At 53.1% G+C, this 115343-nt stretch carries 95 protein-coding genes and 1 tRNA gene (1 of these 96 running past the window's edge); 67 read left to right on the plus strand and 29 right to left on the minus strand.

Annotation, left to right across the window (positions count from 1 at the left end; all coding sequences use genetic code 11):
• Positions 1–259 precede the first annotated feature (259 nt).
• A complete protein-coding gene (gene rdgC / locus P0Y67_RS03425; RefSeq protein WP_342390851.1) occupies positions 260–1171 on the minus strand; it encodes a recombination-associated protein RdgC in 912 nt (303 codons plus the stop codon).
• A 253-nt stretch (positions 1172–1424) separates the two neighbouring features.
• Between rdgC and P0Y67_RS03430 the strand changes: the two genes are divergently transcribed.
• The 5 genes from P0Y67_RS03430 (at position 1425) to P0Y67_RS03450 (ending at position 9699) form a co-directional block, all read left to right on the plus strand.
• Positions 1425–2663: an exonuclease SbcCD subunit D C-terminal domain-containing protein gene (locus P0Y67_RS03430; RefSeq protein WP_342390752.1), complete on the plus strand. Its 1239-nt coding sequence runs from the start codon at positions 1425–1427 to the stop codon at positions 2661–2663.
• A 15-nt stretch (positions 2664–2678) separates the two neighbouring features.
• A complete protein-coding gene (locus P0Y67_RS03435; protein ID WP_342390753.1) occupies positions 2679–6443 on the plus strand; it encodes an AAA family ATPase in 3765 nt (1254 codons plus the stop codon).
• Positions 6444–6576: 133 nt separating this feature from the next.
• Entirely contained in the window at positions 6577–7266 is a 690-nt protein-coding gene (phoB, locus tag P0Y67_RS03440) for a phosphate regulon transcriptional regulator PhoB (protein ID WP_027252987.1), read from the plus strand.
• Between the two features lie 77 nt (positions 7267–7343).
• On the plus strand, positions 7344–8648 hold the full coding sequence (gene phoR, locus P0Y67_RS03445; protein ID WP_027252986.1) for a phosphate regulon sensor histidine kinase PhoR: 1305 nt from the start codon (positions 7344–7346) through the stop codon (positions 8646–8648).
• Between the two features lie 115 nt (positions 8649–8763).
• A complete protein-coding gene (locus tag P0Y67_RS03450; RefSeq protein WP_342390852.1) occupies positions 8764–9699 on the plus strand; it encodes a PstS family phosphate ABC transporter substrate-binding protein in 936 nt (311 codons plus the stop codon).
• 162 nt (positions 9700–9861) lie between these two features.
• On the opposite strand, the gene ppx is transcribed toward P0Y67_RS03450, so the two are convergent.
• From ppx to P0Y67_RS03465, 3 genes are all read right to left on the minus strand, one after another.
• On the minus strand, positions 9862–11376 hold the full coding sequence (gene ppx, locus P0Y67_RS03455; RefSeq protein WP_342390754.1) for an exopolyphosphatase: 1515 nt from the start codon (positions 11374–11376) through the stop codon (positions 9862–9864).
• Positions 11373–13496, minus strand: coding sequence for a polyphosphate kinase 1 (ppk1, locus tag P0Y67_RS03460; RefSeq protein ID WP_342390755.1), 2124 nt, complete (start codon positions 13494–13496; stop codon positions 11373–11375). Before ppk1 ends, ppx begins: the two co-directional genes overlap by 4 nt.
• 71 nt (positions 13497–13567) lie before the next feature.
• Positions 13568–14089, minus strand: a complete 522-nt coding sequence (locus P0Y67_RS03465) for a glycine cleavage system protein R (RefSeq protein ID WP_161456777.1) — start codon at positions 14087–14089, stop codon at positions 13568–13570.
• 260 nt (positions 14090–14349) lie between these two features.
• Between P0Y67_RS03465 and P0Y67_RS03470 the strand changes: the two genes are divergently transcribed.
• The 4 genes from P0Y67_RS03470 to phoU are packed head-to-tail and all read left to right on the plus strand — an operon-like array spanning position 14350 to position 19761.
• Complete coding sequence (locus tag P0Y67_RS03470; RefSeq protein WP_342390756.1) at positions 14350–16566, plus strand: ABC transporter permease subunit; 2217 nt, start codon at positions 14350–14352, stop codon at positions 16564–16566.
• Positions 16567–16597: 31 nt separating this feature from the next.
• Entirely contained in the window at positions 16598–18196 is a 1599-nt protein-coding gene (gene pstA, locus P0Y67_RS03475; protein ID WP_342390757.1) for a phosphate ABC transporter permease PstA, read from the plus strand.
• 14 nt (positions 18197–18210) lie between these two features.
• Positions 18211–19029 carry a phosphate ABC transporter ATP-binding protein PstB gene (gene pstB / locus P0Y67_RS03480; protein WP_192016966.1) on the plus strand — a complete coding sequence of 273 codons (819 nt, stop codon included), beginning with the start codon at positions 18211–18213 and terminating at the stop codon, positions 19027–19029.
• A gap of 12 nt (positions 19030–19041) precedes the next feature.
• Positions 19042–19761 carry a phosphate signaling complex protein PhoU gene (gene phoU / locus P0Y67_RS03485; RefSeq protein WP_027252979.1) on the plus strand — a complete coding sequence of 240 codons (720 nt, stop codon included), beginning with the start codon at positions 19042–19044 and terminating at the stop codon, positions 19759–19761.
• A 36-nt stretch (positions 19762–19797) separates the two neighbouring features.
• On the opposite strand, the gene ppk2 is transcribed toward phoU, so the two are convergent.
• The 3 genes from ppk2 to P0Y67_RS03500 form a co-directional block, all read right to left on the minus strand.
• Positions 19798–20607, minus strand: coding sequence for a polyphosphate kinase 2 (ppk2, locus tag P0Y67_RS03490; protein WP_342390758.1), 810 nt, complete (start codon positions 20605–20607; stop codon positions 19798–19800).
• A 128-nt stretch (positions 20608–20735) separates the two neighbouring features.
• Positions 20736–21488 carry a copper homeostasis protein CutC gene (locus P0Y67_RS03495; protein ID WP_342390759.1) on the minus strand — a complete coding sequence of 251 codons (753 nt, stop codon included), beginning with the start codon at positions 21486–21488 and terminating at the stop codon, positions 20736–20738.
• A 164-nt stretch (positions 21489–21652) separates the two neighbouring features.
• Positions 21653–22255, minus strand: a complete 603-nt coding sequence (locus P0Y67_RS03500; protein ID WP_027252976.1) for a peroxiredoxin C — start codon at positions 22253–22255, stop codon at positions 21653–21655.
• Between the two features lie 130 nt (positions 22256–22385).
• Between P0Y67_RS03500 and P0Y67_RS03505 the strand changes: the two genes are divergently transcribed.
• The 3 genes from P0Y67_RS03505 (at position 22386) to aceA (ending at position 26983) form a co-directional block, all read left to right on the plus strand.
• On the plus strand, positions 22386–23282 hold the full coding sequence (locus tag P0Y67_RS03505) for a hydrogen peroxide-inducible genes activator (RefSeq protein WP_337114158.1): 897 nt from the start codon (positions 22386–22388) through the stop codon (positions 23280–23282).
• Between the two features lie 621 nt (positions 23283–23903).
• Positions 23904–25505 (plus strand): malate synthase A, encoded by a 1602-nt coding sequence (aceB, locus tag P0Y67_RS03510; RefSeq protein WP_446728793.1) that lies wholly within the window; start codon positions 23904–23906, stop codon positions 25503–25505.
• Positions 25506–25675: 170 nt separating this feature from the next.
• The gene (gene aceA / locus P0Y67_RS03515) at positions 25676–26983 is read left to right on the plus strand and encodes an isocitrate lyase (RefSeq protein ID WP_337114156.1); all 1308 of its coding nucleotides are present in this window, start codon (positions 25676–25678) and stop codon (positions 26981–26983) included.
• A 217-nt stretch (positions 26984–27200) separates the two neighbouring features.
• On the opposite strand, the gene P0Y67_RS03520 is transcribed toward aceA, so the two are convergent.
• Complete coding sequence (locus P0Y67_RS03520; RefSeq protein ID WP_342390761.1) at positions 27201–27818, minus strand: acyl carrier protein phosphodiesterase; 618 nt, start codon at positions 27816–27818, stop codon at positions 27201–27203.
• Positions 27819–28144: 326 nt separating this feature from the next.
• Between P0Y67_RS03520 and P0Y67_RS03525 the strand changes: the two genes are divergently transcribed.
• The 7 genes from P0Y67_RS03525 to secF all read left to right on the plus strand — a co-directional run bounded on the left by P0Y67_RS03525 (position 28145) and on the right by secF (position 36297).
• The gene (locus P0Y67_RS03525) at positions 28145–29302 is read left to right on the plus strand and encodes a S1 family serine peptidase (RefSeq protein WP_342390762.1); all 1158 of its coding nucleotides are present in this window, start codon (positions 28145–28147) and stop codon (positions 29300–29302) included.
• A 226-nt stretch (positions 29303–29528) separates the two neighbouring features.
• On the plus strand, positions 29529–30638 hold the full coding sequence (locus tag P0Y67_RS03530; RefSeq protein WP_342390763.1) for a S1 family serine peptidase: 1110 nt from the start codon (positions 29529–29531) through the stop codon (positions 30636–30638).
• A gap of 89 nt (positions 30639–30727) precedes the next feature.
• Positions 30728–31780 (plus strand): tRNA preQ1(34) S-adenosylmethionine ribosyltransferase-isomerase QueA, encoded by a 1053-nt coding sequence (gene queA / locus P0Y67_RS03535; RefSeq protein ID WP_342390764.1) that lies wholly within the window; start codon positions 30728–30730, stop codon positions 31778–31780.
• Positions 31781–31982: 202 nt separating this feature from the next.
• The gene (gene tgt / locus P0Y67_RS03540; protein ID WP_342390765.1) at positions 31983–33110 is read left to right on the plus strand and encodes a tRNA guanosine(34) transglycosylase Tgt; all 1128 of its coding nucleotides are present in this window, start codon (positions 31983–31985) and stop codon (positions 33108–33110) included.
• A gap of 21 nt (positions 33111–33131) precedes the next feature.
• Positions 33132–33467 carry a preprotein translocase subunit YajC gene (gene yajC / locus P0Y67_RS03545; RefSeq protein ID WP_342390766.1) on the plus strand — a complete coding sequence of 112 codons (336 nt, stop codon included), beginning with the start codon at positions 33132–33134 and terminating at the stop codon, positions 33465–33467.
• 25 nt (positions 33468–33492) lie between these two features.
• The gene (gene secD, locus P0Y67_RS03550) at positions 33493–35337 is read left to right on the plus strand and encodes a protein translocase subunit SecD (RefSeq protein WP_342390767.1); all 1845 of its coding nucleotides are present in this window, start codon (positions 33493–33495) and stop codon (positions 35335–35337) included.
• A gap of 12 nt (positions 35338–35349) precedes the next feature.
• On the plus strand, positions 35350–36297 hold the full coding sequence (gene secF, locus P0Y67_RS03555) for a protein translocase subunit SecF (RefSeq protein ID WP_342390768.1): 948 nt from the start codon (positions 35350–35352) through the stop codon (positions 36295–36297).
• 134 nt (positions 36298–36431) lie between these two features.
• Here the strand turns inward: secF and suhB are convergent, their stop codons facing one another.
• The gene (gene suhB, locus P0Y67_RS03560) at positions 36432–37232 is read right to left on the minus strand and encodes an inositol-1-monophosphatase (protein WP_342390769.1); all 801 of its coding nucleotides are present in this window, start codon (positions 37230–37232) and stop codon (positions 36432–36434) included.
• Between the two features lie 200 nt (positions 37233–37432).
• Between suhB and trmJ the strand changes: the two genes are divergently transcribed.
• From trmJ to P0Y67_RS03670, 22 genes are all read left to right on the plus strand, one after another.
• The gene (trmJ, locus tag P0Y67_RS03565) at positions 37433–38167 is read left to right on the plus strand and encodes a tRNA (cytosine(32)/uridine(32)-2'-O)-methyltransferase TrmJ (RefSeq protein WP_342390770.1); all 735 of its coding nucleotides are present in this window, start codon (positions 37433–37435) and stop codon (positions 38165–38167) included.
• A gap of 109 nt (positions 38168–38276) precedes the next feature.
• Positions 38277–38783 (plus strand): Fe-S cluster assembly transcriptional regulator IscR, encoded by a 507-nt coding sequence (iscR, locus tag P0Y67_RS03570; protein WP_237793943.1) that lies wholly within the window; start codon positions 38277–38279, stop codon positions 38781–38783.
• 31 nt (positions 38784–38814) lie between these two features.
• Positions 38815–40029, plus strand: a complete 1215-nt coding sequence (locus tag P0Y67_RS03575) for an IscS subfamily cysteine desulfurase (protein ID WP_342390771.1) — start codon at positions 38815–38817, stop codon at positions 40027–40029.
• A 32-nt stretch (positions 40030–40061) separates the two neighbouring features.
• Positions 40062–40448, plus strand: a complete 387-nt coding sequence (gene iscU, locus P0Y67_RS03580) for a Fe-S cluster assembly scaffold IscU (RefSeq protein ID WP_046218868.1) — start codon at positions 40062–40064, stop codon at positions 40446–40448.
• Positions 40449–40468: 20 nt separating this feature from the next.
• Positions 40469–40792 (plus strand): iron-sulfur cluster assembly protein IscA, encoded by a 324-nt coding sequence (iscA, locus tag P0Y67_RS03585; protein WP_027252961.1) that lies wholly within the window; start codon positions 40469–40471, stop codon positions 40790–40792.
• A gap of 81 nt (positions 40793–40873) precedes the next feature.
• Positions 40874–41389, plus strand: a complete 516-nt coding sequence (hscB, locus tag P0Y67_RS03590; RefSeq protein ID WP_120511499.1) for a co-chaperone HscB — start codon at positions 40874–40876, stop codon at positions 41387–41389.
• 39 nt (positions 41390–41428) lie between these two features.
• Positions 41429–43282, plus strand: a complete 1854-nt coding sequence (gene hscA / locus P0Y67_RS03595; protein WP_342390772.1) for a Fe-S protein assembly chaperone HscA — start codon at positions 41429–41431, stop codon at positions 43280–43282.
• 2 nt (positions 43283–43284) lie between these two features.
• The gene (fdx, locus tag P0Y67_RS03600) at positions 43285–43623 is read left to right on the plus strand and encodes an ISC system 2Fe-2S type ferredoxin (RefSeq protein WP_027252958.1); all 339 of its coding nucleotides are present in this window, start codon (positions 43285–43287) and stop codon (positions 43621–43623) included.
• Between the two features lie 78 nt (positions 43624–43701).
• The gene (gene iscX / locus P0Y67_RS03605) at positions 43702–43902 is read left to right on the plus strand and encodes a Fe-S cluster assembly protein IscX (RefSeq protein WP_342390773.1); all 201 of its coding nucleotides are present in this window, start codon (positions 43702–43704) and stop codon (positions 43900–43902) included.
• 360 nt (positions 43903–44262) lie between these two features.
• The gene (gene pepB / locus P0Y67_RS03610; RefSeq protein ID WP_120511496.1) at positions 44263–45549 is read left to right on the plus strand and encodes an aminopeptidase PepB; all 1287 of its coding nucleotides are present in this window, start codon (positions 44263–44265) and stop codon (positions 45547–45549) included.
• A 72-nt stretch (positions 45550–45621) separates the two neighbouring features.
• Positions 45622–46899, plus strand: a complete 1278-nt coding sequence (gene pepB / locus P0Y67_RS03615) for an aminopeptidase PepB (RefSeq protein ID WP_342390774.1) — start codon at positions 45622–45624, stop codon at positions 46897–46899.
• Positions 46900–46958: 59 nt separating this feature from the next.
• Positions 46959–47387 (plus strand): nucleoside-diphosphate kinase, encoded by a 429-nt coding sequence (gene ndk, locus P0Y67_RS03620; RefSeq protein ID WP_027252954.1) that lies wholly within the window; start codon positions 46959–46961, stop codon positions 47385–47387.
• Between the two features lie 269 nt (positions 47388–47656).
• Entirely contained in the window at positions 47657–48778 is a 1122-nt protein-coding gene (locus P0Y67_RS03625; RefSeq protein ID WP_342390775.1) for a bifunctional tRNA (adenosine(37)-C2)-methyltransferase TrmG/ribosomal RNA large subunit methyltransferase RlmN, read from the plus strand.
• Positions 48779–48823: 45 nt separating this feature from the next.
• The gene (pilW, locus tag P0Y67_RS03630) at positions 48824–49594 is read left to right on the plus strand and encodes a type IV pilus biogenesis/stability protein PilW (RefSeq protein ID WP_218382772.1); all 771 of its coding nucleotides are present in this window, start codon (positions 48824–48826) and stop codon (positions 49592–49594) included.
• On the plus strand, positions 49584–50576 hold the full coding sequence (gene rodZ / locus P0Y67_RS03635; RefSeq protein WP_342390776.1) for a cytoskeleton protein RodZ: 993 nt from the start codon (positions 49584–49586) through the stop codon (positions 50574–50576). The genes pilW and rodZ overlap by 11 nt, the downstream gene beginning before the upstream one ends.
• Positions 50577–50590: 14 nt before the next feature.
• Positions 50591–51706, plus strand: coding sequence for a flavodoxin-dependent (E)-4-hydroxy-3-methylbut-2-enyl-diphosphate synthase (ispG, locus tag P0Y67_RS03640; protein ID WP_337114140.1), 1116 nt, complete (start codon positions 50591–50593; stop codon positions 51704–51706).
• Between the two features lie 120 nt (positions 51707–51826).
• On the plus strand, positions 51827–53095 hold the full coding sequence (gene hisS, locus P0Y67_RS03645; RefSeq protein ID WP_342390777.1) for a histidine--tRNA ligase: 1269 nt from the start codon (positions 51827–51829) through the stop codon (positions 53093–53095).
• Positions 53096–53108: 13 nt separating this feature from the next.
• Positions 53109–53720, plus strand: coding sequence for a YfgM family protein (locus P0Y67_RS03650; protein ID WP_342390778.1), 612 nt, complete (start codon positions 53109–53111; stop codon positions 53718–53720).
• Positions 53721–53732: 12 nt separating this feature from the next.
• Entirely contained in the window at positions 53733–54890 is a 1158-nt protein-coding gene (gene bamB, locus P0Y67_RS03655) for an outer membrane protein assembly factor BamB (RefSeq protein WP_342390779.1), read from the plus strand.
• A gap of 152 nt (positions 54891–55042) precedes the next feature.
• Positions 55043–56551, plus strand: a complete 1509-nt coding sequence (gene der / locus P0Y67_RS03660; protein ID WP_337114136.1) for a ribosome biogenesis GTPase Der — start codon at positions 55043–55045, stop codon at positions 56549–56551.
• Positions 56552–56979: 428 nt separating this feature from the next.
• A complete protein-coding gene (locus P0Y67_RS03665; RefSeq protein WP_342390780.1) occupies positions 56980–57219 on the plus strand; it encodes a zinc ribbon domain-containing protein in 240 nt (79 codons plus the stop codon).
• A 151-nt stretch (positions 57220–57370) separates the two neighbouring features.
• Positions 57371–58984, plus strand: a complete 1614-nt coding sequence (locus tag P0Y67_RS03670) for an ABC transporter ATP-binding protein (protein WP_342390781.1) — start codon at positions 57371–57373, stop codon at positions 58982–58984.
• A 17-nt stretch (positions 58985–59001) separates the two neighbouring features.
• Here the strand turns inward: P0Y67_RS03670 and xseA are convergent, their stop codons facing one another.
• Positions 59002–60351, minus strand: coding sequence for an exodeoxyribonuclease VII large subunit (gene xseA / locus P0Y67_RS03675; protein WP_342390782.1), 1350 nt, complete (start codon positions 60349–60351; stop codon positions 59002–59004).
• A gap of 293 nt (positions 60352–60644) precedes the next feature.
• Here xseA and guaB point away from each other — a divergent pair, with 293 nt between their 5' ends.
• From guaB to P0Y67_RS03690, 3 genes are all read left to right on the plus strand, one after another.
• The gene (guaB, locus tag P0Y67_RS03680; RefSeq protein ID WP_192016999.1) at positions 60645–62111 is read left to right on the plus strand and encodes an IMP dehydrogenase; all 1467 of its coding nucleotides are present in this window, start codon (positions 60645–60647) and stop codon (positions 62109–62111) included.
• 110 nt (positions 62112–62221) lie between these two features.
• Positions 62222–63799 (plus strand): glutamine-hydrolyzing GMP synthase, encoded by a 1578-nt coding sequence (gene guaA / locus P0Y67_RS03685; protein ID WP_342390783.1) that lies wholly within the window; start codon positions 62222–62224, stop codon positions 63797–63799.
• A gap of 268 nt (positions 63800–64067) precedes the next feature.
• Positions 64068–65624: an AbgT family transporter gene (locus tag P0Y67_RS03690; RefSeq protein ID WP_342390784.1), complete on the plus strand. Its 1557-nt coding sequence runs from the start codon at positions 64068–64070 to the stop codon at positions 65622–65624.
• Positions 65625–65730: 106 nt separating this feature from the next.
• On the opposite strand, the gene P0Y67_RS03695 is transcribed toward P0Y67_RS03690, so the two are convergent.
• On the minus strand, positions 65731–66849 hold the full coding sequence (locus P0Y67_RS03695; RefSeq protein WP_342390785.1) for an S-(hydroxymethyl)glutathione dehydrogenase/class III alcohol dehydrogenase: 1119 nt from the start codon (positions 66847–66849) through the stop codon (positions 65731–65733).
• A gap of 168 nt (positions 66850–67017) precedes the next feature.
• Between P0Y67_RS03695 and tadA the strand changes: the two genes are divergently transcribed.
• Positions 67018–67554 (plus strand): tRNA adenosine(34) deaminase TadA, encoded by a 537-nt coding sequence (gene tadA / locus P0Y67_RS03700; RefSeq protein WP_342390853.1) that lies wholly within the window; start codon positions 67018–67020, stop codon positions 67552–67554.
• A gap of 99 nt (positions 67555–67653) precedes the next feature.
• On the opposite strand, the gene mltF is transcribed toward tadA, so the two are convergent.
• Complete coding sequence (gene mltF / locus P0Y67_RS03705; RefSeq protein ID WP_342390786.1) at positions 67654–69195, minus strand: membrane-bound lytic murein transglycosylase MltF; 1542 nt, start codon at positions 69193–69195, stop codon at positions 67654–67656.
• 356 nt (positions 69196–69551) lie between these two features.
• Here mltF and purL point away from each other — a divergent pair, with 356 nt between their 5' ends.
• From purL to P0Y67_RS03720, 3 genes are all read left to right on the plus strand, one after another.
• The gene (purL, locus tag P0Y67_RS03710; protein WP_342390788.1) at positions 69552–73457 is read left to right on the plus strand and encodes a phosphoribosylformylglycinamidine synthase; all 3906 of its coding nucleotides are present in this window, start codon (positions 69552–69554) and stop codon (positions 73455–73457) included.
• A gap of 219 nt (positions 73458–73676) precedes the next feature.
• The gene (gene glnB, locus P0Y67_RS03715) at positions 73677–74015 is read left to right on the plus strand and encodes a nitrogen regulatory protein P-II (RefSeq protein ID WP_027252937.1); all 339 of its coding nucleotides are present in this window, start codon (positions 73677–73679) and stop codon (positions 74013–74015) included.
• Positions 74016–74256: 241 nt separating this feature from the next.
• Positions 74257–75048 carry a hypothetical protein gene (locus P0Y67_RS03720; RefSeq protein WP_342390789.1) on the plus strand — a complete coding sequence of 264 codons (792 nt, stop codon included), beginning with the start codon at positions 74257–74259 and terminating at the stop codon, positions 75046–75048.
• Here the strand turns inward: P0Y67_RS03720 and P0Y67_RS03725 are convergent, their stop codons facing one another.
• On the minus strand, positions 75049–75672 hold the full coding sequence (locus tag P0Y67_RS03725; RefSeq protein WP_342390790.1) for a YitT family protein: 624 nt from the start codon (positions 75670–75672) through the stop codon (positions 75049–75051).
• A 498-nt stretch (positions 75673–76170) separates the two neighbouring features.
• Here P0Y67_RS03725 and glyA point away from each other — a divergent pair, with 498 nt between their 5' ends.
• The 10 genes from glyA to P0Y67_RS03775 all read left to right on the plus strand — a co-directional run bounded on the left by glyA (position 76171) and on the right by P0Y67_RS03775 (position 85497).
• The gene (gene glyA, locus P0Y67_RS03730; protein ID WP_342390791.1) at positions 76171–77421 is read left to right on the plus strand and encodes a serine hydroxymethyltransferase; all 1251 of its coding nucleotides are present in this window, start codon (positions 76171–76173) and stop codon (positions 77419–77421) included.
• A gap of 169 nt (positions 77422–77590) precedes the next feature.
• A complete protein-coding gene (gene nrdR / locus P0Y67_RS03735) occupies positions 77591–78040 on the plus strand; it encodes a transcriptional regulator NrdR (protein WP_027252933.1) in 450 nt (149 codons plus the stop codon).
• A 6-nt stretch (positions 78041–78046) separates the two neighbouring features.
• Positions 78047–79171: a bifunctional diaminohydroxyphosphoribosylaminopyrimidine deaminase/5-amino-6-(5-phosphoribosylamino)uracil reductase RibD gene (gene ribD / locus P0Y67_RS03740; protein ID WP_342390792.1), complete on the plus strand. Its 1125-nt coding sequence runs from the start codon at positions 78047–78049 to the stop codon at positions 79169–79171.
• Positions 79172–79223: 52 nt separating this feature from the next.
• Positions 79224–79886, plus strand: a complete 663-nt coding sequence (locus tag P0Y67_RS03745; RefSeq protein WP_342390793.1) for a riboflavin synthase — start codon at positions 79224–79226, stop codon at positions 79884–79886.
• A 59-nt stretch (positions 79887–79945) separates the two neighbouring features.
• Positions 79946–81049, plus strand: a complete 1104-nt coding sequence (gene ribBA / locus P0Y67_RS03750; protein ID WP_342390794.1) for a bifunctional 3,4-dihydroxy-2-butanone-4-phosphate synthase/GTP cyclohydrolase II — start codon at positions 79946–79948, stop codon at positions 81047–81049.
• A gap of 171 nt (positions 81050–81220) precedes the next feature.
• Positions 81221–81691, plus strand: coding sequence for a 6,7-dimethyl-8-ribityllumazine synthase (gene ribH / locus P0Y67_RS03755; RefSeq protein WP_027252929.1), 471 nt, complete (start codon positions 81221–81223; stop codon positions 81689–81691).
• The gene (gene nusB / locus P0Y67_RS03760; RefSeq protein WP_027252928.1) at positions 81691–82161 is read left to right on the plus strand and encodes a transcription antitermination factor NusB; all 471 of its coding nucleotides are present in this window, start codon (positions 81691–81693) and stop codon (positions 82159–82161) included. The genes ribH and nusB overlap by 1 nt, the downstream gene beginning before the upstream one ends.
• A gap of 72 nt (positions 82162–82233) precedes the next feature.
• A complete protein-coding gene (thiL, locus tag P0Y67_RS03765; RefSeq protein WP_342390795.1) occupies positions 82234–83211 on the plus strand; it encodes a thiamine-phosphate kinase in 978 nt (325 codons plus the stop codon).
• A gap of 3 nt (positions 83212–83214) precedes the next feature.
• Positions 83215–83700, plus strand: a complete 486-nt coding sequence (pgpA, locus tag P0Y67_RS03770; RefSeq protein ID WP_342390796.1) for a phosphatidylglycerophosphatase A — start codon at positions 83215–83217, stop codon at positions 83698–83700.
• 135 nt (positions 83701–83835) lie between these two features.
• The gene (locus tag P0Y67_RS03775) at positions 83836–85497 is read left to right on the plus strand and encodes a hypothetical protein (protein WP_342390797.1); all 1662 of its coding nucleotides are present in this window, start codon (positions 83836–83838) and stop codon (positions 85495–85497) included.
• Between the two features lie 69 nt (positions 85498–85566).
• Here P0Y67_RS03775 and P0Y67_RS03780 read toward each other — a convergent pair whose 3' ends face one another.
• The 5 genes from P0Y67_RS03780 to rlmA form a co-directional block, all read right to left on the minus strand.
• A complete protein-coding gene (locus P0Y67_RS03780; protein ID WP_161443481.1) occupies positions 85567–86361 on the minus strand; it encodes an ABC transporter ATP-binding protein in 795 nt (264 codons plus the stop codon).
• Positions 86362–86385: 24 nt separating this feature from the next.
• Positions 86386–87312 (minus strand): ABC transporter permease, encoded by a 927-nt coding sequence (locus tag P0Y67_RS03785; protein WP_337114114.1) that lies wholly within the window; start codon positions 87310–87312, stop codon positions 86386–86388.
• Between the two features lie 62 nt (positions 87313–87374).
• Positions 87375–88343 (minus strand): ABC transporter substrate-binding protein, encoded by a 969-nt coding sequence (locus tag P0Y67_RS03790; protein ID WP_342390798.1) that lies wholly within the window; start codon positions 88341–88343, stop codon positions 87375–87377.
• A gap of 416 nt (positions 88344–88759) precedes the next feature.
• On the minus strand, positions 88760–89716 hold the full coding sequence (locus tag P0Y67_RS03795; RefSeq protein WP_342390799.1) for a ChaN family lipoprotein: 957 nt from the start codon (positions 89714–89716) through the stop codon (positions 88760–88762).
• A gap of 128 nt (positions 89717–89844) precedes the next feature.
• Positions 89845–90696 carry a 23S rRNA (guanine(745)-N(1))-methyltransferase gene (gene rlmA, locus P0Y67_RS03800; RefSeq protein ID WP_342390800.1) on the minus strand — a complete coding sequence of 284 codons (852 nt, stop codon included), beginning with the start codon at positions 90694–90696 and terminating at the stop codon, positions 89845–89847.
• 381 nt (positions 90697–91077) lie between these two features.
• Between rlmA and P0Y67_RS03805 the strand changes: the two genes are divergently transcribed.
• The gene (locus P0Y67_RS03805) at positions 91078–92115 is read left to right on the plus strand and encodes a porin (protein ID WP_342390801.1); all 1038 of its coding nucleotides are present in this window, start codon (positions 91078–91080) and stop codon (positions 92113–92115) included.
• A gap of 68 nt (positions 92116–92183) precedes the next feature.
• Here P0Y67_RS03805 and P0Y67_RS03810 read toward each other — a convergent pair whose 3' ends face one another.
• The 4 genes from P0Y67_RS03810 to P0Y67_RS03825 form a co-directional block, all read right to left on the minus strand.
• Positions 92184–93452: a sigma-54-dependent transcriptional regulator gene (locus P0Y67_RS03810; RefSeq protein WP_342390802.1), complete on the minus strand. Its 1269-nt coding sequence runs from the start codon at positions 93450–93452 to the stop codon at positions 92184–92186.
• Positions 93442–95805: an ATP-binding protein gene (locus tag P0Y67_RS03815; protein ID WP_342390803.1), complete on the minus strand. Its 2364-nt coding sequence runs from the start codon at positions 95803–95805 to the stop codon at positions 93442–93444. Before P0Y67_RS03815 ends, P0Y67_RS03810 begins: the two co-directional genes overlap by 11 nt.
• On the minus strand, positions 95805–97040 hold the full coding sequence (locus P0Y67_RS03820; RefSeq protein WP_342390804.1) for an ABC transporter substrate-binding protein: 1236 nt from the start codon (positions 97038–97040) through the stop codon (positions 95805–95807). Before P0Y67_RS03820 ends, P0Y67_RS03815 begins: the two co-directional genes overlap by 1 nt.
• Before the next feature lie 419 nt (positions 97041–97459).
• A complete protein-coding gene (locus tag P0Y67_RS03825) occupies positions 97460–97960 on the minus strand; it encodes a YfbU family protein (protein WP_342390805.1) in 501 nt (166 codons plus the stop codon).
• 172 nt (positions 97961–98132) lie between these two features.
• On the opposite strand from P0Y67_RS03825, the gene P0Y67_RS03830 reads away from it, so the two are divergent.
• Positions 98133–98783 (plus strand): energy-coupling factor ABC transporter permease, encoded by a 651-nt coding sequence (locus P0Y67_RS03830; RefSeq protein ID WP_342390806.1) that lies wholly within the window; start codon positions 98133–98135, stop codon positions 98781–98783.
• Positions 98784–98822: 39 nt separating this feature from the next.
• Here P0Y67_RS03830 and pflA read toward each other — a convergent pair whose 3' ends face one another.
• The 3 genes from pflA to P0Y67_RS03845 form a co-directional block, all read right to left on the minus strand.
• The gene (pflA, locus tag P0Y67_RS03835) at positions 98823–99563 is read right to left on the minus strand and encodes a pyruvate formate lyase 1-activating protein (RefSeq protein WP_342390807.1); all 741 of its coding nucleotides are present in this window, start codon (positions 99561–99563) and stop codon (positions 98823–98825) included.
• Between the two features lie 109 nt (positions 99564–99672).
• Positions 99673–101949, minus strand: a complete 2277-nt coding sequence (gene pflB / locus P0Y67_RS03840) for a formate C-acetyltransferase (protein WP_342390808.1) — start codon at positions 101947–101949, stop codon at positions 99673–99675.
• A gap of 141 nt (positions 101950–102090) precedes the next feature.
• Entirely contained in the window at positions 102091–103581 is a 1491-nt protein-coding gene (locus tag P0Y67_RS03845) for a DUF3360 family protein (protein ID WP_342390809.1), read from the minus strand.
• 1117 nt (positions 103582–104698) lie between these two features.
• Here P0Y67_RS03845 and P0Y67_RS03850 point away from each other — a divergent pair.
• From P0Y67_RS03850 to P0Y67_RS03865, 4 genes are all read left to right on the plus strand, one after another.
• On the plus strand, positions 104699–105469 hold the full coding sequence (locus P0Y67_RS03850; RefSeq protein ID WP_337114101.1) for an ABC transporter ATP-binding protein: 771 nt from the start codon (positions 104699–104701) through the stop codon (positions 105467–105469).
• A gap of 115 nt (positions 105470–105584) precedes the next feature.
• A complete protein-coding gene (locus P0Y67_RS03855) occupies positions 105585–106361 on the plus strand; it encodes an ABC transporter substrate-binding protein (protein WP_342390810.1) in 777 nt (258 codons plus the stop codon).
• A 142-nt stretch (positions 106362–106503) separates the two neighbouring features.
• Positions 106504–107244: an ABC transporter permease gene (locus P0Y67_RS03860; RefSeq protein ID WP_337114099.1), complete on the plus strand. Its 741-nt coding sequence runs from the start codon at positions 106504–106506 to the stop codon at positions 107242–107244.
• Positions 107245–107247: 3 nt separating this feature from the next.
• Positions 107248–107925 carry an ABC transporter permease gene (locus P0Y67_RS03865; RefSeq protein ID WP_120511450.1) on the plus strand — a complete coding sequence of 226 codons (678 nt, stop codon included), beginning with the start codon at positions 107248–107250 and terminating at the stop codon, positions 107923–107925.
• A gap of 101 nt (positions 107926–108026) precedes the next feature.
• Here the strand turns inward: P0Y67_RS03865 and grxB are convergent, their stop codons facing one another.
• Positions 108027–108677 (minus strand): glutaredoxin 2, encoded by a 651-nt coding sequence (grxB, locus tag P0Y67_RS03870; RefSeq protein WP_342390811.1) that lies wholly within the window; start codon positions 108675–108677, stop codon positions 108027–108029.
• A 64-nt stretch (positions 108678–108741) separates the two neighbouring features.
• Positions 108742–109548 carry an exodeoxyribonuclease III gene (gene xthA / locus P0Y67_RS03875; RefSeq protein WP_342390812.1) on the minus strand — a complete coding sequence of 269 codons (807 nt, stop codon included), beginning with the start codon at positions 109546–109548 and terminating at the stop codon, positions 108742–108744.
• 181 nt (positions 109549–109729) lie between these two features.
• On the opposite strand from xthA, the gene P0Y67_RS03880 reads away from it, so the two are divergent.
• Positions 109730–110704, plus strand: a complete 975-nt coding sequence (locus tag P0Y67_RS03880) for a glutathione S-transferase family protein (RefSeq protein WP_342390854.1) — start codon at positions 109730–109732, stop codon at positions 110702–110704.
• 7 nt (positions 110705–110711) lie between these two features.
• On the opposite strand, the gene P0Y67_RS03885 is transcribed toward P0Y67_RS03880, so the two are convergent.
• The gene (locus P0Y67_RS03885) at positions 110712–112451 is read right to left on the minus strand and encodes a response regulator (RefSeq protein ID WP_342390813.1); all 1740 of its coding nucleotides are present in this window, start codon (positions 112449–112451) and stop codon (positions 110712–110714) included.
• Between the two features lie 227 nt (positions 112452–112678).
• A tRNA-Tyr gene (locus P0Y67_RS03890) sits at positions 112679–112763 on the minus strand.
• Between the two features lie 215 nt (positions 112764–112978).
• Here P0Y67_RS03890 and P0Y67_RS03895 point away from each other — a divergent pair.
• Complete coding sequence (locus P0Y67_RS03895) at positions 112979–114088, plus strand: efflux RND transporter periplasmic adaptor subunit (RefSeq protein WP_342390814.1); 1110 nt, start codon at positions 112979–112981, stop codon at positions 114086–114088.
• Positions 114088–115343: the start of a multidrug efflux RND transporter permease subunit gene (locus P0Y67_RS03900; protein ID WP_342390815.1), read on the plus strand. It continues 1882 nt past the right edge of the window; only the first 1256 of its 3138 coding nucleotides appear in the window; it begins with the start codon at positions 114088–114090; its stop codon lies beyond the right edge, outside the window. Before P0Y67_RS03895 ends, P0Y67_RS03900 begins: the two co-directional genes overlap by 1 nt.

Consider the following 115343-nt stretch of genomic DNA (forward strand, 5'->3'; position numbering starts at 1 on the left):
TTGATCCCCTCCCCTTGGCAAGGGGAGGGTTGGGGTGGGGTTGGTGAAGCGGGCACGGATTCTGATTCAGCGCCCAGTAACCCCCTCCTGGCCTCCCCCTTGAAAAGGGGGAGGGATTGAACCGATTGCAGGAATCACATTGATTCCCTCCCCTTGGCAAGGGGAGGGCTAGGGTGGGGTTGGTGAAACATGCACGGATTTAGATATTGTGCACCGGTAACCCCCGCCTAGCCTCCCCCCTTGAAAAGGGAATGCGTTGTCAGACGCGTTCTTCCATGCCGCCCAGTTCTTCAAACAGGTTGGGCAGTATGGCGGACAGCTCACCGCACATTAAGGACAGATCAGCATCCAGACGCTGCGCCATGTCTTCGCGGTCAATATCGTCATTTTGCTCTCTCAGCTCATCGGAAAATTTCAGGCGCTTGAGTGACAGATCGTCGCCCAGCACAAAATCGATGCGCTCCTGCCAGTTGATAGCCAGCTTAGTCACCACTTTATCGGCTTCGATATGGGCCAGAATTTCATCACAGCTCAGGTCCTGCTGCTTACAGCGGATCACCCCGCCATCTTCCAGAATGGCTTTCAGCTCGGCTTCTTCACCTATGGTAAAACCGTTCGGCGACTGGCCGGAGCGTACCCATTCTGTCAGTGTCTGCGCCGCAGGTTTAGCCACAGTCACAGGCACAACCGGCAGGCTGCCGATGGATTTACGTAACAAGCCAAGCAGATCTTCGGCTTTTTTGAAGCTGCCGGCATCCACCAGCAACAGTCCCTGCGCCGGCATGATCAGCGCATAGGTGTGGCTCTGACGGCTGAAAGCGCGTGGCAGCAGATCCATCACGATCTCATCTTTCAGGGTGTCTTTTTCATTTTTCTTCAGTTTGCGGCCCTGTTCTTTCTCCTGCATCTCCACTTTGGCATTGAGTGATTCTTTGATCACAGAGGCAGGCAGCATTTTTTCTTCTTTGCGGGCACAGATCAGAATGTTGTCCCCGGCCAGATGAGTGAACATATCACCGTGTTTGCCCAGTGCTGAAACCCAGCCGAATTTTTGAATATCCTGGCTACCACAAGGGGTAAAGCGGAATTCTTCCAGTTGCTTCTCAAGCTCTTCCGGTTTGAAGGCAATCTCGCGACTGAAGCGATAGGTAAGCAGGTTTTTAAACCACAGCATAGTTGTGACTGATCCTAGGTGTGTGCATTGGGCCGACAATCTTATACCCAAGTTGCCTCACTTTGCTAGGTTCAGTGAGGTTTGCAAGCAGCACGGGCTGAGACCTCCGCCGGTATCCCCGTGGCCTGGCGGCAGAAAATCGTGTCTGGCTGTCGCAATTTTTTCTGTTGATCTGACCGTGATAGCATCTGGCTGGGGTACAATCGGCCCTTATCTTTTCTCTGGATCTCTCAGTATTTACACTAACGGCATGAAAATACTTCACACCTCAGACTGGCACCTCGGGCATCAATTGCATGGCTATCAGCGCGATTATGAGCACCAGCAGTTTCTCGACTGGCTGGCCGATACGCTGGAACGCGAACAGGTCGATGCCCTGCTGGTGGCCGGCGACATCTTCGACAGCGCCAATCCGCCGGCCAGTGCCTGGCGTATGCTGTACCGTTTTCTGGCCCGGTTAGCGAAAAGCCTGCCGGAGCTGAACGTGGTGATGACAGGCGGCAATCATGATTCGCCCAGTAAGCTGGATGCGCCTCATGAACTGTTAAAAGCCTTTGACCTGCACCTGGTCGGCGGCATCAGCCGTGATGATCAGGGCCGGCTGGAGATGGACAGATTGCTGGTGCCGCTGACCAACCGCAGCGGCGCCACGGCAGCCTGGGTACTGGCGGTGCCGTTTCTGCGCAGCAGTGATCTGCGTACTGACGATCTCAGCGAAGACGATGATCGCCTGATCAAAGGCGTCGAAATACTCTATCAGCAGGTAACCGACGCAGCCCGGGCGGTTCGGCAGCCGGGTCAGGCACTGATTGGCATGGGGCACGTCTACATGGCTTCCGGTCAGTTGTCTGAAATGTCTGAGCGCCGGGTGCTGGGCGGAAACCAGCATGCATTGCCAGCCTCTGTCTTTCCCGATGATCTCTGCTATGCCGCGCTGGGCCATCTCCATCTGGCCCAGCGGGTCGCGAAAAAAGAGCACATCCGCTATTGCGGCTCGCCGCTGCCTTTGTCGATGTCTGAACGCCACTACAAGCATCAGGTGGTGTTACTGACACTTGAGGCTGAAACCCTGTCCGGCATTACCCCGCTTCCTGTGCCCAGAGTGGTTGATATGCTCAGAGTCCCGGCTGAACCTCAGCCGCTGGAGCAGGCTCTGAACGCCCTGAAAGCGTTAGCAGCCGGGGATGGCCCGAGGGAAACCCAGCCTTATCTGGAAGTGCCGGTGCTGCTTGATAAACCTCAGGCGATGCTGCGGGAGAAAGTGCTGCAGGCGCTGGAGGGGAAAGCGGTCCGGCTGGCCAAAATCACCACCCATTATCGTCAGCAGCAGGATGCCCCTTCGCTGGCGCATCAGCGCTTGTCTGAAGTGAGTCCGCAGCAGGTGTTTGCCCTGAGCTGGCAGCAGAAATATGACGGACAGCCACCCGGTGCGATGCGTGAGGCATTCGAGTCATTACTCACGCGCATTGACGATGAAGAAGACAAATAACGGCAGACAGAGACGATGAAAATTCTGGCTTTGAGGGGCGAAAATCTCGCCAGCTTACAAACACAGTTTGAGATTGATTTTGCCACCGGGCGTCTGGGCGAGGCCGGTTTGTTTGCCATTACCGGCAAAACCGGGGCCGGTAAATCCAGCCTGCTGGATGCGATATGTCTGGCGTTGTACGACCGCATTCCGCGTTTGCAGTCGAATAAAAAAAATGATGCGGAAATCGGACGCGGCGACGACGAGAACCGCATCAGAGCCAATGATGTCCGCAGTATTCTGTCGCGGGGCAAAGCGGAGGCGTTTTCCGAGGTCGATTTTCAGGCCAATGATGGCTCCCGCTGGCGGGCACGCTGGCAGGTTCGCCGGGCCAGAAACAATGCGGCAGGCCGTGTGCAGCCTTCTGAACAATGGCTGGAAAACCTCGAGTCCGGGCAGCGGTTTGCGGGTAAAAAACAAGAAGTGCAGGTGGAAATCGAGCGTCTGATTGGCCTGACATTTGAGCAGTTCCGCCGGGCCGTGATGTTGCCGCAGGGCGAGTTCGCGGCATTTCTGAAAGCCGCTGCTGATGAGCGCGCGTCTTTGCTCGAGCGCATGACTGGCGGTGAAATTTACGGCCGCTTGTCGGTGGCCGCTTATGAAAGAGCCAGAGAAGAGAAGCTGAAACTGCAACAGCTGCAGGAGAAATTGGGTGATATTGCATTGCTCAGTGACGATGAAAAACAGGCACTGAACGCGCAGATCGTCGCCCTGAAAACCCAGCTGGCCGAGCTTGATGCGCGGCTGGCGGCGCTGAGCCAGCATCAGCAGACGCTGAGCACAGAGAAAACGCTGCAGGAGCGGGTGGCGCAGAGTCAGCAGGCGCTGACTGAGGCGATCGCACAAAGTACCCAGGCCACTCCCCGCATTGAATATCTGGCTAAGCTCGAAACCGCCCAGCCGGCGCGGGCCGATTTTACTTTACTGTCCCAGTCCGTCCAGCAAATCGGCCGTTTGCAGGCCTCACTGAGTGCGGCTGAGCAGGCGCTGGCGCAGGATCAGCAGCAGCGACTGAATGCCGATCAGGCCGTCGTGCAAGCCAGGCAGTCACTTGAACAGGCGCAGCAAGACTGGCTGCTGCTGGAACCCAAACTGAAACAGGCACAGATGCTGGATCAACAGCGGCAGGGACTGGAGCAGCAGCATCAGCTGCTGGTACAGGATGCTCAGGCGCTGCAACAGCAAGGGGATCAGGAAGACAGGGAATATCAGCACCAGCAGCATGCACAGCAGCTGCTTCAGGCGCAGAGCCGGCAGTTGTCAAAGCAACTGGAAGACAATCGCGATCTGGCCGCCGTTGCCGAACAGTTTCAGCCTGTGCTGGATAACCTGAAACAATATCTGACTGCCCACCGTTCTTTGTCCCGGCTCAGGAAAGACATTCAGCAAGGGCTGCAGGAACAGCAGGCATACCGGCTCGATGACAGCAAGCTGAAACAAGAGAGTGAGCGCCTGCTGACACAAAAGCAGCAGCTGGAGAAACAGCGGACTGAGCTCAATGTCGACGAGGTGAATGCGGCGCAGGAGCAAAGTCAGCAGGCTTACCGCCATTCTCAGCAACGTCTTGATGATTTGCGTCAGGCGATGGCCGCCACACAGGAATGGTGTGGTTTGCTGGATCACCAAAATCGGCTGATGCAGGAGCGACAGGAGCTGGAGTCAGCCAGTCTGCAGACAGAGCAGAAATTGCAGGCATTAGTGCCCGAGCTGAGTCTGCTCAGCGCACGGGCGGAAGAATCTGAATATCAGTTTCAGCAAAGCCAGGCTGTACTGCAGCTGAGCGATTACCGCAGCCTGCTGAAACAGGATGAGCCATGTCCTTTGTGCGGCGGGCTGGATCATCCTTATGCGGCCAGTCATCCGGCAGTCGATAGCGTGCTGGAACAGCACAATCAACGCCGGCAGGCACTGGCGAAGCAGTTACAGGCGCTGGAAGGCGAACGCCATCATCTGGCGCAGCTTGTACCGCAATACACGCAACGCCTGGCGGTGATCAACGACGAGCTGGCCAGTATCGCTGCGGTATCCGCGAAGGCGGCGGTTCAGGCGACCGACTGCGCCAGGGCGGTACATATCGAATTCACTGAGCAGATGCCGCTGGCCTCACTGCGCGAACAGCTGGCCGCCTGGCAGCAAGAAGCCGGGCAATTATCCCCGCAACTGCGCCAGCTTCAGCAGCAGTATGAAAGCGGCCAGCTGCGCCTGCGGCAGGCTCGAGAGCTGGAACAGCAGTATCAGCAAGCGGTACAGGCTGAAAACAAACTCGCGCATGACATCCACCAGTTAGCTCAGGGAGAAGCGGGCCGGCAAGCCAGACTGATCTCGCTGGAAGAGCAGTGCGCCGAACAGCAAACCCTGCTCAGTCAGCGAGCCGAGACCCTGAACAAACAGTTCGGCAGCGAGGCCTGGCTGGAGGACTTGCGTCAGCAGGGGGAAGAGCAATATACCCGGCAGTTAACCCGGCAGGCGGAAGATTACCTCACCTGCCAGCAGGATCTGCTCAGCACAGACAAACAGCTGCATGCCTTGGCCCCGGAGCTGGCTCAGCGCCAGACCCGCATTCAGAATCTGCAGAAACAACTGGCAGAAGCGAAGAACAAACAAGCGGCCCTCAAGAGCCAGCTTGAGCAGCTATGGCAGGAAAGAACAGCACTGGTGGGTGAGCAGGCACTTACTCCTATAGAGTCGCAGCATAAAGCCTTAGTGGAGGCGGCCCGTCAGTCGCTCAGCACCAGTGAGCAGCAGCAGCGGCAGGCCGGTGAGCGCCATGCCGCCACTCAGTCGGCCTTAAACAGCACGCAGCAACAATTACAAGAAGCCAAAACTGCGCACAGTGCAGTGTTGCAGCAGTGGCAGAGCTGGCACCAGAAGCTGGGGATGTCGGAGCAGGAACTGGTGACCTTGCTGAGCAAAGATGAGGCCTGGCTGGCGCAGGAAAAAGCGGCGCTGCGAGTGATTGAGCAGGCACAGGCCGACGCCCAGACCCGGTTGTCCGAGCGGGAGCAGTCGCTGAAAGATCATCAGCCCAGTGTGGATGCGGCCAAAGCCTGGCTGACCGCGCAGGGCATGGCGCCGGAGGCTGAACGCCAGAGTGAGCACCAGGCTCAGTGGCAAGCGGACAAGCAGGCACTGGAAGAGCAGCATTTTACTCAGCGACAGCGTGTGGTGCAGGCGGAGCAGGCCGAACAACTGGCCGGTACCCTGACCCAGCAGCTGCAGCAGCAGCAAGCGAGTACTGAGCTCTGGCTGGAAATGAGTGAGCTGATAGGTTCTGCCAACGGGAATAAATTCAGAACCCTGGCGCAGGGACTGACATTGCAGCAACTGGTACTGCTGGCCAATGAGCATTTGCAGGATCTGGCGCCGCGTTATGCCCTTCAGCCTGTGCCGGGCAGCCCGCTGGCGTTGCAGGTTGTCGATCATGATATGGGCGATGAAGTGCGCAGTGTTGAGTCATTATCCGGCGGGGAGAGCTTTCTGGTGTCGCTGGCACTGGCGCTGGCGCTGGCTTCACTGGCGGCTGATACCCGTCAGCTGGGTTCGCTGTTTATCGATGAAGGGTTCGGCACCCTGGATCCTGACAGCCTGGAAATGGCACTGGCCTGTCTCGATGCCTTGCAGGCCGATGGCCGCCAGATTGGAGTGATCTCCCATGTCGGCACGCTGGTGGAACGCATTGGTGTCCAGGTGGCGGTCGAAGCCATGGGCGGCGGCCGCAGTCGGGTACGGATCCTGGGCTAAGCGGGATAAATCGCGGATATCATGACAGTTTGATAGCAATCGGGTGAAGCTTTTCGCCTCTTGGTCACAAAAGTGTCATACTTTATTCGGATAATGGCGCCAGACAGAGAGCTATGACTTAGGTATTGAGACTATGGTTAGACGGATTCTAGTGGTTGAGGATGAAGCACCGATCCGCGAAATGCTGTGCTTTGTGCTGGAACAAAAAGGCTATCAGGCCATTGAAGCAGAAGATTATGACTCCGCGCTGGAGAAGATCTGTGAACCTTTTCCTGAGCTGATCCTGCTCGACTGGATGTTGCCGGGCGGGTCAGGGATCAACCTGATTAAGCACCTCAAGCGCGACGAAGTGACCCGCAGCATTCCGGTTGTGATGCTGACGGCGCGTGGTGAAGAAGAAGATAAAGTGCGTGGGCTGGAAGTAGGCGCGGATGATTACATCACCAAACCTTTCTCGCCCAAAGAGCTGATGGCCCGTCTGAAAGCCGTGATGCGCCGGGTGTCGCCGACGTCACTGGATGATGTGATAGACGTGCAGGGACTGAAACTGGATCCGGTTTCACACCGTGTGACTTCCAATGATGATCCGCTGGATATGGGGCCGACCGAGTTCAAGATGCTGCATTTCTTTATGACGCATCAGGAGCGGGTGTACAGCCGCGAACAACTGCTGAACAATGTCTGGGGCACCAATGTCTATGTCGAAGACAGGACGGTGGATGTGCATATCCGTCGCTTGCGCAAGGCACTGGAGTGCGGCGGACACGATAAAATGGTACAGACGGTGCGCGGTGCCGGATACCGTTTTTCAACAAGGGTGTAATGACCACACAAAAGGACGATGAGTCAGTAGCTGGCTGTACGGCCGGGTGAAGCCGCAGTTACTGGCGGGAGAGGTGAATGGTAGAACGCTTGTCATGGAAAAAGCTGGTCCGGGAACTGGCTTTTTTTTATTTCCCCTGGGTTATCCTCGGGCTGATTTTTGGTTACATGCCCTGGTTTTTGCTGGCTGCCAGCTGGATTCTGCTGGGCTGGCACTGTCACCATCAACTTAAAATGTCCCGCTGGCTGTGGACGGATCGCAGCCTGACCCCGCCATCCGGTTCGGGCAGCTGGGAGCCGCTGTTTAACGGTATTTACCGCCTGCAGCAAAGAAACCGTCGCCGCCGCCGCGAACTGGCGACTTTAATCCGCCGTTTCCGCAATGGTGCTGAATCGCTGCCGGATGCTGTGGTGGTCTTTCGCAGCGAAGGCAATATCGTCTGGTGTAACAAACTGGCGCAGAATCTGTTGGGCCTTCGCTGGCCGGACGATGCCGGCCAGCCGGTCAGTAACCTGCTGCGCAGTCCGGATTTTGTCCGCTATCTGGCTAGGCAGGATTTTGAAGATCCGCTGGAAATCACCTCGCCGCTCAATTACGACCGGACGCTGGAGTTACGTATCATGCGCTATACCGAAGGTGAATACCTGATGGTGGTGCGTGATATCTCGCAGCTCAAGCAACTGGAAGGGATGCGTCGCAACTTTTTTGCCAATGTTTCGCACGAACTGCGCACCCCTATGACAGTCCTTCAGGGCTATCTGGAAATGTCCCGGGACCCGGATATGCTGGTTGGTCCTATGTGGGAAAAAGCCCACGGCGTGATGACAGAGCAGCTGACGCGGATGAATTCGCTGGTGGAGCAATTGCTGACCCTGTCCAAAATCGAAGCGGCTCCTCATCTGGAACTGGAAGACAGAGTCGATGTCCCCGCCATGTTGGATGTGCTCGAAAAAGAGGCCATCTCGCTCAGTGGCGATAAAAATCAGATCTTTGAATTTCATGTCGATGAATCGCTTCAGGTCTTTGGCGATGCCGATCAGCTGCGTAGTGCCATTTCGAATCTGGTCTATAACGCTGTCAAGCACACGCCGCCTGAGTGCAAAGTGACGGTACGCTGGTTCCTGTCGCCTAAAGGCCCGCGACTGGAAGTCACAGATACCGGCAGTGGCATTGAGCCGCAGCATATCCACCGGCTGACCGAACGCTTCTACCGGGTTGATAAAGCGCGCTCGCGAGAAACGGGCGGCAGTGGCCTGGGGCTGGCAATCGTGAAACACGCACTGAGTCACCATGATGCGTTTCTTGAAATTGAAAGTGTGGTTGACGAGGGAAGTACTTTCTCGTTTACGCTGCCACAACGCCTGATTGCAAAGGCAGCCTGAGTCAGATTGGGATGATGTACAGCCGGGCCTGTGGGCCGGCAGAGGAGAAGAGCGGTAAATGAAACATAAAGGCTGGGTGAGGACATTGAAGTGGGGCTGGCTTGGCGCGATCAGCATGCTGAGTGGCGGCCATGCGCTGGCGCAAGGCGCGCCGGCTGCTGCACCTTATCAGAACGTCGAAGGCGTAGCCGGTGTGCTGACGTCTGTCGGCTCCGATACCTTTGCCAACCTGATGACTTACTGGTCGGAAGCGTTCATGCAGCGCTATCCCAATGTGAATGTTCAGGTGCAGGCGGCGGGCTCATCCACCGCGCCGACCGCGCTGATTGAGGCCACAGCCCAGCTTGGCCCGATGAGCCGCCCGATGAAGAGCCGGGAAATGACGGCTTTTGAACAGAATTACGGGTATAAGCCTACGGCGGTTCGGGTTGCGATTGATGCGCTTGCCGTCTTTGTTCATGAAGACAATCCCTTGCAGGGGCTGCGGTACCGGGAGCTGGATGCGGTGTTCTCCCGTACGCTGCGTTGCGGTGCCAATTCGCCAGTCACACATTGGGGGCAGCTGGGGTTAACCGGCCGCTGGGCGCAGCGTGATATCCAGCGCTTTGGCCGTAACTCCGTCTCGGGCACTTATGGCTATTTCAAACAAAAAGCCTTGTGCAACGGCGATTTCCGCAATGATGTCAACGAGCAACCGGGTTCGGCCTCTGTGGTGCAGTCGGTATCGACCTCGCTCAATGCCATAGGGTATTCGGGCATCGGCTATCGGACCTCTGGGATCCGGGCATTACCTATCGCTCAGGGAGATGGTCCTTTTATTGCGGCCACCAAAGCCAATGCAGCTAACGGCAGCTACCCGTTAGCGCGTTATCTGCTGATTTACGTCAATAAAGCGCCCGGCAAACCCTTACCTAAACTGGATGCGGAATTCCTGCGGTTCATTTTATCCAGTGACGGTCAGCAAATGGTGGACAAGGACGGCTACGTGCCTTTACCCGCGGCTGTGATCGCCAGAGAGCTGGCGGCGCTGGGCCTGACGGATCCTGAATAAAACGCTGTCTTTGTGGGCAGCGGTGTGGTCAATAATGCTGCAGGATTGCTGTTTGCGTGGCAATAAAAGCCAACTGTAGCAATAAAATACAACAGCTCAATCACCGCAAAGACGGGTTGAGCTGTGAGTGGCGACTGTGGTTATGGTTGTCGATTGACCTGTCTATTCACTTTCTTCCTCCGGCGAAATAGACAGCTCCCAACCGGTTTTTTGCCAGTAATCCCGCTCTTTTGCCAGATCTGCCGCCAGTAAACGGTTACTGGCTTGCCAGCCATCAGGCAAGGTGAGCTGCCATTTTTCTTTATCGGCGCTCAGGCTAAGTGCGGGCAGCGTTTCATCAGAGCGCTGTCCATGCAGGGCAACGGCCAGTCGCAAGGCACGGATCATCGGATAGATGTGTTTGCGGTTGTAAATGGTCAGCTCTGGCATTTCATCGAGCTTGAGTGACTTGCGCTGATAGCGCACTAAGGTCGCCAGCACTGTCTGCTGCTCAAGATTGAAGCCCGGCATAGTGCTGTGGCGCAACAGATACGCGGAGTGGCGGTGAAAGCCGGGATAGCTGATACTCAGCCCGACTTCATGCAGCAAAGCCCCCCAGCTGAGCAAGGAGGCCAGCTCAGGCGTATGACTGGCGGACGGGTCGGCAATCTGGCCGTATAAATGCTCTGCCGTGTTTCTGACCCGTGTGGCCTGATCAATATCCACATTGTACTGCTGTGCCATCGCAGTGGCCGTCCGGCTTCTGATATCACTGTGACGGAATCTGTCTTCCATTTCATACAGCAGCCCTTCACGCAGCGCACCATCGGAAAAAATCATAGTGTCGATTTTCAGCGCGCTGAATACCGCGCTTAAGATGGCGACACCTGCCGCAAAAACCGGTTTGCGATCCTCGGTCAGTCCGGGCAGGTTTAACTCAGAGCTCTGTTTGCAGGCGGAAACCTGTTTGACCACCTCGTCCAGTCGTTCTTTGGTGATCACACCGTCAGCATGGCCCTGGGCGATGATCACTTCCCGAATCGCTTTGATGGTACCCGAGGAACCAATGGCGGTGTCCCAGCCCATTTTGCGATACTTGCTGGCGATGCTTTCCATTTTCTGCAGTGCCGCCATCTGGGCTTTGGTGATGGCTTTGGCGGAAATTTTGCCATTGGGAAAAAAGTGCTGGTTGTAACTCACGCAGCCCATGTGTTTGCTGTACTGAAGCTTGGGATCAAAACCTTCGCCGATAATCAGTTCGGTGCTGCCGCCGCCAATATCGACCACCAGTTTGCGGCCCGGTTCGTGCTGTGTATGGGCGACGCCCAGATAAATCAGGCGCGCTTCCTCTGTGCCGGGAATGATTTCAATCGGATAGGGAAGTACACGTTCTGCCCGTTTGAGGAACACATGGGCATTCCTTGCCTGTCTGAGGGTATAGGTCGCCGCGATGCGGACGTTTTCCGGTGCAAACCCCTGCAAGCGTTCGGCAAACATGGCCAGACAACCCAGGCCGCGCTGAATGGCGGCCTGATCCAGATCCATATTGTCGTTGAGTCCTTCAGCCAGATGAACGCGCTGTTTATGCCGGCTGACAATCTGCAGACTATGGCCCACAACCCGGGCGACCACCATATGGAAGCTGTTTGAGCCCATATCTATTGCTGCTATTTCGCGGGGACGATCAATTTCTATCATGCTGCGTTTTCATTATTCTCTTCGGAAGCAACCGTTTCAGCTATCTGGCTGGCTTGTTTCTGCATCTTTTTTTCAGACTGCTTCAGGTAGTCGTAGATGGCAATCTGCGATCTGATTTTTCGCTTGTTACCGCGCGGTACGTAATTGTTGCTCATCGACTTGTCCAGAATTCTCGCTTTGACAGTGTCTGAAAACTGAATGTTAAGTATGTCGATGATTTTCTGCTTCAGCTCAGGTTGCCTTATCGGGCAGCCGACTTCAATACGGTTGTCGATATTGCGTGTCATCCAGTCTGCGGACGAAATGAACACCTCTGGCTCGCCATTATTCTCGAACACCATGACTCTGGGGTGTTCCAGGAACCTGTCGACGATACTGATAATTCGGATGTTGTCGCTGATACCGGTAATACCCGGCACCAGAGAGCACATGCCACGGATGATCATATCAATGCGGACACCGGCGCTGCTGGCCTGATAGAGACGGTTAATCAGTCCCTTATCAACCAGGTTGTTTACCTTGAGTGTAATGGCTGCCGGCAGTTTTTGCTTGGCGTTGGCAATTTCTCTGTCGATGAGTTCATACAGACGGCTGCGACAGTTGCGTGGTGAGACAATTAACTGGTTGAATTTTACCGGCCGGTACGGGTTCTGAATAAAGCTAAACACCTGACGCACTTCGTTGGTCAGCTCAGGATCGGCGGTGAACAGCGAGAAATCGGTATAAATCCGGGCGGTTTTCTCGTGGAAGTTGCCTGTGCCTATGTGCGCATAGCGGATGATGGCATCGTCTTCCTGGCGGGTGATCAGGCACAGTTTAGAGTGAATTTTCAGTCCGGGGACGCTGAACACGACACGCACACCGGATTCGGTCAGGCGTCTGGCCCATTCGATATTGGCCTCTTCGTCAAAACGCGCCTGCAGTTCAACCACCACAGTGACCTGTTTGCCGTTATTGGCGGCATCTATCATGGAATCTATGATGCGCGAGTTTTTGGCGACCCGGTAAATATTGATATGGATGCTGCGGACTTTGGGATCGAACGCGGCCTGGCGGACAAATTCCGTCATGTGATTGAATTTGTGGTACGGGTAGTACAGCAGGATATCTTGCGCCTTGATGGCTTCAAAGGCGTTTCTGGCGCTGACAAAATGATAGCTGTCCAGTGCCGGTAACGGTTTGTTTTCCAGGTAGCTGCGGCCAATGTTCGGAAAACTGATGAAATCTTTGAAGTTGTGATAACGGCCGCCGGGAATAATGCTGTCATAGCTCGACACTTTCAGCAAACCGCACAGTTTTTCGATCAGCTCCCCCGGCATATCACGCTGATAGACAAATCGCACCGGCATAGCCGTCAGGCGCTGATTCAGCCCTTCCGACATCAGCTCCAAGATACCGTGGTCAACCTCCTGGCTGAGATCGTACTCGGCATCCCGGGTCATCTTCATCGAATAGGCCGCCAGGCTGTCATAATCGAAAAAGGCCTTGAAAATATCATCCAGACACAGCCGGATAATGTTATCTAACAGTATCAGAGTTTTTCTGTTTTTCCCTTTGGACTCAGGGACTTTAATAAAGCGCGGCAACTGGTCGGTCGGAATTTCCAGCAAGGCATACTGGCTGCTGTCACCCCGCTTCATGTCGATCGCCAGATAGGTATATTCATCCTTGAGAAACTGCAGCAGATCGATATCGTCAGTCAGTAAAATCGGTGTCACATGAGGCAAGATGGTGTGGCGGAAATACCGTTTCAGCCACTCGACCTGGTTATCATCGACCTGCTGTTCGTTGATGAGAAAAATATGGCGGCGGGCCATTTCCAGCAGGATTTCGTTATACAGGGTATCGAAGTCCTGGTTCATTTTGAGAACCCGGCTTTGGATCTTGCTCAGCAGGTGCTTGGCATTGGTGTCACCGCTCTGCTGCTGGGTGATCAGAATACGCCGCTTTACATCGGCAAAGCGGACTTTATAAAACTCATCGGTATTGCTGGAAAAAATACCCAGGAAACGGACACGTTCAATCAGCGGCACTGATTTGTCCGCCGCTTCCTGGAGGACGCGTTCATTAAAAGACAGCCAGCTAAGTTCTTTGTCAATATACAGCGGTTCAGTACTCATGGTTTTCCTAACATCAGAATCAACAGCAGAGAGAGCGGCCTGTCTTTCAGTTTTGAAAGGACAACAGCCCTTTAGTGCGCTTCACTATTTTCAGGTTCTTCAAAATCTATGGTCAGATCATCGGCCAGACTTTCCAGCTGCTGCTGTACGGTCGAGACGGCCAGTTCTGCCGGGATTTCAAGTTCAAACCAGGCAGTGAAAATGGGGTAGCCCCAGTTGGGTGCGCTGTGGGTATCAGTTTTGAGTTTGTGAATATTGATACCCAGCTCACCAAGACGTGTGGTGACTTCTTTGACGATGCCCGAGCGGTCGTTGCCTGTGACTGTGAGCAGTTGCAGCAGAGCGGGAGGCGCCGTGATCTTGGTGTCCTCGGCAATATGAATGTTCAGGCCATCAAGCTTGGACATGGCTTGCCGTAAGGGCTTGACGGACTCTTCCGGGATATCGACCTGGAGAATACCGGCAAACTGACCTGCCAGTTTGCTCATACTGCTGCCCAGCCAGTTGCCTTTGTGCTGATACACTGTATCTGATAATGCCCCCACTAAACCCGGGCGATCCTGACCAATGACTGTAATGACAAGGTGTTTCATGTCGCGTCTCCTTCTGGTAGCGGTTAAATTCATTATCTGACCACGATCAGATTATGTCCAGACAGGATACCTACTGAGTCACCGGAATTCGGCTACCGTCATAAATCATTAAGAATAAGGAAATTTTGTTGCAGATTGATGTCAGTCATTCCCTCAATCTCCCACAATAAAAAGGCCAGCAATAAAGCGCAAGTCGCTGTAATATTACTGTCATCTAACAGACATATACTTTGTCAGTTTGTAACTTTTATGGGGTGAGAATGGCAGATGCCGGTGCATTTTTGACTGACAATAACCGTAACCGTCAACGAAAAGACAGGTTTGCGCGTTATGGAGTGATTGCCGGTGGAATATCTGTCCTTCTGACTCTCGTCCTGATCTTTTTCTATCTGCTTTATGTGATAGTGCCTGTGTTCGCACCGGCCAGGATCACCCCTGTTCAGTCGTTTTCCATTCCGCTGACACAAACCGCTGCGGTTCGTGTCAATGAGCAGAATACCCATGCTTTTCATTTCTCCTCTGAGGGGCAGATTAGCCTGGTCGCACTCAGTGCCAGCGAGGGACAACAACCGGTTACGCAGCAGCAGGTGGTGATGGCGAATCCGACCAGCTTCGCCGCGGCTTTGCCTAACGAGCAAGTGTTTGCCTATGGTGATCAGTCTGGTGGCGTTACTGTGGTGAAGCCGCTGATCCGGCAGGGCAGGCTGATGATGAGCGAGCCCCTGACATCCTCTTATATTCAGCTTGATAGCCAGGGTAAACCTTTGGTCCAGCTGGCGGTGTCAGTGCGCCGCCAGGTCGCGGCTCTGGTTGGCGTCACACAGGATCAGCGCCTTGTCGCCAAGGTTTTCCATCGTGGCAGCGGTCTGGATACCGGTGAACAGGCGTGGCAGGAAACCCAACTTGCTATGCCGGCAATCGGGCATCCGGTCACGGATATGGTGGTGACGCCGGATGGCCGCACTGTGTATGTGCTCAATGGCCGGCAAGTCACTGTGATTGATCTGCAGCGTACTGAAGGGCGGATTCGTCAGCAAACCGATGTCAGTCAGGGGGCGGGGGATCCGGTCGCCATGACGGCACTATCCGGTGCCAACTCGCTGCTAATTACCGGTAGCAACGGCAAAGTCACGCAATGGTTTGAAGTGGTGAAAGCGGGGCAACGCCAGCTGATACCAGCCCGCACCTTTTCAGCCGATACTTCAGCCGATAAAGGCGCCCTGCATCTGGTGGTGCCTGAGTATTACCGCAAAGGCTTTCTCGCCGTTCAGGATGGCGGCAGGCTAACGGGATATTACATGGCGGATTCCTCTGCTCCTGTACTGGAATCCCGGCTGTTCAGTCAAACGCCCGAGCTGATGGCTATCTCGCCCCGTGCCGACAGGTTGCTAGCGATCTCGGGGCAGCAGTGGCAGTTATTTAAGGTCTCCAACCTTTACCCGGAAGTGAGTTTCAGCAGCCTGTGGCAGAAAGTCTGGTACGAAGGTTATCCGGAACCGGATTATGTCTGGCAGTCCACCTCAGGTACTGATGAAAGTGAGCCTAAGCTGAGCCTGGTTCCTGTTGTGTTCGGCACCCTGAAGGCGGCTTTTTACGCCTTGTGTTTTGCGATTCCTCTGGCCCTGGCTGGCGCTATCTACACCGCCTATTTTATGTCTTCTTCGATGCGTAAAGTGGTGAAACCGACAATAGAGATCATGGAAGCCTTGCCGACTGTTATTCTGGGGTTTCTGGCCGGCATCTGGCTGGCGCCGATCGTTGAAAATAATTTGATTGGCATAGTGCTCAGTGTGCTGGTGCTGCCCCTGGTGATGGTGGCTGTCGGCCTGGGCTGGGCTATGCTGCCTGGCGGCTGGCAGCGCAAAATGCCAACCGGGCTGCACATTTTGTTGCTGATGCCGGCGCTGGTGCTGGCCGGGTATCTCTGTTTCTCGCTAAGCCCGGTGATCGAACAGGCGTACTTTGGCGGGGATATCCGCAGTTATCTGACCAATAACTGGGGAATTGGTTATGATCAGAGAAATGCGCTGGTGGTGGGGATCGCCATGGCCTTTGCGGTGATCCCCACCATTTTCACCATTGCTGAAGATGCGATTTATTCGGTACCGGCGCACCTGAGCAGCGGCTCGCTGGCGCTGGGAGCGACACCCTGGCAGACCCTGACCCGGGTCGTCCTGCTCACCGCCAGCCCGGGGATATTCTCCGCGGTGATGATGGGGCTGGGACGGGCGGTGGGAGAAACCATGATAGTGCTGATGGCCACCGGCAACACGCCTATTATGGACTGGAACATACTCGAAGGTCTGCGTACGCTGTCGGCAACCATTGCCATTGAAATGCCGGAATCGGAAGTCGGCAGTGCGCATTACCGTGTCCTGTTTCTGGCGGCATTTGTTCTGTTTGTTTTTACTTTTTTCTTCAATACCCTGGCTGAGATTGTGCGTCAGCGACTGCGTGAAAAATACAAGTCGCTATGATCACCGGGGCAGAGGCTGTGTGACTGATTAGATGTTGAAATGGATGCGTTCCGGCTCCCCCTGGATCTGGCTGACGGCTGGCACTGTCAGCCTGAGTTTACTGGCGGTGCTGGGTTTGTTACTCATGATAGGCTGGAAGGGGTTGAGTTACTTCTGGCCGGCACAGGTGTATCGGTTTGATGTCAGTCTGGCTGATCATCAGCAAGTGATCGTGGGTGAAATTTATGAAACCCGGCAGGTGCCCCGCCAGCAGTTACTGGAAGCCGGGTATGAGCTGGCGGGCAATGAAAATCCGACCATTGCCCGCTATCTGATCAAAACCGGCAACCGTGAACTAGCCGATTTGGACTTTGTGACCCTGCTCGACACACAAATCCGGTCAAAGGAAGTGGCGCATGGGGTTGCAGTGATTGACAGGCTGCGTAACGGCAAGTTTTACGGTTATCCGCAGGCGGTGATGGTGAATGGCAGCAGCCACAGTGCCGCTTTATTAGCTGACTGGCTGAGCCAGGCTGAGGCCGCCAAAGAAGCCATACTGGAATTACAGCAAACTCAGTATATTCCGCTGAACCGTCAACTGGCATCGCTGGCAGCCAGCAGTGATGAAACGTCCGAGTCGCGACGGGGGGAGCTTCTGGCTCGTCTGCGTGAGGTTGAGCATGAGCTCGGGCAAATCCGTCAGGTACTGGATGGTCAGTCGCTGCTGATGAAGGACGCGGAAGGGCGCGAGGTACAGATACCGCTGGCGGACATACTGGACGTCTGGTATCCCAACGATATGTCATTCTCAGAAAAAGTGGCACACTGGGGACGCCAGGTCGGTCACTTTGTCACCGATGCGCCTCGCGAAGCGAACACCGAAGGAGGCGTGTTTCCGGCCATTTTCGGCACTGTGCTGATGGTGCTGCTGATGAGCGTGATTGTGACGCCTTTGGGGGTACTGGCCGCGATTTACCTCCATGAATATGCCAAGCAGAATCGCTTTACCCGATTAATTCGCGTGGCTGTGATCAATCTGGCGGGTGTGCCATCCATTGTCTATGGCGTATTTGGTCTGGGCTTTTTTGTGTACATGGTGGGCGGCACCATCGACGAGCTGTTCTTTTCGGATCAGTTACCCGCGCCGACCTTTGGTACGCCGGGCATTCTCTGGTCGGCGCTGACACTGGCGATTCTGACATTGCCTGTGGTAATAGTGTCAACCGAAGAGGGCTTGGCCCGTATACCGCCTTCCATTCGTCACGGCTCGCTGGCATTGGGCGCGACACAAGCCGAAACCTTATGGCGGATTGTGATCCCCATGGCCAGCCCGGCGATCATGACTGGGTTAATCCTCGCGGTGGCCAGAGCGGCGGGAGAAGTGGCACCACTGATGTTAGTGGGGGTGGTGAAAATGGCGCCATCATTGCCGATAGATGCACAGTTTCCGTATTTGCATTTAGATCGAAAGTTCATGCATCTTGGCTACCATATTTATGATGTCGGCTTTCAGAGCCCGAACGTAGAAGCGGCGCGACCCCTGGTCTATGCGACCTCTTTGCTGCTGGTCACTGTCATTATTGGTCTGAATCTGACCGCCATTGGCATTCGTAATCATTTGCGGGAGAAATTCCGCGATCTGGAACAATAACGAGAAGGATGTAGATGTTTTCATTCAACGCCAGTATGGACTGGCTTAAGCCAGTCGATCTGACCGCACTGCCAGAAGAAAAAACCGCCCTGACGATAGACGGGCTGGATCTGTATTATGGTCAGAAGCAGGCGCTGTTTACTATCAACATGAAGATTGCCAAAGGCCAGGTCACGGCCTTTATCGGTCCGTCCGGTTGCGGGAAATCCACCCTGCTGCGCTGTATTAACCGGATGAACGAGCTGGTGGAAGGCTGTCGGGTTGAAGGACAGATCATGCTGCATGGCAGAAACATCTATGATCAGAATGTGGATGTGGCGGCCCTGCGCCGTCGCGTCGGCATGGTTTTTCAGCGGCCCAATCCGTTTCCTAAATCCATTTATGAAAATGTGGTTTACGGCTTACGTCTGCAAGGGGTGAAAAATACCCGGGTGCTGGATGATGCGGTAGAAAATTCACTGCGTGGCGCGGCGCTGTGGGATGAAGTGAAAGATCGTCTGCACGAGAATGCGTTTGGTTTGTCCGGCGGTCAGCAGCAGCGTTTGGTGATTGCCCGCGCCATTGCGATTGAGCCGGAAGTCATCTTGCTCGATGAACCGACCTCCGCCCTGGATCCGATCTCCACCCTGACCATTGAAGAGCTGATCAATGATCTGAAGAAAAAGTACACGGTCATTATTGTTACCCATAATATGCAGCAGGCCGCCCGCGTTTCAGACAACACGGCCTTTATGCACATGGGCGAGCTGGTGGAGTACGCATCAACCAATGACATCTTCACCACCCCCAAAGAAAAGCGCACCGAAGATTACATCACCGGCAGATACGGATAAGGAGTAGAGACAATGTTAGACAATATGAGCCTTAGCCGTCACATCTCCGGCCAGTTCAATGCCGAGCTTGAGAGCATACGCACCCATGTCCTGGCCATGGGCGGACTGGTTGAGCAACAGCTGACGGATGCGCTCAAGGCCATGCACCGGCAGGATGTCGATCTGGCCCGCCGGGTCATTAAAGATGATCATAAAGTCAATGCGATGGAAGTGGCGATTGATGAAGCCTGCACCCGGATTATTGCCAAGCGTCAGCCGACCGCCAGTGACTTGCGCCTGGTGATTGCCATTATCAAAACCATTACTGATCTCGAACGTATTGGTGATGTGGCGGAAAGCATCGCCAAAGTGGCGCTGGAAAACTTCACCAATAAGCAATACAACCTGCTGGTGTCGCTGGAAGCCCTTGGTCAGCATGCTGCCCGTATGCTGCATGAAGTGCTGGATGCCTTTGCCCGAATGGATGTCAAAGCGGCGATTCGGGTGTATCAGGAAGACGATCGGATTGACCGAGAATACGAAGCGATCATCCGGCAACTAATGACCTATATGATGGAAGATCCGCGATCTATCCCGAATGTGCTGCAAGTGATGTGGTCGGCGCGTTCCATTGAACGGGTCGGGGATCGTTGCCAGAATATCTGCGAGTACATTATTTATTTCGTCAAAGGCAAAGATATTCGCCATACCAGTCCGCAGGAAATGGAAATTTTCATGGATAATAACCGCTGAATCATTCGGGGAGCCAAACGGCTCCCCGGCTTGATCTTAATCGTCGCCTTTATCAAACCGATCAGGCACAAAGGTTTGTTCGTCCATGGGCGGTCGTATGTAACCACTCTTGTTGATCTCGGGCAGTATCACCTCCGGGTAGTCGATCTCCTGGTAGGGGATCTGGCTCAGCAGATGCGACATGCAGTTGATTCTGGCCTGCTTCTTATCGTCACTTTCAACCACCCACCACGGGCTCTGTTTAGTGTCTGTGTGGGCAAACATCTTGTCTTTGGCGGCCGAATATTCCGCCCAGCGCGAGCGTGATTCCAGATCCATCGGGCTGAACTTCCACCGCTTGATCGGGGTGTTGATGCGCTCCAGAAAGCGCTTTTCCTGCTCTTCGTCCGACACCGAGAACCAGTATTTGATCAGTATGATGCCGGATCGTTGCAGCATGCGTTCGAATTCCGGGCAGGCCAGCAGAAACTCTTCATATTCTTCTTCGCTGCAAAAGCCCATCACCTTCTCGACCCCGGCCCGGTTGTACCAGCTTCTGTCAAACAGCACGATTTCACCGGCAGAGGGAAGCTGTTCCACATAGCGCTGAAAATACCACTGGGTTTTCTCTTTCTCTGTCGGTTTTGGCAAGGCAACCACCCGACAGACACGGGGATTGAGCTTCTCGGTGATCCGCTTAATGGTGCCGCCTTTGCCGGCCGCATCCCGGCCCTCAAAAATCACCAGCACTCTCAGGCCTTCCTGTTTGACCCACTCCTGGCATTTCACTAGTTCAGTTTGCAGACGCTCGAGCTCTTGATCATAGTCTTTCTTTTTGAGTTTGCTCTGTAACGGTTTGTCAGACATAAATAAACCACATTCCTTTTTACTGGGCTCTGCGATAATAATAGCCTGTTTGACCAGTGGTTTATGTGATCGGTTGAGTATGATGGTGAAATGGCTGGGCCCGCTCCTGAGCAGGAGCGAGCGTGCACTCAGTATTTGAGTGCTGTGACCACCGCGGCGATCTTATCACTGCTGGTCACCGGAATGGCGTAGTCGTCGACGTCTTGACTGCCCATGTGGGCGCCCGCGGCGATATGCTCCATCAGGCTTGGCCGTGTCGTTTTGCCCGACAGGTGTAACTCTTTCACTCCGGTTTGCGCGACAATTTTAGCGGCGTTGCTGGCGGTAATCCCTGCACCGGCCATGATGCTCAGGCGATCGCCGCAATAGCGTACCATGTCTGCCAGTGTCTCAGCCCCTTCCAGCGCCGTGGATTGCAGCCCGGAAGACAGAACGCGTTCGCAACCTGCGCCCATAATGGCATCAAGCGCTTCAGTGTAGTTGTCGCATTGATCAATAGCCCGGTGGAAAGTGACCCCCAGCCCTGTAGCCGCTTTCATCAGCTCGCTCAGCTGTGCGGTGTCCACTTTGCCTTGCGCTGTCAGCACGCCTATCACAACGCCCTGAAGGCCTATTTGTCTGGCGGCATGTATATCTGCCAGCATAACTTCCATATCTTCGCCGGAGAACAGAAAGTCGCCCTGGCGGGGACGGATCATGGCATAGACGGGCACCTTAGCGATGCGGGCAGCCTGATGCATTAAACCGACGCTGGGGGTCAGGCCGCCCAGGGCCAGCGATGAGCACAGTTCGATACGGGTAGCACCGCCCTGTTGCGCGTTGTGCAGTGATTCAATGCTGTCAATACAGACTTCAAGATGAGTCAGGGGAAATGCGGACATGAGGATGCCTTGTTCAGTAAACCTTGGCAGAGTGTAAACGGAGAGAGGAAGGCTGTCGAAGTGTCTGATCAATCTCAGTGCTGAAATTGGGACAAAAATAAGCCCGGCACTGTGGCCGGGCTATGCATTCAGCTCAAGGCTGTATAATTCAGCTCAAGGCTGGATTACAGGTCTGCAGTGTGCTCAGACAGGTAAGCAGCAACACCTTCTGGAGAACCAGTCATGCCTGCTTTGCCTTCTTCCCACTGTGCCGGGCAAACTTCACCGTTTTTCTGGTGGAAGTTCAGCGCGTCAACCATACGCAGCATCTCGTCGATGTTACGGCCCAGAGGCAGGTCGTTAACTACTTGGTGACGAACAACACCTTCTTCGTCGATCAGGAAAGAACCACGGAAAGCAACGCCGGCTTCTGGGTGCTCAACGTCGTAAGCTTTACAGATTTCGTGCTTAACGTCAGCAATCAGAGGGTATTTAACCTGGCCGATACCGCCGTTCTCAACAGCAGTGTTACGCCATGCGTTGTGAGAGAACTGAGAATCGATCGATACACCGATAACTTCAACGCCTTTCGCTTGGAAATCAGCAAAACGCTTGTCAAAAGCGATCAGCTCAGATGGGCAAACAAAAGTGAAGTCCAGCGGGTAGAAGAAAACAACCGCTTTTTTGCCTTCAGTGAATTGCTTGAAGTTGAAGTTATCAACGATTTCACCGTTACCCAGAACTGCAGCAGCTGTGAAATCAGGTGCTTGACGACCTACTAGTACCATATTGGTGCTCCTAATATTGGAATGTGTACCACCCCGTAAGGGCAGTTCCTTCATAAATCAGGACACACTATAGCGAAAGTGCTACATTGAAAAAAGTGGAATAAATAGATTATTACAATCGAAAAATACGATGAGCAAATTTCCTTCTCTGAAACAACTCCATTATCTGGTGACACTTTATGAAACCCGCCATTTTGGTGAAGCGGCCAAACAGTGTTTCGTCAGCCAGTCGACATTAAGCTCTGGGATTCAGAATCTTGAGGATCTGGTTGGCTGCCAGCTGATTGAACGGGATAACAAAGCCCTGGTCTTTACCTCCACTGGTGAAGAAGTCGTGGTCCGTAGTCGTGAACTGCTGGCAAGAACGCAGGATATGATGGAGCTGTCGAAAAGCGGCGAGGACCAGATGGCCGGTCAGGTCAGGCTCGGCTGTATTCCGACCATTGCCCCTTTCTTGCTGGGCGATTTAGTGCAGGCGGTGAATCGCAGGCATCCGCAGCTCCACCTTTTACTGCGCGAAGATACCACGGACAATCTGCTGAGCGCGTTACGCAATGGCGACATGGATGTGCTGATACTGGCACTCCCGGTTGAAATCAGCGGCATGCACAGTCAGATAGTGGGGCGCGATCCCTTCAAGATGGTGATCAGTAAAAATCAGGCCTCGAAGGTGAATGTTCCGCTGCGCTATGCCGATTTACCGGATGAATCTGTCTTTCTGCTGGAGAAAGAACATTGCCTCACCGGCCATGCAGTGTCGGCGTGCCAGCTGACCAGCAAAGAAAAGATCAACCCGTTTGCGGCGACCAGCTTGCATACCCTGGTACAGATGGTATCGAATGGCCTTGGCTCTACCTTTATTCCGCACATGGCGATCAAGCATGGCTTGGTCGATAGCCCGGATCTGGTGATTTTAGATCCGCCAGGGCAGGCTGCTTATCGTGAAATAGGCCTGGTCTGGCGACCGACATCCAGCCGTATCCCCACTTTTCAATGCCTGGCAGAGATAGTCACAGAGCTGCTTTAACGACATTCAGGACGCTCAGCAGACATGTTTTTATTTTTTGGTGAAATATTCTGCTGAGCTGTGATTTTCTTGATACTTTGTTCTGTTTGAGCGTTTTGCCAAGTACTTCATTTTGTAGGTTTTTTCTGTTTCGTCCTGTAAAACAATTCCCTGTCATGCACGCAAAATTATTCCTCCAATGTATGACTCTGCCAAATCTTGTCTATAAATGTATGTAGATTGAGTGCGTTACAGCCCGTCTTGCTGTTTTTGTTTGTTTAAAACGGCATATTTTCAATTGTTAATTTAGTGTTAATTGGTAATTTAATTACGTAATACTTTACACTTTTGGCTGGGAAACAGACTGGAAGTTAAAAACCGAATATATCGCCTTAAAGTGTTTTAATTCAGTGTTTTGAGTAATAGCTCTATTTTTTGTAAATCATTGATTTTTAATAATTTGTTTTGTTTTTGAGATTCTGTTGCTTTTTGGGTGGGTTTGCCTTTTCCGATTTGTTAAGGCAACGTAATAGCCATGTTGAGGCCGAAAGTGGTCTATGATGGAAATCAGCCGATGCATTGTTTAAGTCGTGATTTAGTTACACTTGGCTGATTTGGGTAAATGGGGAGTCATAAATGGGTATGGAAAATCACCACCAGTTTGGTCAGCTGACGTTGGCCGCACCGCTTTCAGAATCACAGCGAGACATCCTGAGTGATGACGCAATGGCTTTTGTGGAGCAACTGGTCAGTCGATTTGCTTCCCGTGTGCCGGAACTGCTGGCAGCGCGTGAAGTTCGTCAGCAGTCTATTGATGCCGGGCAGTTACCTGACTTCCTGCCTGACACCCGGGATATCCGTGAAGGCGACTGGACGATTCAGAACATTCCGTCTGATCTGCAGGATCGCCGTGTGGAAATCACAGGTCCTGTTGATCGCAAAATGGTGATTAATGCACTCAATGCCAATGTCAAAGTATTCATGGCGGATTTCGAGGATTCCTTTGCTCCCGCCTGGAGTGCAGTGATTGACGGCCAGCGCAACCTTCGTGATGCGGTGAACCGCACTATTTCCTACACCCACCCTGACACAGGGAAAGTGTATGAATTAAAAGAGGACCCTGCGGTACTGATCTGTCGCGTCCGCGGTTTGCATCTGCCGGAGAAACACCTCTTCTGGAATGGTCAGCCGATTCCGGGCGCGCTGCTGGACTTTGGCCTGTATTTCTTCCACAACCATAAGCAATTGCTGGAAAACGGCAGCGGGCCGTACTTCTATGTCCCTAAACTGCAGGCTTATCAGGAAGCGGCCTGGTGGAGCGATGTGTTCAGCTTTGCCGAAGATCAGGCTGGCCTGGCGCGAGGCACGATTAAGGCCACTGTGCTGATCGAAACGCTGCCGGCGGTGTTTGAAATGAATGAAATTCTGTTCAGCCTGAAAGAGCACATTGTGGGTCTGAACTGTGGCCGCTGGGATTACATCTTCAGTTATATCAAGACACTGCGTAACCACCCGGATCGTATCTTGCCGGATCGTCAGGTGGTGACCATGGAAAAACCTTTCCTCAACGCTTACTCACGTTTGCTGGTGAGAACCTGTCACCGCCGCGGCGCGTTTGCGATGGGAGGCATGGCAGCCTTTATTCCTTCCAAGGATGCCGAGCGAAATGCCTGGGTACTGGACAAGATCCAGACCGATAAAGCGCTGGAAGCCAATAACGGCCATGACGGCACATGGGTGGCCCACCCGGGGCTGGCCGATACCGCCCGCGAAGTCTTTGATAAGTGCCTGGGCGCACGTTCAAACCAGCTGGATGTGACGCGTGATACGGATGCACCGATCACCGCGGCTGAACTGCTGGCACCCTGCGACGGCGAACGGACTGAAGAGGGCATGCGCCATAACATTCGTGTTGCGGTGCAGTACATCGAAGCCTGGATCTCAGGCAACGGATGTGTGCCGATTTACGGCATGATGGAAGATGCCGCTACTGCTGAAATCTCTCGTGCTTCCATCTGGCAATGGATGAAGCACGGAAAAACGCTGAGTAACGGCCAGGTAGTTACCAAAGCACTGTTTGAACAGCTGCTGGACGAAGAAATGCAAGTCCTGGAGCAGGAAATCGGTACTGAGCGTTTCAGCAAAGGACAATTTAAGGAAGCGGCTGCCATGATGGCGCGCCTGACCACCAGTGATGAGTTGGTCACCTTCCTGACACTGCCTGGTTATGAATACCTGGAATAACAGTGTAGCAAGCATTCAAACCGGAACTGTAACACACAACAATAAGCACATAGTGCGCAAGTACTGCCCGGCGTAGCCCGGGCAGAGGAAGCCCAAGAAAACTGAGTAGAACTGAAGCGCAGAACGTCCAGATTTTGCGAAATATCGTCACATAATACGAGGGATTTATTATGACACTGACTCGCCAGCAACAGATCGAAGCCATTGAAAAGGATTGGGCGGAGAACCCACGTTGGAAACATGTTAAGCGTACTTATACTGCGGAAGAAGTGGTTAATCTGCGTGGTTCGGTCGTACCGGCGAACACACTGGCTCAGCGCGGTGCTGATAAGTTGTGGGAATTAGTGAACGGCTCTGCCAAGAAAGGCTATGTGAACTGTCTTGGCGCGCTGACCGGCGGCCAGGCCGTTCAGCAGGCAAAAGCGGGAATTGAAGCGATTTATCTGTCAGGCTGGCAGGTGGCTGCTGATAACAACACGGCATCATCCATGTATCCGGATCAGTCCCTGTACCCGGTCGATTCTGTGCCAGCGGTTGTCAAGCGCATTAATAACTCTTTCCGCCGCGCTGATCAGATTCAGTGGGCCAACGGCAAAAGCCCGGAAGAAGGCGGCATTGATTACTTCCTGCCTATCGTTGCAGATGCGGAAGCCGGCTTTGGTGGTGTGCTGAATGCTTACGAGCTGATGCGCAGCATGATTGACGCAGGAGCTGCCGGTGTGCACTTCGAAGATCAGCTGGCTTCGGTGAAAAAATGCGGCCATATGGGCGGTAAAGTCCTGGTGCCAACCCAAGAAGCGGTACAAAAACTGATTGCTGCCCGTCTGGCGGCTGACGTTTCCGGCACAACGACGCTGGTGATTGCCCGTACCGATGCCAACGCTGCCGATTTGCTGACCTCCGACTGCGACCCGTACGATGCCGACTTCATTACCGGCGAGCGTACGCAGGAAGGTTTCTACCGCGTTCGTGCCGGTATCGATCAGGCTATCGCCCGTGGTCTGGCGTATGCCCCGTATGCTGACCTGATCTGGTGTGAAACAGCGACGCCTTGTCTGGAAGAAGCGCGTAAGTTTGCAGAAGCTATCCATGCTAAATACCCGGATCAGCTGCTGGCCTACAACTGCTCACCTTCTTTCAACTGGGAGAAGAATCTGGATGCTGAAACGATTGCCAAGTTCCAGCAAGAGCTGTCTGACATGGGTTACAAGTACCAGTTCATCACACTGGCGGGCATTCACAACATGTGGTTCAACATGTTCGAGCTGGCCCACGCTTATGCTCAGGGTGAAGGTATGCGCCATTATGTTGAGAAAGTACAGCGTCCTGAGTTTGCGGCGGCAGAGAAGGGTTACACCTTTGTAGCGCACCAGCAGGAAGTGGGTACTGGCTACTTCGACAAGATGACGAACGTCATTCAGGGCGGAAACTCTTCTGTGACTGCGCTGACAGGTTCAACTGAAGAAGATCAATTCTGATTGAATTGACCGGCAATAAGCAATCTATCCTAGTAAGACCGTTTCGCAGCTGTTACCCGAGAGGGGATTGCGATTAACGTTATCGACTGTGACCAGGCTTGTTCACGTCAAGCCTGAGTCTGATAACGCTTTCACTTAACGAATTGTTATCGCCTTGGGAGCCTCTGGCTCCCCTTTTTCTTTTCTGAGATTTCTATTCGGTATTTTCTGCTTACCTTTATTCTGCTGACTCCGGCCCTAGCAACACCGTTTTGTGCTCCCGCCAGAATGCTTGGGATGCATCCATCAGCCTTGGATAGAGAATGAAGAAGCTCTGCTCCAGCTCCTGATAATGCCCGGCCAGAAAAGGCGGACATTCAGCCAGCGAACTCAATTTCGGGCGGCGAATTGCCATGCGTTCCAATGCCTGATGAATACTGGCAGCCTGCTGATACTGAATCAGCCATTCTTGCTGCCACATGTGTTGCGTCATTTGCCGGTAATGTTCCGGTTCCTTTCCTGCAAAGCCTTCAACTTCTTTACGCGCCTGCTGAACAAATACGGGTAAAGGTAAGTCATGGAAATTGTGCCAGTGGCGGGCGAGGTAATGATCCCAGATCATATCCAGGGCGATGCCGCTTACCCGGCGGATGTCCGGCGGAAACGCCCTGCGCCAGGCTCTGACTTCAGGCTGGCTGTCAATAAAGCCGTCGACAAAGCGATGCAACCGGATACCCGCAGCTACTTCTGGTGAATATTGCCGGTAGGGATCGCCGCGAACAAAATCGGCCAGCAAATTGCCCGCCAGATGACTCTGACAATGATCAGCCAAGTGAAGGTGTGCCAGGAAGTTCATAGTAGTGAGTTCAACATCAGTTGCCGTGAGATAAGAGCGAGTCTGACACTGTAGCAGCAATGCCGGGTCACAGCGCAGTGACAGCGTGCAGTATCAGATACAGTGTAGAGTGAAACACAATGATGCAGTCATTTTGAGGCACAGGTAATACTTTTTGAACTCTTTTGTTTATCGCTGACTTTTTGCGCTAAAACGCCAATATCCTTAGAGAGAGCAAGCTGTTTGGTCGCCTTAGCTGAGTCGTATTACCTGAGTCACATTAATCGATTCATGAGATCCGATGTAACCCTTTTGCTGCGATGCTTTTGCCCAGGGAGCGAGGAAAGATGATGAACACCTTTTCAGTCATACCGTTAACCACAGTGCTGGCCTTGTCGCTGATCTCAGGCGTTGTAATGGCCGAACAGCAAGCGCCGCAAGCCAGTGCATCAGCCCGTACTGAACCGATAGCCAGGATCATCGGCGGTAACCCGACATATCAGGAAAATATTCCGTGGCAGGCACTGGTATATATTGACGCCGGCAATGACGGCCTTGATGTCTTTCAGTGCGGTGGCGTCATCATAGATAAGAATACCGTACTGACAGCCGCACATTGCATTACCGAAGGCTCAGTCACAGCGCAGCAAGATGAGATCTTTGTCTGGGCGGGTATCACCTCGACCGACTCTGTGACTGATTTCAATGCCCTGCCGGTGACAGCTGTTGCTCTGCATCCGGGTTTTAATGAAGAGACTTTTATCAATGATATTGCTTTGCTGCGCCTGAGCAAGGATATTCCGGCAGGCGCTCAGCCCATCCGGCTGGCCACTGTGAGTGAACAGCAGCAGGCCGATACGGCATTTGACAATACCTTTGTGCCCGACAGCCAACGCGGTCAGAATTTACTGGTGTCCGGATGGGGCCTGACCTCAACCGAGCCCGGGGCCACTGTAGCCCGGCAGTTACAGCATGTGTTGCTTGCGGGTGTGCCGGACGATTATTGCGAACAGGTGTGGGGCCCTGTGGTTGAACCGTCCCAGAGTGCGATGTTTGTGTGCGCGATGTCACCAGATCCTGCGCTTAAGCGTGACACTTGTCAGGGCGATTCCGGTGGTCCTTTGGTGTGGCAGAATCCCCAGGCCAGTGCCGATAGTGATCTGGGTTTTCGGCTGGTGGGCTTAGTCAGCTTTGGGACGGAATGCGGAGCGGATTTCCCTGCTGTTTATACTGAGGTTTCCCATTATCGTGATTGGATTGCCTTGATAGCGGGAGAGGGTTTTAACTTTTACCCGGACTCTGTTTTTGCATTTAACCCGTTTACCCTCAATGCCGAAAGTCCAGCAGGGACACCAGGGACAGGCAATGACAGCAACCAAGACAAAGCTATCAGTGCACTGAGTAATGCTATGGCGAGCCGATCAGGCGGGAGCGTAACGGCAGGAGGCATGATTGCGCTGCTGGGAATGCTCTGGTGGCGCAGAAGTCAGGGCAGGGAACGCTGAACAAGGGCCGTTCCGCACGCTCAGCATCAGAGCGGCGTGTTAACAACTGGCTCGTAAAATGGTTTTATTATCAAGGGCATTGATTGCTTATCCCTCCTGCGCCTGATGCCACTCTGCCAGCTTTGTCCTCGGCGTGAACTATCCGTCCAAATTCTCAATAAGTGACAATGGCGCAATAACAGTGAGAATTATAATTAAGCGACTGTAAATCATGAGGGTAGCAGTTATGAAAGCCCCCATAACTAACAGCCTGTTATTGCTGGCTTTCCTGTTTTTTGTGTCAGGGCTGGCGAAGGCAAAGGCTGATGAGTCGCCTGCCCAGGCAGAGCAATACGCGCCAACAACCAGAATTATCGGTGGTATATCCGCTGTGCCGGGAGATATCCCCTGGCAGGCGTTTATCAATATTGATTTTTCTGATAACGGCACCGAAGTGTACCTGTGTGGCGGTGTGGTGATTGCTCCTCGCATCATACTGACAGCGGCGCACTGCATTGTTAATGGCGGCCGAATTGCCACTCCCCTGCGTGTGAGAGTCTGGGCCGGTATTACCTCGGTATTCAGTGCGACAGGCAGAAATGCTGCACCTGTCAGCGCCATCAATGTGCACCCCAGTTACAACAGCAGTAATTTTAACAATGACATTGCCATCATCCGCCTGAGTCTGGATCTGCCGGAAACCGCGATCCCGATACAGATAGCGTCTGTCCCGACCCAGAACCGGGCGGATGCGGAATTTGCCAATACCTGGGTGGCAAACAGCAACCGCCCAGCCAATTTACTGATTTCGGGGTGGGGCAGTGTGACACCGGATCCGGATGCCGCGGGTTCAACCCAACTGCAACAAACGGTATTGTCTGGCGTTCCCGACCGGGTCTGTGACAACTTGTGGGGGAGTTCGGTGCATCCCGGGGTGTACAGTATTTTTGTCTGCGCCTCCCCCCCGTCGCCTAATTTATCCCGCGACAGCTGCTTTGGTGATTCAGGCGGCCCGCTAGTCTGGCAGGATCCGCAGGCCAGCAGTGATCCGGATTTTGGTCTGCGCCTGCTGGGGCTGGTGAGCTTCGGTGAAGGGTGTGCCGGCAATCTGCCCGGAGTCTATACCCAGGTTCCTTCCTACCTTGACTGGATAGCCGCTGTCGCTGGTAGCGATTTCAATCCCAACCCGGCTGCTGTGTTTAGCGTGAATCCTTTTCTGAAAGACTACAGTAATGCGGGGCTGGAACAGTTTCGGGTAGAGAGCAGCGGTAGCGATGACAGCGGGGGAAGCTATTCGCTGGCATGGCTGCTGGGACTCGTCGGCCTGCTTCTGTGGCGTTCGCGCAAGAAAGGCTGATAACAAATCATTTCATAACATTTCTCCGGGCTTGATATTGCAGTGTGGCGGCCTATACTAGCTGCCTGCTGTAAGTTAGGGCCTAAAAAATGCAAGTTTCAGATTTTCACTTTGACCTTCCCGATGAACTGATTGCACGTTATCCGCAGCCGGAGCGTTCATCCAGCCGCCTGTTACAACTGGACGGTAACAGCGGTGATGTGTGGCATAAATCGTTTAGAGATGTGTTGGATCTGGTGCGTCCCGGTGACCTGCTGGTCTTTAACAATACCCGGGTGATCCCGGCGCGTATGTTCGGCCGTAAAGCCAGTGGCGGTAAGCTGGAAGTGCTGGTCGAGCGCCTGCTTGATGATAAGAGCATTCTGGCTCACGTTCGGGCTTCTAAAGCACCCAAACCAGGCACCCAACTCTTGTTGGGCGAAAACGACGAGTTTGAAGCCGAAATGGTTGCCCGCCATGATGCCTTGTTTGAAATCCGCTTCAACAGTGCGCTGACGGTACTGGAGATTCTGGAGCAGGTTGGCCACATGCCCTTGCCGCCTTATATCGACCGCCCGGACGAAGAAGCAGACAAAGAGCGGTATCAAACGGTTTATAATGCCAAACCGGGCGCCGTGGCGGCTCCGACTGCCGGGCTGCACTTTGATGAACAGCTATTGGCGGATATCAAGGCAAAAGGAGCCGAGTTTGCCTTCGTGACCTTGCACGTAGGTGCCGGCACCTTCCAGCCAGTCCGGGTCGATAATATTCATGATCACCATATGCACGCGGAATACGTCGAAGTCCCGCAAGAGGTGGTTGATGCGATTCAGGCCACCCGCGCCCGTGGCGGCCGGGTGATTGCGGTGGGAACCACCTCTGTTCGCTCGCTGGAAAGTGCGGCTCAGGGTGCCCTGAAGAACGGCACCGATCTGGTCCCTTTCTTTGGCGACACGGATATTTTCATCTTCCCTGGCTACGAGTTCCAGCTGGTGGACGTGCTGATCACCAATTTCCACCTGCCGGAATCCACCCTGATCATGCTGGTGAGTGCGTTTGCCGGTTATGAAAACACCATGGGTGCTTATCAGCAGGCGGTTGAACACAGTTACCGTTTCTTCAGCTACGGGGATTCTATGTTCATCGCCCGGCGTCAGGGCTGAATCTGCTGCGCTGCGCCAATATCCGGCTGTGCGCGTGAACTCTGGCGCGGCAGCCTGAATAACTGAACTTTTACTCAATATCACTGTCTGGTCTTGGGCCGGACAGTTCGCGATCCTGATTGATTGGGGTTGCAGTGCATCAGGCGACGGGCCTTTTGCATCTACTTAACGTCAGATTGTTTCTCTGGCTTTTGGAGGCTTTGTGAAATTTGAATTAGATAAAACCCAGGGACGTGCACGTCGCGGCCGTCTGGTCTTTGAACGCGGTACGGTAGAAACACCGGCATTCATGCCTGTGGGCACGTACGGCACCGTAAAGGGCATGACGCCGGAAGAAGTGAAAGACACAGGTGCACAGATCCTGCTGGGTAATACTTTCCACCTGTGGCTGCGCCCGGGTCAGGAAGTGATGAAGCTGCACGGCGATCTGCATGATTTCATGCAGTGGAAAGGCCCGATCCTGACCGATTCAGGCGGTTTCCAGGTGTTCAGCCTGGGTGATATCCGCAAAATCACCGAAGAAGGGGTGCATTTCCGTAACCCGGTCAACGGTGACAAGATTTTCATGGATGCCGAAAAGTCGATGGAAATTCAGTACGATCTGGGCTCAGACGTGGTGATGATTTTCGACGAATGTACGCCTTATCCGGCAACGCATGACGAAGCGAAGACATCGATGGAAATGTCACTGCGCTGGGCAAAACGCAGCCGCAACCATTTCGATAAAATGGGTAATAAGAATGCCCTGTTCGGTATCGTACAGGGCAGCGTATACGAAGATCTGCGTGACGTATCGGTACAAGGCCTGACTGAGATCGGTTTTGACGGCTACGCTGTGGGCGGTCTGGCCGTTGGCGAACCGAAAGAAGATATGCACCGTGTGCTGGAGCATACTTGTCCGAAATTACCGGAAGATAAGCCGCGTTACCTGATGGGTGTCGGTAAACCTGAAGATCTGGTTGAAGGTGTGCGCCGCGGTATCGACATGTTCGACTGCGTGATGCCAACCCGTAATGCCCGTAATGGCCACCTGTTTGTGACCGGCGGTGTGATCAAGATCCGTAATGCGAAACATAAAACGGATACAAGTCCACTGGATCCGCACTGTGACTGTTACACTTGTCGCAATTACTCGAAGGCGTATCTGTACCATCTGGATAAATGTAATGAAATTTTGGGTGCACGCCTTAATACAATCCACAACTTACGCTACTATCAGCGTTTGATGGAAAGCATTCGTCAGGCGATTGAAGAAGATCGTTTCGACGCATTCGTAGAAGAGTTCTACGCGCGCCGGGACCGCGAAGTTCCACCATTAAAAAACGTTTAACTATAACGAGGACGTGAATAAATGAGTCTTTTTATTTCTCAGGCACATGCAGCAGCAGAAGGCGCTCCACAAGGTGGCGGCATGCAGCTGTTTATCATGCTGGGTCTATTTGCTGTAATTTTCTACTTCATGATCTACCGTCCGCAGGCCAAGCGGGTGAAAGAGCACAAAAACCTGATGTCTTCGATGGGCAAAGGTGATGAAGTGCTGACCAACGGCGGCCTGGTGGGTAAGATCACTAAAGTCTCAGCGGAAAATGACTACATTGTGATCGCACTGAACGACACAACTGAAGTTACCATCAAAAAGGATTTTGTTTCTGCCGTTCTGCCAAAGGGCACAATGAAATCACTGTAATTTATGGCTTTGAAGGATCTTCTCAGTGTTAAACCGGTATCCCTTGTGGAAGAACCTGATGGTGGTGTTCGCACTGCTCATCGGTTTGCTCTATGCACTTCCCAATGTGTTCGGTGAAGATCCAGCGATTCAAATCTCCGGGGCGCGTGGCGCCTCGGTAGAAATGGCCACGCTGGATAAAGTTACCGAGCAGCTTAATCAAGATAAACTCTCCTACAAATCTGTCGCATTCGAAAACGGGGCTATTCTGGTCCGCTTCAAAGACACTGAGACGCAAATCAGTGCCCGCGATTTAATGAATCAATTTCTTGGCGATAACTATGTTGTTGCTCTGAACCTGGCACCTTCTACTCCTGCCTGGCTGGAAAGCCTCGGCGCCACCCCAATGAAACTCGGCCTGGACCTGCGCGGCGGTGTGCACTTTCTGATGGAAGTGGATATGGATGCTGCGATGGATAAACTGCTGGGTCAGCAAGAAGACACTTTCCGTACTGAGCTGCGTGAAGCCCGTATCCGTTACCGTGCGATTTCAGTGAAAGGCGACGGGGTGGAAATCCGGCTTCGTAACGACGAGCAAGTACAAGAAGCCAGACGTACACTGTCGGCTTCGCACCCGGACATGCTGTTCGTTGAAGGCAGTGGCTTTGCACTCACCGCCAGCTTCACTGAAGCGCGGATGCAGGAAATTCGTAACTATGCCGTTGCTCAGAATATTACTATTCTGCGTAACCGGGTTAACGAACTGGGTGTAGCAGAGCCACTGGTTCAGCGTCAGGGCGCTAACCGCATTGTTGTGGAACTGCCGGGCGTACAGGATACGGCACGGGCCAAAGAAATTCTGGGTGCCACCGCAACCCTGGAATTCCGTGAAGTGGATACTAACGTGGATCTAGCAGCCGCCGCTGCAGGACGTGTACCGCCAGGCAGTGAGGTGAAAACCTCCCGTGACGGGAATCCTGTGGTGCTGAAAAAGCGGGTGATCCTTGAAGGTTCACACATTACCGATTCCACATCCAGCAATGACGAATATGGTCGCCCTCAGGTGAACATCAAGCTGGACAGCGAAGGCGGCAATAAAATGACAGCTTTCTCCCGTAATAACGTGGGTAAGCTGATGGCAACGCTGTTCATTGAATATAAAGACAGCGGCAAGCGTTCCCCGGCTGGTAAAGTGATTCTGGAAAAACACGAAGAAGTGATTAACCAGGCAACCATTCAGACTGCGCTGGGACGTGATTTCCGTATTACCGGGATCGACAGCCAGGCTGAAGCGCATAACCTGGCACTGCTGTTGCGTGCCGGTGCACTGATCGCGCCAATTTCAATTGTGGAAGAGCGCACTATCGGTCCTTCTATGGGTCAGCAGAACATTGACATGGGGATCCAGGCCTGTATCTGGGGCATGGTCGCCGTGATGTTGTTCACTTTGCTGTACTACCGCAAGTTCGGTCTGATTGCCAACCTGGCGCTGACGATGAACCTGGTATTGATCATTGGTGTGATGTCCATGATTCCGGGCGCCACTATGACCTTGCCGGGTATTGCCGGTATCGTGCTGACAGTGGGTATGGCGGTGGATGCCAACGTGCTGATCTTCGAGCGGATTCGTGAAGAGCTGCGCGATGGTCGCAGCCCGCAGCAGGCGATTCAGCAAGGTTACGCCAATGCGTTCAGCACTATCGCTGATGCCAATATCACCACGCTGATCACCGCTATCATTTTGTTTGCGGTAGGTACGGGGGCGATTAAAGGCTTCGCGGTGACGCTGTCTATCGGTATTCTGACCTCTATGTTTACGGCTATCGTGGGCACCCGTATGTTGGTGAACCTGCTGTATGGCGGTAAGCGCATCGATAAACTGTCGATCTAAGGAGACGCTGACATGTTTCAATTAATGAAAGCGGATAAAGTGATCGACTTTATGCGTTGGTCGAAGCTGGCCTTTGTATTGTCTGCAGTGATGATCATTGCTTCCATTGCTATTGTTGTCACTAAAGGCATGAACTGGGGGCTGGATTTCACCGGTGGTACCCTGATTGAAGTGGGCTTTGAGCAGCCTGCGGATTTGGGCCAGATTCGTGATTCACTCGAAGCGTCCGGTTTTGGCGATGCCATTGTTCAGAATTTTGGTACGGCCCGTGATGTCATGGTGCGTCTCCAGCCGCGTGAAGGCGTGGCGGGTGAAACCCTGGGTAATCAGATCCTGGATGCCCTCCGTGAAGGTACGCACCAGAATGTCGAAATGCGCCGGATTGAGTTTGTCGGCCCGAACGTCGGTGATGAGCTGGCAGAAGCGGGCGGTTTGGCAATTCTGGTCTCACTGATCTGTATTCTGCTGTACGTATCCATGCGTTTTGAGTGGCGTCTGGCCGCCGGTGCGGTACTGTCCCTGACTCACGATGTCATCATTACTATTGGTATTTTTTCACTGCTGCAAATTGAGGTCGACCTGACGATTGTCGCCGCGCTGCTGACCGTTGTCGGTTATTCACTCAATGACACCATAGTGGTGTTTGACCGTATCCGTGAGAATTTCCGCAAGATGCGTAAAGGTGGCCCGGCAGAGGTGATGAATAACTCTGTTACTCAAACCCTGAGCCGTACCCTGATCACTTCAGGGACCACCTTGTTCGTGGTGATCGCCCTGTTTATGAAAGGCGGCACTATGATCCACGGGTTTGCCACAGCACTGCTGATCGGTATTACCGTCGGTACCTATTCTTCTATCTATGTCGCTTCGGCACTGGCGCTGAAACTGGGTATTACCCGTGAGCACCTGATGCCGCCAAAAGTGGAAAAAGAAGGCGAAGAATTCGACGCCATGCCGTAATGGCGATTGGGGCAGGTTAAATTCCGCCCTTAAACGTTGGCTGAAGACGTAAAAAAGCCCCGGCAATCTGATTGCCGGGGCTTTTTGTGTGGCTGCTGAAAACCACCGTACAGGCAGTGGTTTTCAGTGCAGTATTATTTTTTCAGTGCTTCGCTACCGTGTTCACGGATTTTCGCCAGCATAGGCTTCACGACGCGCACATTCCCTGCAACTATGTTGCCAGAGGTCAGGTAATTGGTGTTACCGGTGAAGTCGGTACAGATGGCACCAGCTTCACGGGCAATCAGCTCACCGGCTGCCATTTCCCAAGGCTTCTGGCTCAGCTTGAACACACCGTCTACACGGCCGGCGGCCAGGTAGCACAGATCCAAAGCAGTACAACCGGACAAACGCATGTCATCACATTCAACAAACATTGCCTGCTGAATTTTGGCGTAGCTTTCAGAGTGTTGTTTGGCAGTGAAAGGCAGGCTGCTTGCCAGAACCGTACCGGCCAGATTACGTGGCTGAGAAGCACGGATGCGCTGGCTGTTCAGCTGTGCGCCAGAACCGCGGGTTGCGGTGAACAGTTCGTTACGGGCAGGATCGTAAACAGCGGCCACTTCAGTACGGCCGCGCATACGCAGGGCAACAGAAATCGCATAGTGCGGAATACCGCGGGCGAAGTTATTGGTGCCATCCACTGGGTCGATGATCCATTGGCATTCTTTGTCGCGGCCTTCTTTGGTGCCGGACTCTGCACCGACGATGCAGTGATCAGGATAAGACTTCAGAATGGTATCGATGATGATAGCTTCTGCTTCGTGATCGATATTAGTGACAACGTCGTTGCCTTTTTTACTTACTTCAATGCTTTGCGGTTTTTCTAAAGACTTAGCGACATGGTCACCGGCTTTACGGACAGCACGGATCGCGATATTTAGCATCGGATGCATAGGATCTTCCCAACGGATGTTAAAGAACTAAAAAGCGGCGGCGAGTATATCAGAGCCTGAGTAAAAAGGAAGTGGTGATTTTTTATCCAGCGTAAGATCGGAATTGGCTGCCAGGCTTCGCTTACAATGTTTTCCCCACTTTACAGAAGGCTGTGCTAAAATCCCCCGGTTTTGGAATCAGAGTTGGAAAACAGGCCGTCATGTTAGATCAAATCCGCGTGGTGCTGGTGGGCACATCACATTCAGGCAACATAGGCTCAGCGGCACGAGCGATGAAAGTGATGGGGTTGACCCAGCTTGTTCTGGTCGAGCCCGCTTGTGAAATTGATGGCCAGGCTATCGCACTGGCTGCCGGCGCGGCAGATGTAGTCGAAAACGCCCGCATTGTTAACAGCCTGGATGAAGCGATTGCCGATTGCGGCCTGGTGGTCGGTTCAAGCGCCCGTTCCCGTAGTCTGGAATGGCCGCAGCTCAATCCCCGCGAGTGTGGCATTAAAGCCATTGAGGAAGCGCCGGCTCACCCGGTTGCCTTGCTGTTTGGTCGTGAACGTACTGGTTTGACCAACGAAGAGCTGCAAAAGTGCCACTGCCACGTGTATATTCCCGCTAACCCGGAGTACAGTTCGCTGAATCTGGCGATGGCTGTGCAGACGATCAGTTATGAAGTGCGTATGGCCTATCTGGATAAGGAATCTCAAGCGTTTCCTGCCGATAACAGTTTGCCTGAATACCCGCGCACCATGGAACTGGAAAAGTTCTTTGACCATTTGTATGACGTCATGGAGCAGACACAGTTCATCAGCAGCCGCTCCGGCATGGTGATGGCAAAATTACGGCGCCTGTTTGTGCGCGCCAGACCCGAAGAGCAGGAGCTGAATATCCTGCGCGGTGTGCTGTCATCGGTACAAAAATCCCTCGCCGGACAGAAAAAGTAGTTATTTAACGTACAGATAATGCCTGACTAAATTAGTCAGGTATATACTTGACCATTTTAGTCGGGTATGCGACACTGCTGCCATAGATTCGAGTAGGTAGCGGTGTGTTATGAGATTGACATCAAAAGGACGGTATGCAGTCACGGCCATGTTGGACGTAGCGCTGCATTCTCAGGACGGTCCAGTACCTCTGGCTGATATTTCAGAGCGTCAGGGGATTTCACTGTCTTATTTGGAGCAATTGTTTGCTCGCTTGCGTAAAGCCGGCCTGGTGGCCAGCGTGCGTGGTCCGGGCGGTGGTTACCGACTGGGCGAAGAGGCGCATCAAATTGCTGTCGGTACTGTGATCGCGGCCGTCGACGAATCGGTCGATGCCATGAAGTGCCACGGTAAAGGGGATTGTCAGGGCGGCGTACGCTGTCTGACTCATACCCTGTGGCATGACCTCAGCGCGCGCATCAGTGACTTTCTGAACAATATTACGCTCGGTGAACTGATGCAGGACAACGACGTACTGACGGTGTCAGACCGCCAGGACCAGCGCCTTCAGAAGTCGTCTTTTGGACATAAGAATACACACGACAGCGCCACTATAGGTGTCGATGTTCGCTCCTAGCGCCCAGCGGCCCGTGTTTTTGGAGATGAAGATGAAATTGCCAATATACTTAGATTATTCCGCTACTTGCCCTGTAGATCCACGCGTTGCCGAGAAAATGGTGCAATGCATGACAATGGACGGTAACTTCGGTAACCCGGCCTCCCGTTCCCACCGTTTTGGCTGGCAGGCTGAAGAAGCGGTTGATAATGCCCGTGAGCAAGTGGCAGACCTGCTGAATGCGGACCCACGTGAGATCGTATTTACCTCAGGTGCAACAGAATCTGATAACTTGGCGATCAAAGGTATTGCGCACTTCTACGGCAAAAAAGGTAAGCACATCATTACCTGTAAAACAGAACATAAAGCGGTTCTGGATCCTTGCCGTCAGCTGGAACGTGAAGGCTACGAGGTGACTTACCTGGAGCCTGAGTCAAACGGTTTGATCGATTTGGCTAAGCTGAGTGACGCCATCCGCGAAGACACCATTCTTGTTTCCATTATGCATGTGAACAATGAAATCGGTGTGATTCAGGACATTACCGCAATTGGTGAAATCTGCCGCGAACGTGGCGTGTTTTTCCATGTTGATGCCGCTCAGTCTGCCGGTAAGCTGCCGATTGATGTACAGGAAATGAAAGTTGATCTGATTTCCCTGTCTGCGCACAAAGTTTACGGTCCTAAAGGTATCGGTGCACTGTATGTGCGTCGTAAACCACGTATCCGCCTGGAAGCACAAATGCACGGTGGCGGTCATGAGCGTGGTATGCGTTCCGGTACTCTGGCTACCCATCAAATCGTCGGTATGGGCGAAGCCTTCCGTATCGCGAAAGAAGATATGGATCTGGACCGTCAGCATGCTCTGGCTCTGCGTAACCGCTTGCTGGAAGGTGTAAAAGACATTGAAGCGATGACAGTCAACGGTGATCTGGAGCAGCGTGTTCCTAACAATCTGAACATCAGCTTTGCGTTTGTTGAAGGTGAGTCACTGCTGATGGCACTGAAAGATCTGGCGGTCTCGTCCGGTTCTGCCTGTACATCGGCCAGTCTGGAGCCTTCGTACGTACTGCGTGCTTTGGGCCTGAATGATGAATTGGCTCACAGTTCAATCCGCTTCTCTTTTGGTCGATTCACGACAGAAGAAGAAGTAGACTACGCAATTTCGCAGATCCGTACCGCAGTAGACAAACTGCGTGAGATGTCACCGCTTTGGGATATGTACAAAGAGGGAATCGACCTGAACACAGTTGAGTGGGCACACCACTAAGTTGCGGTCTTCACGAATTCGAGGAAATTACCATGGCATATAGTGACAAAGTCATTGATCATTACGAGAACCCGCGAAACGTGGGCTCATTTGATAAAGACGATAAAAATATCGGTAGCGGTATGGTTGGCGCGCCAGCATGTGGCGACGTAATGAAACTGCAGATCAAAGTGTCTGATGAAGGCATTATCGAAGATGCACGTTTTAAAACCTACGGCTGCGGTTCTGCTATCGCATCCAGCTCACTTATTACTGAGTGGGTGAAAGGCAAGACCTTAGACGAAGCAGCATCGATCAAAAACTCAGCGATTGCTGAAGAACTTGAGCTGCCGCCAGTGAAGGTGCACTGCTCAATTCTGGCTGAAGACGCCATTAAAGCCGCTGTTAGCGATTACAAAAAGAAACATCAAAGCAATTAATGAAATAAGGGTTGTTGTTCATGGCCATTACCATCACTGAAACTGCAGCGAGCCGTGTTGCGGCTTTCCTGGAAAATCGGGGCAAAGGTTTAGGCCTGCGCTTGGGTGTCCGAACATCCGGATGCTCTGGTATGGCCTATGTCCTTGAGTTCGTTGATGATATCGACGAGGGCGATGAGGTCTTTGAGCAATTCGGCGTTAAAGTGATCGTCGATGCCAAAAGCCTGGTTTACCTGGAAGGGACAGAGCTGGATTTCGTCAAAGAAGGACTGAATGAAGGTTTCCAATTTAACAACCCTAACGTGTCGAGCGAATGTGGTTGTGGTGAAAGCTTCAACGTTTAATACTCGCTGACGGCGAGACATTGCCTGGGCGCGAGCATTCTGTTTCGCGCCTCTTGCTTGTAAACCGATATCAGACGCCATATGAATCATTTCGAACTATTTGGCCTGCCTTTCCAGTTTGAACTGGACGGTAGCCTTCTTGCCACACGTTTCCGCGACCTGCAGCGACGTTTTCATCCGGATAACTTTGCTACAGCTTCTGAGCGCGATCGACTGATGGCCGTTCAAAAAGCTGCTCACATCAATGACGCATTCCAGACCCTGAAAAATCCGTTGACTCGTGCTGAGTATATGCTGGCGGAAAACGGCGTTGATATTCGCGCCGAGCAGCAGACCTTGCAGGATCCTGAATTTCTGATGCAGCAAATGGAACTGCGTGAAGCTTTGGAAGAGATCCCTTCCGCTGAGGACCCTGAGTCCGCCCTGTTTGATTTTGATCAGCAGGCAGTCAGTTTGCACAAAGCCCAACTCAGTGAGTTGAAACAATTGCTGGAAGCCGGCGAGTGGGAACCAGCAGCAGACGCAGTACGTAAACTCAAATTCATCGAAAAGCTGCGAGTCGAGGTCGAACGTCTGGAAGAGACGCTGTTCGACTGATTTTATTTACTTACCAGCTTAAAGCCCACAGGAAGGACAATGGCACTGTTACAGATTGCTGAACCTGGTCAAAGCGCTGCACCGCACGAACACAAACTGGCGGTGGGTATCGACTTGGGAACCACCAACTCTCTCGTTGCTGCTGTGCGTAGTGGCGTGGCTGAGACCCTGCCCGACGAGCAAGGCAAGTCAATTCTACCTTCTGTTGTTCATTATAATGAGCAAAGCATTCTCGTTGGCGACGAAGCCAAAAAACTGGCTCAGCAGGATCCTGCGAATACCATTATTTCCGTCAAACGCATGATGGGACGCTCGCTGACCGATATTCAGCAACGTTACCCTAATTTGCCTTATCAGTTTGAGGCATCAGAGTCAGGCTTACCGCAACTGCTGACCCGCCGCGGTAAGGTCAATCCGGTTCAGGTGTCTGCGGATATTCTGAAAACCCTGGCTGAGCGTGCGAAAGCGACCTTGGGCGGCGAACTGGAAGGTGTCGTGATTACGGTTCCTGCCTACTTTGACGATGCCCAGCGCGCCTGCACCAAAGATGCGGCGTCACTGGCCAACCTCAAGGTATTACGTTTACTGAACGAACCCACCGCAGCAGCCATTGCCTACGGTCTGGACTCGGGTCAGGAAGGTGTGATTGCCGTTTATGATCTTGGCGGCGGTACCTTTGATATCTCAATTTTACGTTTGTCTAAAGGCGTATTTGAAGTCCTGGCAACCGGTGGTGATACAGCACTGGGTGGCGATGACTTCGATCATCTGCTGGCGGAGTGGATTCTGGCCCAGAGTGGCCACAGTGACATCCTGACAGCCTCCGAGCGCCGTGCACTGCAGGATGTGGCCACAGACGCCAAAGTGGCTCTGACCGATTGCGACAGTGCTGAGATTGACGTGCTGGGCTGGCAGGGTCAAATTACCCGAACTCAGTTTGAAGCCCTGATTCAGCCGCTGGTGAAAAAGACGCTGATGTCTTGCCGCCGGGCGGTGAAAGATGCGGGTATCGCACTTGATGAAGTGATTGAAACCGTGATGGTCGGCGGCTCAACACGCGTACCATTGGTGCGTGAGATGGTGGGTGGATTCTTTGGCAAAACACCGCTGACATCGATTGACCCTGATAAAGTGGTCGCTATCGGTGCGGCAATCCAGGCCGATATTCTGGCCGGCAATAAACCCGATGCTGAGATGCTGCTGCTGGATGTGATTCCCTTGTCACTGGGCATTGAAACCATGGGCGGCATGATCGAAAAGATCATTCCCCGTAACACCACGATTCCGGTTGCCCGCGCGCAGGAATTCACCACCTTTAAAGACGGCCAGACGGCAATGTCTGTGCATGTGGTGCAAGGTGAGCGTGAAATGGTCGCAGACTGCCGTTCACTGGCCCGCTTTACCCTGCGTGGCATCCCTGCGATGGCCGCAGGCGCGGCACATGTACGCGTGACCTACCAGGTTGATGCGGATGGGCTGCTGTCGGTCACCGCGATGGAAAAAAGCTCTGGTGTGCAATCTTCCATTCAGGTCAAACCGTCTTACGGTTTGACGGATGACGAGATTGCCAACATGATTCGCGATTCGATGACACATGCTCGCGAAGATAAAGATGCCCGTGCACTGGCTGAGCAGCGCGTAGAGGCGGATCGGGTGCTGGAAGGGCTGATTGCGGCCTTGGCTGCCGATGGCGAGACACTGCTGTCGAAACAAGAGCGCGAAGCACTGGAAACCGCCATGATGGAGCTGGTTCAATTGCGTCAGGGGGAAGACCCGCGTGCGATTGAAGCCGGTATTAAGAAAACTGATAAAGCAAGCCAGGAATTTGCCGCACGCCGTATGGATAAATCCATTCGGGAGGCACTGGCCGGTCAATCGATTGATGAGGTTTAGGCATGCCTAAAATTGTTGTATTACCCCACGAAGAACTTTGCCCAGAGGGCGCTGTGCTGGATGCATCTAGTGGCGAAACTGTGCTGGATGTGGCACTGCGAAACGGCATTGGTATTGAGCATGCCTGCGAAAAGTCCTGTGCTTGCACAACCTGTCACGTCATTATCCGTGAAGGGTTTGATTCGCTGAACGAAAGTGAAGAGCTGGAAGATGACATGCTGGATAAGGCATGGGGCCTGGAACCTGAGTCTCGTCTGGGCTGTCAGGCCAGAGTGGCAGATGAAGATCTGGTGGTTGAAATTCCTCGTTACACCATCAATCTGGCCAGCGAAAACCATTAATCAGCAAGCCCGTTACCCTTTGGTGGCGGGCTTGCTACACTCTTAATACTTTCTGTTTGCAACAGGGGCAGGTGAATTATGGGACTGAAATGGATTGACTCCAGAGACATTGCCATTGCCTTGCTGGAAGAGCATCCGGACATTGACCCGCAAAGCATTCATTTTGTCGAGTTACGGGACTGGATTCTGGCGCTGGACGAGTTTGATGATGACCCAAACCACTGCGGGGAAAAAGTATTGGAAGCGGTGCAATTGTGCTGGATGGAAGAAAAGGACTGAGTCGATATTCGTTAATAGTCGATCATTCTCTTAATCTTGCGGCAAATGCCTTGTTTATTTGCTTATTTGACGGCAAGGTAAACCAATCGCTTTAATATGTGAGTGACAGCCAGCAAATTGCCTGCACTGACAAAACTAAATGGCGGACCAAAAGGTCCGCTTTGTTGTATTTTCGCATTGCTTAACTTGAAATTCCGCATTCATGCACCATAAACACAGTGAATTCAGTGTGACTGGATGCGAGCTATGGCCTATCAGGCACAGACAGCCGAAGGACAGAATCCGGCTTTCTGGAAGTCATAAGCATGCCGCCTGTACGAGCTGTGAGTGCTCGTTGGGCATATACTCAAGGAGTTTTACATGTCTTCTACTATGTCAGTATTTCTGACTCAGGACGCTGCTGCTGAGCAGTGGGGTGAGAATGCACTGGTGTCTTATACCGCCAACGGTGTTCAGATTCATGTGACTAACGACGATGTGCTGAATCTGATTCAGCGTGCCGGCCGGACTCTGGACGGTCAGGGTATCAAGCAAGTTACTCTGAGCGGTGAAGAATGGGATCTGGAAACCATCTGGTCTTTCATTCAGGGACACCGTAATGCCAAGCCGGGCAACAGTGTCAGCTGGCCTGAGCTGGATGATGAAGATGAAGCGGAACTGCAGGCGCGTCTGACCGCCACCAACTGGGTTCGCGATATTATCAACCAGAGTGCGGAAGTGGTGAACCCTTCGCATCTGGCCAACCGTGCCGGTGAGTTCATCAAATCTCTGGCCCCTGATCATGTCAGTTACAAAGTCATTAAAGGCAACGATCTTCTGGATGAAGGCTGGATCGGCATTCATACCGTTGGCCGTGGTTCAGAGCGCTCTCCTGCGATGCTCATTCTCGATTACAACCCTAGCGGTGACGCTGAAGCACCTGTTGCAGCGTGTCTGGTCGGTAAAGGCATTACCTTCGATTCCGGCGGCTACAGCATGAAGCCTTCTGAGGGCATGGCGGCGATGAAAGCTGACATGGGCGGCTCAGCAATGGCCACCGGCGGTCTGGCGCTGGCGATTGCCCGCGGCGTACAAAAGCGCATCAAGCTGATCTTGTGCTGTGCGGAAAACATGGTATCGGGTCGTGCCTTTAAACTGGGCGATATCATTACGTACAAAAATGGCAAGACGGTTGAAATCCTCAACACAGACGCTGAAGGCCGCCTGGTGCTGGCCGATGGTCTGATTTATGCCAGCGCGCAAAAACCGGGCCTGATCATTGACTGTGCGACCCTGACCGGCGCGGCGAAGAATGCCCTGGGTAATGACTACCATGCCTTGTTCAGTTTTGACCACAGCATGGCGCAGAAAGCGCTGATTGCCGCCAGTGAAGAGCACGAAGGTTTGTGGCCTTTGCCTCTGGGCGAGCATCACCGTCGTATGATGCCATCCAGCTTTGCTGATCTGGCCAACATTTCAACCGGCGATTTCATGCCGGGTGCCAGTACAGCGGCGGCTTTCCTGTCTTACTTTGTCGAAGACTATAAGCACGGCTGGCTGCACTTAGACTGCAGCGGCACCTACCGTAAATCGGCCAGCGATAAATGGGGCGTGGGCGCAACGGGCATGGGTGTGCGCACACTGGCGAACATTCTGGCCCAGGATTAATTTCTTTCTCCGGTCTATTTTTACGCACAACAGTTCACGCTGTTGTGCGTTTTCAACTTAGGGAACACAGATATGCTTACCGTATTACTTTGCGCAGAACCGAGTCAGGGTGCCTGGGGCGATAAAGCGTTGGTCTCCTACCAGCAGGACAGCGTGATCATTCATTATCAGGATGATTTTGTGCTGCGCCGCATTCAGCAGGCGGCCCGTCAGCTTTCTTCTCAGGGGGCGACTCAGGCCAGCCTGAGCGGCGAGGGTTGGAGCTACGAGCGCCAGTGGGCGTTTTATTGTGGCTTTGCCGCAACACGCAAATCGGTGGACGTGCAATGGGCTTCCCAGGATGAAGACGAGCTGGAATTGCTGAACGCACGCCGTCGCAGTGCAGACTGGGTACGTCAGGTTGTCAATGCGACGCCGGAAGACATGTACCCGGAAAAACTGGCGCAGGATGCGGTAGCCTTCCTGAAAAGCGTGGCCGGCGATAACATCAGCCATGAAGTACTGGTTGGCGACGAACTGCTGACCGAAGGCTGGATTGGTACGCACAGTGTCGGCCGCGCCAGCAGCCGTCCGCCTGTGATGCTGACGCTGGACTTTAACCCGACCGGGGATGCGGATGCGCCTGTGCATGCCTGCCTGGTCGGTAAAGGCATTACGTTCGACTCCGGCGGTTACAGCATCAAGTCCAGTGCCGGCATGGTGGCGATGAAATGCGACATGGGCGGGGCGGCAACAGTAACAGCTGCGCTGGCCTATGCCATTGAACAAGGCCTGAAAAAGCGCGTTAAACTGATCTTGTGCTGTGCCGAGAACATGGTCGCCGGTAATGCCTACAAGCTGGGCGATATTCTGACCTATAAGAATGGTCTGACGGTGGAAGTGGTCAATACCGATGCGGAAGGGCGTCTGGTACTGGCTGACGGCCTGATCAAAGCCGGTGAAATGAAGGCGCCGCTGATCATTGATGCCGCGACGCTGACCGGTGCAGCCATGATGGCTGTGGGTCAGGACTATAACGCCATTTTCTCCATGCAGCCTGAGCTGCTGCGCAAAGCACAGCAATTGTCTGAGCTGGTTAATGAGCCCGCATGGCCGTTACCGCTGCAAAAATGGCACCAGAATAATTGTCCGTCTGATTACGCTGACACCGCCAACAGCCGTGCTGTGAAAGGTGGCGGCATGGGCGGTGCTTCGAATGCTGCTGCTTTTTTGTCCCGTTTTGTCAGCGATGACAGCCGCTGGGTTCATTTCGACCTGGCTTCCTGCTTCCGTGACGGTGCTGATGCACGCTGGGCAGCGGGCGCGACGGGGCTTGGGGTGGCAAATATTGCCGCGTTGCTGTTACAGTAAGCGCTATGGGACAGGGAAACCTGCCTGCCAGAAGTGAACTGAGTATAAGGAATATAATAATGACAATTGAACGTACCTTCTCAATTGTAAAACCGGATGCAGTAGGCCGTAATCAGATCGGTGCAATTTATCATCGTTTGGAAAGCGCCGGTCTGACGATTGTGGCGGCGAAAATGCTGCGTTTAACCGAACAGCAGGCACAGGGGTTTTACGCTGAGCACGAAGGCAAGCCGTTTTACGCGCCGTTAATTGAATTCATGACGTCGGGCCCTGTGATGGTACAGGTACTGGAAGGCGACAATGCGATTACGCGCTACCGTGAGCTGATGGGGAAAACCAACCCGGAAGAAGCCGCGTGCGGGACACTGCGTGCCGATTACGCAGAAAGTACGCGCCTGAATGCCGTGCACGGCTCTGACAGCCCAGAGTCTGCCGCCCGTGAAATTGCGTATTTCTTTTCCGAGGATGAAATTTGTCCTCGTGACTGATTCATTATCTGCAAGCGGATACAACGGGAAGCCAAGGCTTCCCGTTTTTTTATCATTTTTATCTATTCAGGTTTGATGGAGGCGCCGGCTGGCGTCAGCTAAGCTGTAATCAGCTGCTTAGCTGACATTAGCAGCAAAAGTGGAAACACGCCGATAAAGTCTGTACAATTTCGCGCCTTGAATCTTCCCGCTATTTGGGGCCACCCTGGGTCAGCGTTTCCTGACATGCCGGGTGCAGGATCAGTCATTTTTTAGTGAGGCGACAACCGATGACGAATGCCAAAATCAATCTGCTGGATTTCGATCGCGAAGGACTGCGGCAGTATTTTGCCGAAGAGCTGGGCGAAAAAGCCTTCCGCGCGGATCAGATCATGAAGTGGATGTATCATTTCGGTTGCGATGACTTTGATCAAATGACCAACATCAATAAGAAGCTGCGCGAGAAACTCAAAGCCGTGGCTGAGATTCGTGCCCCTTATGTATCTGAAGCGCAGTACTCGGCAGACGGCACTATCAAGTGGGCCATGCGTGTCGGTGATCAGGATGTGGAAACTGTGTACATTCCTGATGATGACCGTGCCACTCTGTGCGTGTCTTCCCAGGTAGGCTGTGCGCTGGACTGTAAATTCTGCTCTACTGCACAGCAAGGGTTTAACCGTAACCTGAAAGTGTCAGAAATTATCGGTCAGGTATGGCGCGCGGCCAAAGAAATCGGTGTTGAGAAAGAAACGGGCCGTCGTCCTATCACTAACGTGGTTATGATGGGCATGGGTGAGCCCTTGCTGAACATGAAAAACCTGATTCCGTCACTGAAAATCATGCTCGATGATCTGGGTTTTGGTCTGTCGAAGCGCCGTGTCACTGTGTCAACATCAGGCGTAGTCTCTGGTCTTGAGCAGATGATAGGTAAGATAGATGTGGCACTGGCGATTTCTCTGCACGCCGGTAATGACCAGTTGCGCTCTGAAATCATGCCGATTAACGACAGGTACAATATCGAGACTTTCCTGGATGTGGTACGTCGCTATATCGCCTCCTCGAATGCCAACCGCGGCAAAGTCACAGTGGAATACATACTGCTGGATCATGTCAATGACGGTATGGAACACGCGCGGGAACTGGCACACACGCTGAAAGATACCCCGGCGAAAATTAACCTGATCCCTTTCAATCCGTATCCGGGTTCCCCTTATCGTAAGCCAAGCAATTCACGGATTGACCGCTTCATGAAAACACTGATGGAGTACGACTTCACTGTGACTGTGCGTAAAACACGTGGTGATGATATCGACGCCGCCTGCGGACAATTGGTTGGTGATGTGATTGACCGCACAAAACGCACTATGGCAAAACAAGCTAAAGGGAAACCAATCCCAGTAAAAGCGGTCTGATAACAATAACATAAAGCTCGAAATGGATGTGAGCAAGGAGTTGTTATGATACGCTGGACCCTGTATCCGATCACAAGCGGCTTTTTTGCCGCTTGTTTGCTAGTGGGCTGTGTAACCGTTGACCCGACAGCGAAGGAGCGCAGTGTGGATCCCATTGCGGTAGCGGATGCCAGAGTGACACTCGGACTCAGTTACCTTGAGCAAGGTCAGCGGCAGAGAGCACAGCAAAATTTACAGAAAGCCTTAGACGTTGCGCCGGATCACCCCAGAGCACAACTTGCCATGGCACATTATTACCAACAAGTGGGTGAAAACCGTTCAGCTGAAGCGCTCTATGTCCGAGCATTGCAATATTCCCCCAAAAATGGCGATGTGCTTAATAACTATGGTGTATTCTTGTGTAATGAAGCACGGTTTGATGAAGCAGATAACGCCTTTATGCGTGCTGTTTTACAGCCGGATTATTTTCAGGCTTCAGCGACATATGAAAATGCGGCTTTGTGCAGCATAAAACATGGTGATGCGACACAAGCTGCAGATTATTTCAGAAAAGCATTGGATCATGAGCCTTACCGTCCGCTGTCTATGTTGCAGCTGGCAAGACTGGAGTTGACTGGTGGTGATTACCAGCAGGCCGATGCCAGACTGGATGCATTCAGTCTGCGATACGGAGAGACTGCTGATAGTCTTGTTCTTAAAATTCAGTCGTCACGCCAGAGCGGTCGCCTTGATCGGGTGGAAAAATATGCCGAATTGTTGCGACAACAATTTCCTGATTCTCAGCAATATCAGAATTATCTAGCCAATGAATACTGAACAGAACGAAGAACGAGTAACGGAAGACGTCATTCGTCCCGGAGATATGCTACGCCAGGCGCGTGAGCAGCTTGGCTATTCTCAAAAGGATGTAGCGAGCCGACTGCGCTTGCGGATGTCTGTAATCGATGACATTGAAAACAACCGGTTTGATGAAGCTCAGATGGCCACCTTTACCCGTGGTTATGTCCGCTCGTATGCAAAATTTGTCGGTCTTGATGTTAACGAAGTACTGAACAAACTTGAAAGCATTGGTCAGGGGCAGCCGCAAGCCCAGACCATGCAAAGTTTTTCCCGTAAAACCAAGCGTGACAAACACGATAACCGTGTCATGGGCCTGACCTGGCTGCTGGGGGCTGTGATTGTCGGTATGACAGCAGCCTGGTGGTGGCAGACAGAGCAAAAAACGGAAACCCCGGTTATCTCTGAGCAAGTATCGCCAGCGAATCCGCCTCTAGATGAATCACTGGCCGGTACGGTCGATGACATGGCGGGAACGCTGAACACAGACGACGTGAGCGCGATTGCGGAAGGAGCAACGCAAGAAAGTCCCGCTGACGACTCATACAGCAATACTGCGGGTGGTGATGATTTACCGCTCAACACCTTCGATGAAGCCGCCAGCAATAGCGCCGGCGAGATGCCTGCGGGCAGTGTGATTGATGATGACGGCAATGTGCTGTTTGATGAAGCCAATGACTCACTGATTGCCGATGCAGCCCCGGTTGCGGAAGAAGCGCCGGCACCTGATCTGCAACTGACTTTTAACGGTGACTGCTGGATTGATATTCGTGATGCCAATGGCAAACAACTTGATACAGGTATCAAATCCAGCGGCGATGTTGTCTCTATTGAAGGACAGGCTCCGTTTAAGATAGTGCTCGGTGCGCCGAGTGTTGTTACAATGAGCTTCAAAGGTGAACCAGTTGATCTGAGCGGCTACCCGGCTGGCAGAGTCGCCAGGTTGAAGTTGCCGTTGTAAACAGAGAATGAAAGATGCATAACGAGTCTCCGATTAAACGTCGTCCTTCCACCCGAATTTATGTGGGTAAGGTGCCAATTGGTGATGGTGCACCGATTGCGGTGCAGTCAATGACCAACACCCGTACCACAGATGTGGCAGCGACAGTGGCACAAATCCGCGCACTGGAAAAAGTCGGTGCCGATATTGTCCGCGTTTCCGTGCCTACCATGGATGCGGCTGAAGCTTTTAAAGCGATCAAGCAACAGGTGAATCTGCCTTTGGTGGCCGATATTCATTTTGATTACCGAATTGCGTTGAAAGTGGCGGAGTATGGCGTGGACTGTCTGCGCATCAACCCGGGTAATATCGGTCGTGAAGATCGTATCCGTGCTGTGGTGGACTGTGCTCGCGACAACAATATCCCGATCCGAATCGGGGTAAACGGCGGCTCGCTGGAAAAAGATATTCAGCAGAAATACGGTGAACCAACACCTGATGCGCTGGTGGAATCGGCGATGCGTCATGTTGAGATCCTGGATCGGCTGAACTTTGATCAATTCAAAGTCAGTGTCAAAGCCTCCGACGTATTTCTGGCTGTGGAGTCGTACCGCAGGCTGGCAAAGCAAATCAAGCAACCTTTGCATTTGGGTATCACTGAAGCTGGGGGGGCGCGTGCCGGCGCGGTCAAATCTGCCGTTGGTCTGGGCATGCTGCTGGCTGAGGGGATTGGCGATACGCTGCGCATCTCTTTGGCCGCCGACCCCATCGAAGAAATTAAAGTCGGTTTTGATATCCTGAAATCTCTGCGTATTCGTTCCCGAGGCATTAATTTTATTGCCTGCCCAACCTGTTCACGTCAGGAATTTGATGTGATTGGCACAGTCAACGAGCTGGAACAGCGCCTGGAAGATATCACTATCCCGATGGACGTCTCTGTCATTGGCTGTGTGGTGAACGGGCCGGGCGAAGCAGAAGTGTCCCATATGGGCATTGCCGGCGGTAACCGCAAGAGTGCTTTCTATGAAGACGGTGTGCGCCAGAAAGAGCGTTTTGATAATGACAATGTGATCGATCAGCTGGAAACCAAGATCCGGGCCAAAGCGGCCATGATGGATCAGCGGAACCGGATTGACGTCATCGAAAAGTAAGCCTTTTCTGTCTGACTTACCCCGGAATCCTTCGGGGTAAGGTTCACAACGTCCTGCATAACTTATATATTCAGTTCTATTCATTCGAACTTAATCCCCATCGGTTAATTGAGAATCAACGTGGCGAAACAAATTCAAGCAATTCGAGGCATGAACGATTGCCTCCCAACTCAGTCTCCGCTTTGGCAGAAAGTGGAAAATACCGCGAAACAAGTCGTCAGCGCTTACGGTTACAGTGAAGTCCGTATGCCGATTGTCGAGATGACGCATTTGTTTAAGCGTGCCATCGGTGAAGTGACCGATGTGGTCGAAAAGGAAATGTATACCTTTGAAGACCGCAACGGTGACAGCCTGACACTGCGTCCTGAAGGGACGGCAGGTTGTGTGCGTGCCGGTATCGAAAACGGCCTGCTGTACAACCAGGAACAGCGCTTGTGGTATATGGGCCCCATGTTTCGCCATGAGCGTCCGCAGAAAGGCCGCTACCGCCAGTTCCATCAGTTTGGCGTGGAAGTGTTTGGCATTGAAGGGCCGGATGTTGATGCCGAGCTGATCATGATGACGGCACGTTTGTGGCGTGAACTGGGCATTGATCAGCATGTACGCCTGGAGCTGAACTCTATCGGTTCTTCTGAAGCCCGTGCTGCGTACCGCGACGCCTTGATAGCTTTCCTTGAGCAGCATCTTAATGTGCTCGATGAAGACAGCAAGCGCCGTATGTACACCAATCCTCTGCGTGTACTGGATACCAAAAATCAGGACATACAAGCGATTCTGACTGATGCCCCGAAGCTGTCTGACTATCTGGATGAGGATTCCAAGGCGCATTTTTCAGGTTTGTGTGAACTATTAGACGCTGCGGGTATCGAATACCAGGTAAATGAACGCCTTGTGCGTGGTTTAGATTATTATAACCGCACTGTTTTTGAGTGGATCACCGACAGCCTGGGTGCCCAGGGCACTGTATGTGGTGGTGGCCGCTATGACGGTATGGTTGAACAGCTGGGTGGCAAAGCGACCCAAGGCGTGGGCTTTGCTATGGGCCTGGAGCGTCTGGTACTGATGCTGGAAACCCTGGAGCTGACCGACGTTCGCCGCAGTGTGGATGTCTACGTCGTGACTGCCGGTGAAGGTACACTGATGGCAGGCATGAAGCTGGCGGAAACCCTGCGCGAAGCCGTACCGGGACTGAGAGTGATGAGTCACTTTGGTGGCGGTAACTTCAAGAAACAGTTTAAACGCGCAGATAATGTGGGTGCGATTGTTGCTCTGGTTCTGGGGGAGAACGAAATTGCAGAAGGTACTGTAGTTGTTAAGGATCTCCGTGGCGGTGAGCAGCAAACATTGGCTCAGGCAGAGGTTGCCGCTAAGCTGGCAGAATTGATTTAAGAGAGGACAGGACGTGGACGTCAATACCACAGAAGAGCAACAGATTGAATCCATCAAGGCATGGATGAAAGAGAACGGTAAAGCCGTTGTGCTTGGTGCCGTACTTGGCCTGGGCGGCCTGTATGGCTGGCGTTATTATCAGGGAGAGGTGCAGGCTGCTAAGGAACAGGCTTCTGAAGCTTATACTCAGACTGTACAGGCTCTGGACAGTGGCAGCGACGAGGCTATCAGTCAGGCCCAGACGTTTATCAATGATAACCCAAGCAGTCAGTATGCGGTGCTGGCTGCATTGCAACTGGCCAAAGTGCAGGTGGATAAAGGTGAACTGGACGCTGCTGCAGAGCAGTTAAACTGGGCTATCAGTCACACAGAGGATGTTGCTCTGTTGCCTGTGGCTCATACCCGACTGGCGCGTATTCTGGCGGCCCAGCAGTCTTACGACAATGCACTGGCGGAACTGGATAAAGTGAAAGCGGAAAGCTGGCAGGGTAAAGTGGCTGAACTGCGCGGTGATATTTTGCTGCAGAAAGGGGATAAATCAGGAGCTCGAGATGCTTATATCAGCGCGCAGCAACTGGGTGCATCTCCGGCACTGCAAATTAAACTTGACGACCTGGCCCAGTAAAGGCGACAGAGTATGCGAAAGCTATTGAAGCAAGCTGTAGCGCTCGCTGTCGCTATTGGTGTATTGAGCGGCTGTGCCAGTGAAGAAGAAGCGGTGCAAATGGCGCCTCTTCCTGCGGTTGAAAACCAGTTCACGCCTGTTCAGGACTGGACACGCAATATTGATGAAGGCGTACAGCATTATTACTCGCGTCTGTCTCCGGTGACGGGATACGGGAAGTTGTTTGTAGCCAGCCGTGAAGGCAAGGTGGAAGCCTTAGATCCGGCAACGGGTAAGAGCGTGTGGGAGCACGAGATTGCCGGCGGCGGCAATGCTAAGTTGTCTGGTGGCCTGACGGTGGCTTACAACAAAGTCTTTATCGGCAGTGAAAATGCTGAAGTCATTGCGCTGGATGCAGAAACCGGTGAGCAAGCCTGGCGTGTCGGTATTGATGGCGAAGTGCTGGCTAAACCACTGGCGGATGAAGGCCTGCTGTTGGTGAATACCAGCCGCGGCATTCTTCAGGCTTTAGATGCAGAAAGCGGGGCGTCTAAATGGCAAATCAGCAGTGAAGTGCCATCGTTGACGCTGCGGGGCGACAGCTCTCCTGTGTCTATCTCCGGCGGGGTATTCTGGGGGCAGGCCAACGGCCGGCTGGCGGGTGCTTTCATTCGTAACGGCCAGCTTTTGTGGCAACAGCCTATCGGCCAGCCGCAGGGAGCGACGGAAATTGATCGTCTGGTCGATGTCGATGCTGCACCTGTGATTGACGGTGACCGCCTGTATGCTGCCGGCTACAACGGTAATCTGGTATCCATCGATCTGCGTAGCGGCCAGCAAGTGTGGAAACGCAACTACTCTTCAGCCACTGACTTTGTGATCGACAGCGGCTTGCTGTTTCTGGTAACGGCAGAGGATCACCTGGTCGCCGTGGATATTCGCAGTGGCACAGAGCTGTGGCAAAATACTGAGCTGGCTCACCGCATCCTCAGTGCACCTTCTGTGATCAATGGGAAGTTAGTGCTGGGCGACAGCCTGGGCTATCTGCACTGGCTGGATACCCGCACGGGTGAGTTTCTTGCCCAGCAGCAAACGGATGGCAGCGGTATTGCTATCCCGCCGTTAGCGCTGTCAGATGGCTACCTGGTGGTGACCCGAGAAGGCAAATTGAGCAAAATGCATTTGCCTTAGTCACAGGCATATTCTGTGATAAGATTAACGCTTCGGCTCCTGTTTGTATTCACATCAGGGGCCGTTGTTATTCTACCCTTGACGTAGTGATTGTCGTTTGAGACAGACATTACTGTCATTAAGATGATGAAAAAGATAGAGGTAAACTCATTATGATTCCTGTAGTTGCCCTTGTCGGGCGCCCGAATGTGGGTAAATCGACGTTGTTTAACCGTCTTACCCGCACCCGGGATGCGCTGGTCGCTGACTTTCCTGGCCTAACCAGGGATCGTAAGTACGGTCGAGCAGAGCTCGAAGAGAACGAATTCATTGTCATCGACACCGGCGGTATTGATGGTTCCGAGGAAGGTGTCGAGACAAAAATGGCGGAGCAATCGCTGACCGCCATCGAAGAAGCAGACGTTGTGCTGTTTTTGGTTGATGGCCGTGCTGGCCTTACCGCTTCGGATGAAGCTATTGCCAAGCACCTTCGCAGCCGTCAGAAACCGACATTTTTAGTTGTGAACAAAATTGACGGTATCGATGCCGACAGCGCCTGTGCGGATTTCTGGCAGCTGGGCGTGGATGATATGTATCAGATCGCTGCCGCGCAGAACCGTGGTGTAACGGCACTGATGGAGCGTGCACTGGCGCCTTTCGTTGAAGAATGGAAAGCACGCCAGGCCGAGGAAGATGACGGCTTTGTCGATATCGAAAGCCTGGATTCCGCCGATGCCATCGAAAAGGCAAACCTGACAGAAGAAGATGCAGAAGCCGCCTATAAGCGACTGCAGGAACAACCTATCAAACTGGCGATTATCGGTCGCCCGAATGTGGGTAAATCGACTCTGACTAACCGGATTCTCGGTGAAGAGCGTGTTGTTGTTTACGACATGCCCGGCACCACGCGTGACTCCATTTACATTCCGATGGAGCGGGACGGTCAGGAGTACGTGCTGATTGATACCGCAGGTGTGCGTCGCCGCAAGAACATGAATGAAGCGGTAGAGAAATTCTCGGTTATCCAGACACTGAAAGCGGTTGAAGATGCCAACGTAGTGCTGCTGATCATCGATGCCCGTGAAAATATTTCGGATCAGGATTTGAGCCTGCTTGGCTTTGCGCTCAATTCCGGTCGTTCGCTGGTTATCGCAGTGAACAAGTGGGATGGATTGGATAACGAAGTCAAAGAGCGGGTGAAATCAGAGCTTGATCGCCGGCTTGGCTTTGTCGATTTTGCTCGCATCCACTTTATCTCTGCCTTGCACGGCACGGGTGTGGGCCATTTGTACGAATCTGTGAAGGAAGCGTACCAGTCGGCGACTAAGCGTATCAGTACCTCCCTGCTGACCCGTATTATGCAAATGGCACAGGATGACCACCAGCCGCCTATGATCCGCGGCCGCCGGGTGAAACTGAAATATGCCCACGCAGGGGGTTATAATCCGCCCATCGTTGTGGTGCATGGTAATCAGGTCAACGACCTGCCGGGTTCCTATAAACGTTATCTGATGAACTACTTCCGTAAGACACTGGACATGATGGGGACACCGATCCGGATTCACTTCCATAACAGTGATAACCCATTTGGTAATGAGAAACGTCAGAAGCTGACTGTCTCTCAGGAGCGGCAGCGTAAACGTCTGACTAATGCCCTGAAGAACAGGGACCGCAACCAGTAAACCCCCAGACCCGGCTGATTAAGCCGGGTTTTTTTTGATCATAGAAAACCGGCTGAGGATCATGTTGTCGGGGGGAAGGGATCGATGAGCGAAGATTATCCTGTTGGCAGACTTGTTTTTGATCGTATCACTATGACGCTAATCCCCTGTAAATACAGCACTGACAGCCGAGTAAGCGATCTGATTTCGAATTTCCATATATGCTGGATCTTATCAAAATCGAATGGCGATTTAGATTTTTATGCTGTTTAAAATTCATATACAGAACATGTAACTTATGCTTTCGGGAACTGTATTGATAAATGTTCTTTTTGGAGGTGATCGCTGATCAGCCGGGACTTTGTCGTTGATCAAGCCACTGTTGCCGATCTCTGCTATTGATACACTTAAGCCGATTACACTGTTCTGCATACCCAGGAGCGTGCGATATGTCTCAACCACTTTGTCCGCAATGCCGGCTCAATCTTGTCTGGCAGTATCAAGGCTATTTTTGTCCTCACTGCGAACGTCGGGCGATAAAACATGCCACTTGTCACGATTGCGGACACCCGTTAGAAAGCCTCAATGCGTGTGGCGCCACCAGCTATTTCTGTGCGCACTGCAATGAACTCAAGTCAAAGTCCCAAGCCTTGATCACTTATACTCTGGCAGATAAAACCACGGAGTGAGCTGTTACTAGCAGTGCGAAAGCCGATCTGTGACGGGTTTTCTCACTTTTTACGGTATGAACCATACTCATCTATAGCCAATTCCACTTCTTTGATTTATTCTCATTTGCTAATAATTATCATTTATTAAGATCAGGAAAAGGATTCCGGTATGGATAAGCAGCGTCCGCTGCTGACGGTAGACAAGCTGTCAGTATCATTCACCATGGAGACAGGCATTGTTGATGCGGTAAAGCAAATCAGCTTTAGTGTGGATACAGGCCAGACTCTGGCACTGGTAGGGGAGTCGGGTTCAGGTAAATCCGTCACTTCTGGCGCTGTTATGGGGCTGCTGCCTAAAAATGCCTGGGTCGATCCCGACAGCCAGATTCATTTTCAGGGAACCGATTTATTATCGCTGCCGGAAAACGTGTTGCGGGGCTACCGAGGTGGCAAGATAGCCATGATCTTTCAGGAGCCTATGACTTCACTCAATCCCTATATGCCGATTGGGGAGCAAGTGGCTGAAGCGATCCGCTGTCACCGCGATGTCACGCGAAAAGAAGCGATGGAAGAAACGCTGGCGCTCTTTGAGCGGGTACAGCTTCCTGAGCCGCGCAAGCGGCTTCGTCACTATCCTCATGAATTCTCCGGCGGGCAGCTGCAGCGGATCATGATTGCGATGGCGCTGGCGAATAAGCCCGACCTGCTGATTGCGGATGAGCCGACCACAGCACTGGATGTCACAGTACAGGCGGAGGTGCTGTCGTTACTTAAAGAAATCCAGGCTGAGATGGGAATGGCTATTCTGTTCATCACCCATGACCTTGGTGTGGTGCGCCATTTTGCTGATGATGTGGTGGTGATGTGTAAAGGGGAAGTGGTTGAGGCCGGTCATGTTGACAAGGTCTTTCATGCACCAGAGCATCCGTACACCAAAATGCTGCTCGACGCTGAGCCTAAGCCGGGCGAGCTGAGCGATAAGCATCACGCCCCCGTTATCTTAGACGCCCAGGATATCAAAGTCAGCTATGTGCTGAAGTCGAACTGGCTGGGCCAGCCGATCGAACATCTGGATGCGGTGAAGGGCATCAGTCTGACATTGCGGCAGGGAGAAACGCTGGGAATCGTTGGTGAATCCGGTTCGGGGAAATCCACGCTCGGCCGCGCTCTGATGCAGTTGCTGCCGTTTAGCGGCACTGTCAGCTTTGATGGCAGGAAACTGGGCGACATGAGTGCCAGAGAGCGTTTTGAACTCAAGCGTCACATGCAGATGGTCTTTCAGGACCCCTATGGATCACTGTCACCCCGGATGACCATTGGTGAGATCATCACTGAGCCTCTGACTGTTTTTACTCAAATGACAAAAAGTGAGCGCATCCAGAAAGCGCGAAAAGCGCTGGATGAGGTACGCATGGATCCCGCCAGCATCAATCGCTATCCGCATGAGTTTTCCGGCGGTCAGCGACAGCGGATTGCGATTGCCCGCGCCTTGGTTTCTGAGCCTAAGTTTATTCTGCTGGATGAACCGACATCGGCGTTAGACCGCTCGGTACAGCTTACCGTGCTGGAGTTGCTCAAAGACATTCAGCGTCGCCATAACATTGGTTATGTGTTTATCAGCCATGATCTGGCCGTTGTGCGTGCCATTTCAGACCATGTGATGGTAATGCAGCGTGGTGAGGTGGTCGAGCAGGGCACGCCTGAGCAGATTTTTGACCACCCGCAGCAGGCGTATACCCAACGTCTGATCAGCGCCTGCATGTTGGTGGAAGACGCTGCCTGACAGGATGAGCGGCGACGCTAGTCGCTGACGATGGAGCGTATATTGCCATCGGCCAGCGTGGTTTGCAGTGTATCACCGGTGTTAACCTGGCGGGTACTGCGGATCACCTGGCCGTTCTCGTCACGGGTAATGGAATAGCCCCGGGCCAGTGTCGCCAGCGGGCTGACGGCATCGAGTTTTTCAGTCGCCAGAGCAAGCTGGTGACTGGCTTTAACAAGCCGGCGGTCCATGGCATTGAGTAAACGACGCTGGTTGGTGGCAAGCTGAGTACTTAACCGTTCCAGCTGATGGGCCGGTGAATGCAGTGCCAGTTTATAATCACTGCGGTGCAGGTGCTGCTGACGCTCAGATATCTGCTTGCGCATCGCCCGCTCCAGACGGCTGCGCAGCTCATCCAGGCGTTGGCTTTGCTGGTTAAGTTGTACTTGCGGATGCTGGCGATCCAGCCTGTGCTGCCAGCGAACGAGCTGGCTTTGCCTGACGGACAGATAGTGCCGCATCGCATGCCGCAGTTGTTGCTGGTGCTGATGGATTTTCTGCATCTGTGCGCTGAGATCGCGGCTGACCAGTTCGGCGGCGGCGGAAGGTGTGGGCGCCCGCATGTCGGCGACAAAATCTGCGATCGTCACATCCACTTCATGACCGACTGCACTGATAATGGGGATCTGGCTGGCAGCTATAGTGCGGGCCACAATTTCCTCGTTAAAGGCCCATAAATCTTCCAGTGAGCCGCCGCCACGTCCCACAATCAGCACATCACATTCCTGACGTGTGTTGGCGCGGCCTATGGCCTGCGCAATCGAGATAGCGGCGCCTTCGCCCTGCACCATAGTGGGGTAGATAACGACGGGCAAACTGGGATCCCGGCGCTTGAGCACCTGGAGAATATCGTGCAGCGCAGCCCCGGTTTTTGAGGTGATAATGCCCACCCGTTTAGGTTGTTCCGGCAGCGTTTTTTTCAGCGTCTGGGCAAACAATCCTTCTGCTGCCAGCTGCATTTTCAGTTTTTCGAACTGCTGCTGCAGACGGCCATCCCCTTCGGGCTGCATGCTGTCGATAATCAGCTGATAATCGCCCCGTGGCTCGTAGAGCGACAGCCGCGCTTTCACTAACACCTGGTTGCCGTTCGCCGGGCGAAAGGTGACACGCTGGTTGTTGCCCCGGAACATGGCGCATTTAACCTGTGCCCGCGCGTCTTTCAGGGTGAAATACCAGTGACCGGACACCGGCGCTGAAAAGTTAGACAATTCCCCGACCAGCCAGACAACCCCCATTTCATTCTCAAGCAAAAGGCGAACCTGAGCATTCAGACTGGACACTGTATAGATACGCGAATTCTGGGATGAGGCAGTACTGTAAAGACTCACGACAAGGAAACCTGTGGTTGCAGGACATTAATTCAGAAGAGGATGGTGCACGATTTTGATAGCAGTATCAAATGAATGTAGCCGCAAGGAAGGCTGAAAAGTGTACAGGCGCAGAAAGGCCCTGAACTACGGCCCGCAGCTTGGTCACTTAAACCGGAATATATTACGTATCAACGGAAAAGTGTCAATAAAAAAGATTTAATTTTTTCTAGCCAAACGTTTGCTTCGTACGTATAATTTGTTCGCAATATTTTATCCCTTCTTTAAAACCTTACATGGTGTGAGATATTGCGATGTTACGTATCAAACAAGAAGCTTTGACCTTTGACGATGTCCTGCTAGTTCCGGCACATTCGACTGTTCTTCCTAACACTGCCGATCTGCGCACCCGTCTGACCAAGACCATTACTCTGAATATCCCTATGGTATCTGCCTCCATGGATACAGTAACGGAAGGCCGACTGGCAATTGCGTTGGCCCAGGAAGGGGGAATTGGCTTTATTCACAAGAATATGTCAATTGAGCAACAGGCACGTGAAGTGCGCATGGTGAAGAAATTTGAAGCCGGTGTCGTGCAGGAGCCGGTGACGGTGAAGCCTTACCAAACCATTTCTGATGTGAAACGTCTGACGGAAGAAAACGGCTTTGCCGGTTTCCCTGTTGTAGATGACAACCACGCGCTGGTGGGTATCATTACCGGCCGGGATATCCGTTTCGTGACCGATCTGACACAGAAAGTAGAAAGCGTGATGACCTCGAAAGAGCGTCTCGCCTCTGTGACGGAAGGTGCTTCCCGTGAAGAAGTCGAAGCCGTAATGCAAGCGCATCGCGTCGAGAAAGTGCTGGTCGTCAATGACCAGTTCCAGCTTAAAGGCATGATCACTGCCAAAGACTTCCAGAAAGCCGAACGTAAGCCGAATGCCTGTAAAGATGAGCAGGGCCGTCTGCGCGTGGGCGCTGCAGTTGGCGCAGGTGCCGGTAACGAAGAGCGCGTGAAAGCGCTGGTAGAAGCCGGTGTCGATGTGCTGCTGATTGACTCGTCTCACGGTCACTCTGAAGGTGTACTGCAGCGTATCCGAGAAACCCGTGCGGCATTCCCTGAGCTGCCGATTGTCGGCGGTAACGTGGCGACGGCAGAAGGTGCGCGTGCCCTGATCGAAGCCGGTGTCAGTGCAGTGAAAGTGGGTATTGGCCCGGGCTCCATCTGTACAACCCGTATCGTAACCGGCGTGGGTGTACCTCAAATTACGGCGATTGCTGATGCAGCGGCTGTCGCTAATGAATATGATATTCCTGTGATTGCCGACGGCGGTATCCGTTTCTCCGGTGACATGTGTAAAGCCATTGCAGCGGGCGCATCCTGCGTTATGGTCGGCTCTATGTTTGCCGGTACTGATGAAGCGCCGGGTGAAGTGGAGTTGTACCAGGGCCGTGCCTACAAATCATACCGTGGTATGGGCTCTCTGGGTGCGATGTCTAAAGGGTCTTCTGACCGTTACTTCCAGACGGACAATGCGGCTGACAAACTGGTACCTGAAGGTATTGAAGGGCGTGTCGCTTATAAAGGTCACCTGAAAGAAATCGTACACCAGCAAATGGGCGGCCTGCGCTCAAGCATGGGGCTGACCGGCTCGCCAACGATTGAAGACCTGCGCACCAAAGCGGAATTTGTCCGCATCTCAGGTGCGGGTATGCAAGAGTCGCACGTTCACGATGTGACTATCACCAAAGAAGCGCCTAACTACCGTATGGGCTCATAACACACGGACTGGACCGGTTGCTGAGGCAGCCGGTCTGCGTTAATCCGACGATTTTTCCTGGGGTGGTGAGCCGCCCCTTTTGATTGCAATTGATATTTGAGACTGCCCGAATGACCACAAATATTCATGATCAACGTATTCTTATCCTGGACTTCGGTTCCCAATACACACAGCTGATCGCGCGTCGTATCCGTGAAATCGGTGTGTACTGCGAACTGTGGAGCTGGGATGTGGAAGAGGCGGATATCCGCGATTTCAATCCTAACGGTATTATCCTGTCTGGTGGTCCGGAGAGTGTTGCGGCAGAGAATTCACCTCGCGCCCCTCAGTATGTGTTTGAAGCTGGTGTGCCTGTTCTGGGTGTGTGTTACGGCATGCAGACCATGGCTGAGCAACTGGGCGGAAAAGTGGCCGGTTCTCACGTGCGTGAGTTTGGTTATGCGCAGGTTGAAGTGATTGAGCCAACGGCGCTGCTGAAAAATATTGAAGACGCTGTGGCAGAAGACGGTAACGCCCTGCTGGACGTCTGGATGAGCCACGGTGACAAAGTAGTCGAAATCCCTGCTGATTTCGTGAAAGTTGCCGCCACTGAGACCTGCCCGTACGCTGCGATGGCGAACGAAGAGAAACACTTCTACGGCGTGCAGTTCCACCCGGAAGTGACGCATACCCGTCAGGGGCTGCGTCTGCTGGAAAACTTTGTTCTCAACATCTGTGGCTGTGAGAAACTATGGACGCCATCTACCATCATTGATGACGCTATTGCCCGCATCAAGGAGCAGGTGGGTGACGATGAAGTGATCCTGGGCCTGTCCGGCGGTGTTGATTCATCGGTTGTGGCTATGTTGATCCACCGTGCCATCGGTGACAAGCTGACCTGTGTGTTTGTTGATAACGGTCTGCTGCGTCTGAACGAAGGTGAGCAGGTGATGGAAATGTTCGGCGATCACTTTGGTCTGAACATTGTGCATGTCAAAGCAGAGCAGCGTTTCCTGTCGGCACTGGCCGGCGAAGCGGATCCGGAAGCCAAGCGTAAGATCATCGGTCACGTGTTCGTTGACGTGTTCGATGAAGAATCGAAAAAACTGCAGAACGCTAAGTGGCTGGCACAGGGCACTATCTACCCTGATGTGATCGAGTCTGCGGCGTCGAAAACCGGCAAAGCACATGTCATCAAGTCGCACCACAACGTCGGTGGTCTGCCGGAAGATATGGCTATGGGTCTGGTTGAGCCGCTCAAAGAGCTGTTCAAAGACGAAGTCCGTAAAATCGGCCTGGAGCTGGGTCTGCCGTACAACATGCTGTATCGCCACCCGTTCCCTGGACCAGGTCTGGGTGTGCGTGTGCTGGGCGAAGTGAAGAAAGAGTATTGTGATCTGCTGCGCCGTGCGGATGCTATCTTCATTGAAGAGCTGCACAAAGCGGATCTGTACAACAAAGTCTCTCAGGCCTTTACTGTCTTCCTGCCAGTACGTTCTGTCGGTGTAATGGGCGATGGCCGTAAGTACGACTGGGTGGTATCGCTGCGCGCAGTTGAAACCATCGACTTCATGACCGCACACTGGGCACACCTGCCATACGATTTCCTGGGTAAGGTATCCAACCGCATCATCAACGAAGTGGACGGTATCTCCCGCGTGGTTTACGACATTTCAGGTAAACCACCAGCGACGATTGAGTGGGAATAATTTTCCTTATTCAAATACAGTCATAATTATTGAAGAAAGGCGCCTGCAAGGCGCCTTTTTCTTTTTCATGTCATCAGGAATACCTTCATATTTATCGCGGTTTAACAAACTTTAAATAAATCACCGTTTGGTTATTTATTCTGATTGTTTGATTTTTTGGTTTCTTTTTGTGCTTCACTATGAATCATTAATGGTTTTACTGACTTGTATCGATGGGGTAGTCTTTAGCGATTTTTATACTCATTCGATTTAATAAGGAAGTACGACTATGAGTGAAGCCTTGAGTCCTGGCCAAAAATCGCGGGGCATTATCGCGTTCATTGAACGCGCCGGGCAGAAAATCCCCGATCCTGTGGTGATTTTCATGTTCTTGTTCGCCGTTGTGCTGGTGCTGACCAGTCTGATTGGCGGTATGCAGTTTGACGTGATGGGGGCTGACGGTGGTGCAGTCACACACAGTATTAAGAATATGCTGGATACTGAGCATGTCCGTTGGCTGTTCGATAATGCATTGCTGCAGAACTGGCTGGCGTTTGGGCGCGGTGTGCTGGGCGTCATTCTGATTGTGATGCTGGCGGTGGGCATTGCAGAACATTCCGGATTACTGGCCGCGTTGATCAAGAAAGTCGGCCTGCACATCAGTGATCGCTGGCTGCCTTATATGGTCGTGTTCCTGGGCATCATGTCATCCGTTGCCAGCGATGCCGGTTATCTGGTGCTGATCCCGCTGGCTGGCCTTTTGTATGCCGGGTTGGGCAAGAACCCTTTGATTGGTATGGCCGCGGCATTTGCCGGTGTGTCGGCGGGTTTTAGTGCGAACCTGATCCCTGCGACGCCTTCTGATGTCATCCTGGGTGTCAATGCCCGTATTTTTGCCGAATCGCAGGGTGTGCCATTTACCACGGCCAGCGGTGAGCCACTTAACCCTGCCACCATGCATTATTACTTTATCGTTGTCTCGACGATTATGCTGACCCTGGTTGGCGCCTGGGTGACCAAACGTTTTGTGGCCCCGCGCTTGTCTGCCATGAGCTATGAGCTGCCGGATGATCTCAAACTGGATGATTTCAAGCTGACGGCGCAAGAACAAAAAGGGTTGCGGATGGCGGGATTGGGGCTGCTTGCGGCTCTGCTGGGTATTTATCTGCTGGCGACAGGCCCGCTGGCTCCCTATACCAATGCTGCTGGCCGGGAAATTACGCCATACCTGGACAATGTCATTCTGCTGATTTCGTTTGTGTTTGTTGTGGTGGGCCTTTGTTATGGGGTGACTACCCGCAAGTTCAGGTCGATGCAAGATGTCGTCAAAGCCATGGTCAAGCAGATGAATACCATGGGCTATATTCTGGTGCTGACTTTCTTCTGCTATAACTTTTTGGCTATGCTCAGTTACTCCGGCCTTGGCACTTATGTGACGTATCTGGGCGCGACTTTCTTAGGCGCACTGGGGCTGCAGTCATTCCCGGTTGCGCTGATTATCGGTTTTATCCTGACCACGGCTTTCATCAACCTGTTCGTGGGCGGCATGACGTCGAAATGGATGCTGTTGGGGCCGATCTTTGTGCCCATGCTGTATCAGGTGAACCCGGATATGACCCCTGATTTGGTGACCGCCGCTTACCGTGTTGCCGATTCTTCAACCAATATTATTACCCCTATGATGACCTATGCCGGTGTTGTGCTGGCCTTTATGCGCAAATATAAACCTGAACTGAAATTCGGGGATGTGATTAGCATGATGGTGCCTTACTCGGCGGCTTTCCTGCTGATGTGGACAGTTGTGCTGGTGATTTTCTTTGCCTTTGGTCTGCCCCTGGGCTTCTGATCAGATACAAGTGCTTGTCAGATACTACAGCGCCCGGTACCTGCCGGGCGTTGTGCGATATAACGTTTGTTGCTGACATTGTCCGGCTTCATGCCATGGTCCCGGTTCAGTAGTGAATCACAGAACGTATGCTCTTACCCTGATGCATCAGCTCAAAGGCCTGGTTGATATCATCCAGCGGCATGGTATGTGTGATGAAATCGTGCAGCTGAAATTCACCCTGAAGGTAACGCTCTACGATATCGGGCAGCTGGGTACGGCCTTTGACGCCGCCAAAGGCGGTGCCGCGCCAGACCCGTCCTGTGACCAGCTGAAAAGGCCGGGTGGAGATTTCCTGGCCTGCACCGGCAACCCCGATGATAACCGACTCACCCCAGCCTTTGTGGCAGCACTCCAGTGCTGAGCGCATGACGTTGACATTGCCGATACACTCAAAAGAAAAATCGACGCCGCCATCTGTCATCTCAATGATGACCTCCTGGATCGGCTTGTCGTGATCTTTGGGATTCACACAGTCGGTGGCGCCCAGTTTTTTAGCCAGAGCAAACTTATGCTCATTGATATCAATACCAATAATGCGGGATGCCCCGGCCATGGTGGCGCCTATGATGGCGGACAGGCCAATACCGCCTAAGCCGAAAATGGCGACTGTATTGCCTTTGTGCACTTTCGCTGTATTGAGCACGGCCCCCATCCCGGTTGTGACCCCGCAGCCGAGCAGGCAGATTTCTTCCAGCGGGGCGGCCGGATTCACTTTCGCCACTGAAATTTCAGGCAGCACAGTGTATTCAGAGAAGGTTGAGCAGCCCATGTAGTGATAAATCGGCTCGCCATTGAGGGAGAAACGTGTGGTGCCGTCCGGCATCAGCCCTCTGCCCTGAGTGTCGCGAATTTTCTGGCACAGATTGGTTTTGCCCGACAGACAGAATTTACACTCCCCGCATTCCGGGGTGTAGAGAGGGATAACATGGTCGCCCACTTGCACTGTGGTGACCCCGGCCCCGATTTTCTCAACAATGCCGCCCCCTTCGTGGCCGAGAATGGCGGGGAAAATCCCTTCCGGATCCTCTCCCGACAGGGTAAACGCATCGGTATGGCAGACGCCTGAGGCGACGATACGCACCAGTACCTCACCGGCTTTGGGGAGCTGGACATCGACTTCTTCTATCGTCAGGGGCTGATTCGGTCCCCAGGCGATGGCGGCCCGGGATTTAATAGTGTCCATGATGGTGGTCTCTCAGCAGCGGTAACTATTCATATAAAGTAGGAGAGATTTAGCCATTGTGCCCACTGCGGGGCGGGTCGCTGTCATCATGACGCCGAGGCACTGGAGAGGAGGCGGCGCTTGGCTTATAATCCTCCGCCCAAACCTTGTGAGATCAGAGACCCCGTGGTGAGTGACATCAACAGTCAGGATGAATTTTTTATGCGGCGTGCCATTGAACTGGCAAGTCTGGCTGAAGCCGAAGGTGAAGTTCCTGTCGGCGCCGTTGCTGTACTCAATGGCCGGGTGATCGGCGAAGGCTGGAACCGTTCTATCGGCCAACATGATGCCACGGCACACGCAGAAATCATGGCGCTGCGTCAGGCCGGAAAAGTATGCAGCAATTACCGCCTGCTGGATGTGGTGCTGTATGTCACCCTGGAACCTTGCCCTATGTGCGCCGCGGCCATGGTGCACAGCCGCATCGGCCGGGTCGTTTTCGGCGCGCCGGATCCGAAAACCGGGGCCGCGGGCAGTGTGATGAACCTGCTCAGTTATTCAGGGGTGAATCACCATGTGGCGTTTCAGGGCGGGGTGCTCGATGCCGAATGCCGCCAGCAGCTGCAGGCCTTTTTTAAACGCCGCCGTGCCGAGAAAAAAGCCCTGAGGCAGCAGGCCGCTCAGGCACCCGCCACAACTCAGGACAGCCACAAAAAAGACCCATAAAAAACGGGTGGCAATGCCTGCCACCCGTTTCGTTCGTTCTGTCACTCCCTGTTACGGCAGTGACGCGCCTTTCCCCGAAACGATCAGCCGCTGAAAGGATCAGCGGCTCACGCTTTTGTTGGCTTTGGTCTTATCCAGCACCTCATCCAGCGTCTGTTCGGCGGTGTCGCTAACCGTATTATTTGCGTTGCCTTCCTGCTCGGCCGGGGTAATTGTCTGCCAGTCATCAACCAGACGGATCCCCTCGCTGTTCACCGGCTGACTGTGCGCCTGTTCGTAGCCTATGATGCTCTGATAGTAGCGACGGATGTTTTCCACATACAACAGCGCTTCATCGCCACGGGCATAACCATAGCGGGTTTGCCGGTAGTATTTACGTTGCCGCAGCAGCGGCAGCCGCTGTTTGACATCGCTCCAAGCATCCGGGTTACCGCCTTGCTTTTTGGTCAGGCGGCGGGCATCCATCATATGGCCGAAGCCGACATTGTAAGAGGCCAGGGCAAACCACACCTTTTCATGCTCCTCAATGCTGTCGGGCACGCGGGCGACCATCTTTCGCAGGTAATCCGTACCGCCGCGGATACTCTGCTCCGGATCCAACCGGTTCTGGACCCCGACCGATTTGGCCGTTGGCAGTGTCAGCATCATCATGCCGCGCACCCCTGTGGGCGAAACGGCTCTGGGGTTCCAGTGCGATTCCTGATAAGACAGCGCTGCCAGCAGTCGCCAGTCAAATTCGCTGGCGTATTTCTTAAATGTACCTTCCCAGCGAGGGAGCTTGCTTTCCAGTGCCCTTAAAAAGGCGCGTGTATCAACATAGTCGAACTGATCAACATGGCCGAAATACTTTTCTTCCAGTTTGGCGAGTTCACCGCTTTGTTTCAGTTCGCCGAAAAACTCAATCAGCAGCGCATAAAGGCTATCGTCATTGCTCTGTTCCATGAACCAACCGATGGGTTCGTCATCTGTCAGCTCAAGGGCCACTGCAATATCGGGATGGATGCGCTGGCTGAGGGCGACATCGACCGAATCTGCGACGGTATAGTCCAGCTCACCGGCGGCGACCTGGCGCAGCAGCTCCTCGCTGTCAATTTCATCAATGGTCTGCCACACCAGGGTCGGGTGGTCTTTTTTGACAACATCCAGCGTTTTCTCATGACTGGAGTCGCGAACGACGGTCAGAGACCCTTTGTTCTGAGACAGATCGGCAAGATCACGCGGCCGCCACTGGCCTTTTTTGTACACCAGGATCTGGCTGGCATAGTAATAGGCCGGCGCAGCGCGGAACTCGCGCACACGCTCCGGCGTCATGGTCAGGCCGGCAGCAAGCAGATCGACATCGCCCCGCTTCAATGCCGGAAACAGGCCGGATAAGGAGAATAAAGGCTGCATTTCCAGCTTTACACCCAGTTTGTCAGCGAAGCGCTGCGCAAGGTCATAATCCAGCCCGGTAGGGCCGTCCGGACCTATATAGTAGGAAATCTGGTTATTCAGAGTGCCAATGCGCAAAACGCCACTGTCGCGTATCCGCTCCAGCTCAGTGCGGGTGTCGCTTTCCCACTGACAGCCAGATAATGTGAATGCTGTCAGTAGTATGGCGACAAAGGCGCGAAGATTAGTGGCAAAAACTACTCGTCTCAATAATGCATGCTCATTTATTCATTCAGTCGTTCTTTATACCAAAGGTCGCATTCAGGACAAAGCCGACCCCCTTTGATCTTATCCGGCGGTCTGGATTTAGGTGAAAAAATGTCCGATTTTGGGCTGGTAGTCAAAGATCACTGTGGATATCAGCCGGATTGAAAAAAAATAGCGCAAACGGTTGCGTCAGGTGTTACGTCACACTGTGTTTTCCCTTATACTATCGCCCATCGTAATTTTTCCTCCCGGACAAGTGAGAAAAAAGGGCGCTGAACAAGGTGACATTGACGTGATTCCCGGCTGGGGAGCAGGCCAATATCACCTTCATTCAACTGCTAATCGAGAGTCGTACGCACATGGAAATTTTGCGTGGTTCACCCGCACTGTCTGAGTTTCGTGTCAACAAGCTGCTAGCGCGTTGCCAAGAGTCCGGTCTGCCTGTCACCGGCATCTACGCCGAATACATGCACTTTGCTGAGCTGGCAACGCCGCTTAACAGCGAAGCGCTGGGTACGCTGACCAGCCTGCTCACCTATGGCCCTACGATTGCCGAACATGAACCTACGGGTAGCTTGTTCCTGGTCACTCCGCGTCCCGGCACCATTTCTCCCTGGTCTTCCAAAGCAACAGATATCGCCCATAACTGCGGTCTGGAGCAAATCAAACGCCTTGAGCGCGGTACGGCATATTATGTCGAAACCGACTCAGCGCTGAGCCAAGACCAGCTGTCTGTGCTTAAAGGGCTGCTGCATGATCGTATGATGGAAGTCGTCTTTGACGATATTGCTCAGGCTGAAGCCCTGTTCCGTCATGCCGAACCGGCACCGCTGCAGAGCGTGGATATCCTGGCCGGCGGTCGCCGCGCGCTGGAAGAAGCCAATATCGCACTGGGCCTGGCACTGGCCGAGGACGAAATTGATTATCTGGTTGAGAACTTTACCAAGCTGGGTCGCAACCCGAACGACATTGAGCTGATGATGTTTGCCCAGGCAAACTCTGAGCACTGCCGTCATAAAATCTTTAACGCTGACTGGACTATCGACGGTGTCGATCAGGAAAAGTCACTGTTCAAGATGATCAAAAATACCTATGAGCAGAACAGCGAGTATGTGCTGTCGGCCTATAAAGATAACGCCGCTGTGATGACCGGCTCTGAGGTAGGGCGTTTCTTCCCGGATGCGGAAAACCGCCAGTACAACTACCATCAGGAAGCGGCGCACATCCTGATGAAAGTAGAAACCCACAACCACCCGACGGCGATTTCACCCTGGCCGGGTGCATCGACCGGTTCTGGCGGTGAAATTCGTGATGAAGGCGCAACAGGGATCGGCGGCAAACCCAAAGCCGGTCTGGTGGGCTTTACTGTCTCTAACCTGCGTGTGCCGGGTTTTGAGCAGCCGTGGGAAACGGATTTTGGTAAGCCTGGCCGTATCGTGACTGCGCTGGATATCATGCTGGAAGGCCCGCTCGGTGGCGCGGCATTCAATAACGAGTTCGGCCGTCCTAACCTGCTGGGTTACTTCCGGACGTATGAAGAAAAAGTCACTTCCCACAATGGCGAAGAAATTCGCGGTTACCACAAGCCAATCATGATTGCCGGCGGTATGGGTAACATCCGTGAAGATCATGTTCAGAAGAAAGAGATTCCGGTTGGCGCCAAGCTGATCGTGCTGGGTGGCCCGGCAATGAATATCGGTCTGGGTGGCGGCGCGGCTTCTTCTATGGCTTCCGGCCAGTCGGCGGAAAACCTGGATTTTGCCTCGGTACAGCGTGAAAACCCGGAAATGGAACGCCGTTGTCAGGAAGTGATCGACCGTTGCTGGCAGCTGGGTGATGACAACCCGATTGCCTTTATCCACGATGTCGGCGCGGGCGGTATTTCCAATGCCCTGCCTGAGCTGGTGAACGATGGCGAGCGCGGCGGTAAGTTCCAGCTGCGTGATGTTCCTAACGACGAACCTGGCATGAGCCCGCTGGAAATCTGGTGTAATGAATCCCAGGAGCGTTACGTTCTGGCCGTTGCCCCTGAGCATATGGCTGTCTTTGATGCTATCTGTCAGCGTGAGCGTGCACCGTATGCTGTGGTGGGCGAGGCAACGGAAGAGCGTCATCTGACTCTGGATGACAGCCATTTTGATAACACGCCTATCGATATGCCGCTGGACATTCTGCTGGGCAAGCCACCGAAAATGCACCGTGATGTGACCACGCAGAAGGTGCAGGGCAGTGCGATTAACCGTGACGGGATCGAACTGACAGAAGCGAGCCATCGCGTATTGCGTCTGCCAGCCGTTGCCGAGAAAACCTTCCTGATCACCATTGGCGATCGCACGGTGACCGGTCTGGTTGCCCGCGATCAGATGGTAGGTCCCTGGCAGGTACCGGTTGCCAACTGTGCGGTCACCGCAGCCAGTTATGACACCTACCATGGCGAAGCCATGTCTATGGGTGAGCGTACCCCTGTGGCGCTGCTGGACTTTGCCGCTTCTTCGCGCCTGGCTGTCGGTGAAGCTATCACTAACATTGCCAGTGCCGATATCGGCGATTTGAAGCGGATTAAACTGTCGGCCAACTGGATGTCACCAGCCGGTCACCCGGGTGAAGATGCCGGTCTGTACGAAGCCGTTAAAGCGGTGGGCGAGGAGCTGTGTCCGGCGCTGGGCCTGACCATTCCGGTGGGTAAAGACTCCATGTCGATGAAGACCAAGTGGCAGGAGAACGGCGAAGAGAAAGAAGTCACTTCTCCGCTGTCTCTGGTGATCACAGCCTTTGGTCGCGTGGAAGATGTGCGTAAAACCGTGACCCCACAGCTGCGTACCGATAAAGGCGACTCCAGCCTGATCCTGATCGATCTCGGCTGCGGTAAGAACCGTCTGGGCGCGACAGCACTGGCACAGGTTTACAAACAACTGGGTGATAAGCCTGCGGACGTTGACAGCCCTGAACTGCTGAAAGGCTTCTTCCACGCAGTACAAAAGCTGGTGCGGGACGAAAAACTGCTGGCTTACCATGACCGTGGCGACGGCGGCCTGTATGTGACGCTGGCTGAAATGGCCTTTGCCGGTCATACCGGTGTTGAAGTGGATATCAACACCACAGACGGCGACAGCTGTGACGATGTATTGGCTATGCTGTTCAACGAAGAGCTGGGTGCTGTGCTGCAAGTGCGGACTGACGATCTGGCACTGGTTGAAAACGAGCTGGCGAAGTACGGTCTGGCATCGTGCAGCCATGTGATAGGGACTGTGGTTGACGAAGACGTAGTACGTATCTGGAACGGTAACGATCTGGTGCTGGATCAAAACCGCACTGAACTGCGTGCTATCTGGGCGGAAACCACCTATCAGATGCAGGCGATGCGTGATAATCCGGCGGGCGCTGTGCAGGAATTTGAGGCCAAGAAAGACAGCCAGGATCCGGGGCTGAGTGCTTCGCTGAGCTTTGATATCAACGAAGATGTGGCCGCGCCATTTATTGCTACCGGCGCCCGTCCTAAGATGGCCATTTTGCGTGAGCAGGGAGTGAACTCCCACGTTGAGATGGCAGCAGCCTTCGATCGTGCTGGTTTTGATGCCCGCGATGTTCACATGAGTGACATTCTGTCCGGTCGTGTGGAACTGGATGGCTTTAATGGTCTGGTAGCCTGTGGCGGTTTCTCGTACGGTGACGTACTGGGTGCCGGTGAAGGCTGGGCCAAGTCTGTGCTGTTTAATAACATGGCCCGTGATCAGTTCGAGCGTTTCTTCCACCGTGACAGCACCTTCGCCCTGGGCGTGTGTAACGGTTGTCAGATGATGTCGAATCTGCGCGATCTGATCCCGGGAGCTGAACTGTGGCCACGCTTCGTGCGCAACGAATCTGAGCGTTTTGAAGCCCGTTTCAGCCTGGTCGAAGTACAGCAGAGTGATTCATTGTTCCTTAACGGCATGGCCGGTTCGCGGATGCCAATCGCGGTGTCGCACGGTGAAGGTCGCGTGGAAGTGCGTAATGCTGAGCATCTGTCGGCCATTGAGCAGTCAGGAACGGTTGCGCTGCGTTTCCTTGATAACTACGGCAATGTTACGCAGAACTATCCGGCCAACCCGAATGGTTCCCCTAACGGCATTACCGGCCTGACAACCCAGGACGGCCGGGTGACTATCATGATGCCTCACCCGGAGCGTGTGTTCCGTACAGTGGCGAACTCCTGGCATCCGGATGACTGGAATGAAAACAGCCCTTGGATGCGTATGTTCCGTAATGCACGTGTCAATCTGGGCTAATCTTTCGCAGCCAGATGGCTGACTAGCTGATGATAGGAAAACCGCTGCTGTTTGCAGCGGTTTTTTTCTGTGCTGACATCAGGCGCCAGCGAATCAGAAAATGGTGTAAGTTTATAGGAGCCGTTGAGTTTTCTATGAAAAATCTGTGATAATGGGGCCTTTCCGGCGTCGAAAACCGTCCTGTTTTATCGACCCCCGCTGAGCAAAGGATATTGTGATATGAAAAAAATCGAAGCCATTATAAAGCCATTCAAGTTGGATGATGTGCGTGAGGCCCTGGCAGAGGTGGGGATCACGGGTATGACAGTGTCCGAAGTGAAAGGTTTCGGTCGTCAGAAAGGCCACACTGAACTGTACCGCGGTGCGGAATACATGGTGGACTTTCTGCCTAAAGTGAAACTGGAAATCGTGGTGACCGATGATGTGGCCGAGCAATGTGTCGACACCATCATCGAAACGGCCCAAACCGGTAAAATCGGCGACGGTAAAATCTTCATGTTTGATATTGAGCGTGTTGTCCGTATCCGTACCGGTGAAGAAGACGAAGACGCGATCTGATTGCTCTGTAACGAATTGTTTTCGCAAACATTATGCTACTCCTTGCAGCCTCGGCCTCGTGCCGGGGCTGTGCTTTATGGAGCCATCTCTGATTCTCGATCTGATTATTTAATATCCAGTTTTCCCTGCCGCATTGATGCCTTAGCCAATCTGATTTTGCCTGTTTGCTGACGTTGCCTGTATCTGACGTTGAAAACAGTCTGGTCATCTTTCTGTTTCAGTGTCTTCAAGGAGAGTCATCATGAAGCACGTGTCTTTGTCCACTTGCGGCGGGCTTGCCATCTCCGTGCTGACGACGGCAGTCGCGGTACTGATCGCATCGCCACTACTGAGCAATAACCTGAGTATTAACCCTAACGGGATTATCGCTGCTGTCATCAAAGAGCACCGGGAGATCCTGTCACTCTGGCCCTGGCTGGCGGCGGCCGCTGTGCTGGTTCAGGGGCTGAGCCTCTGGCTACTGACAAGAAGCCCGCTCACTGGCAAATGCCTGAGTCTGCTGACAACCTTCGTCCTGTTTCCCTTTGGTCTGTACTTCCATATTTGTTACCTGGCAGATTGCAAGCGCTGGGAGCTGCGGATGTTGCAGGAAGTCAAACCCGAGCTGAAACCTGAGTACCCGCAGTTTGGTTTTTGCGATGAAGATCCGTTAGCTTTCGGTCTGTGCGGCATAGGTATCCTGACCATGATAGTCGGCATTCCCTTTGGCGGACTGGCTGTGGTGGCGGGCGTGGTGATTTTTGTCCGCAACCTGGCCGGTAAAAAGAAAACCGCCCTGATGGTGACCCCTCAGGCTTTATTCATCACGCCTAACCCCTGGCTGGGCTGCTACCGGGTGCCTTATACCCAGGTGTCTGCCGTGGCGGTAGTGAAAAATCAGCTCAGGATTCAGATCGATATTGACGCCGGTAAGACAATTACGGTGCCGGTGAACATCAATGTGCTGGACCGGGATTTACGCCGCCAGGCGAGGGGAATATTGCTCGATAAACTGGCCCATGCCGGACTGTTGCATGAGCCAGTTGCCGTGTGATCAGTCTGCGGTTTCAGCCACGGCCTTGCCGTCGTTATAGCGGCCAGGTTTGTGGTTCATGGCCAGTACCAGATTGAGCATCACGGCACCGAGCAGTGACAGCATCAGAATAGTGGGTGTCATCAGAACATAGGAACAAAGCAGAATACTGATATCGATACCCATCTGAAGCTTACCGGCTGACACCCCGAATTTCTCCTGCAGATACAGCACCAGTACGTTAAATCCGCCCAGGCTGGTGTTATGCCTGAACAGGATCAGCATCCCCAGTCCCATCAGCATCCCTCCCATCACCGCACAGTACACAGGATCAAACTGACTGATCTCAACAAAGTGATGCAGGTTATCTGTAATCACAGACACTAACGCGCCGCAGCAAATACTGGACAGAGCGAAACGGCGGTTCATCCGGCACCAGGCCATGATGTAAAACGGAATGTTCATGACGAAATACAGCTGGCCGAAACTGAAATCAACAAAATGGGTAAGCAAAAGTGCTAAGCCAGTGGTGCCACCTGTCAGTAAGTGGGCTTGCTGTAAGAAAAAAACGCCTTGCGCGACGATGAATGTACCAGTAAGAATAGCGATTAGGTTTTCTTTGCGAGAGTGACCGCGGTGTTTCAATCTGTACCTCCAAAATGGTTCCTTTACAGCCTGCCAGTCGGGGTGGCCTTGATGCTGAAAGGTAATGCGCGCGATATGATATAGAGTGAAAATAAAAAAAGAATAGTGTGATCTAACTTAAAGAAAAACCACCTGTAATGATTTCTTTACTATTTTGTAAATCATTATTTTCGCTTCATGGTTGCAATCACGGTTTCTATGTCGCGTTTTTAATGGAAACCGGTGACAAGGTGAAATAAATTCATCTGCCAAATGAAAAAAACGAACAAAAAAACCGGTTAAAAAACCAGAAAAGGGCTACCTGTAGGGAAGCAAATTCGCTAAAATGCGGCCTAATCTTTCGGTGTGACGAAAACGTTTGCGTTGCCGTGGTTACTGGGGTTGTGTTTTTTGCCTGAATGAGGAAAAATGCCAATTATCCCGCGTTGACCTAAGTGTCTGGCCTTGTCTGATACTTAGGTCAACGAATTTGAGAACTATCTGAGTCAGGAGAGACTGATGCTAAAGCGTGACATGAATATTGCTGATTATGACGCAGAACTATTTGCGGCCATCCAGGAAGAGACTGCCCGTCAGGAAGAGCACATTGAGCTGATTGCTTCTGAAAACTACACCAGCCCGCGTGTAATGGAAGCACAGGGTTCACAGCTGACCAACAAATACGCAGAAGGCTATCCGGGCAAGCGCTATTACGGCGGCTGTGAGTATGTCGATAAAGCCGAGCAACTGGCTATTGACCGTGCCTGCCAGCTGTTTGGTGCCGAGTATGCCAACGTTCAGCCGCATTCAGGCTCTCAGGCCAACAGTGCTGTATACATGGCACTGCTCAATGCCGGCGATACCGTTCTGGGCATGAGCCTGGCACACGGCGGTCACCTGACTCACGGTTCACCGGTTAACTTCTCCGGAAAGCTGTACAACGTGATTCCTTACGGCATTGATGAAGCCGGCCAGATTGACTACGCAGAAGTTGAAGCGCTGGCACTGGAACACAAGCCGAAAATGATCATCGGTGGTTTCTCCGCCTATTCGCAAATCGTTGACTGGAAGCGGATGCGTGAAATCGCAGACAAAGTCGGCGCTTACTTCTTCGTGGATATGGCGCACGTAGCCGGTCTGATTGCAGCAGGTGTTTACCCTAACCCTGTGCCGCACGCGCACGTGGTCACCACCACAACCCACAAAACACTGGCCGGTCCTCGCGGCGGTCTGATCCTGTCAAACGCGGGTGAAGATCTGTATAAGAAACTGAACTCTGCGGTATTCCCTGGTGGTCAGGGCGGCCCTCTGATGCACGTGATTGCAGCCAAAGCCGTGGCATTCAAAGAAGCCATGGAGCCAGAGTTCCAGGCGTATCAGCAACGTGTGGTGGATAACGCGAAAGCCATGGTCAGCCAGTTCCTGGAGCGCGGTTACAAAATCGTTTCCGGTGGCACCGAAAACCACCTGTTCCTGGTTGATCTGATTGACAAGAACATCACGGGTAAAGAAGCCGATGCAGCGCTGGGTGCGGCCAACATCACGGTCAACAAGAACAGTGTTCCGAACGACCCGCGCAGCCCGTTTGTGACTTCCGGTATCCGTATCGGTACACCAGCAATTACCCGCCGTGGCTTCAGCACCGAAGATGCCAAAGAACTGGCGAACTGGATTTGCGATGTGCTGGACAATATCGATAACCCAGCGGTTATCGAAGCGATTAAAGCCAAAGTGCTGGAAATCTGCCAGCGCCTGCCGGTTTACGCATAAGCCAGCACAATGGGTGTCACTAAACACCATTAAAGACTGATCTGCTCTTTGGTCTATCTTGTTAAACGGCATCCCTGGGATGCCGTTTTTGTTGATAAAAATAATGGGCTAAGTCCTCGCATAGCGGTTGATTTGGGGTACACTGAGGCGACGAAATTGAGGAGGCAAGATGCATTGTCCGTTTTGTGGTGCCAATGACACCAAAGTAATCGATTCCCGTCTGGTCGCTGATGGACATCAGGTTCGCCGACGTCGTCAGTGTCTGGCGTGCAGTGAACGTTATACGACGTTCGAAACCGCGGAACTGGTGATGCCGCATGTCATCAAAACCAATGGCAGCCGCGAGCCGTTCAACGAAGAGAAACTGCGCGGCGGTATAGAACGTGCGCTGGAAAAGCGGCCTGTCAGCGCTGATGACATTGAACGCGCCATCAACACTATCAAATCTCGTCTGCGTGCAACGGGTGAGCGGGAAGTGAAATCAGACATGATTGGTAATCTGGTCATGGATGCCCTGATTGAGCTGGATAAAGTGGCTTACATCCGGTTTGCCTCTGTCTACCGTTCATTTGACGATCTCCGCGAGTTTGGCGAAGCCATAGCTAAACTGGAAAAATAAACCAAGATGTTTACGCCTACTGATCACGCCATGATGCGCCGAGCCGTTAGCCTTGCCCGGCGTGGCCGTTTCACGACCGCCCCGAATCCGAATGTGGGCTGCGTCATCGCCAAAGATAACGACATTCTTGGCGAAGGTTATCATTACCGCGCGGGCCAGCCGCACGCTGAAGTGTTTGCCTTGCGTGCCGCCGGCGAGCAGGCTAAAGGGGCAACGGCCTATGTCACCCTCGAGCCCTGTTCCCATTACGGCCGTACACCGCCCTGTGCCGAAGCCCTGATAGCAGCGGGCGTTTCCCGGGTTGTCTGCGCTATGGTTGACCCTAATCCGAAGGTGGCGGGACGCGGTGTTGAAATGCTCAAACAGGCGGGCATTGCCGTTGAGACAGGTCTGCTTGAAGCTGATGCACTGTCATTGAATCCCGGTTTTATCAAGCGAATGAAAACCGGCCTGCCTTATGTTCAGCTAAAACTGGCGGCCAGCCTGGATGGTAAAACCGCGCTGGCAAACGGTGCCAGCCAGTGGATAACCGGCCCTCAGGCCCGTGCCGATGTGCAGCGTTTTCGCGCCCAGGCGGGTGCGATTCTGTCAACCAGCGCAACGGTGCTCGCCGATGACCCGTCCTTGAATGTGCGCTGGCAGGAATTAGGGGCAGCCGTCCAGTCTGACTATCCGGAAGCTGAGTTACGTCAGCCGGTGCGGGTGATCATTGACAGCCAGAACCGCTTGTTGCCGTCACAGCGCTTATTTGCGTTACCGGGCAAAGTGCTGCTGGCCAGAACCCAGGCTGATCAGGCGGTGTGGCCGGAACAGGTGCGACAGTTACTGGTACCTGCTCAGCCGGACGGTCAGCTAGACTTAACGGCACTGATGAAAGCGCTGGCGGCGGAAGATATAAACCATCTCTGGGTAGAGGCGGGTGCGAGTCTGGCCGGGGCCTTGCTCAATGCCGGGCTGGTGGATGAATTCATTCTTTATCAGGCACCCAAACTCATGGGCAGCCATGGCCGCAGCCTGATAGATCTGACACAATTCACGGCTATGTCTCAGGTACCCGATGTAACGCTGAGCGATGTGCGCATGGTCGGTGCCGATATTCGGATCCGTGGCACTATAGCTCACCCTGCGTAACAGAATACGTCTGTGTATGGCATCGACAGGTGCCGGGTAAGGAAAAATTAGAATGTTTACAGGTATTATTGAAGCCGTAGGTACGATTACGGCCATCACGCCAACCGGACAAGATGTGTCCGTGACTGTCGACAGCGGCAAGCTGGATTTATCGGATGTCAAACTGGGCGACAGCATAGCGACCAATGGTGTGTGTCTGACCGTGGTGAAGCTGACCGGCAAAGGCTATGTCGCCGATCTGTCGCTGGAAACCCTGAACCGTACCGCATTTACCGATTACAGCCCGGGTCAGCTGGTCAATCTGGAAAAAGCCATGTTGCCGACCACCCGCTTTGGCGGTCATATGGTTTCCGGCCACGTTGATAATGTCGGGGAGATCATTTCCCGCAGCCAGACCGGACGGGCGATTGAGTTCTGGATCAAAGCACCGGATACCCTGGCCCGTTACATTGCCGAGAAAGGATCGGTGGCGATTGACGGGATCAGCCTGACGGTGAACGCTGTCCGGGGGGCGACATTCAAACTGACGATTGTGCCCCACACGGCATCGGAAACCACGATGGATCACTTTAAGCCGGGCCGTAAAGTGAATCTTGAAGTGGACGTAATTGCCCGTTATCTCGAGCGTCTGATGCTGGGTGATAAAGCGGCTGAGTCTGAGCCATCGTCTGAGCTCAGTATGGCGCTGCTGGCCCGTAGCGGGTTTCTGGGCTGATGATGCAGCCTGAGCAGGATTAAGTACTACGACAATCATTTGGGTAGAGGGAATACAACATGGCGTTGAGTAGCGCGAAGGACATCATTGAAGATATACGTCAGGGTAAGCTGGTTATCCTGATGGATGACGAAGACAGGGAAAATGAAGGCGATCTGATCATTGCCGCGGAAAAAATTACCCCTGAAGCGATCAACTTTATGGCGACTCACGGTCGCGGCCTGATCTGTCTGACACTGACGCAGGCCCGTTGTCAGCAGCTGAAACTGCCACTGATGGTGCAGGATAACGCGGAACAGTTCAGCACCAATTTCACTGTGTCGATTGAAGCCGCCAGTGGCGTGACCACAGGGATCTCCGCAGCGGATCGTGCCCGTACCGTGCAGGCCGCGGTGGCTAAAAATGCTTCTTCTGCCGATATCGTCATGCCTGGTCATATTTTCCCTCTGATGGCACAGGAAGGCGGGGTGCTTGCCCGCGCCGGTCATACTGAAGCGGGCTGTGACATTGCCCGTCTGGCGGGTCTTGAGCCATCCAGTGTGATTGTTGAGATCCTCAACCCGGATGGCACCATGGCACGACGCCCGGATCTGGAAGTGTTTGCCGCCGAGCACGGTCTCAAGCTGGGGACGATCGCTGATTTAATCGAATACCGTAACAATAACGAGACCACGATTGAGCGTGTGGCCGAATGCAGTCTGCCAACGGAATTTGGTGATTTCGATCTGATCACCTACCGCGATACTATCGACAACCAAATTCACCATGCCCTGCGTAAAGGGGACGTGAGCCCATCGAATCCGACGCTGGTTCGCGTTCACCTGCAGGACACCTTCAAAGATATTCTGCACTCGGGGGCATCGCAGTGGACTTTGCCGATGGCTATGCAGCGTATCGCAGAGGAAGGCGGGGTGATGGTGATTCTCAATCGTCATGAAACTCAGGAAGGCATTATCACCAAAGTGAAGAATCTGGCAGCCCAGGCCGATGGTCAGCCGGGTGTGAAACTGAATCCGAAGAACCCGTCACGTCAGGTGGGTGTCGGCTCGCAGATCCTGGCGGATCTGGGGGTGGGCAAAATGCGTCTGCTGTCATCGAGTAATCAGCGCTATCATTCACTGTCCGGTTTCGGACTGGAAGTGGTGGAATATATTTGCGATTAAGGTCTGTTGACCCTAACGCACTGTTTTTATTAATCCCTAATCCGGAAGAGAGATCGCATAACGTTGCCGTGAGTGCCTTGACAGTGAAGTCAATTGGTATCAGGTATAAATTGTGATAGACTCCCGCGGTTTCTCAATCCGGAAAGAAAAGACATAGTCACAGGAAGGCCCATGAAGGTAATCGAAGGCGCCATTGCGGCACCCAACGCAAAAATTGCTATTGTTATCAGTCGCTTCAACAGTTTCATCAATGACAGCCTGCTGGCGGGTGCGCTGGACGCACTGAAACGTCAGGGACAGGTAAGCGACGACAACATTACCGTTGTTCGTTGTCCTGGTGCTTATGAGCTGCCTCTGGTCGCCCAGCAAGTTGCTAAAAGCGATCGCTACGATGCTATCGTGGCACTGGGTTCTGTGATCCGCGGCGGTACTCCGCATTTCGAGTATGTTGCCGGTGAATGTAATAAAGGTCTGGCTCAGGTGGCTCTGGAGTACAATACTCCGGTTTCATTTGGTGTTCTGACTGTAGACACAATTGAACAAGCCATCGAGCGTGCCGGTACCAAGGCTGGTAATAAAGGGGCAGAGGCTGCACTCAGCGCGCTTGAGATGGTAAATGTCCTGTCCCAAATTGAATCCTAATGGGGGTTAGAGTGAAACCAGCCGCACGTCGTAACGCACGACACTTTGCCGTCCAGGCCATTTATTCCTGGCAAATCACCAAAGAAAATGCCGCCGATATTGAACTGCATTTTCTGTCTGGCGAACAGTTTGAAGAAGAAGCTCATCGGGCTGATGCTCCTGTACTGGCAGCACCGCACACTGATGTTGAGTACTTCCGTGACTTGTTCACCGGTGTGGTGCTGAACCATCAGGAACTGGACAGCAAGATGCGTCCCTATCTGTCACGTCCTTTGCAGGATCTGGATCAGATGGAACTGGCGCTACTGCGTCTGGCCTTGTACGAAATCATGAAGCGTGAAGACGTACCGTACAAAGTTGTGATTAATGAAGCGATTGAGCTGGCGAAAATCTTCGGTGCCGAAGACAGCCATAAATTCGTAAACGGTGTGCTGGATAAGCTGGCCCCGGTGTTACGTAAAAAAGCATAATCGCTTCAATGCGAACTGAGGCCAGCTCTGCTGGCCTTTTTTCTGAGTTTCAGCAAACCGACTTGACCTCTTATGGCTAGTAATGAATTTGATTTGATAGCCCGTTATTTTGCCCGCCAGCCGGTTCAGCGCCGGGATGTGACGCTGGCCATCGGTGACGACTGCGCCTTGCTTGAGGCACCTGCAGGTAGCCACCTGGCGGTCAGTACCGACTCACTGGTCTGTGGTAACCATTTCCTGCCCGGTATGGATCCCGCGCTGCTGGCTAAAAAAGCCCTGGCTGCGAACTTAAGTGATTTAGCGGCCATGGGCGCCACACCTGCCTGGGTATCTCTGGCGCTGACTCTGCCGGAAGCCGATGAAGCCTGGCTAGCCCGGTTCTGTGATGGCTTTTTTGAGATGGCCGATTACTATCAGGTACAGCTGATTGGCGGGGATACCACCAAAGGCCCATTGAGCCTGACGCTGACCATTCAGGGCTTTGTGCCTCACGGACAAGCGCTGACGCGGCACGGGGCAGGTTCCGGGGACTGGATTTATGTCACTGGCTGTCTTGGCGACAGTGCGGCAGGGCTGGCGGTGTTGCTGGAGCAGGCAAAGCATATTGATGCTGCGCTAGCTGAACATCTTCTTCATCGCCACTATCAGCCTCAGCCGCGGGTGCTGGCCGGTCAGGCATTGCGGGGCATAGCGTCTTCAGCGCTGGATATCTCCGATGGTCTGATTGCTGATCTGGGCCATATCCTGACCCGCTCTCAGGTAGGGGCGGTGATAGATGTCGATAACCTGCCATTGTCATCCGAGCTGGTGGCATTTTGTGGCGGCGACCGGGATGCAGCCATCAAGATGGCGCTGACAAGTGGCGAGGAGTACGAGCTGTGCTTCACCGTGCCAGCCCATAACCGTGGTACCTTGGATGTTGCTCTGTCTCATACCGGGGTGAAAGCGACCTGTATAGGTCAGATCCGGCCCGGCAGCCATGTCGTGCTTGAGCGAAACGGGCTGCAACTGGACTGGCAGCTGCGTGGATACGATCATTTTTCGGGGTAAGTAGTGCGAGATCCCAAACTTTATATCAAATTAACTAATCCCTGGCATTTTCTGGCCACGGGATTTGGCAGCGGTTTGTCTCCTGTGGTGCCGGGAACTGTCGGTACACTGGCATCTGTCCCGCTCTATTACCTGCTGGCCCAGCTACCTTATGCGGCTTATATCGGCATTACGCTGGCGGCGGCTGTGATTGGAGTGCTGATTTGTCGCAATACCGCCCAGGATATGGGTGTGCACGACCATGGCAGCATAGTGTGGGATGAGTTTGTCGGCTTCTGGATCACCATGGCTGTTGCCCCGCCTATGAGTCTGCCCTGGGTCGTCAGCGGTTTTATCTTATTTCGCTTTTTCGACATGGTAAAACCCTGGCCGATCAGCTGGCTGGATAAAAATGTCCACGGCGGTCTGGGCATCATGATCGATGACATCCTCGCTGGCTTTATGGCCATGATCACCCTGTGGGGCGTGGGTCACTGGATGGGCTGGTAGCCGCGAATCACAGCAGGTAAAACCCTCAAACCGTGCAAGCTGCACGGTTTTTTTTGTCCAATTTTTAACCCAACGTCACTGTGCGATTGACACTATCCTTAAGCTGAACCGGGGAGAGGATCCTGGGAGAATAAGATGCACAGAGTGAACCTGATCCTTGTCGTTCTACTGATGCTGGCCGGTGCTGCCCGCGCGCAGGTGTACCCGTCGACAGGCAGTGCCTGGCTGACACCAGGCGGATGGGAAGAACCGCTGGCGACCTCAAGGTTTGATTCTGCCGAAGCGGTGACGCGCTGGGAGTTCCGCCATGCCGATCTGGTGCTGGGTAACTGGCAATCGGCCGCGCTGAATGAAACGGGCACAGTACTGCTACCTTTTCACGCCCAAAGCCTGCCTTGTGAACCCGATGAGCAGCAGCGCTGGCTGGCGCAGCAGGCCAGCGCAAATGGACAGGATCCGGAAAGTGCATTCCTGCATTTTGCGCAAGATACCCGGCTGTCACTCAGCGCTACAAACCTGGAATTAGACCGCCTGCTGGAAGCCAAACCCTGGCTGAGCCGGACAGCGGATACCCTGACCATTCCGGGCTGGGATCCGGTGAACGACACAGACAGTAACGGGCAACTCAGCGACGCGGAATATCAGCAGCGGCTGAACCCCTTGGCCAGCGCCCGGTTTGCGTATCAGGCCCGGGTATTGCTGACCGGCCGGCTGCAAGGCGGCGTCTGCACCTTTCGGACTAACCTCTCTGACTCTTCCATTCGCGCCCAACTGATCAACTGGTATCGCTATCATTGGCGGCAGATGGCGGCAGATGGCGGTTATACCCCTCGTCTGAGGCCCTTGCTCGGGGCTGATATTCTGCCGGTAGTGAGCGGTGGTCAGATCCTGGAACTGTCATTACAGGCCGGCACCCCGGAAGCAGAAGAGCGGTATTTGGCACAATTGGTTGATTTTCTGGGTCAGTTAAAACAACAGCTCGATCCTGCCCTTCTGGGCGTTTCTACTTCCGGACTGGCATTATGGCCCGATGAGACAGTCTCCGCGCCATTGCGCTCCCAGGTTGATCTCTGGGTCCGCCCTCGCTTTCTAACACCGGCGATGGGGTTGGCCCGTGTTCAGCAAAGCTGGCAACATTTTGCGCTGAGTGCCGAAGGTGCCAAGAGTGTGCTGATGGTGTCGATGCGTGATGGCCACAGTTATCTTCATCCGGGAGATGAAAGGGCCTGGCATCAGGATGTCGAAACCGGGCTTGCACTCTATTACCTGTTTAATTTGCCGGGCCAGACTTACTATCACAACTGGGGCGACAGCCTGAGCGTTGACAGCACCAATACCAGTATGCGGGACTGGTACCGGCCAGGGCTGCCCAAAAACTGGGTGTATCAGCCAACGGCCATGCTCAAGGTGGATCTCGGCGAGCCGGTATCCGCACCCAAAGGGTATAAGCCTGTCTGGTGGCAGGCTGAGCCGCTCAGTGGTGACAGCCGCGGTTCTGTGCTGGGCAGCTACAAGGTCGCGCCTGCTCACTGGTTCTGGCTGTACCGCACTGGCTGGTTTGGCAAACAGCCCGCAGAGGGGGTGATTGCCCGCCGCTATGAGCATGGGCTGGTGCTGTACCGGGCGGTTCAGCAAGCGGGGCAGAGCCGCTTTCTGGAAGCGAAACCGATGCGCATTTCCCTGCCGGGCACCTATATCCGGATCTTTTACGACGGCACCACCAGCGAGCCGATGAATTACCTTGAGCTCGGGGGTTATGAAGGGGCGGTATTACAAAAAGCAGCATCAGAGCAATAAAAAAGCGAGCAATAAAAAAGGCGGGATGAGCCGCCTTTTGCAGGTCTTATTGAAAACTGGGTATCGCAATCAGCCCAGCAGCAGGCTGTCGTCGGCCAGCTCTTCGCCACGCACTTTACTGAACATGTCGAGCAAGTGCTTCACGTCCATATCAGCGCGTTCCTGTCCTGCCACATCCAGCACTATATTGCCCTGGTGCAGCATCACGGTACGATCGCCGTATGCCAGCGCATCTTTCATCGAGTGGGTGACCATCAGGACGGTCAGGTCGAATTCTTCGACTACCCGTTTGGTCAGCTCCAGTACGAAAGCGGCCATACGCGGATCGAGCGCGGCGGTATGCTCGTCCAGCAGCAAGAGTTTACTGTCTGCCAGCGTTGCCATGACCAGACTGACAGCCTGACGCTGGCCGCCGGACAGCAAACCAATGCTGTCGCTCAGCCGATCTTCCAGTCCCAGCCCCAGAATGCTGATGCGCTCCTGAAACAGCTTACGGCGCTCGGAAGATAACGCCAGCTTCCAGGTGCGGCGGCTGCCACGCTGGACGGCTAACGCCATGTTCTCTTCTATGGTGAGTGAAGCACAGGTGCCGGCCAGCGGATCCTGAAACACCCGGGCAGCATATTGCGCCCGCTCGTGCACGGCTTTGCTGGTCACGTCGACACCATTAATGACCACCTTGCCGTCTGACATAGGTGTTTCACCGCTGACAGCACCGAGCAGGGTCGATTTACCGGCACCGTTTGAGCCGATAACAGTGACAAACTGGCGCTCCGGCACTGTCAGGTTAACCCCGCGCAGGGCCTGATTTTCCAGAATGGTGCCTTCATTGAAGGTAACGCGGATATTACTGAGTTCAATCATAGTGTTACTACCTTCTTTTCCGGCTTACGCGAGCTTCTTTGCTGCGACGGTTTGCTTCTTTTTTCGCTGAAAATTGCGTTTCATCTTAGGCGCAATCAGGGCAAGGGCGACCAGTACCGCAGTGATCAGATTCAGATCCGAAGCCTGCAGGCCAAACATGCCACTGCTCAGGGCAAACGCAACGGCCAGCCGGTAGAGTACTGAGCCTAAAATCACAGCGACAACGGCCACCCAGATCTTGCGGCCCGGGATCAGTGTCTGACCCAGAATAACCGCTGCCAGACCCACCACTATCGTGCCCACACCCGAAGTGACATCGGCAAAGTTATTGGTTTGCGCGAACAGAGCGCCGGAGAAGCCGACAAAGGCATTCGACAGCGCCAGGCCAAAATAGGTATACAACGCCGTACTGCCGCCTTGTGCGCTCACCATACGGCTGTTTACGCCGGTAGCGCGCAGGCCGAGGCCGAAGTCACTGGCCAGCAGTCGGGTCACGAACCAGCCGCTGAATATTACCAGAGCCAGCACCACAGCCAGGCGAACCAGGCCCGCATCCAGGCCGGTTTCAAAGGCAAAATTTTCGAATGGGGTCAGGATAGTATCGTCACCCAGCAAGGCCAGGTTGGGCCGGCCCATAATGCGGATATTGATAGAGAAAGCCGCAATCATAGTCAGAATACTGGCCAGTAAGTGCAAAATACCGCAACGTACTGCCAGAAAGGCTGTCACCAGGCCACACATACCGCCGGCCAGAATGGCCAGCATGGTTGCCATCCACGGATTCACACCAGCCACTATGGCTGTTGCTGCCACGGCGGCGCCCATTGGAAAACTGCCATCGACAGACAGATCAGGAAAGTCCAGTACCCGAAAGGTCAGGTAAACCCCCAGAGCAACCAAGCCGTAAACCAAGCCGATTTCTAAGGTACCGATCAAAGCAAAGAAAGACATCTACAACTCCTTATTCCTTGCTGGCACCGGCCGGAACGCCGGTGCCCGATAGAGAGGTAAGGTTACTTGGCGATAGAGGTCGCGCGGTCAACCAGAGCCTGAGGGAAGGTGATGTTCAGTTTGGTGGCAGCTTTCTGGTTCAGAGCCAGATCTGAACCCACAGCAACTTTTACCGGCAGTTCAGAGACTTTCTTGCCTTTGAGCAACGCATCCACATAGTCAGCGGTCTGAACACCCACCTGATAATAGTCGAAGCCCAGTGCCGCCAGCGCCCCACTTTCAATGTAGGTCGTAGAGGCGCCGATAACAGGAATACCTGCCTGGTTACCGGCATTGACTAAGCCTTCAACGGCACTGGCCACAGTGTTATCTGTGGGGGCGTAGAGCGCGTCAGCTTTTGAGGCGACGATTTGCGCTGCTGACTGCACATCAGCACTTTTCAGGGCTGTCCCTTCTACCACTTCCATGCCTTGTTCTTTGGCGGCTTTACGCAGTAAATCAACCAGTGCGACGGCATTGGCTTCGCCTGGGTTGTAAACGACACCAATACGTTTGGCATCTGGCAGAATTTCTTTCACCAGTGCAACGTGCTGTGCGACAGGGGATAAATCAGACAGGCCGGTGACGTTGCGCTCGGGCTTATCAACATTACGCACCAGTTTGGCGCCAACAGGATCGGTGACTGCAGTAAAAACGACGGGAATAGAACGGGTGGCTGCAGCCAGTGCCTGTGCTGTTGGTGTTGCAATACCCACCAGGACATCCGGTTGTTCACCGACAAACTGCTTGGCGATTTGCACTGCAATCGCAGGGTTACCCTGAGCGGTCTGATAGGAGAATTCCAGATTCTTGCCTTCTTCGTAGCCTTTGGCTTTCAGGCCATCAAGCAGACCCTGGCGAGTGGCGTCCAGCGCCGGGTGTTCAACGATCTGAGACACAGCAACTTTGGCCATTTCGGCTAAGGTTGGTGTCGCCGTTAGGGCTAACGCCGCAGCGATGCAGGCTGCCGAAAGCAATTTGTTTCCCTTCATAATATGCAATCCTTGTACTGGTGTGATGACAGAGATGGGCCGGCGAGCTGTGCCATCAGAAACACCCATCATTGGCATAATGTTTTAGCGCAATGAGAAAAGAAAGAACATCCAAAAATTAACAACACTGTAACATTGGATGGGGTGAAGTACCTGCTAAACGTTGGTTTGTTGAAATCTTGTATTGTGTTTTATGTGTAGCTTAGGTTGAAAACTATACAATAGCGGTGAAAATCAGAGTCATGTTTTTTATTGGTATTTTTGTGAGCATGATGAGCTATGACTCAGCAGGAGCGAATTCGGCTGCACCATTGAATAAATTATGAACAATTCTCTGGTGGGTGCTGAATCTGGGCAAAGTAAAGATAAGCGGGTGGAAGGCAGTCTGCACAGACTGCCCTGGCAGGAAAAAGGTGTTATTCACCAATACATTGAAGTGTATCGTTGCGCTTGCCGATATGGGCAAAAGCCGCTTTCATATTGGCTTGCTGAATATAACGGGGCGGCAGAGGCATGACCTCAACCTGAAAATCCGGTGCATCGGCGGCGACAGGGTTGTCGGCGGTGACCGGGGTGACCATCACCACTTTCAATGCCGGATTGCGCGACAAAATACGCGATGCCGTGCCGAGTCCTTCTGCGGTGTGAAAGCGCCCGGCGACGTGCATGATCTGGTGGCCCGGGTGGGCTTGCAGGTAGTTGACCATGCTTTCAGCCATGGTGTCGTCCCAACTGGTCTGAGCAGCAAATTGTCGTTCAGACTGGGCAGGATCACCATGATGCATAGACTCAGTGAATTTTTCTTTATATTTGTCATTTCTCAGTGTAAGTGACTGGGCTACCCATTGACGCTCAGTGACAGGAAGTCGATTCAGGTAATCGGCCCCGTAACGGCCGACACAGCGGACGATGGATTTCGGCGCATTGGCGGCGATCACATCAAGCTTTTGCTGGCGTGCAAAGTCGACCAGGGGACGGTAATCGGATTCATAATTCGGCCAGGCGTTGCCCTGCTTGATCAGTACCTGTTCACCGATTTCGCCGTGAAGGAACTGGTCGACGACCTGCTGTTTGTCGCGGGTAAACTGCTCCATGGACAAAGCCAGTTTGGGGTTATTGGCATACAGGGCCGCCAGCAGCCGGGCTTGCAGCAGGTGAGTGCCAGGATGACTGTGCCATTCACCGACCAGTACGATATCCGCATCCGACAGCGCACTCGCCAGGGCTTGTTCTGTCAGTTCAGCCCCGGATGGAGAACGAATGGTGTAATCGTATAAGGTTGGGGGCGTTGCAGCAGTTGTCGTACTTGACGTTGGCTGTGTGGCGCAGCCACTCAGCAGGGCGGCGAATGCCATAGCGTAGCCAGTCTTCATGTGTTCCATCCTTTGTCTGAAGCATGTTTCACTGAGCTTGTATTAAGAATCAGTATGATAGCTTCAGGGGGTTATGTCATGGGCGGTATGATAATGAAGACTGGCAACAGACTCAATAGAAATGAGAATTAGTTGCAACTATCCGGTTCTGAATCATTCTCCGCTGCGGATTTCTGGTAAACACGCAGGGTGAAATCGGCCTCGCAGCTGAATGCCTGTTGCTGCGCCAGGTGCTGCCAGACAGCCTCACTGGTCTTCCACGCAAACGGTGTCATCTGCATCAGTGCCGTCGCTTCACTGCCATTTAAGCTCATGGTGTAATGCAGCTGTTCTTCCTGCACCAAGGACATACCCGGCAGACTTTCAGGTTGAGTATCATGAAGCCTGACATCGTCATAAATGAGCGCTTTCAGTTGATACAAGTGCCGCGGAGCGGGTGTCACTGTTAATAAAATCGCGCCGGGTTTCAGCGTACGGACAATTTCTTCTGCTTTGCATGGCGCATAGATGCGCACCATGGCATCCAGACTCTGGTCGGCGAACGGCAGTCTGTGACTGGATGCCACGCAGAAGTGGCAATCGGGATAGCGTTTGGCGGCATAGCGCACGGCCACTTTGGAAATGTCCAGTCCGTGCACTTCCAGGCTGGGGTGGCTGGCGCTCAGAGCCGTAAAGGATGAGGTGTAATAGCCTTCACCACACCCGATATCCAGCACTTTTTCGCTGTTCTCCGGCAGGTGCTCAGCCAGCAGTTTACTGACATGATCTCTCATCAAGCGGTAGTGATTGGCTTCAAGAAATTGTCTTCTTGCCTGCATCATCTCTTTGTTATCGCCAGGATTTTTTGAGCTTTTATGATGAACAGGCATTAAGTTGACATATCCTTCCTTTGCCTGATCAAACTGATGGTTATTTTGGCAACGCCATTGATGTTGCTGATGATGAAGAGGCTGATGGCATAAAGGACATTGATAGGACATAAGAAAGCACCAACGCTGAAAACAAAGGATTGTAACCTGTTTGGGTATGGCATAGAAGCGCAGGGAAAGATCCGGCGGTCTTAGTAATAAGCCCAATAGTTAAAGACAAAAGGTGATCTTTCTCGCAGAAAAATATCCTAATTAATCAATAACCCATATACACAGTTTTATTAAGGGCTTATTCAGGGAGAAAGGATACTCTGGTTGCGCATAAAGTGAACCTCTGCTCTATGCTTGGATTGGGTTATGCATTTTATGATGCCGGCATCAGGCTTTGGTTGCCTTTTCCCTGTGTCTGGCTCAGCAACCTAACCTGCTTTTTGCGCTTATGAGTGCCATCAGCGTTGTGGTCACTCAGAACACATACTCAAGGAAACCAAAATGAAAAAAACACTAGCAGCGGCGATTATCTCCAGTGTGTTTGCCAGCGGCGCAAGCTACGCGGCGAATATCTATCAAGGCGAAGATGGTAGTGAAGTGAATCTTTACGGCCGTCTTGGCTACAACATTACAGACAAACAAACCGATGATGGCGACACCAACGGTGAATTTGATGCGCGTCTTGGCCTAGGTGGCTCTCAGCCAATTAATGATCAGTTTTCCGTGATTGGCTGGGCCGAGTACCAGGTCAATGCCGCAGAAGCTGAAAACTCTGGTGCTGACAACGATAGCCTGTCCCCTCGTTATGTCTGGGCCGGTATCGACGGTAAAGAAATGGGTAAAGTGACCGGTGGCCGTGTGGCTTCTGGTCTGATCATGTTTACCGATATCGTTGATGTGTTTGCCTTGTCGGATATCGCCGCAGCCCGTCAGGCAGAGCTGGTTGATGGTACCGCAGTACAGGTCTTCCGTCAGGATGCGACTTTGCAATACCAGAACAGCATCAATGGCTTAGACTTCTCTCTTGGCTATATTTTTGGTAACAATGATAAAAACGCGTTCGGTAATTCACTGGATAACGGTATGAACGCCGCGCTGCGCTATACGCTGGATCTGGGTCAGGGCGGACGCCTGGCGCCTGTGCTGGCGTATCAGTACAGCGAAGACAAAGACGGTAATGAGTATAACTTCTGGGGTGTGGGTGCTACCTATAGCATCAATGCTTTCACTTTCGGTGCAGAGTACTCTGAAGACGAAGTGGATGCCGGCGGTCCAAGCAAGAGTAAAGATGAAGTGTGGGAAGTGGTTGCCATCTATGATCTGAACACCGACTGGACACTGCGTGCAGGCTACCGCAACCTGGAAAACACCGACGGTGACGAGTTAGAGCTGAAAGACACCACGCTGGAAGCTCAGTATCACCTGAACAGCCGTTCTTCTCTGTTCACCAGCTATGTCTTCCGTGACGGTGAAAACGGTTCTTTCGGCGGTGCTGCTGACGAAGACTTCTACCAGCTGGGTATTCGTTACGAGTTCTAAGTATCTCGCAATAACCGACAATAAAAAGGCTGGAGCATGCTCCGGCCTTTGTTGTTTTAGCGCAGGGATTATCCGGCTTTGTAATCGGCTTTATCCAGGTTGTGCTTTTTCATTCTCAGATAGAGCTTTTTACGCGGGATCTGCAGGTAAGTGGATACTTCATTAATTCTGCCGCCGAAAAGGTACAGGGCATCTTCAATCACCTGCTTTTCATAGTCATCTATCAGATCATCCAGCGGGCTGCTCATTTGATCCAGCGATTTGGTCCGCTCTTGCCCGGTGAGTTTGACGATCCCAATCGCGTAGAGCTCTGCCACGTTGCGTAATTCCAGCACGTTACCTTCCCAGGTGTGCCGGTTCAGTGTTGTGATATAGGCTTTATCCACCACAGGAACGGGTTTATTCAGTTTCTGGCAGCTGGCCTCCAGAAAGTATCTGAACAGCAGTGTGATATCGCTTGCCCTTTGTCTTAGTGGCGGAATGACAAACCGCGCCTGGCTGAGAAAATAAAACAGCTCAGGCACTAAGGTTTCTTTTTCGACCGCTTGCTCCGCTGTGCCTTCAACGAGCGCCAATACGCGCACTTCTCTTTTAGCCAGGCGCTCCTGTTCAAGGAGAAAGCGGCATAACCAGTGCTGTGCGTCGGTCGGCATAGCGGGCAGGTTATTGATGCAGAGACTGCCCTCGCGGGCATTGAGCATTGCCCGTTGCAAATCAGAAGTGCGTTCTACTTTACTGCCGCACAATTTTATAAACGGGCCTTTGCCCGTATTCGTGTCGGCATGCAGCAAACGGGCCAGGGTATGGCGCCCCGTTCCGGCTTCTCCTTCAATCAGGGCATCTTTGTCATTGTTCTCCGCTGCGGCAATCTGATGGCGGAGCTTGACTATCAGCGGGCTGTCGCCCAGCAGCACATCGCAGGCTGTTTGCCTGAGCCTTTTACGGTGTTCAATCTGCTGTTTTCGTTTTGGCAGGTGCTTGTCCAGCAGTGCGATCAGCGCTGCGGGCTGTAGAGGCTTTTGCAGGAAGTCGGCAGCCCCGTTTTGCAAGGCGTCCACCGCCATAGGAATGTCGCCATGGCCGGTGATTAATATCACAGGCAGGGTGCTATCCAGTGATTTAATGCGATGCAGTACCTCTTTTCCGTTCATACCTGGCATATACATATCGGTAATCACCACGCCGGGCCATTCTTTGTGAAGTAAGGTCAGGGCCTGCAACGGATCTGTGGCTGTCCGGGTCTGATAACCAGCTACTTCCAGCAGGTGCTGGTAAGCATCGGCAACATCCTGATCGTCATCAATGATCAGTACTTCAATGTTATCGCTAATCGTCATATTTTTTTAACTCCAAAACAACCATTGCGCCTCCTTGCAAGGTGGAAGCAAGGAAAATATCGCCGTTCAAGCGGTTCATGATGGAACGGCAAATGTTCAGCCCCAGTCCCAGGCCCACATCTTTAGTGGTGGTAAAGGGAGTGAACAGTTTTTCAATAATGTCTCTCGCAAAACCCGGGCCGGTATCACAAATGGCCAAACTGAATGTCGGGCGTTCAGCAGAGTGATTAAGCAGTTCCACGTAAATGTCTCTGGTATCACTGCCTGCCACCGCATCACAGCTATTGATGAACAGGTTAACCAGCACTTGTTCCAGCTGAACGGGATCGGCGATGACCTGAAACGGGCTGTTTATTCTGCTGATCAGATTGGTTTGCTGAACTTTCAGCCTGCTTTCTATCAGTTGCTGGGCGTGATTGATCGACTCTTGAATATCAACGGCCTGAAGCATTCTGTTGGCCGATTGTTTTTTCGCGAAATTGCGCAGGCTGGCAATGATACGGGCCATGCGTTCAGTCAGACTGTCCATTTTGTCCAGGCTGGCTGCAAGCTGAGTGAGGTTGTTTTTATCCACGGCCATCCGCGTGGCAAAGATATGGGTGGTCATGGCCGACAGCGGCTGGTTCAGCTCGTGCGCCAGCGAGGTCATGGTTTGCCCGACCACCGCCATTTTTGCCGCCTGGATCAGTTCATCCTGTGTGGCCCGTAAATCTTCCTCAATACGCTTTCTGTCTTCGATTTCGGCTTTCAGCTGCCGGTTTCGCTTGGTCAGTGACTCGGTTTTTTCCTGCACCATGTTTTCCAGCCAGCGGGCCGCGCTTTCCTGTTCGGTAATGTCTGTCACAGTGATGATGACTTTGGCTTCCTGCCCCTGCTTGAACAGGCGAAAGTCCAGACGAAGATAGCGCGGCTCGCTTGAATGTGTCTGTTTGATGGTGAGGTTACAGGCGCCATTGGACTGCAAAGGGCTGCTGGGCAGGAACAGGCGTTTCAGGCGGGGTTCCATTGCGCGGTTAAACAGCGCCCAGATAGTCTGGTTGTCCGGGATAGCTTCGGCATCAAACAGCGATAACGCACTGGGATTGACCGATTCTACGATGCCGGATAAATCACAGGTGATGATACTGGCCTGAGTGTTATTGATCAGGTTCAGTGCATTGGATCGCTGCATTTCCAGCATTTGCTGGCGGAATTGACGCAGACTGTCGCCCAGCAGGCCAATTTCATCATCGCCATCAACCTGAATTCTGGCATTGAGATCGCCGTGTGCCACGGCATACAGATCCTGGCTGAGTTGATTCAAACGCGCGACAATGCCGCGGCTGACCAGATAGACAGACAGAAAGACGGACAGGGTAATGGCCAGCAGTACCACGCCAAGCAGTATGTAGCTGCTGATGATGACAGACTGGCGGGTGTGATCGTTGAGAGCAAGCAGAGAGGAATCCGCCTGGTCAACCATAGCCTGGATCAAATCCTCCTGATAAATCAGACGGTTGTTGATGCGTTTGTCATAACTTCGGATTGTTTTCTCCAGTGCAGACAGCACGCTCAGTTGCATTGCCACCGGGCCATTGGGCTCAACCTGGCTGATCATGTCGTTGAGCTGCTGCCGGAACGCCAGCGTCGAGGGGTAGTGGCTGAGGGAATCGCTCATGGTTTTCAGTTGCTGGGTTTGAAAGCCAATGTAGTGAAAAGCGTTGGCGATGTCCCGGTTCTCACTCTGATGAAACATTTCCTGCACCAGCTGATACAGCTCACTCTCTTTGACTGTGATGGACTGAATGAGAGAAAACTCGTTCACTGTTTCCCGTATGGTGTCGCTATCCAGATGATGGGGTGTGGTACGCGTTAACTGCCATTCCACTTCCTGGCGAATGGGGGCAAGCTCATCCACCACTTTTTGGTGCAGCCAGCTGATCCGGCTTTCCGATTGCGCCAGCGCCAGCAGCAAGGTCGACCGCTTGCTCAGCAAATTGCTGTACGTCTCTATGTCTTTGAGCAAGCTGGCGTGTTCAATTTTCAGCGCCGGATAGGAAGACAGGCTCGCTGTGTTGGCAATGGAGTGGGTGATCCTTTCGGCTTCGAGCTGAATTTGTTGTTTCAGCTCAGCGTGCCGGGCCGGATCCTGATTGCCCCCGATATGATGCAGGCTGTCTTTCAGCGCCGCCGTGCTGCGTTCCAGATGATAGCTGGCCCTGAGTGTCGGCAGGTTTTTACTGACAATGGCATCTATCTGATCATCGAGATTTTCCCAGGTAACCAGTGCGATGAGGCTGACGCCTATACTCAGGAATGCCATCAGGCTGATGGCGCTAATCAGGCGGTTTCCGATCGTTTTGCGCTTTAGCATCACAGCTCCTGTTTATACGACATGAGTATGTCTTGGGATAAACGAATGGATTGCTGTAATTGCCGGCTCATCTGTTCTTGCCAGAGCCCGACGGTTCGGGCAGAAGCCGGGTGACGCACAGGATCCTGCAGCGACAAAAATCCCTCAGTAGCAGCTTGCTCGGCGCTGATCACTGTGGTTGAAGCCAGCTCAACGGATTGTGCCAGCTGCTCGGTTTGCTGAGGCGTCAGGTCCGGCAGTAACCGGATTTTATGGATCAGCTGCCAGGCATAGTTCAGCAGGGGCTGCTGTTGGCTGATGCTGATATCAAAGAGTTGCTGTACAGCTACCGCCCGCTCTTCCATTAACCCGGTATCGACAGTGAAAGCCGCTGTATCTGTGCTTGGCAGCTTCGCTCGGCGATGCTTGTAAATGGGGGACTGTTCGATGCGTGCCTGCGAGGACGCTGACAGCATAAACCGCACGAACTCAATACCCAGCTGATCAGACGGTTTCCTGTCCAGTGCGGCGATATAGCTCGGCAGAACAATGCTGTCGGGCTGATACTGAAAATGAATAAACGGGAAATGATCTTGCTGCTCTTTGGCATAACTGTCGATCACCAAACCTATGCCAGACTGCCCGCTGGCGACGAGATCGGTCGCGCGCCGGCTGTTGGCTGAAATGGCATTCAGGTTGCCCCCCAGCTGTAAAAGCAACCGCCAGCCTTGATCCCAGTCGTAACGCTGCAGCAGGCTTTCCACCATCAGGTGTGTGGTTGCAGAGCGGGAGGGGCTGCTCATGACCAGATGGCTGTGGTAGACAGGGGCAATGAGGGACTCCCAGCGCGCCGGAACAGGCAGCGCGTTCCTGTCGATATAACGCTGGTTCCATATGATGCCGCAGCCCGAGTACCCCAGAACGGCAATGTAGTCTGAATCGAGCTGGCTGTGTTCATCGGTCAGTTCGGCAACCGGCACCAGAGAATGGCGGTCGGCCAGTGGCTGAAACAAACGCCGGGAAGAGGAAAGCACCACATTCACGCCATGATCCGGCAGCGCCAGCAGCGCCAGCCCTTCACTTTCCCGGCGCTGCAGAATAATGACATCCAAACCAGCATGCTGCTGTTCAAAAATCTCAATGCTGCTGTTCAGCAGGGCAGGGTCGAAGGTGGTCAGAATCACCAGCTGCTTTTTTTCACTGGCGTGCAGGGGGAAAGCCGCCAGTAATAATACGATCAGAAGCCGGTATAACATGACAAAGAATCCTTCCTTACGTAGCCTGATTCATTCCTTGCTTTCCACCTTTACTCACCGTTTGCGGGTGGCAGATAGAACAGATATTGCGTTACGCGCTTATATACAAGTAAGGGTCAGTGGGGAACAGTAAAAAGTCGATTATCATGGCTGAAATTATGGTCGGCTAGCTCTTTAATACTTTCCATGCCATAAAATGTGCCAATCGTGACCCAATCATCAGTCACTTTACGATAACCTGCGCAAATTTATCAGAACAGCGGATTTCGCCAATGGGGAAATTGTAAAAAAGATATGTCAGCAATAGGACGGCTTGCTGTTGTGTCAGAGGGAGACAGGGATGGCTCAGGGGGGAAGGCGGCCCGAATCATATCGAGGCCGCGATGCGGGAGACATTTTTTGTCATCCAGGCTTATCTGTCAGGCACCCAGTATCTGCTGTATCTCGGTGGCGGAGAGATGATATTGGCGAGGGCACTGTTGCCACACACCCAGCATGCGGCGATATTTACTCTGCATCGGCACATGGCTGTTAAAACTGTGCTCTGAAGGCAGGAAATGCGGATAAAGACTTTCTACCGCTGTCAGAAAGCGAACATAATGCATTTGCTGGGGTTCACTGGCGGCATCATAACCCAGGAATGTCAGACGGCGAGTATCAATCCGGTTCTGCTCGGCTTGGTTTAACTGTTTGCAGGATTCTTGCATAGCATGGTGCATTTCCATCACTTGCAGAATTTCTTTACATTCATCTTCTGAGATCGCCCCGAAGTCTTTATCCAGCTCCCTGAGCTGCAGCCCGTATCCGCGCTCAACTATGGTTTGCAGACGCTGAAACTTGCCGGCATGCTCGGGATCGAGCTGCGCCATCAGGCGATATTGATTAGCCAAAATGAGACGTTGTGCATGTGTCATTTCCATAGGGGTATCCTGCAATAATTTTACTGGTTACAGCATAGCAGCAAGTTATCGGGCGGCTTTGATCTGAGCCGGGTTTGCGGCCGAGTTTACAGAAAAACCGACGGTATTTGCGTTACACTGGCCGGGACGAAATGTGATTCGATGGGGTGAATACAATGCAAGGATGCTGGCAATGACAATGCTTCCCTGGGTTGGCTGGGCCGTATGGCTGGTCGTGCTGTTTTTTTCTTATCCGCGAGAATTCTATCCCAAGTTCAAACACCAGAAAGACTATCAGCACCTGGTCTCCGGGACTGTGGTGGTACTCTTTTTGTTATGGAGCCTGCGGGCCGGACTGGTCGACGGGCTGAAAGTCCATTTTCTGGCCTTGACCGTGCTGACCCTGACGCATGGCTGGCGAATCGCCATATGGATAGCGGCGGTGCCTGGCTTGCTGTTAGCGGCCTTCGGTATTCAGGACTGGCAGGATCTGGGGCTGGTGAATCTGACCAGCGTGGTGGTGCCCGTACTGATCAGTTATTGGGTTTTCTTGCTGAGTTACCGTTACCTGACCCGGCATCTTTTTATTTATATTTTTGTCGCGGCATTTTTTAACGGCGCCCTGTCGCAGGTGGTCCATATGCTGCTGACAGGAAGCTGGATCTGGCTCGAAGGAGAATACAGCTGGCAATATATCGTCGATAACTATTTATTGCTCATTCCCTTGCTGTTGTTTCCTGAAGCGCTGCTCAATGGCATGTCGACCACCTTGCTGGTGGTGTACAAACCTGAGTGGGTGAGAACCTTTTATGAACGGGATTATATTTACCAGCGGGATAAGTAGACCTGCACGGGCATCCAACTGGCCGGAATCCCGGAGGGATCAATACATCACATTGGGATGATATTGCGAAAGGATAGCTTTTACCTTGTCCATCACCGCTTTTGACGGCGGTTTGACCCCTTCCAGCGGATAGTCATACCCCATGGCTTCCCATTTGTGCGCGCCGAGCTGGTGGTAGGGGAGCAGTTCGATTTTCTCGATATTGTCCATATCCTTAATGAATTCTCCCAACTGATGGGCAGAGGTGTCATTGTCGGTAAAACCGGGTACTACGACATGACGAATCCAGGTTTTCTGGCCTATCTGGTGCAGATAACGGGCGAAGTCGAGAATGCGCTTATTGGGCACGCCCACCAAATCATGGTGAATTTCATCGTCGATTTGTTTGAGATCCAGCATCACAAGATCCGTCGCATCCAGCAGCTCATCAATCACAGGGGTATGTTTACGGACATAACCGTTGGTATCGAGACAGGTATGGATGTTCTCGGCTTTGGCCGCCCGGAAAAAGTCGCGAATGAATTCTGGCTGTAATATCGCCTCACCACCGGATGCGGTAACACCGCCACCTGAGGCTGTCATGAAATGGCGATAAGAGAGGGCTTCTTTCATCAGCTCATCCACTGTGATTTCACGTCCGCCTTCCAGATCCCAGGTATCGCGGTTGTGGCAGTACTGGCATCGCAGCAGGCAACCTTGCATAAACACGATGAAGCGTATGCCCGGGCCATCCACAGTACCGCAGGACTCAAAGGAGTGAATACGGCCTTTTACTGTCATAACGTGGCGCTCCCAGATAAAAAATTGCATGGCTGTTTAAGTATAATCCCCGCGACTCTTGCAAGCCGCGGGGAAAGTGCAGTGCCGGGCCGTTACTGCCCGGCAAGGGTTACAGCGACTCAGTAAAGGTACGTGCAATCACGTCCTGTTGCTGCTCTGTCGTCAGTGAGTTGAAGCGTACCGCATAACCGGATACCCGTATGGTAAGCTGCGGGTATTTCTCCGGATGTTTCACGGCATCTTCCAGTGTCTCCCGGTTCAGCACATTGACGTTCAGGTGCTGGCCGCCTTCAATACCGGCATCGTGGTGGAAATAACCGTCCATCAGACCGGCCAGATTGGCGCGGCGGGTATCGTCCGATTTACCCAGGGCATTGGGCACGATAGAGAAGGTATAAGAGATACCGTCTTTGGCGTGCGCGAACGGCAGTTTACCCACTGATGTCAGCGAGGCTACCGCGCCTTTTTCATCGCGACCGTGCATCGGGTTGGCACCCGGTGCGAAGGGCTGACCGGCACGGCGACCGTCCGGGGTGTTACCGGTTTTCTTGCCGTACACCACGTTGGAGGTGATGGTCAGAATAGACTGAGTCGGAATGGCATCGCGATAGGTTTTCAGCTTACGGATCTTATTCATAAAGCGTTCGACCAGATCGCAGGCGATGTCATCGACACGGGCATCGTTATTACCGAATTTCGGATAGTCGCCGTCGATTTCAAAGTCAGTGGCAATGCCGTCTTCATCGCGCACCGGTTTCACTGTGGCATACTTGATGGCAGACAGGGAGTCAGCCGCCACCGACAGGCCGGCAATACCACAGGCCATGGTGCGACGCACGTCTCTGTCGTGCAGTGCCATCAATGCCGCTTCGTAGCTGTATTTGTCATGCATAAAGTGAATGGCATTCAGCGCGGTGACGTACTGTGTCGCCAGCCAGTCCATCAAAGAATCCAGACTGGCCATCACTTTGTCATAGTCCAGCACCTCATCCGTCATCGGGGCGGCTTTCGGGCCGACCTGCAGCTTCAGTTTTTCATCCACACCGCCGTTGATGGAGTACAACAGGGTTTTTGCCAGGTTGGCCCGGGCGCCGAAGAACTGCATATGCTTACCGACCACCATAGGTGAGACACAGCAGGCAATGGCGTAATCGTCTGAATTGAAATCCGGACGCATCAGATCATCGTTCTCATACTGGATAGACGAGGTATCGATAGACACTTTGGCGCAGAATTTCTTAAAGCCTTCCGGCAGGCGATCAGACCAGAGCACAGTGATGTTCGGCTCCGGGCTTGGCCCCATGGTGTAGAGGGTATTGAGGAAGCGGAAGCTGGTTTTCGACACCAGTGTCCGGCCGTCAACCCCCATACCACCAATGGACTCTGTCGCCCAGATCGGATCGCCGGAGAAGAGTTCATCGTAGTCAGGCGTGCGCAGGAAACGCACCATGCGCAGTTTCATCACGAAGTGGTCAATCATTTCCTGTGCTTGCTCTTCGCTGATCTTACCGGCCGCCAGATCCCGCTCCATATAGATGTCAAGGAAGGTCGAGGTACGACCCAGTGACATCGCCGCCCCGTTTTGCGACTTCACCGCCGCCAGATAGCCGAAGTAAGTCCACTGAATGGCTTCTTGCGCGGTTTCGGCAGGACGCGAAATGTCGTAACCGTATTTGGCGGCCATTTCTTTCATCTGCGCCAGTGCATGGTGCTGATCAGCGATTTCCTCGCGCAACTGCATGGTCATCTGCAGATCTTCGCCTTGCTCGAAACGCGCTTGCAGCGAGGTAAACTGAGCCAGTTTGTCCTGCATCAGATAGTCAATACCGTACAGGGCCACACGGCGGTAGTCGCCTATGATGCGGCCGCGGCCGTAGGCATCGGGCAGACCGGTCAGTACGCCTGACTTACGGCATTTCATGATGTCAGGGGTGTAAATATCGAACACCCCCTGGTTGTGGGTTTTGCGGTACTCAGTGAAGATTTTCTTGACCTGAGGATCCAGCTCGCGGTCGTAAGCCTTACAGGAACTCTCGACCATACGGATGCCGCCGTTAGGAATGATAGCCCGTTTCAGCGGGGCGTCCGTTTGCAGACCGACGATGGTTTCCAGTGATTTGTCGATATAGCCCGCATCGTGTGCGGTGATGGTAGAAATGATTGACGTATCGAAATCAACAGGAGAGTGCGTGGCGTTTTCCTGTTTGATGCCTTCCATCACTTTAGCCCAGAGCTTCTGGGTTGCCGCAGTGCCCTCACTGACCAGAAAGTCTTCATTGCCCTCGAAAGGGATGTAGTTTTTCTGGATGAAGTCACGGACGTTGACTTCGCTTTGCCATTCACCGGCCTTGAAGCCTTCCCAAGCCGTAGCAAATTGATCTGCCATATTATACCTACCTGTTTTCGTCAGTAGAAAATGTCTGCAAGTACTGCAATGAGTCTGCAGCCTGTGCAATTTGTATCATCTCTGTCAGTGCGGCTTTTTGATTTACCGCACTGATAGGTCGGAACGTACGATTTTTCCCGTTTATCCAAGCAGTGCAGGGATACCCGGAATCATGCCGACCGCCAGCATGGCTCCCAGGCACACAAGCAGTGTCAGGCCCGGGATGATGATGCGGTCAGCCAGTGTCAGGTGATTCGGCCGCTCTTTGTCGCCAATAAGACCGTTGTTATCCAGCAGCATAGTGACAGCCCAGCCGAACACAGGGTTCACCGCCATGGATGCGAAGATACAGATCCCCGCCGACTGGCTGGATTTGGCATCTTTGACCATCTGCATCCCGGCCTCCAGCAGCGGCAGGAACACACCGGCCAGCAGGGCAATTGTCATCACCGGCGGCCAGATCGCAATATCCATAGGGTAGCCGATAATAGCCACAATGATGCATATGCTGCCCAGCAAAATGGCACCGGCCGGAATCGGGCGTTTGGCGATGGCGGCAGGGATCATATACGTCCCCCAGGACGAGGTGACATTACCGCCGCCAAATGCCGCGCCGACTATCTGGCGAACCGAGCAGCCGGTCATGGTGTCATCGACATCCATCAGGGCTTTCTCGGCTTTTTCAGGGTAGTTCATTTCCTGAAAAATGCGGTGACCAAGAAAGTCGGGCGACCACATGGCAACGGCCAGCAGGGCAAACGGCAGCGACGCAATGAAGTGCTCCACGGTCGGCATGCCCAGCTTCCAGCCGGTTTCAGTCGATCCCCACCAATAGGCCGGGTTCAGATTGGGCAGACCGGGTGTGGTATGGAACTCGAACGGGGCGCCCATGATGGCGGCGATGATGCCGCCAGTCACTGCGCAGACAGGAATCGCCAGCCAGCGCTTGCCGATTCGGGCCAGAAAGGCATAAAGCACAATAGAGACAAAGAGGATGAAAGTAGCGACATAGCCCATGTTGATGTCGCTGCCCCAGCTCAGCAGGCTTTTTATCTGGCCGCTGGAGCCGACAAAGCCCAGGAAAATCAACAGCCCGCCAGCCACACCGTCACTGGTGAGCTTGACCAGTCGGGAGCCGCCTTTACACAGGCTGAGCGCCAGGCCGAAACCGCCCAGCAAAATAGCCAGCGCCAGCGGGTGACCGCCGGCGGCGGCAATCATGCCGATCATGGGGATCATCGGACCATGATTGCCCGCCAGATTGGCGCGCGGGTTCAGAAAACCGGATACCAGAATACAAAACAGCGATGCCGATACCAGCATCTCTACCCTGACGTTCTCAACCACGAAATCCGGGCCAAGTCCGTAAGCCGCGGCATAAGAAGACATCACGGCTGAATACATCGCAATAATGCCGATAGTACCGGCTATCGCGGGCACCAGATCTTCCCACTCAAAACGGAAATCTCGGCCGGGCAGGTTCAGTGCCCACCGGCGCGGATTCAGGATCTGAAGTTCATGATCAAGATACCGGGAGCGGCTGGAAAAGCGGCTGGCGGGTTTGTGATGGGCCGAATAACGCTCGGGGTCCACCTCGGTTTGAACGTCACCGAATTGAAGGTTTGATGACATAAGGGCCTCGTTCTACAAGTTTATAATTCTTGTGTTCTGCACCGGGGGTATGGCCTCAATCCAGTGCGGATTTATGTTCTGGTATCAATTACTGATAATGAAGACAGTTTACTCCCCGGGATCCGATGAAAAGTTGATCCTGATCATCCAAGCTCCTTGTTTGAAGGAATACTACGTAAAAAGCCGTTTTTATTGAGGTTGTGGAGGTGATTTTGGGGTTTTGTGTAATTTTGTTACGTAAATTTCAGTCTTGATGAGGCAAAAGGAAGGGGAGCGGACAGGATACGGCGCAGAAAAACGCCCTATTCGTGTCCTCTGCGGCCATTTTCACGTGAGGAACAAATTCAATTTCTGCAAGCCTCGTCATGTTATGACGAATTTTATAATTAGCGTAAAGCACATTATCAGTTACTCATTCTGCATGTTTGCCCACTTTCATTTTGCTGAGGTAAACAGAAGGAATGATTGGCTACAGGAGGATTCTTATTCTGTTAATAGCCCGATATCGATTACATCCTGGTGCAATCAAAACCGTTGCCATTTTCACCCGCAAATTCAGAAGACTCCCTGCCGCGCTTTTATTTAGCTGCCTCTGATGTTTATTCTTTTTATCGCTTGCAGCGGATAATTCGGCCGGATGTATGAAACTGATTTTTTATACTAAAATAGTGAGAATCTATTGCGCTTATTAAATAATCGTTTGCAGTGTTTCATTGATTAAATATGCGATTTTTCCATCTTATAATGCTAAAATCCGAAAGTTAACAAAATGTTGTCAAGCAAAGTTCGTGGTGATACCTTCGTCAAAGGGCTGCGAAAACAGACTATCTCACTGTCGGATTACCGAGAGGAGCAGGATGAATGGTAGCGTCACTAACTGGCTTGATAAAAAGATAAAGTTATCCGTGGCGTGTATTAGTGATGAGTTACCAGCAATAACAATGGGTAACTAATATCGTTCTGCTAATGTTGGTGTAGTGTTAATAGTGATGTGGTGCGAACTTTCACTATCATGCATAAAGACTTTAGCCGACAGTATTCAGCGCATTCAGCCACATTTGCATCATTCGTTTCTGGTGCAGTATTTGGGTTTGACAAGCAACAGGAGACAAAGCGCATGACAGAAGCAGTAGCGCTTGAAGTAAAGGATTTACATAAATCTTTTGGCCAGAATGAAGTATTGAAAGGGATTTCGCTCACTGCACATTGCGGGGATGTCATCTCTATCATTGGCTCTTCTGGTTCAGGTAAAAGTACATTTCTTCGCTGTATTAACCTGTTGGAAACGCCAACTCAGGGTGAAATTTGGGTCAATGGCGAACTGATCAAAATGAAGAACAATCGCCGGGGTGAATTCCTGCCTGTCGATGATCGTCAGGTGCAGCGCATTCGCTCCCGCCTGGCCATGGTTTTTCAAGGCTTTAATCTCTGGTCACACATGACTGTACTGGGAAATGTGATCGAAGCACCTGTTCATGTCCTCGGTGTACCTAAAGCGGAAGCCATTGAAAAAGCCGAAGCCTTACTGAAGAAAGTGGGTCTGTACGACAGACGCCATTATTACCCGGGTCACCTCTCCGGTGGTCAGCAGCAACGGGCTGCCATTGCACGCGCACTGGCGGTAGACCCCGAAGTCATGCTGTTTGACGAGCCTACCTCCGCCCTTGACCCTGAGCTGGTCGGTGAAGTATTGGGCGTCATGCAGGATCTGGCCCAGGAAGGACGCACCATGCTGGTGGTGACACACGAAATGGCGTTTGCCCGCGATGTGTCAAATCAGGTGATGTTCTTACACCAGGGGCTGGTTGAAGAGCAGGGGCATCCTGAAAAGCTGTTCCAGAACCCGGATTCAGAAAGATTAAAACAATTTATTTCCTCCATTTACTAAAATAGGGATGTGAGTTTTACTCAAGCCCGATAATTAACAACTTCGCTGTTTCAGCGGTTTACAACCATCCCTTACTCACAAACGGGGTGGATGCAAATACAACAGGAGTAAGACAATGAAAAAATGGATTTTGGCTGCCGCCGTCGTTTCAGCTCTGGGGGCCACCTCAGTTCAAGCGAAAGAGTGGAAAGAAATTCGTTTCGGTATCGAAGGCGCCTATCCTCCATTCAGCTGGACCGAGCCAAGCGGTGAACTGAAAGGTTTTGACGTCGACATGGCCAATGCGCTGTGTGAAGAACTGCAAGCAAAATGTAAGATCGTCGCCCAGGACTGGGACGGTATTATCCCGTCTCTGCTGGCGCGTAAATACGATGCCATCATTGCCGCTATGTCGATCACGGAAGAGCGTAAAAAGAAAGTGGATTTCACTGGCAAATACGCTCTGATCCCCAATAAATATGTGGCCAAGAAAGGCACACAGATTGACTTCAGCAAAGAAGGCCTGAAAGGCGTCAAAATTGGTGTTCAGCGTGCAACGACGCACGATAAATACCTGACCGACAACTATGGTGATTCTGTTGAGATCGTCCGCTACGGCTCTTTTGATGATGCTTACCTGGATCTGAAAGCCGGCCGTATCGCCACCGTACTGGGTGATGCTTCGGCGCTGGAAGAAGGTCTGCTGAACAAAGACGGCGGCGAAGGGTATGAGTTCATCGGTCCTTCTCTGACCGATCCTAAGTGGTTCGGTGAAGGCTTCGGGATTGCAACCCGTAAGCAGGATAAAGATCTGACCGAGAAACTGGATAAAGCCATCTTGTCGCTGCGCGAAAAAGGCGTCTATCAGCAACTGGCATCTAAGTACTTCTCTTACGACGTATACGGTGACTAATCGCTGACAGTAGACTCAGAGACATCAATATGTCTCCCGGTGTACGAGCGATGTGATGAGACGAATGAGAGTGCCGGGTCGAGGGTGGCTCGGCACTTTTACTATCTGTCGCTGACTCTTTGCAGTTTAAAGGAGTGACCCCTTGTTAGATTTAAAAGGATACGAATGGTCGTTGATCGAAGGCGCGTGGGTAACCTTGCAGGTTGCTTTGCTGTCTTTGGTACTGGCGATGGTCTTGGGCATGATAGGTGCGCTGGCAAAATTGTCACGTTATCGTCTGGCCCGCTTAACGGCGACCACTTACACCACTGTCATCCGCGGTATTCCTGATCTGGTACTCATGATGCTGATCTTCTTTGGCGGTCAGGTACTGCTGAACAACAGTTTGTATGGCATCAATGAGTGGCTGAACAATTATTTTGCGTCATCAGATCCCAGCCATGAATGGACGGCCTATCTTCCTGACTATATCGAAGTCAGCCCCTTTATCGCGGGTATACTGACCATTGGCTTTATCTTCGGTGCCTATATGGCTGAAACCTTCCGCGGTGCCATTATGGCGGTGGACAAAGGTGAGCTGGAAGCCGCCAAAGCCTATGGCATGAGCAGTGCGATGTCGTTTCGCCGTGTCCTGTTGCCGCAAATGATCCGCCATGCCTTACCGGGCTTTGGCAATAACTGGCTGGTGTTGCTGAAAACCACAGCACTGGTCTCTATCATCGGCCTGGATGACATGGTGCGTAAGGGGGCCCTGGCCGCCGGTACGACTCAGATGCCTTTTACCTTCTACATGGCAATTGCCGTGTTGTTTCTTGTGTTTACCTCGCTTTCCACTTCGGTACTGAAGTGGGCAGAGCGTCGGTTCAGTATCCATACGAGGTAAGAGATGGACTTTAGTATTCTGACTGATAGCTGGCCGCTGTATCTGCAAGGTTTTTACACCACACTGTGGATGGTGGCGCTGGCACTTGCCATTGGTCTGGTGATTTCCATTCCTATCGGTGTGGCACGAAACAGCAAGAATCCGCTGATTTCAGGGCCCGCCTGGGCGTACATTTACTTCTTCCGTGGTACGCCGCTGCTGGTACAGCTGTATCTGATTTATTACGGCATGAGCCAGCTGTTAAATGTACAAGGCACGCTCTGGGAAGAAGCCTGGTTCTGTGCCCTGGTATCCTTTGTGCTCAATACCGCCGCTTATACGGCAGAAATCGTCCGGGGTTCCATTAACAGTATGCCAAAAGGGGAAGTGGAAGCGGCGAAAGCGTACGGTATGAGCCACTGGCAGGCATTCAGCCGGATTATTTTGCCAAGCTCGCTGCGCCGCGCCTTACCGGCATACAGTAATGAAGTGATCTTCATGATTCACGGCTCGGCGGTCGCCGGTATCGTGACCATTGTGGATTTGACCGGTGCGGCCCGGATCGTGAACTCCCGCTATTACGCACCTTTTGAATCCTACCTGTTTGCAGGACTGTGTTACATGGTGCTGACGTTCACTGTGATCTGGGCTTTCCGTAAGCTTGAAGGGCGATTCCTGCGCCACATGAAAGCGTTGAGCTGATAGGATCTCTTCACGCTTCAGACACTAAGCCAAGGCAGATGCCTTGGCTTAGTTGTTTATGGCATCTTATTGCATGGCGAAATCAGCAATTACACCTACACCTACACCGCCACTGCATCGTACAGGCTGATGCCAGTCAGGGTGGCGACTTGATCAAGGTACTGGCGCACCCGGGAAGGGAAAGTCAGTCCTTTAACCACAGTCAGGTTTCTTAAGGTCGGGAACAGATTGACATCGTCATAGCTGAGCACATTGCCGCGCTCGGAAGGCAGGGTCAGCCAGTCGAGCTGAGCCAGCACCGCTTCCATACCACTGAGATATTGCGCTGTCTGCGCAAAGGCGTCATCAAAGCTTTGTTCGATCATGGCTGATTTATTGCTCTCAAACCAGTCTTTGGCTTCCTGGCACTGAAACTCAGGCAGGTCAATCATCAGCCAGCGCGGATACACTAAACGGCTGCTGAAAGGCCGGGCAGCGTCGTACCACTCGGCAATGCGTGCCTCATGCTGGGCCTTCGCCAGCAGAGGCTGACCGTCCTGCTCGTCAAGGTAGCGGGCAATATCCAGGCTTTCTGCCATATAGCTGCCGTCAGGTTTTTGCAGAATAGGCACCATGTTGGCACCCACTTTATCGATACGCGCCTGCACATCATGGTTTTGCAAGAAAACCAGCTCAACATTGGCTTTGTTCAGCCCGGCCACCATCATGGCTTTAATGCAATACGGGCAGTGATCGAAAACAAAGAGTTTCATTTATTCAAACCTCGTCAAACCCAGCCCCGGATGAAGGGGGCTGGCAGTGGATTTATGGCGGTGATTATTTGAAAACAGACCAGATAGGTGCGTGATCAGACGGCTTTTCGATACCGCGCAGTTCGTAATCAATACCGGCTTCCTGGCAGCGGGCCGCCAGCGACGGGGTCGCCAGAACTACATCAATGCGCAGGCCGCGGTTGTCATCAAAGCCTTTGGAGCGATAGTCAAACCATGAGAATTTGTCATCCGCGGTGGGATGAAGCTGACGGAAGGTATCGACAAACCCCCAGTCCATCAGGGTTTTCAGCCATTCGCGCTCAATTGGCTGGAAGGAGCATTTACCGGTTTGCAGCCAGCGTTTGGCGTTCTGCGGGCCAATGCCGATGTCCAGATCAATGGGGCTGATATTGATATCGCCCATGACCACCAGCTCTTCATCGCTGCTGTGATGGGTATTGAGGTAGGTCATCAGATCAGCATAAAACTTTTCCTTGGCCGGAAACTTGGTTTCGTGATTGATGTTTTCACCCTGAGGGAAGTAGCCGTTCAGCACAGTCACGGTTTTACCGTCTTCTTGCTCAAAAGTGGCCATAATCATCCGGCGCTGGGCTTCTTCATCATCGGTCGGAAACCCTTTGCGTACATGAACCGGTTCCTGCTTGCACAGCAGCGCAACACCGTAATGGGCTTTCTGGCCGTGGTGGTAGACCTTGTAGCCCATGGCTTCTACGTCTTCCAGCGGAAAAGCCTCGTCATGCACTTTGATTTCCTGCAAGCCGATCACATCCGGCTGGTGTTTATCGATTACCGCTTGCAGTTGATGGAGTCTTGCTCTTAATCCATTGATATTAAAAGAAATAACTTTCATTTGATGATTCTGTATTGTCAGGGTTTAGAATGAAGCAATCCTAGCACAGTTGCTTGTGATAGCGTAAGGCCAGCGCTGAGCTGTTCGAATATCTTGATGATCTTTACCGGATTTTCTGCGCCGACTGATGACACTGGCTTTCCTATAATGAAGGCAAGTGAAAATCAACGGTGAGGCGAGTATGGGCAAACTGATCAAAGGTGTGTGGCACGATGTGTGGTACGACACAGATAAAAGCGACGGTGAATTCGTGCGTGAAGATGCCGGCTTTCGCCACTGGTTAACGGCGGACGGCCGTCAGGGACCACAGGGCCAGCAAGGCTTTAAGGCGGAATCCGGCCGCTATCACCTTTATGTCTCACTGGCCTGCCCCTGGGCGCACCGGACCTTGATATTCCGCACCCTGAAAGGGCTGGAGCCGCATATCGGGGTCACTGTGGTCAGCCCGGACATGCTGGAGCACGGCTGGGAGTTTGCGCAGCCGGAACCTTTGTACGGCTTTGACTTTATGCACCAGCTGTATGCCAAAGCCAAACCCGATTATACCGGCCGGGTAACAGTGCCTGTGTTGTGGGACAAAGAAACCCAAACCATCGTCAGCAATGAATCCTCAGAAATTATCCGCATGCTGAACAGTGCTTTCAACGGGATCACCGGCAACCAGGATGATTACTATCCCCAGTCGGCCCAGGCCGACATTGAGCTGTGGAATGCGTTTATTTATCCGTCGATCAATAACGGTGTGTACCGGTGCGGCTTCGCCACCACTCAGGAGGCTTACAGCACGGCCTTTTCTGAGTTGTTTACAGCGTTGGATAAAGTCGATGCGCATCTCGCCAATCACAGGTATTTAACCGGCAACAGGCTGACTGAGGCCGACTGGCGGCTGTTTACCACGCTGATCCGCTTTGATGCCGTGTACGTGGGCCATTTTAAGTGTAATAAGCAGCGCATTGCCGATTATCCGAATTTACAGGGCTACCTGAAAGAACTGTATCAGGTGCCGGGTGTGGCTGAAACGGTCGATTTTTACCACATCAAGCGCCATTACTATTTCAGCCATCAGATGATCAATCCAACCGGCGTGGTACCTCAGGGGCCAGAGCTGGATCTGGATTCGCCGCACGACAGGGGCAGATTCAAGCTGACGTCCTGATGCCCTCCTAATGGAGCAATGGCGCCCAGATCTCAATGCGGACCGGCGGCAAGTCCCGATTCACCGAGTAAGGCAGTGGCACAGACAAACCGCCGGCAGCCGGATCGGATTGTCTGCCAGCGCGCATTTGGCTCAGTATCTCGCAGCGCCACTGGGCCAGCGCATCAGGCAGAGGCATCATGCTGACGGCAAGCAGGCTGGGACGGATATTGGCTGCCAGGCCTGGTGCCTGCAGCCTGAGCAGGCAATCCAGACGTCCCAGATGCGCTTCGCTGCAAAGCGGATAGTCGTGAATGATGGCATCAAAATGAAACAGCGCCTGGGATGGCTGCGAGTGGCGAATGGCCTGAGCGCGTTTGAAGGTGGACTCCAGCCAGCGCAATGCGTCAAAAGCGTGAGTATTTTCCCGCAATGCCTGCAGCCTCAACTGGCTGTGACCGTCAAAGCTGTCTCTGTGTTTGAGTACCTGGCAGATATCTGCAATCAAACGGGTTTCGCCGAGTTGTAACAGCAGCGGCAGCGCATCGGCCAGAATCACTGACGGCAGCTTATTGAGGCGTTCAAAATAGCCGGATAAGCCGAGCAGCAGACGGCGTTTGGCTTTCAGAGTTTTGCCTTGCGCCAGCAGCAATCGGGCACTCAGTAACTGCTTGAAGCAATAAAGAAAAGGGCGCTGCGCGGGCAGTAATCTGTGATGCGCGCGCTGGGCTATCTGGTTCAGCGTCTGGTGGAGCTGACGGCGGGCGCGCTGATCATCCAGACTGAAATACAATTGCTCGAAGCTGGCACTGAATTCGGCCAGGCAGATAATCCAGCCAACATCAATAATCGGTAAATGGGTGGCCAGCGAGAGCCCGGCCTGAGCGAATGCATCTGGTTGTTGGCACTTGGCAGCCAGCTGCGCAACTGTCAGGGCCCTGTGACTGGCTGAGGGAGACAGTTTCAGTGCCCGCTGGGCTGTGGCAAGTGCCTGCAGCGGCTGCCCTTGCCCGGCCTGGTAGTTTGCCAGCAAATCCATCGCCTCAAGACACAGTGGGTGTTTCCCGATCAGGTGTGTCAGCAGCTGCAGGGCTTTGGCTGAATCACCACACTGGTGCTCAACCTTGGCTTCTGCCAGCGTGACTTTGATTGAGGGATGATAGCTCTGAAATAGCCTGATATAACGGCGGGCCAGCGCCCAGTCTTTTTTCTCCATCAGCATATCGAGCAGCAGGCCTTCCAGCTGGTAATCCGGACCATGCTGCAGCAGTTGCTGTTTACAGTGCCGGATCCCCTGATCCAGACCATGCTCGCTCAGCTGCTTATACACAGGCAGCCGGGCTTGACTGTTGCGCCATGCGTGGCTCAGCTTTTGCTGCAGTGTGTTGAGCGGCAGCGGTAAAGTGACAAAGGCATCCGGTTCGACCGCCAGCGCATTCAGCACCACTCGTGCACTGGTGTCTGCCGAAAAAATTACTATCCCGCAATCGGCACTGAGCAGCTGTTTTTTCCGCAGCAGGGTCAGTAATTCGCTGCCTGTCAGGGTGTTATCCAGGTGAAAATCGACCAGCAGCAGATGGTAGGCTGAGCGCTGGCAATGGTTGATGGCTTCGCGGTAGTTGGCGGCGGTGTCAATGTGACGCAGGCCAATCTGCACCAGTACCCCTTTCATCAGGCTTTGGGCGCTGGGCTGATCGTCGACCAGCAAGACTTTCAGCTTATGCCAGGGCGGGGGAGCAAGGCTCATGGTGTGCAATCGGGTAGCCATCCTATGTCCTCAGAGCAACCAGGATGCAACTGCATGCAAATGTGGCGGCAGTCACACTTTAGATAGACTGAGTGTAGTCGGTTTTTGTGGTGAAAAATTGTGCTATGTAGTGATTGGAGGGCAAGAAAGCATAAAGTCGCAAAAGTGAGAATTGTGCAGGGCTTGCGACGAAGAGAAAGAAAAAGAGAGGAATAAAAAAAGCCAGCGCGATGCGCTGGCTTGAAAGATGGTGGAGGGAGAAGGATTCGAACCTTCGAAGGCGGAGCCGTCAGATTTACAGTCTGATCCCTTTGGCCACTCGGGAACCCCTCCACAAGTGCGGTGCGGATAATAGCAAACAGGTGAAGACTGTAAACCCTTTTTCTGAATATTCATCGTTGCTTGCTGGATTTTTCGTCGTTTTGCAAGTTACGTCTACGGTTTGTGCTTTTTTGTGAGGAAAACTTGCTTAGCTTTACATTTCTTTACCCCGATTATTCTGTGGGTCAGATATGATTAGCCCATAACAAAGAACAGGATGCGTTAGCATGAAGAAAGTTGTTTTGGCCGTTGTGGTAGCGGCATCCCTGGCCGGCGGGGGCTATTTCTATTTTCAGCAGCAGTCTCATGCTGCCCAAGCCGCCAGCCAGCCCAAACCTGGCCGCAGCGTGCCGGTGGCGACAGGCGAAGTGACCTCACACCAAGTAGTCAGCTCTGTCTCTCTGGTGGGCAAATTGGCCGCCCAGCGTTCAGTGACCATTGCTACTGAAGTGGCCGCCAAGGTGGATCGCATTGTGGTGGATACCGAGCGGAAAGTGACCCAGGGGCAGTTACTGGTTCAGCTCGATAACGCCAAACCCAAGGCCGCTTACGACGAAGCAAAAGCCTATTATGACGACGAAAAGCGTAAATATACCGAATATCAGCGGCTGGTGAAGCGCGGCGCCCTGACCCAGACCGAACTGATTGCGCAGCAGGCGAGCGTGAGTATCGCCAAAGCCCGTCTTGATGCGGCCAAAGCCGAGCTGGATGATCACCAGATCCGTGCGCCGTTTACCGGCACCGTTGGTCTGATTGATTTCAGTACAGGCCATACCGTGACGGTAGGCAGTGAGCTGTTTACGCTCGATGATCTGTCAACCATGCGCCTCGACGTCCAGGTGCCTGAGCAATACCTGTCAAAACTGGCACCCGGCATGGCGGTACAGGCCAAAAGTCAGGCATGGCCGGACGACACCTTTCACGGCACGATTCAGGCCATTGACTCACGGGTTCAGGCTGAATCACTCAACATCCGGGTGCGCGTCTCGTTTGACAATGCCAGCGGCAAGCTCAAACCCGGCATGCTGATGGCGGCAGCGTTGGACTTTACCCCGCAGCAGGCCGCGATTATTCCGGTTCAGGCGCTGGAATATTCCGGCACCAAGCGTTTTGTTTACCTTGTTGATGCCAAAGGCATTGCACACCGAACTGAAGTGACACTGGGCGCCAGAGTGAAAAACGAAGTGGTGATCGAATCAGGCATTCAGATCGGTGATCGCATTGTGGTTCAGGGGCTGGTCAATATGCGCGACGGTCTGGCCGTGCAGGACGTCAGTCTTGGCAACCCGTCTGAGACCAAAGCGGCCAGTGTGGTGCAAGCAGGAGATAATGCCTGATGTGGTTATCTGACGTTGCAGTAAAACGCCCGGTGGTTGCTATTGTGCTGAGCGTGCTGCTGGTGGTATTCGGTCTGGTGTCATTCAGCAAGCTGCCGGTCCGGGAAATGCCCGATGTGGAAAATCCGGTGATCAGTATCGGCACCTCGTACGAAGGGGCATCGGCAACCATTATGGAAAGCCGAGTCACTACTGTGCTGGAAGACGAGCTGTCGGGCATCAGCGGCATTGAAAGCATTACCTCGACCACCCGTAACGGCAGCTCGCGGATCAGCGTCGAGTTCGAAATGGGCTGGAACCTGACCGAAGGGGTCAGCGACGTACGTGACGCCGTTTCCCGTGCCCGCCGCAGTCTGCCCGATGGTGCGGATGAGCCGATTGTCTCCAAAGATGACGGATCAGGCGAAGCCGCTATCTATATCAATCTGACGTCGAGCGAGATGGATCGCTCGCAGCTGACGGACTACGCCGATCGGGTGCTAACCGACAGGTTCAGCCTGATCAATGGTGTCAGCTCGGTGCAACTGACCGGCGCGCTGTACAAAGTCATGTATGTCCGCCTGTTGCCTGAGCAGATGGCAGGGCGCGGCGTGACCACCACAGATATTATCGACGCCCTGCGTGATGAGAACGTTGAGCTGCCGGGCGGCGAAGTGCGTAACGATGCGACCACCATGTCGGTGCGCACCGCCCGTTTGTACCGCACCGCAGAAGATTTCTCGTACCTGATGGTGCGGCAGGCCGAAGACGGCACGCCGATTTACCTCAAAGATGTTGCCGACGTGGCCATAGGTGCGCAAAACGAAGATGCCACCTTCAAGAGCAATGGTGTATCGAGCCTGAGCTTGGGTATAGTGCCGATGTCAGACGCCAACCCGCTGCAAGCCGCCGATGCGGTACAAAAAGAAGTGGACCGATTACAGCGTTTTCTGCCGGACGGTACTCAGCTGGCGGTGGATTATGACTCGACCATCTTTATTGAACGCTCGATCAACGAGGTTTACAACACCTTGCTGATCACAGGCGCGCTGGTGGTGCTGGTGCTGTATGTCTTTATCGGTCAGGCACGGGCGACCCTGATCCCGGCCGTCACTGTGCCGGTGTCGCTGATTTCCGCCTTTATGGCCGCTTACTATCTCGGTTTTTCCATCAACCTGCTGACCCTGATGGCCCTGATTCTGGCTATCGGCCTGGTGGTGGATGATGCCATAGTGGTGGTCGAAAACATCTATCACCATATCGAAAGGGGCGAGCC

Source organism: Photobacterium sp. SP02, from assembly GCF_038519165.1.
GTDB lineage: Bacteria > Pseudomonadota > Gammaproteobacteria > Enterobacterales > Vibrionaceae > Photobacterium > Photobacterium halotolerans.

Coding starts and splice junctions, on each gene's coding strand:
- P0Y67_RS03430 (WP_342390752.1), top strand. CDS start 1,425: ATGAAAATACTTCACACCTCAGACTGGCACCTCGGGCATCAATTGCAT.
- P0Y67_RS03435 (WP_342390753.1), top strand. CDS start 2,679: ATGAAAATTCTGGCTTTGAGGGGCGAAAATCTCGCCAGCTTACAAACA.
- phoB (WP_027252987.1), top strand. CDS start 6,577: ATGGTTAGACGGATTCTAGTGGTTGAGGATGAAGCACCGATCCGCGAA.
- phoR (WP_027252986.1), top strand. CDS start 7,344: ATGGTAGAACGCTTGTCATGGAAAAAGCTGGTCCGGGAACTGGCTTTT.
- P0Y67_RS03450 (WP_342390852.1), top strand. CDS start 8,764: ATGCTGAGTGGCGGCCATGCGCTGGCGCAAGGCGCGCCGGCTGCTGCA.
- ppx (WP_342390754.1), bottom strand. CDS start 11,376: ATGATAGAAATTGATCGTCCCCGCGAAATAGCAGCAATAGATATGGGC.
- ppk1 (WP_342390755.1), bottom strand. CDS start 13,496: ATGAGTACTGAACCGCTGTATATTGACAAAGAACTTAGCTGGCTGTCT.
- P0Y67_RS03465 (WP_161456777.1), bottom strand. CDS start 14,089: ATGAAACACCTTGTCATTACAGTCATTGGTCAGGATCGCCCGGGTTTA.
- P0Y67_RS03470 (WP_342390756.1), top strand. CDS start 14,350: ATGGCAGATGCCGGTGCATTTTTGACTGACAATAACCGTAACCGTCAA.
- pstA (WP_342390757.1), top strand. CDS start 16,598: ATGTTGAAATGGATGCGTTCCGGCTCCCCCTGGATCTGGCTGACGGCT.
- pstB (WP_192016966.1), top strand. CDS start 18,211: ATGTTTTCATTCAACGCCAGTATGGACTGGCTTAAGCCAGTCGATCTG.
- phoU (WP_027252979.1), top strand. CDS start 19,042: ATGTTAGACAATATGAGCCTTAGCCGTCACATCTCCGGCCAGTTCAAT.
- ppk2 (WP_342390758.1), bottom strand. CDS start 20,607: ATGTCTGACAAACCGTTACAGAGCAAACTCAAAAAGAAAGACTATGAT.
- P0Y67_RS03495 (WP_342390759.1), bottom strand. CDS start 21,488: ATGTCCGCATTTCCCCTGACTCATCTTGAAGTCTGTATTGACAGCATT.
- P0Y67_RS03500 (WP_027252976.1), bottom strand. CDS start 22,255: ATGGTACTAGTAGGTCGTCAAGCACCTGATTTCACAGCTGCTGCAGTT.
- P0Y67_RS03505 (WP_337114158.1), top strand. CDS start 22,386: ATGAGCAAATTTCCTTCTCTGAAACAACTCCATTATCTGGTGACACTT.
- aceB (WP_446728793.1), top strand. CDS start 23,904: ATGGAAAATCACCACCAGTTTGGTCAGCTGACGTTGGCCGCACCGCTT.
- aceA (WP_337114156.1), top strand. CDS start 25,676: ATGACACTGACTCGCCAGCAACAGATCGAAGCCATTGAAAAGGATTGG.
- P0Y67_RS03520 (WP_342390761.1), bottom strand. CDS start 27,818: ATGAACTTCCTGGCACACCTTCACTTGGCTGATCATTGTCAGAGTCAT.
- P0Y67_RS03525 (WP_342390762.1), top strand. CDS start 28,145: ATGATGAACACCTTTTCAGTCATACCGTTAACCACAGTGCTGGCCTTG.
- P0Y67_RS03530 (WP_342390763.1), top strand. CDS start 29,529: ATGAAAGCCCCCATAACTAACAGCCTGTTATTGCTGGCTTTCCTGTTT.
- queA (WP_342390764.1), top strand. CDS start 30,728: ATGCAAGTTTCAGATTTTCACTTTGACCTTCCCGATGAACTGATTGCA.
- yajC (WP_342390766.1), top strand. CDS start 33,132: ATGAGTCTTTTTATTTCTCAGGCACATGCAGCAGCAGAAGGCGCTCCA.
- secF (WP_342390768.1), top strand. CDS start 35,350: ATGTTTCAATTAATGAAAGCGGATAAAGTGATCGACTTTATGCGTTGG.
- suhB (WP_342390769.1), bottom strand. CDS start 37,232: ATGCATCCGATGCTAAATATCGCGATCCGTGCTGTCCGTAAAGCCGGT.
- trmJ (WP_342390770.1), top strand. CDS start 37,433: ATGTTAGATCAAATCCGCGTGGTGCTGGTGGGCACATCACATTCAGGC.
- iscR (WP_237793943.1), top strand. CDS start 38,277: ATGAGATTGACATCAAAAGGACGGTATGCAGTCACGGCCATGTTGGAC.
- P0Y67_RS03575 (WP_342390771.1), top strand. CDS start 38,815: ATGAAATTGCCAATATACTTAGATTATTCCGCTACTTGCCCTGTAGAT.
- iscU (WP_046218868.1), top strand. CDS start 40,062: ATGGCATATAGTGACAAAGTCATTGATCATTACGAGAACCCGCGAAAC.
- iscA (WP_027252961.1), top strand. CDS start 40,469: ATGGCCATTACCATCACTGAAACTGCAGCGAGCCGTGTTGCGGCTTTC.
- hscB (WP_120511499.1), top strand. CDS start 40,874: ATGAATCATTTCGAACTATTTGGCCTGCCTTTCCAGTTTGAACTGGAC.
- hscA (WP_342390772.1), top strand. CDS start 41,429: ATGGCACTGTTACAGATTGCTGAACCTGGTCAAAGCGCTGCACCGCAC.
- fdx (WP_027252958.1), top strand. CDS start 43,285: ATGCCTAAAATTGTTGTATTACCCCACGAAGAACTTTGCCCAGAGGGC.
- iscX (WP_342390773.1), top strand. CDS start 43,702: ATGGGACTGAAATGGATTGACTCCAGAGACATTGCCATTGCCTTGCTG.
- pepB (WP_120511496.1), top strand. CDS start 44,263: ATGTCTTCTACTATGTCAGTATTTCTGACTCAGGACGCTGCTGCTGAG.
- pepB (WP_342390774.1), top strand. CDS start 45,622: ATGCTTACCGTATTACTTTGCGCAGAACCGAGTCAGGGTGCCTGGGGC.
- ndk (WP_027252954.1), top strand. CDS start 46,959: ATGACAATTGAACGTACCTTCTCAATTGTAAAACCGGATGCAGTAGGC.
- P0Y67_RS03625 (WP_342390775.1), top strand. CDS start 47,657: ATGACGAATGCCAAAATCAATCTGCTGGATTTCGATCGCGAAGGACTG.
- pilW (WP_218382772.1), top strand. CDS start 48,824: ATGATACGCTGGACCCTGTATCCGATCACAAGCGGCTTTTTTGCCGCT.
- rodZ (WP_342390776.1), top strand. CDS start 49,584: ATGAATACTGAACAGAACGAAGAACGAGTAACGGAAGACGTCATTCGT.
- ispG (WP_337114140.1), top strand. CDS start 50,591: ATGCATAACGAGTCTCCGATTAAACGTCGTCCTTCCACCCGAATTTAT.
- bamB (WP_342390779.1), top strand. CDS start 53,733: ATGCGAAAGCTATTGAAGCAAGCTGTAGCGCTCGCTGTCGCTATTGGT.
- der (WP_337114136.1), top strand. CDS start 55,043: ATGATTCCTGTAGTTGCCCTTGTCGGGCGCCCGAATGTGGGTAAATCG.
- P0Y67_RS03665 (WP_342390780.1), top strand. CDS start 56,980: ATGTCTCAACCACTTTGTCCGCAATGCCGGCTCAATCTTGTCTGGCAG.
- P0Y67_RS03670 (WP_342390781.1), top strand. CDS start 57,371: ATGGATAAGCAGCGTCCGCTGCTGACGGTAGACAAGCTGTCAGTATCA.
- guaB (WP_192016999.1), top strand. CDS start 60,645: ATGTTACGTATCAAACAAGAAGCTTTGACCTTTGACGATGTCCTGCTA.
- guaA (WP_342390783.1), top strand. CDS start 62,222: ATGACCACAAATATTCATGATCAACGTATTCTTATCCTGGACTTCGGT.
- P0Y67_RS03690 (WP_342390784.1), top strand. CDS start 64,068: ATGAGTGAAGCCTTGAGTCCTGGCCAAAAATCGCGGGGCATTATCGCG.
- P0Y67_RS03695 (WP_342390785.1), bottom strand. CDS start 66,849: ATGGACACTATTAAATCCCGGGCCGCCATCGCCTGGGGACCGAATCAG.
- purL (WP_342390788.1), top strand. CDS start 69,552: ATGGAAATTTTGCGTGGTTCACCCGCACTGTCTGAGTTTCGTGTCAAC.
- glnB (WP_027252937.1), top strand. CDS start 73,677: ATGAAAAAAATCGAAGCCATTATAAAGCCATTCAAGTTGGATGATGTG.
- P0Y67_RS03720 (WP_342390789.1), top strand. CDS start 74,257: ATGAAGCACGTGTCTTTGTCCACTTGCGGCGGGCTTGCCATCTCCGTG.
- glyA (WP_342390791.1), top strand. CDS start 76,171: ATGCTAAAGCGTGACATGAATATTGCTGATTATGACGCAGAACTATTT.
- nrdR (WP_027252933.1), top strand. CDS start 77,591: ATGCATTGTCCGTTTTGTGGTGCCAATGACACCAAAGTAATCGATTCC.
- ribD (WP_342390792.1), top strand. CDS start 78,047: ATGTTTACGCCTACTGATCACGCCATGATGCGCCGAGCCGTTAGCCTT.
- P0Y67_RS03745 (WP_342390793.1), top strand. CDS start 79,224: ATGTTTACAGGTATTATTGAAGCCGTAGGTACGATTACGGCCATCACG.
- ribBA (WP_342390794.1), top strand. CDS start 79,946: ATGGCGTTGAGTAGCGCGAAGGACATCATTGAAGATATACGTCAGGGT.
- ribH (WP_027252929.1), top strand. CDS start 81,221: ATGAAGGTAATCGAAGGCGCCATTGCGGCACCCAACGCAAAAATTGCT.
- nusB (WP_027252928.1), top strand. CDS start 81,691: ATGGGGGTTAGAGTGAAACCAGCCGCACGTCGTAACGCACGACACTTT.
- thiL (WP_342390795.1), top strand. CDS start 82,234: ATGGCTAGTAATGAATTTGATTTGATAGCCCGTTATTTTGCCCGCCAG.
- P0Y67_RS03775 (WP_342390797.1), top strand. CDS start 83,836: ATGCACAGAGTGAACCTGATCCTTGTCGTTCTACTGATGCTGGCCGGT.
- P0Y67_RS03780 (WP_161443481.1), bottom strand. CDS start 86,361: ATGATTGAACTCAGTAATATCCGCGTTACCTTCAATGAAGGCACCATT.
- P0Y67_RS03785 (WP_337114114.1), bottom strand. CDS start 87,312: ATGTCTTTCTTTGCTTTGATCGGTACCTTAGAAATCGGCTTGGTTTAC.
- P0Y67_RS03790 (WP_342390798.1), bottom strand. CDS start 88,343: ATGAAGGGAAACAAATTGCTTTCGGCAGCCTGCATCGCTGCGGCGTTA.
- P0Y67_RS03795 (WP_342390799.1), bottom strand. CDS start 89,716: ATGAAGACTGGCTACGCTATGGCATTCGCCGCCCTGCTGAGTGGCTGC.
- rlmA (WP_342390800.1), bottom strand. CDS start 90,696: ATGTCCTATCAATGTCCTTTATGCCATCAGCCTCTTCATCATCAGCAA.
- P0Y67_RS03805 (WP_342390801.1), top strand. CDS start 91,078: ATGAAAAAAACACTAGCAGCGGCGATTATCTCCAGTGTGTTTGCCAGC.
- P0Y67_RS03810 (WP_342390802.1), bottom strand. CDS start 93,452: ATGACGATTAGCGATAACATTGAAGTACTGATCATTGATGACGATCAG.
- P0Y67_RS03815 (WP_342390803.1), bottom strand. CDS start 95,805: ATGCTAAAGCGCAAAACGATCGGAAACCGCCTGATTAGCGCCATCAGC.
- P0Y67_RS03820 (WP_342390804.1), bottom strand. CDS start 97,040: ATGTTATACCGGCTTCTGATCGTATTATTACTGGCGGCTTTCCCCCTG.
- P0Y67_RS03825 (WP_342390805.1), bottom strand. CDS start 97,960: ATGGAAATGACACATGCACAACGTCTCATTTTGGCTAATCAATATCGC.
- P0Y67_RS03830 (WP_342390806.1), top strand. CDS start 98,133: ATGACAATGCTTCCCTGGGTTGGCTGGGCCGTATGGCTGGTCGTGCTG.
- pflA (WP_342390807.1), bottom strand. CDS start 99,563: ATGACAGTAAAAGGCCGTATTCACTCCTTTGAGTCCTGCGGTACTGTG.
- pflB (WP_342390808.1), bottom strand. CDS start 101,949: ATGGCAGATCAATTTGCTACGGCTTGGGAAGGCTTCAAGGCCGGTGAA.
- P0Y67_RS03845 (WP_342390809.1), bottom strand. CDS start 103,581: ATGTCATCAAACCTTCAATTCGGTGACGTTCAAACCGAGGTGGACCCC.
- P0Y67_RS03850 (WP_337114101.1), top strand. CDS start 104,699: ATGACAGAAGCAGTAGCGCTTGAAGTAAAGGATTTACATAAATCTTTT.
- P0Y67_RS03855 (WP_342390810.1), top strand. CDS start 105,585: ATGAAAAAATGGATTTTGGCTGCCGCCGTCGTTTCAGCTCTGGGGGCC.
- P0Y67_RS03865 (WP_120511450.1), top strand. CDS start 107,248: ATGGACTTTAGTATTCTGACTGATAGCTGGCCGCTGTATCTGCAAGGT.
- grxB (WP_342390811.1), bottom strand. CDS start 108,677: ATGAAACTCTTTGTTTTCGATCACTGCCCGTATTGCATTAAAGCCATG.
- xthA (WP_342390812.1), bottom strand. CDS start 109,548: ATGAAAGTTATTTCTTTTAATATCAATGGATTAAGAGCAAGACTCCAT.
- P0Y67_RS03880 (WP_342390854.1), top strand. CDS start 109,730: ATGGGCAAACTGATCAAAGGTGTGTGGCACGATGTGTGGTACGACACA.
- P0Y67_RS03885 (WP_342390813.1), bottom strand. CDS start 112,451: ATGGCTACCCGATTGCACACCATGAGCCTTGCTCCCCCGCCCTGGCAT.
- P0Y67_RS03895 (WP_342390814.1), top strand. CDS start 112,979: ATGAAGAAAGTTGTTTTGGCCGTTGTGGTAGCGGCATCCCTGGCCGGC.